The sequence below is a fragment of the Bacillus safensis genome (assembly GCF_039619585.1).
GTDB lineage: Bacteria > Bacillota > Bacilli > Bacillales > Bacillaceae > Bacillus > Bacillus safensis.
Map to the genome: position 1 here is coordinate 631,134 of NZ_CP154909.1, position 115,343 is coordinate 746,476.

General features: G+C 42.5%; 105 protein-coding genes and 2 pseudogenes (2 of these 107 cut by a window edge). 72 read left to right on the forward strand and 35 right to left on the reverse strand.

All coding sequences use genetic code 11. The features are described 5' to 3' along the window. The 7 genes from purF to ablB all read left to right on the forward strand — a co-directional run. Positions 1 to 1,211, forward strand: partial view of an amidophosphoribosyltransferase gene (purF, locus tag AAYR28_RS03160; RefSeq protein ID WP_024424615.1) — the 3' portion only. The gene continues 220 nt to the left of window position 1, outside the view; only the last 1,211 of its 1,431 coding nucleotides appear in the window; the start codon falls outside the window, past its left edge; the stop codon is at positions 1,209 to 1,211. Positions 1,212 to 1,307: 96 nt separating this feature from the next. Beyond that, positions 1,308 to 2,348: a phosphoribosylformylglycinamidine cyclo-ligase gene (gene purM, locus AAYR28_RS03165; RefSeq protein ID WP_024424511.1), complete on the forward strand. Its 1,041-nt coding sequence runs from the start codon at positions 1,308 to 1,310 to the stop codon at positions 2,346 to 2,348. Continuing rightward, a complete protein-coding gene (purN, locus tag AAYR28_RS03170) occupies positions 2,345 to 2,914 on the forward strand; it encodes a phosphoribosylglycinamide formyltransferase (RefSeq protein WP_041108687.1) in 570 nt (189 codons plus the stop codon). The genes purM and purN overlap by 4 nt, the downstream gene beginning before the upstream one ends. A 15-nt stretch (positions 2,915 to 2,929) precedes the next feature. Then, a complete protein-coding gene (purH, locus tag AAYR28_RS03175; protein WP_025092624.1) occupies positions 2,930 to 4,468 on the forward strand; it encodes a bifunctional phosphoribosylaminoimidazolecarboxamide formyltransferase/IMP cyclohydrolase in 1,539 nt (512 codons plus the stop codon). 12 nt (positions 4,469 to 4,480) lie between these two features. Then, positions 4,481 to 5,755 (forward strand): phosphoribosylamine--glycine ligase, encoded by a 1,275-nt coding sequence (gene purD, locus AAYR28_RS03180; protein WP_120208695.1) that lies wholly within the window; start codon positions 4,481 to 4,483, stop codon positions 5,753 to 5,755. 111 nt (positions 5,756 to 5,866) lie between these two features. Continuing rightward, on the forward strand, positions 5,867 to 6,067 hold the full coding sequence (locus AAYR28_RS03185; RefSeq protein ID WP_111927665.1) for a hypothetical protein: 201 nt from the start codon (positions 5,867 to 5,869) through the stop codon (positions 6,065 to 6,067). 14 nt (positions 6,068 to 6,081) lie between these two features. Then, positions 6,082 to 6,927, forward strand: a complete 846-nt coding sequence (gene ablB, locus AAYR28_RS03190; protein WP_120208693.1) for a putative beta-lysine N-acetyltransferase — start codon at positions 6,082 to 6,084, stop codon at positions 6,925 to 6,927. On the opposite strand, the gene AAYR28_RS03195 is transcribed toward ablB, so the two are convergent. After that, on the reverse strand, positions 6,922 to 8,580 hold the full coding sequence (locus AAYR28_RS03195; RefSeq protein WP_120208691.1) for a PucR family transcriptional regulator: 1,659 nt from the start codon (positions 8,578 to 8,580) through the stop codon (positions 6,922 to 6,924). The two genes, ablB and AAYR28_RS03195, sit on opposite strands and share 6 nt — an antisense overlap. Positions 8,581 to 8,771: 191 nt before the next feature. Here AAYR28_RS03195 and AAYR28_RS03200 point away from each other — a divergent pair, with 191 nt between their 5' ends. The 4 genes from AAYR28_RS03200 to AAYR28_RS03215 are packed head-to-tail and all read left to right on the forward strand — an operon-like array spanning position 8,772 to position 12,756. Beyond that, on the forward strand, positions 8,772 to 10,136 hold the full coding sequence (locus AAYR28_RS03200) for an aspartate aminotransferase family protein (protein WP_120208689.1): 1,365 nt from the start codon (positions 8,772 to 8,774) through the stop codon (positions 10,134 to 10,136). Between the two features lie 12 nt (positions 10,137 to 10,148). Continuing rightward, positions 10,149 to 10,835: a CoA transferase subunit A gene (locus tag AAYR28_RS03205; protein WP_080708064.1), complete on the forward strand. Its 687-nt coding sequence runs from the start codon at positions 10,149 to 10,151 to the stop codon at positions 10,833 to 10,835. Further along, on the forward strand, positions 10,811 to 11,476 hold the full coding sequence (locus tag AAYR28_RS03210) for a 3-oxoacid CoA-transferase subunit B (RefSeq protein WP_095407899.1): 666 nt from the start codon (positions 10,811 to 10,813) through the stop codon (positions 11,474 to 11,476). The genes AAYR28_RS03205 and AAYR28_RS03210 overlap by 25 nt, the downstream gene beginning before the upstream one ends. 14 nt (positions 11,477 to 11,490) lie before the next feature. After that, positions 11,491 to 12,756 carry a peptidase gene (locus AAYR28_RS03215; RefSeq protein WP_120208687.1) on the forward strand — a complete coding sequence of 422 codons (1,266 nt, stop codon included), beginning with the start codon at positions 11,491 to 11,493 and terminating at the stop codon, positions 12,754 to 12,756. A 32-nt stretch (positions 12,757 to 12,788) separates the two neighbouring features. Here the strand turns inward: AAYR28_RS03215 and AAYR28_RS03220 are convergent, their stop codons facing one another. Then, entirely contained in the window at positions 12,789 to 13,010 is a 222-nt protein-coding gene (locus AAYR28_RS03220; RefSeq protein WP_024424522.1) for a YgaP family membrane protein, read from the reverse strand. Positions 13,011 to 13,135: 125 nt separating this feature from the next. Here AAYR28_RS03220 and AAYR28_RS03225 point away from each other — a divergent pair, with 125 nt between their 5' ends. Together AAYR28_RS03225 and AAYR28_RS03230 are read left to right on the forward strand one after the other, a co-directional pair. Continuing rightward, a complete protein-coding gene (locus tag AAYR28_RS03225) occupies positions 13,136 to 14,878 on the forward strand; it encodes an adenine deaminase C-terminal domain-containing protein (protein ID WP_345808929.1) in 1,743 nt (580 codons plus the stop codon). Between the two features lie 561 nt (positions 14,879 to 15,439). Continuing rightward, positions 15,440 to 15,754: a YerC/YecD family TrpR-related protein gene (locus AAYR28_RS03230; protein WP_024424524.1), complete on the forward strand. Its 315-nt coding sequence runs from the start codon at positions 15,440 to 15,442 to the stop codon at positions 15,752 to 15,754. A gap of 242 nt (positions 15,755 to 15,996) precedes the next feature. On the opposite strand, the gene AAYR28_RS03235 is transcribed toward AAYR28_RS03230, so the two are convergent. Then, positions 15,997 to 17,577 (reverse strand): FMN-binding glutamate synthase family protein, encoded by a 1,581-nt coding sequence (locus AAYR28_RS03235; protein ID WP_120208683.1) that lies wholly within the window; start codon positions 17,575 to 17,577, stop codon positions 15,997 to 15,999. Between the two features lie 139 nt (positions 17,578 to 17,716). Here AAYR28_RS03235 and AAYR28_RS03240 point away from each other — a divergent pair, with 139 nt between their 5' ends. Beyond that, positions 17,717 to 17,947, forward strand: a complete 231-nt coding sequence (locus AAYR28_RS03240) for a hypothetical protein (RefSeq protein ID WP_039176971.1) — start codon at positions 17,717 to 17,719, stop codon at positions 17,945 to 17,947. A gap of 46 nt (positions 17,948 to 17,993) precedes the next feature. Here AAYR28_RS03240 and AAYR28_RS03245 read toward each other — a convergent pair whose 3' ends face one another. Then, a complete protein-coding gene (locus AAYR28_RS03245) occupies positions 17,994 to 18,353 on the reverse strand; it encodes a DUF2283 domain-containing protein (RefSeq protein WP_284385935.1) in 360 nt (119 codons plus the stop codon). Positions 18,354 to 18,617: 264 nt separating this feature from the next. Here AAYR28_RS03245 and AAYR28_RS03250 point away from each other — a divergent pair, with 264 nt between their 5' ends. The 5 genes from AAYR28_RS03250 (at position 18,618) to AAYR28_RS03270 (ending at position 25,984) form a co-directional block, all read left to right on the forward strand. Further along, positions 18,618 to 19,310 (forward strand): heptaprenylglyceryl phosphate synthase, encoded by a 693-nt coding sequence (locus AAYR28_RS03250; RefSeq protein WP_120208677.1) that lies wholly within the window; start codon positions 18,618 to 18,620, stop codon positions 19,308 to 19,310. A gap of 57 nt (positions 19,311 to 19,367) precedes the next feature. Beyond that, the gene (pcrA, locus tag AAYR28_RS03255; protein WP_120208675.1) at positions 19,368 to 21,590 is read left to right on the forward strand and encodes a DNA helicase PcrA; all 2,223 of its coding nucleotides are present in this window, start codon (positions 19,368 to 19,370) and stop codon (positions 21,588 to 21,590) included. Positions 21,591 to 21,630: 40 nt separating this feature from the next. Continuing rightward, positions 21,631 to 23,637, forward strand: a complete 2,007-nt coding sequence (gene ligA / locus AAYR28_RS03260) for an NAD-dependent DNA ligase LigA (protein ID WP_046314111.1) — start codon at positions 21,631 to 21,633, stop codon at positions 23,635 to 23,637. Positions 23,638 to 23,652: 15 nt separating this feature from the next. Beyond that, entirely contained in the window at positions 23,653 to 24,849 is a 1,197-nt protein-coding gene (locus tag AAYR28_RS03265) for a CamS family sex pheromone protein (RefSeq protein WP_046314108.1), read from the forward strand. 127 nt (positions 24,850 to 24,976) lie between these two features. Continuing rightward, complete coding sequence (locus tag AAYR28_RS03270; RefSeq protein ID WP_034282815.1) at positions 24,977 to 25,984, forward strand: phosphotransferase enzyme family protein; 1,008 nt, start codon at positions 24,977 to 24,979, stop codon at positions 25,982 to 25,984. A gap of 43 nt (positions 25,985 to 26,027) precedes the next feature. Here the strand turns inward: AAYR28_RS03270 and AAYR28_RS03275 are convergent, their stop codons facing one another. Together AAYR28_RS03275 and putP are read right to left on the reverse strand one after the other, a co-directional pair. After that, positions 26,028 to 26,720 (reverse strand): MgtC/SapB family protein, encoded by a 693-nt coding sequence (locus tag AAYR28_RS03275; protein ID WP_024424547.1) that lies wholly within the window; start codon positions 26,718 to 26,720, stop codon positions 26,028 to 26,030. 167 nt (positions 26,721 to 26,887) lie between these two features. Further along, the gene (putP, locus tag AAYR28_RS03280) at positions 26,888 to 28,369 is read right to left on the reverse strand and encodes a sodium/proline symporter PutP (RefSeq protein ID WP_034282812.1); all 1,482 of its coding nucleotides are present in this window, start codon (positions 28,367 to 28,369) and stop codon (positions 26,888 to 26,890) included. Positions 28,370 to 28,792: 423 nt separating this feature from the next. Here putP and gatC point away from each other — a divergent pair, with 423 nt between their 5' ends. The 3 genes from gatC to gatB are packed head-to-tail and all read left to right on the forward strand — an operon-like array spanning position 28,793 to position 31,999. Continuing rightward, on the forward strand, positions 28,793 to 29,083 hold the full coding sequence (gene gatC / locus AAYR28_RS03285) for an Asp-tRNA(Asn)/Glu-tRNA(Gln) amidotransferase subunit GatC (RefSeq protein ID WP_024424549.1): 291 nt from the start codon (positions 28,793 to 28,795) through the stop codon (positions 29,081 to 29,083). Positions 29,084 to 29,097: 14 nt separating this feature from the next. Then, positions 29,098 to 30,555 (forward strand): Asp-tRNA(Asn)/Glu-tRNA(Gln) amidotransferase subunit GatA, encoded by a 1,458-nt coding sequence (gatA, locus tag AAYR28_RS03290; RefSeq protein ID WP_024424550.1) that lies wholly within the window; start codon positions 29,098 to 29,100, stop codon positions 30,553 to 30,555. A 13-nt stretch (positions 30,556 to 30,568) separates the two neighbouring features. Further along, positions 30,569 to 31,999 carry an Asp-tRNA(Asn)/Glu-tRNA(Gln) amidotransferase subunit GatB gene (gene gatB, locus AAYR28_RS03295; protein WP_024424551.1) on the forward strand — a complete coding sequence of 477 codons (1,431 nt, stop codon included), beginning with the start codon at positions 30,569 to 30,571 and terminating at the stop codon, positions 31,997 to 31,999. Positions 32,000 to 32,178: 179 nt separating this feature from the next. Here gatB and AAYR28_RS03300 read toward each other — a convergent pair whose 3' ends face one another. After that, positions 32,179 to 33,024, reverse strand: coding sequence for a TetR/AcrR family transcriptional regulator (locus tag AAYR28_RS03300; protein WP_061110521.1), 846 nt, complete (start codon positions 33,022 to 33,024; stop codon positions 32,179 to 32,181). 131 nt (positions 33,025 to 33,155) lie between these two features. Here AAYR28_RS03300 and AAYR28_RS03305 point away from each other — a divergent pair, with 131 nt between their 5' ends. Beyond that, positions 33,156 to 36,374, forward strand: coding sequence for an efflux RND transporter permease subunit (locus AAYR28_RS03305; protein ID WP_120208673.1), 3,219 nt, complete (start codon positions 33,156 to 33,158; stop codon positions 36,372 to 36,374). Positions 36,375 to 36,403: 29 nt separating this feature from the next. Here AAYR28_RS03305 and AAYR28_RS03310 read toward each other — a convergent pair whose 3' ends face one another. Beyond that, complete coding sequence (locus AAYR28_RS03310; RefSeq protein ID WP_120208670.1) at positions 36,404 to 37,357, reverse strand: nucleoside hydrolase; 954 nt, start codon at positions 37,355 to 37,357, stop codon at positions 36,404 to 36,406. Between the two features lie 181 nt (positions 37,358 to 37,538). On the opposite strand from AAYR28_RS03310, the gene AAYR28_RS03315 reads away from it, so the two are divergent. The 4 genes and pseudogenes from AAYR28_RS03315 to AAYR28_RS03330 all read left to right on the forward strand — a co-directional run. Further along, the gene (locus tag AAYR28_RS03315; protein ID WP_024424554.1) at positions 37,539 to 38,447 is read left to right on the forward strand and encodes a diacylglycerol kinase; all 909 of its coding nucleotides are present in this window, start codon (positions 37,539 to 37,541) and stop codon (positions 38,445 to 38,447) included. A gap of 61 nt (positions 38,448 to 38,508) precedes the next feature. Next, positions 38,509 to 39,888 carry a 23S rRNA (uracil(1939)-C(5))-methyltransferase RlmD gene (gene rlmD / locus AAYR28_RS03320; protein ID WP_034623291.1) on the forward strand — a complete coding sequence of 460 codons (1,380 nt, stop codon included), beginning with the start codon at positions 38,509 to 38,511 and terminating at the stop codon, positions 39,886 to 39,888. Positions 39,889 to 40,139: 251 nt separating this feature from the next. Then, positions 40,140 to 41,114: a tRNA dihydrouridine synthase gene (locus AAYR28_RS03325; protein WP_017366774.1), complete on the forward strand. Its 975-nt coding sequence runs from the start codon at positions 40,140 to 40,142 to the stop codon at positions 41,112 to 41,114. A gap of 109 nt (positions 41,115 to 41,223) precedes the next feature. Continuing rightward, positions 41,224 to 41,673 (forward strand): annotated as a pseudogene (locus AAYR28_RS03330) (SMI1/KNR4 family protein); the annotation flags it as partial. A 143-nt stretch (positions 41,674 to 41,816) separates the two neighbouring features. On the opposite strand, the gene AAYR28_RS03335 reads toward AAYR28_RS03330, so the two are convergent. Continuing rightward, entirely contained in the window at positions 41,817 to 42,581 is a 765-nt protein-coding gene (locus AAYR28_RS03335) for a MurR/RpiR family transcriptional regulator (RefSeq protein WP_098676681.1), read from the reverse strand. A gap of 148 nt (positions 42,582 to 42,729) precedes the next feature. Here AAYR28_RS03335 and AAYR28_RS03340 point away from each other — a divergent pair, with 148 nt between their 5' ends. Beyond that, a complete protein-coding gene (locus AAYR28_RS03340; protein ID WP_120208666.1) occupies positions 42,730 to 44,319 on the forward strand; it encodes an alpha-glucoside-specific PTS transporter subunit IIBC in 1,590 nt (529 codons plus the stop codon). Positions 44,320 to 44,336: 17 nt separating this feature from the next. Then, a complete protein-coding gene (locus AAYR28_RS03345; protein WP_120208664.1) occupies positions 44,337 to 45,662 on the forward strand; it encodes a 6-phospho-alpha-glucosidase in 1,326 nt (441 codons plus the stop codon). A 113-nt stretch (positions 45,663 to 45,775) separates the two neighbouring features. Here AAYR28_RS03345 and AAYR28_RS03350 read toward each other — a convergent pair whose 3' ends face one another. Further along, complete coding sequence (locus AAYR28_RS03350) at positions 45,776 to 46,144, reverse strand: hypothetical protein (RefSeq protein ID WP_061110513.1); 369 nt, start codon at positions 46,142 to 46,144, stop codon at positions 45,776 to 45,778. A gap of 184 nt (positions 46,145 to 46,328) precedes the next feature. On the opposite strand from AAYR28_RS03350, the gene AAYR28_RS03355 reads away from it, so the two are divergent. Both AAYR28_RS03355 and AAYR28_RS03360 read left to right on the forward strand, forming a co-directional pair. Continuing rightward, a complete protein-coding gene (locus AAYR28_RS03355; protein WP_061110512.1) occupies positions 46,329 to 46,766 on the forward strand; it encodes an Rrf2 family transcriptional regulator in 438 nt (145 codons plus the stop codon). Positions 46,767 to 46,831: 65 nt separating this feature from the next. Further along, positions 46,832 to 47,743, forward strand: coding sequence for an NAD(P)/FAD-dependent oxidoreductase (locus AAYR28_RS03360; protein WP_061110511.1), 912 nt, complete (start codon positions 46,832 to 46,834; stop codon positions 47,741 to 47,743). Positions 47,744 to 47,753: 10 nt separating this feature from the next. Here the strand turns inward: AAYR28_RS03360 and AAYR28_RS03365 are convergent, their stop codons facing one another. After that, positions 47,754 to 47,960: a hypothetical protein gene (locus AAYR28_RS03365; protein ID WP_061110510.1), complete on the reverse strand. Its 207-nt coding sequence runs from the start codon at positions 47,958 to 47,960 to the stop codon at positions 47,754 to 47,756. Between the two features lie 98 nt (positions 47,961 to 48,058). Between AAYR28_RS03365 and AAYR28_RS03370 the strand changes: the two genes are divergently transcribed. Next, positions 48,059 to 48,721 (forward strand): DUF3885 domain-containing protein, encoded by a 663-nt coding sequence (locus AAYR28_RS03370; protein WP_241770665.1) that lies wholly within the window; start codon positions 48,059 to 48,061, stop codon positions 48,719 to 48,721. A gap of 34 nt (positions 48,722 to 48,755) precedes the next feature. On the opposite strand, the gene AAYR28_RS03375 is transcribed toward AAYR28_RS03370, so the two are convergent. After that, positions 48,756 to 50,084 carry a 6-phospho-beta-glucosidase gene (locus AAYR28_RS03375; protein ID WP_024424565.1) on the reverse strand — a complete coding sequence of 443 codons (1,329 nt, stop codon included), beginning with the start codon at positions 50,082 to 50,084 and terminating at the stop codon, positions 48,756 to 48,758. Between the two features lie 199 nt (positions 50,085 to 50,283). Here AAYR28_RS03375 and AAYR28_RS03380 point away from each other — a divergent pair, with 199 nt between their 5' ends. Beyond that, positions 50,284 to 51,015, forward strand: coding sequence for a MurR/RpiR family transcriptional regulator (locus tag AAYR28_RS03380; protein ID WP_024424566.1), 732 nt, complete (start codon positions 50,284 to 50,286; stop codon positions 51,013 to 51,015). Between the two features lie 17 nt (positions 51,016 to 51,032). On the opposite strand, the gene AAYR28_RS03385 is transcribed toward AAYR28_RS03380, so the two are convergent. Continuing rightward, the gene (locus tag AAYR28_RS03385) at positions 51,033 to 52,232 is read right to left on the reverse strand and encodes an MFS transporter (protein WP_120208661.1); all 1,200 of its coding nucleotides are present in this window, start codon (positions 52,230 to 52,232) and stop codon (positions 51,033 to 51,035) included. A gap of 145 nt (positions 52,233 to 52,377) precedes the next feature. Between AAYR28_RS03385 and AAYR28_RS03390 the strand changes: the two genes are divergently transcribed. Continuing rightward, on the forward strand, positions 52,378 to 52,857 hold the full coding sequence (locus tag AAYR28_RS03390; protein ID WP_024424568.1) for an aminoacyl-tRNA deacylase: 480 nt from the start codon (positions 52,378 to 52,380) through the stop codon (positions 52,855 to 52,857). Between the two features lie 36 nt (positions 52,858 to 52,893). On the opposite strand, the gene AAYR28_RS03395 is transcribed toward AAYR28_RS03390, so the two are convergent. Next, positions 52,894 to 53,802 (reverse strand): LysR family transcriptional regulator, encoded by a 909-nt coding sequence (locus AAYR28_RS03395; RefSeq protein ID WP_120208659.1) that lies wholly within the window; start codon positions 53,800 to 53,802, stop codon positions 52,894 to 52,896. A 104-nt stretch (positions 53,803 to 53,906) separates the two neighbouring features. Between AAYR28_RS03395 and AAYR28_RS03400 the strand changes: the two genes are divergently transcribed. Next, positions 53,907 to 55,109 carry an MFS transporter gene (locus tag AAYR28_RS03400; RefSeq protein WP_120208657.1) on the forward strand — a complete coding sequence of 401 codons (1,203 nt, stop codon included), beginning with the start codon at positions 53,907 to 53,909 and terminating at the stop codon, positions 55,107 to 55,109. A 63-nt stretch (positions 55,110 to 55,172) separates the two neighbouring features. Here AAYR28_RS03400 and AAYR28_RS03405 read toward each other — a convergent pair whose 3' ends face one another. Then, the gene (locus AAYR28_RS03405; protein WP_024426661.1) at positions 55,173 to 56,252 is read right to left on the reverse strand and encodes a DUF3900 domain-containing protein; all 1,080 of its coding nucleotides are present in this window, start codon (positions 56,250 to 56,252) and stop codon (positions 55,173 to 55,175) included. Positions 56,253 to 56,450: 198 nt separating this feature from the next. Further along, positions 56,451 to 56,600, reverse strand: a complete 150-nt coding sequence (locus tag AAYR28_RS03410) for a DUF1540 domain-containing protein (RefSeq protein ID WP_073204211.1) — start codon at positions 56,598 to 56,600, stop codon at positions 56,451 to 56,453. A gap of 356 nt (positions 56,601 to 56,956) precedes the next feature. Here AAYR28_RS03410 and rfbF point away from each other — a divergent pair, with 356 nt between their 5' ends. Genes rfbF through AAYR28_RS03435 form a run of 5 tightly spaced genes read left to right on the forward strand, consistent with a single transcriptional unit; the run spans position 56,957 to position 61,738 of the window. After that, positions 56,957 to 57,721 (forward strand): glucose-1-phosphate cytidylyltransferase, encoded by a 765-nt coding sequence (gene rfbF / locus AAYR28_RS03415; RefSeq protein WP_024424573.1) that lies wholly within the window; start codon positions 56,957 to 56,959, stop codon positions 57,719 to 57,721. Between the two features lie 4 nt (positions 57,722 to 57,725). Beyond that, complete coding sequence (locus AAYR28_RS03420) at positions 57,726 to 58,697, forward strand: GDP-mannose 4,6-dehydratase (protein WP_120208654.1); 972 nt, start codon at positions 57,726 to 57,728, stop codon at positions 58,695 to 58,697. A gap of 12 nt (positions 58,698 to 58,709) precedes the next feature. Continuing rightward, positions 58,710 to 59,621, forward strand: a complete 912-nt coding sequence (locus AAYR28_RS03425) for a putative nucleotide-diphospho-sugar transferase (protein WP_120208652.1) — start codon at positions 58,710 to 58,712, stop codon at positions 59,619 to 59,621. Next, positions 59,618 to 60,808, forward strand: coding sequence for a glycosyltransferase family 2 protein (locus tag AAYR28_RS03430; protein ID WP_120208649.1), 1,191 nt, complete (start codon positions 59,618 to 59,620; stop codon positions 60,806 to 60,808). The genes AAYR28_RS03425 and AAYR28_RS03430 overlap by 4 nt, the downstream gene beginning before the upstream one ends. Then, positions 60,809 to 61,738, forward strand: a complete 930-nt coding sequence (locus AAYR28_RS03435; protein ID WP_120208647.1) for a putative nucleotide-diphospho-sugar transferase — start codon at positions 60,809 to 60,811, stop codon at positions 61,736 to 61,738. Positions 61,739 to 61,973: 235 nt separating this feature from the next. Here AAYR28_RS03435 and AAYR28_RS03440 read toward each other — a convergent pair whose 3' ends face one another. Next, entirely contained in the window at positions 61,974 to 63,212 is a 1,239-nt protein-coding gene (locus AAYR28_RS03440) for an MFS transporter (RefSeq protein WP_120208644.1), read from the reverse strand. Between the two features lie 147 nt (positions 63,213 to 63,359). Then, positions 63,360 to 65,399 carry a penicillin-binding transpeptidase domain-containing protein gene (locus AAYR28_RS03445; protein WP_120208641.1) on the reverse strand — a complete coding sequence of 680 codons (2,040 nt, stop codon included), beginning with the start codon at positions 65,397 to 65,399 and terminating at the stop codon, positions 63,360 to 63,362. A 256-nt stretch (positions 65,400 to 65,655) separates the two neighbouring features. On the opposite strand from AAYR28_RS03445, the pseudogene AAYR28_RS03450 reads away from it, so the two are divergent. The 3 genes and pseudogenes from AAYR28_RS03450 to AAYR28_RS03460 form a co-directional block, all read left to right on the forward strand. After that, positions 65,656 to 65,868 (forward strand): annotated as a pseudogene (locus tag AAYR28_RS03450) (recombinase family protein); the annotation flags it as partial. Between the two features lie 63 nt (positions 65,869 to 65,931). Beyond that, positions 65,932 to 66,894: a helix-turn-helix transcriptional regulator gene (locus tag AAYR28_RS03455; RefSeq protein ID WP_046314053.1), complete on the forward strand. Its 963-nt coding sequence runs from the start codon at positions 65,932 to 65,934 to the stop codon at positions 66,892 to 66,894. A 74-nt stretch (positions 66,895 to 66,968) separates the two neighbouring features. Next, positions 66,969 to 67,601, forward strand: coding sequence for a type 1 glutamine amidotransferase family protein (locus AAYR28_RS03460; protein ID WP_120208639.1), 633 nt, complete (start codon positions 66,969 to 66,971; stop codon positions 67,599 to 67,601). Positions 67,602 to 67,717: 116 nt separating this feature from the next. Here the strand turns inward: AAYR28_RS03460 and AAYR28_RS03465 are convergent, their stop codons facing one another. After that, positions 67,718 to 68,065 carry a hypothetical protein gene (locus AAYR28_RS03465; protein ID WP_046314051.1) on the reverse strand — a complete coding sequence of 116 codons (348 nt, stop codon included), beginning with the start codon at positions 68,063 to 68,065 and terminating at the stop codon, positions 67,718 to 67,720. A 92-nt stretch (positions 68,066 to 68,157) separates the two neighbouring features. Here AAYR28_RS03465 and AAYR28_RS03470 point away from each other — a divergent pair, with 92 nt between their 5' ends. Next, positions 68,158 to 68,385, forward strand: coding sequence for a hypothetical protein (locus AAYR28_RS03470; protein ID WP_039177063.1), 228 nt, complete (start codon positions 68,158 to 68,160; stop codon positions 68,383 to 68,385). Here AAYR28_RS03470 and AAYR28_RS03475 read toward each other — a convergent pair. Continuing rightward, positions 68,366 to 68,845: an Hsp20/alpha crystallin family protein gene (locus AAYR28_RS03475; protein ID WP_024424582.1), complete on the reverse strand. Its 480-nt coding sequence runs from the start codon at positions 68,843 to 68,845 to the stop codon at positions 68,366 to 68,368. The genes AAYR28_RS03470 and AAYR28_RS03475 overlap by 20 nt on opposite strands. A gap of 65 nt (positions 68,846 to 68,910) precedes the next feature. On the opposite strand from AAYR28_RS03475, the gene AAYR28_RS03480 reads away from it, so the two are divergent. Next, entirely contained in the window at positions 68,911 to 69,168 is a 258-nt protein-coding gene (locus AAYR28_RS03480) for a hypothetical protein (RefSeq protein ID WP_003213975.1), read from the forward strand. A 6-nt stretch (positions 69,169 to 69,174) separates the two neighbouring features. Then, positions 69,175 to 69,408: a hypothetical protein gene (locus AAYR28_RS03485; RefSeq protein WP_034623095.1), complete on the forward strand. Its 234-nt coding sequence runs from the start codon at positions 69,175 to 69,177 to the stop codon at positions 69,406 to 69,408. A gap of 36 nt (positions 69,409 to 69,444) precedes the next feature. Here AAYR28_RS03485 and AAYR28_RS03490 read toward each other — a convergent pair whose 3' ends face one another. Both AAYR28_RS03490 and AAYR28_RS03495 read right to left on the reverse strand, forming a co-directional pair. Then, a complete protein-coding gene (locus AAYR28_RS03490; RefSeq protein WP_025092665.1) occupies positions 69,445 to 70,836 on the reverse strand; it encodes an amino acid permease in 1,392 nt (463 codons plus the stop codon). Between the two features lie 180 nt (positions 70,837 to 71,016). After that, positions 71,017 to 72,090, reverse strand: a complete 1,074-nt coding sequence (locus tag AAYR28_RS03495; RefSeq protein WP_120208637.1) for a tetratricopeptide repeat-containing glycosyltransferase family 2 protein — start codon at positions 72,088 to 72,090, stop codon at positions 71,017 to 71,019. A gap of 132 nt (positions 72,091 to 72,222) precedes the next feature. Here AAYR28_RS03495 and AAYR28_RS03500 point away from each other — a divergent pair, with 132 nt between their 5' ends. Next, the gene (locus AAYR28_RS03500) at positions 72,223 to 74,106 is read left to right on the forward strand and encodes an ABC-F family ATP-binding cassette domain-containing protein (RefSeq protein ID WP_065215110.1); all 1,884 of its coding nucleotides are present in this window, start codon (positions 72,223 to 72,225) and stop codon (positions 74,104 to 74,106) included. Positions 74,107 to 74,137: 31 nt separating this feature from the next. On the opposite strand, the gene folE2 is transcribed toward AAYR28_RS03500, so the two are convergent. Next, the gene (gene folE2, locus AAYR28_RS03505) at positions 74,138 to 75,034 is read right to left on the reverse strand and encodes a GTP cyclohydrolase FolE2 (RefSeq protein ID WP_120208635.1); all 897 of its coding nucleotides are present in this window, start codon (positions 75,032 to 75,034) and stop codon (positions 74,138 to 74,140) included. A 143-nt stretch (positions 75,035 to 75,177) separates the two neighbouring features. On the opposite strand from folE2, the gene AAYR28_RS03510 reads away from it, so the two are divergent. Together AAYR28_RS03510 and AAYR28_RS03515 are read left to right on the forward strand one after the other, a co-directional pair. Then, positions 75,178 to 75,603, forward strand: a complete 426-nt coding sequence (locus tag AAYR28_RS03510) for a MerR family transcriptional regulator (RefSeq protein WP_024424586.1) — start codon at positions 75,178 to 75,180, stop codon at positions 75,601 to 75,603. A gap of 56 nt (positions 75,604 to 75,659) precedes the next feature. Continuing rightward, a complete protein-coding gene (locus AAYR28_RS03515; protein ID WP_024426646.1) occupies positions 75,660 to 76,850 on the forward strand; it encodes an MFS transporter in 1,191 nt (396 codons plus the stop codon). A 47-nt stretch (positions 76,851 to 76,897) separates the two neighbouring features. Here AAYR28_RS03515 and AAYR28_RS03520 read toward each other — a convergent pair whose 3' ends face one another. Then, positions 76,898 to 78,451 (reverse strand): ABC-F family ATP-binding cassette domain-containing protein, encoded by a 1,554-nt coding sequence (locus AAYR28_RS03520; RefSeq protein ID WP_024426645.1) that lies wholly within the window; start codon positions 78,449 to 78,451, stop codon positions 76,898 to 76,900. A 152-nt stretch (positions 78,452 to 78,603) separates the two neighbouring features. Here AAYR28_RS03520 and AAYR28_RS03525 point away from each other — a divergent pair, with 152 nt between their 5' ends. Next, complete coding sequence (locus tag AAYR28_RS03525; protein ID WP_101676687.1) at positions 78,604 to 79,746, forward strand: DEAD/DEAH box helicase; 1,143 nt, start codon at positions 78,604 to 78,606, stop codon at positions 79,744 to 79,746. 33 nt (positions 79,747 to 79,779) lie between these two features. Here AAYR28_RS03525 and AAYR28_RS03530 read toward each other — a convergent pair whose 3' ends face one another. Together AAYR28_RS03530 and AAYR28_RS03535 are read right to left on the reverse strand one after the other, a co-directional pair. Further along, positions 79,780 to 80,784, reverse strand: a complete 1,005-nt coding sequence (locus AAYR28_RS03530) for an NADP-dependent oxidoreductase (RefSeq protein ID WP_034282733.1) — start codon at positions 80,782 to 80,784, stop codon at positions 79,780 to 79,782. Between the two features lie 121 nt (positions 80,785 to 80,905). Beyond that, entirely contained in the window at positions 80,906 to 81,283 is a 378-nt protein-coding gene (locus AAYR28_RS03535; protein ID WP_041108602.1) for a YfmB family protein, read from the reverse strand. 221 nt (positions 81,284 to 81,504) lie between these two features. Between AAYR28_RS03535 and AAYR28_RS03540 the strand changes: the two genes are divergently transcribed. Further along, complete coding sequence (locus AAYR28_RS03540) at positions 81,505 to 81,852, forward strand: general stress protein (RefSeq protein WP_034282732.1); 348 nt, start codon at positions 81,505 to 81,507, stop codon at positions 81,850 to 81,852. A 957-nt stretch (positions 81,853 to 82,809) separates the two neighbouring features. After that, entirely contained in the window at positions 82,810 to 83,466 is a 657-nt protein-coding gene (locus AAYR28_RS03545; protein ID WP_024424594.1) for a class I SAM-dependent methyltransferase, read from the forward strand. Positions 83,467 to 83,501: 35 nt separating this feature from the next. Here the strand turns inward: AAYR28_RS03545 and AAYR28_RS03550 are convergent, their stop codons facing one another. Continuing rightward, positions 83,502 to 83,627 carry a hypothetical protein gene (locus AAYR28_RS03550; RefSeq protein ID WP_254968622.1) on the reverse strand — a complete coding sequence of 42 codons (126 nt, stop codon included), beginning with the start codon at positions 83,625 to 83,627 and terminating at the stop codon, positions 83,502 to 83,504. A 119-nt stretch (positions 83,628 to 83,746) separates the two neighbouring features. Between AAYR28_RS03550 and AAYR28_RS03555 the strand changes: the two genes are divergently transcribed. The 10 genes from AAYR28_RS03555 (at position 83,747) to AAYR28_RS03600 (ending at position 97,885) form a co-directional block, all read left to right on the forward strand. After that, positions 83,747 to 84,472, forward strand: coding sequence for a GTP cyclohydrolase II (locus AAYR28_RS03555; RefSeq protein WP_024426639.1), 726 nt, complete (start codon positions 83,747 to 83,749; stop codon positions 84,470 to 84,472). Positions 84,473 to 84,504: 32 nt separating this feature from the next. Next, positions 84,505 to 85,308, forward strand: coding sequence for a formylglycine-generating enzyme family protein (locus tag AAYR28_RS03560; RefSeq protein WP_024424597.1), 804 nt, complete (start codon positions 84,505 to 84,507; stop codon positions 85,306 to 85,308). A gap of 4 nt (positions 85,309 to 85,312) precedes the next feature. Beyond that, positions 85,313 to 87,070: a WD40 repeat domain-containing protein gene (locus tag AAYR28_RS03565; RefSeq protein WP_024426638.1), complete on the forward strand. Its 1,758-nt coding sequence runs from the start codon at positions 85,313 to 85,315 to the stop codon at positions 87,068 to 87,070. 283 nt (positions 87,071 to 87,353) lie between these two features. After that, complete coding sequence (gene ribD / locus AAYR28_RS03570; protein WP_120208633.1) at positions 87,354 to 88,436, forward strand: bifunctional diaminohydroxyphosphoribosylaminopyrimidine deaminase/5-amino-6-(5-phosphoribosylamino)uracil reductase RibD; 1,083 nt, start codon at positions 87,354 to 87,356, stop codon at positions 88,434 to 88,436. Positions 88,437 to 88,548: 112 nt separating this feature from the next. Further along, complete coding sequence (locus AAYR28_RS03575; protein WP_345808930.1) at positions 88,549 to 91,014, forward strand: exosporium glycoprotein BclB-related protein; 2,466 nt, start codon at positions 88,549 to 88,551, stop codon at positions 91,012 to 91,014. Between the two features lie 140 nt (positions 91,015 to 91,154). Further along, complete coding sequence (locus AAYR28_RS03580) at positions 91,155 to 92,750, forward strand: sensor histidine kinase (RefSeq protein WP_120208629.1); 1,596 nt, start codon at positions 91,155 to 91,157, stop codon at positions 92,748 to 92,750. A 3-nt stretch (positions 92,751 to 92,753) separates the two neighbouring features. Further along, on the forward strand, positions 92,754 to 93,449 hold the full coding sequence (locus AAYR28_RS03585) for a response regulator (protein ID WP_024424602.1): 696 nt from the start codon (positions 92,754 to 92,756) through the stop codon (positions 93,447 to 93,449). Positions 93,450 to 93,452: 3 nt separating this feature from the next. After that, a complete protein-coding gene (locus AAYR28_RS03590) occupies positions 93,453 to 94,430 on the forward strand; it encodes a tripartite tricarboxylate transporter substrate-binding protein (RefSeq protein ID WP_120208627.1) in 978 nt (325 codons plus the stop codon). A 347-nt stretch (positions 94,431 to 94,777) separates the two neighbouring features. Then, entirely contained in the window at positions 94,778 to 96,076 is a 1,299-nt protein-coding gene (locus tag AAYR28_RS03595; RefSeq protein ID WP_034283666.1) for a citrate:proton symporter, read from the forward strand. A 177-nt stretch (positions 96,077 to 96,253) separates the two neighbouring features. After that, the gene (locus AAYR28_RS03600; protein WP_120208625.1) at positions 96,254 to 97,885 is read left to right on the forward strand and encodes a M14 family metallopeptidase; all 1,632 of its coding nucleotides are present in this window, start codon (positions 96,254 to 96,256) and stop codon (positions 97,883 to 97,885) included. Between the two features lie 61 nt (positions 97,886 to 97,946). Here AAYR28_RS03600 and AAYR28_RS03605 read toward each other — a convergent pair whose 3' ends face one another. After that, positions 97,947 to 98,432 (reverse strand): phenolic acid decarboxylase, encoded by a 486-nt coding sequence (locus tag AAYR28_RS03605; RefSeq protein WP_008341777.1) that lies wholly within the window; start codon positions 98,430 to 98,432, stop codon positions 97,947 to 97,949. Between the two features lie 112 nt (positions 98,433 to 98,544). Between AAYR28_RS03605 and AAYR28_RS03610 the strand changes: the two genes are divergently transcribed. Together AAYR28_RS03610 and AAYR28_RS03615 are read left to right on the forward strand one after the other, a co-directional pair. Then, positions 98,545 to 99,102 (forward strand): PadR family transcriptional regulator, encoded by a 558-nt coding sequence (locus AAYR28_RS03610; RefSeq protein WP_120208623.1) that lies wholly within the window; start codon positions 98,545 to 98,547, stop codon positions 99,100 to 99,102. Positions 99,103 to 99,206: 104 nt separating this feature from the next. Continuing rightward, entirely contained in the window at positions 99,207 to 100,313 is a 1,107-nt protein-coding gene (locus tag AAYR28_RS03615; RefSeq protein WP_120208621.1) for a nitric oxide synthase oxygenase, read from the forward strand. Between the two features lie 19 nt (positions 100,314 to 100,332). Here AAYR28_RS03615 and AAYR28_RS03620 read toward each other — a convergent pair whose 3' ends face one another. Continuing rightward, on the reverse strand, positions 100,333 to 100,602 hold the full coding sequence (locus AAYR28_RS03620) for an acylphosphatase (protein ID WP_034283670.1): 270 nt from the start codon (positions 100,600 to 100,602) through the stop codon (positions 100,333 to 100,335). Between the two features lie 122 nt (positions 100,603 to 100,724). On the opposite strand from AAYR28_RS03620, the gene AAYR28_RS03625 reads away from it, so the two are divergent. Next, complete coding sequence (locus AAYR28_RS03625) at positions 100,725 to 101,375, forward strand: MOSC domain-containing protein (RefSeq protein ID WP_120208619.1); 651 nt, start codon at positions 100,725 to 100,727, stop codon at positions 101,373 to 101,375. Between the two features lie 42 nt (positions 101,376 to 101,417). Here AAYR28_RS03625 and AAYR28_RS03630 read toward each other — a convergent pair whose 3' ends face one another. The 3 genes from AAYR28_RS03630 to map all read right to left on the reverse strand — a co-directional run bounded on the left by AAYR28_RS03630 (position 101,418) and on the right by map (position 102,725). Next, complete coding sequence (locus tag AAYR28_RS03630; RefSeq protein ID WP_064497716.1) at positions 101,418 to 101,555, reverse strand: YflJ family protein; 138 nt, start codon at positions 101,553 to 101,555, stop codon at positions 101,418 to 101,420. Between the two features lie 134 nt (positions 101,556 to 101,689). Further along, positions 101,690 to 101,851 (reverse strand): hypothetical protein, encoded by a 162-nt coding sequence (locus tag AAYR28_RS03635; protein WP_087976421.1) that lies wholly within the window; start codon positions 101,849 to 101,851, stop codon positions 101,690 to 101,692. 124 nt (positions 101,852 to 101,975) lie between these two features. Then, positions 101,976 to 102,725 (reverse strand): type I methionyl aminopeptidase, encoded by a 750-nt coding sequence (gene map / locus AAYR28_RS03640; protein ID WP_024424611.1) that lies wholly within the window; start codon positions 102,723 to 102,725, stop codon positions 101,976 to 101,978. A 188-nt stretch (positions 102,726 to 102,913) separates the two neighbouring features. Here map and nagE point away from each other — a divergent pair, with 188 nt between their 5' ends. Continuing rightward, positions 102,914 to 104,281, forward strand: a complete 1,368-nt coding sequence (gene nagE / locus AAYR28_RS03645; RefSeq protein ID WP_034283672.1) for an N-acetylglucosamine-specific PTS transporter subunit IIBC — start codon at positions 102,914 to 102,916, stop codon at positions 104,279 to 104,281. A gap of 18 nt (positions 104,282 to 104,299) precedes the next feature. Here the strand turns inward: nagE and AAYR28_RS03650 are convergent, their stop codons facing one another. Then, positions 104,300 to 105,058: a DUF817 domain-containing protein gene (locus tag AAYR28_RS03650; RefSeq protein WP_111927620.1), complete on the reverse strand. Its 759-nt coding sequence runs from the start codon at positions 105,056 to 105,058 to the stop codon at positions 104,300 to 104,302. A gap of 195 nt (positions 105,059 to 105,253) precedes the next feature. Here AAYR28_RS03650 and AAYR28_RS03655 point away from each other — a divergent pair, with 195 nt between their 5' ends. Next, positions 105,254 to 105,757, forward strand: coding sequence for a DoxX family protein (locus tag AAYR28_RS03655; protein WP_034283676.1), 504 nt, complete (start codon positions 105,254 to 105,256; stop codon positions 105,755 to 105,757). A 43-nt stretch (positions 105,758 to 105,800) separates the two neighbouring features. Here the strand turns inward: AAYR28_RS03655 and AAYR28_RS03660 are convergent, their stop codons facing one another. Together AAYR28_RS03660 and AAYR28_RS03665 are read right to left on the reverse strand one after the other, a co-directional pair. Continuing rightward, entirely contained in the window at positions 105,801 to 106,388 is a 588-nt protein-coding gene (locus tag AAYR28_RS03660; RefSeq protein ID WP_034283677.1) for a YjgB family protein, read from the reverse strand. A 98-nt stretch (positions 106,389 to 106,486) separates the two neighbouring features. After that, positions 106,487 to 108,466, reverse strand: a complete 1,980-nt coding sequence (locus AAYR28_RS03665) for an LTA synthase family protein (RefSeq protein ID WP_101676696.1) — start codon at positions 108,464 to 108,466, stop codon at positions 106,487 to 106,489. A 579-nt stretch (positions 108,467 to 109,045) separates the two neighbouring features. On the opposite strand from AAYR28_RS03665, the gene AAYR28_RS03670 reads away from it, so the two are divergent. The 5 genes from AAYR28_RS03670 to treC form a co-directional block, all read left to right on the forward strand. After that, positions 109,046 to 110,704, forward strand: coding sequence for a pyridoxal phosphate-dependent decarboxylase family protein (locus tag AAYR28_RS03670; RefSeq protein WP_345808931.1), 1,659 nt, complete (start codon positions 109,046 to 109,048; stop codon positions 110,702 to 110,704). 31 nt (positions 110,705 to 110,735) lie between these two features. Next, on the forward strand, positions 110,736 to 112,460 hold the full coding sequence (locus tag AAYR28_RS03675; RefSeq protein ID WP_041116177.1) for a methyl-accepting chemotaxis protein: 1,725 nt from the start codon (positions 110,736 to 110,738) through the stop codon (positions 112,458 to 112,460). Positions 112,461 to 112,638: 178 nt separating this feature from the next. Beyond that, positions 112,639 to 113,025: a DUF1992 domain-containing protein gene (locus tag AAYR28_RS03680; RefSeq protein ID WP_041116179.1), complete on the forward strand. Its 387-nt coding sequence runs from the start codon at positions 112,639 to 112,641 to the stop codon at positions 113,023 to 113,025. Positions 113,026 to 113,193: 168 nt separating this feature from the next. Next, entirely contained in the window at positions 113,194 to 114,630 is a 1,437-nt protein-coding gene (gene treP, locus AAYR28_RS03685; RefSeq protein WP_101676698.1) for a PTS system trehalose-specific EIIBC component, read from the forward strand. A gap of 15 nt (positions 114,631 to 114,645) precedes the next feature. Beyond that, positions 114,646 to 115,343 carry the 5' portion of an alpha,alpha-phosphotrehalase gene (treC, locus tag AAYR28_RS03690; RefSeq protein WP_041116184.1) on the forward strand. The gene runs 1,003 nt beyond the window's last position, so only the first 698 of its 1,701 coding nucleotides appear in the window; its start codon is at positions 114,646 to 114,648; its stop codon lies off the right edge, out of view.

The following is a 115,343-nucleotide window of genomic DNA, read 5'->3' on the forward strand; positions in this document are numbered from 1 at the left end:
AAGGAAAAGGTGCGATCGGACACGTTCGGTATGCGACAGCAGGCGGAGGCGGCTTTGAAAATGTGCAGCCCCTCTTCTTCCGCTCGCAAAACAACGGCAGTCTTGCCCTTGCTCATAATGGGAACTTAGTGAATGCAACGCAATTAAAGCAGCAGCTAGAGAACCAGGGGAGTATATTCCAAACATCTTCTGACACTGAGGTGCTTGCTCATTTAATTAAGCGCAGCGGCTATGTTGAATTGAAAGAGCAGATCAAAAATGCCCTGTCCATGCTTAAAGGCGCATATGCTTTCTTAATTATGACGGAAACAGAAATGATTGTGGCTCTTGATCCGAACGGCTTACGTCCGCTTTCACTTGGTATGCTTGGTGACGCATATGTTGTTGCTTCTGAAACATGTGCATTTGATGTTGTCGGTGCCACGTATTTACGAGATGTGGAGCCTGGAGAAATGCTGATCATTAATGATGAAGGCCTGAAATCTGAACGCTTCTCCATGAACATTAACCGCAGCATGTGCAGCATGGAATACATTTATTTCTCAAGACCTGACAGCAATATCAACGGCATCAACGTGCATAGTGCGAGAAAGAACCTTGGCAAAAAGCTTGCCGAGGAAGCGCATGTCGAAGCAGATGTCGTGACAGGTGTACCAGATTCGAGTATTTCTGCAGCGATTGGATATGCCGAAGCAACAGGTATTCCATATGAGCTCGGTTTAATTAAAAACCGTTATGTCGGACGGACCTTTATCCAGCCGTCTCAAGCATTGCGTGAGCAGGGCGTGCGCATGAAGCTGTCAGCTGTGCGCGGGGTCGTCGAAGGAAAACGTGTCGTGATGGTCGATGATTCCATCGTACGCGGAACTACGAGCCGCCGCATTGTGACGATGCTGAGAGAAGCGGGTGCGACGGAAGTCCATGTACGCATTAGTTCACCGCCTATCGCACATCCATGTTTTTATGGAATTGATACGTCCACACATGAAGAGCTGATTGCTTCTTCTCATTCAGTGGAAGAAATTAGACAGGAAATCGGTGCAGACTCCATTGCATTTTTATCTGTAGACGGTTTAATGGACGGGATTGGCAGGAAGTATGATGATCCGCAGCGCGGTCAATGTTTAGCATGCTTTACTGGGAAATATCCGACTGAAATTTATGAAGATACTGTTCTTCCGCATGTGAAGGAAACAGCACTGACGAAATAATCGAATAAAGGAGCAGCAGTCAAGATGATTTGATATGCTGCTCTTTCATTCTGCTGAAAATAAATGGAAGAGAAGCAGCTAAAAGGAGTGAATGGGATGTCAGAAGCATATAAAAACGCCGGTGTCGACATCGAAGCAGGATACGAAGCCGTCAAACGAATGAAAACACACGTGGAACGTACAAAAAGAGCAGGCGTCATGGGTGCTCTAGGCGGATTTGGCGGTATGTTTGATTTATCTGAGCTGCCATACAAAAAGCCCGTTCTTGTCTCAGGAACAGATGGTGTCGGAACAAAATTAAAGCTTGCCTTTTTAATGGATCAACACGATACGATCGGTGTTGATGCCGTGGCAATGTGTGTGAACGATGTGCTGGCACAAGGGGCAGAGCCGCTCTTTTTCTTAGATTACCTAGCAGTTGGTAAAGCAGATCCGATAAAAATTGAATCAATCGTCAAAGGTGTGGCTGACGGCTGTGAGCAGTCTGGTTCAGCGCTTGTCGGCGGAGAAACAGCAGAAATGCCGGGTCTTTACACAGAAGATGAATATGATATTGCTGGTTTTTCAGTAGGCGTCGTTGAAAAGGATGAAATCGTGACAGGAGAGAGCATCAAAGAGGGGCACTTGCTTATCGGACTCAGCTCAAGCGGAATTCATAGCAATGGATACTCCCTCGTTCGTAAAGTATTGCTGGAAGACGCTGGTCTGGATCTGCATCAAACGTATGAACCTTTTACAAGACCGCTTGGAGAAGAGCTTCTTGAACCGACCAAAATTTATGTGAAGCCTGTTCTCAAACAAGTGAAAGCCGGCAAGATTGACGGCATGGCACATGTGACAGGCGGCGGCTTTATTGAAAATTTACCGCGTATGCTGCCTGAAGGGCTTGGCGTTGAGATTGATAACGGCTCATGGCCAGTACCGCCAATTTTCTCCTTTATTCAAGAAAAAGGACAGTTAAAGGCTGAAGAAATGTTCAACGTGTTTAATATGGGCATTGGTTTTGTCTTAGCGGTAAAAGAAGATGACCTTGTCGAAGTGATCAGAGGACTTGAAGAAGACGGAGAGAAAGCATTTCTCATCGGTCGTGTTCAAAAAGGAGAAGGTGTCACATTCGGCGGTGGAAGCCTCTCATGAAGAAATTTGCGATCTTCGCCTCTGGAAGCGGGACGAATTTTCAAGCCATTATGGATACATTAAAAAAAGAACAGTGGCAGGCAGAGGCCGCCATTGTGATTTGTGATAAACCGGGTGCAAAGGTGCTGGAGCGTGCTGAGAAAGAGGGCATTCCCTCCTTTGCCTTTACCCCGAAGGCGTTTCCGAATAAAGCTGCTTTTGAACAAACGATCATTGAACAGCTTAGGCTGCATGAAGTGGAATGGATTTTCCTTGCTGGGTATATGAGACTGATTGGTCCGACATTACTTGAAGCATTCAGAGGGAAAATTGTCAATATCCACCCGTCCTTGCTGCCAGCCTTCCCAGGGCTGGATGCCATTGGACAAGCCTATCAAGCAGGCGTCAAAGTGGCGGGTATCACCGTCCATTTTGTCGATGAAGGCATGGATACAGGTCCGATCATTGACCAAGCGTCGATTTATATCGAACAAGGGGAAGAGCTTGAATCGATTGAAAAAAGAATGCATGAACTAGAACACACACTATATCCAAAAGTGATCAAATCACTTTTAGAATTATCTTAATGAGGTGACGAAGGCATGACGATCAAACGCGCATTAATCAGTGTTTCCGATAAAACGAATCTTGTACCTTTTGTGAAAGAATTAACAGAACTTGGCGTTGAAGTGATTTCAACTGGAGGTACACATAAGCTTCTTCAAGAGAACGGCATTGATGTCATTGGAATTTCAGAAGTCACTGGATTCCCTGAAATCATGGACGGACGACTCAAAACACTTCACCCGAACATTCATGGCGGGCTTTTAGCAGTGAGAGAAAACGATGAGCATATGGCACAGATTGAGAAGCATGGCATTCAGCCGATTGATCTTGTTGTCGTGAATCTCTATCCATTCAAAGAGACAATCTCAAAAGACGATGTGACGTATGAAGAAGCGATTGAAAACATTGATATTGGCGGACCGGGAATGCTTCGTGCGGCATCAAAAAACCACCAAGACGTCACAGTGATTGTCGATCCTCGTGACTATGATACAGTCATCCAGCAAATCAAAGAAGGCGGCGTGTCACTCGAGAAAAAACGTGAGCTCGCTGCAAAGGTATTCCGTCATACGGCTGCTTACGATGCTCTGATTGCGGATTACTTAACAAACTTTGTGGGCGAAACAGAGCCAGAACAGTTCACTGTCACGTTTGAGAAAAAACAATCCCTTCGTTATGGAGAAAACCCGCACCAAGCGGCGACTTTCTATGAAAATGCTCTTCCAGCCAAAGGTTCTTTGGCTACTGCAAAGCAATTACATGGAAAAGAACTTTCTTACAACAATATCAAAGATGCAGATGCCGCTCTTCAAATTGTACGTGAATTCACGGAGCCAGCAGCTGTTGCTGTGAAGCATATGAACCCGTGCGGCGTTGGTACAGGAGAAACAATTGCAGAAGCATTTGACAGAGCATTCAAAGCAGATGAGACGTCTATTTTTGGCGGCATTGTGGCACTTAACCGTGAAGTAGACAAACAAACGGCTGAGGTGCTGCATACGATTTTCTTAGAAATTGTCATCGCCCCATCGTTCAGCCAAGAAGCACTTGACGTGTTAACAGCGAAAAAGAATCTTCGTCTATTAACATTAGATGTAGAAGCAGATCTCGGGAAAAAAGAAAAACAGCTGACAAGTGTTCATGGCGGACTGCTTGTTCAGGATATTGACACGTACGGCTTAGAGGAAGCAACGATTTCTATTCCAACGAAAAGAGAACCAACTGAAGACGAATGGAAAGACTTAAAACTTGCTTGGAAAGTAGTCAAGCATGTGAAATCAAATGCGATTGTCCTTGCGAAAGATCAAATGACAGCAGGAATCGGTGCTGGTCAAATGAACCGCGTGGGCTCAGCTAACATTGCAATTGAGCAAGCTGGTGAAAAGGCAAAAGGAAGCGCACTAGGCTCTGATGCATTCTTCCCAATGGGCGATACAGTGGAAGCTGCTGCAAAGGCAGGCGTCACAGCGATCATTCAGCCAGGCGGATCTATTCGTGATGAAGAATCGATTCAAAAGGCAGATGAATACGGCATCGCCATGGTCTTCACTGGCGTTAGACATTTCAAACATTAAGGGGATGACAGTGTGAACGTATTAATTATCGGCAGAGGCGGAAGAGAGCATACCATCGCATGGAAAGTGAATCAAAGTGAACTTGTCAGCCAAGTATTTGTCGCACCCGGCAATGATGGAATGACAGATGCTGCGAAGCTTGTACCAATCGACGAAGGCGATCATGAGGCGTTAATTCGTTTTGCAAAAGAAAACGAAATCGGTTTAACCATTGTCGGTCCAGAGGTCCCTTTAATCGCAGGTGTCGTTGATGCATTTGAAGAAGCAGGTCTAAAAGTATTTGGACCGAATGCAAAAGCTGCGGTCATTGAAGGCTCAAAGGAATTTGCAAAAGACTTAATGAAGAACTACGATATCCCAACAGCCGCTTACGCTGCCTTTACCTCGTTTGAAGAAGCAAAAGCATATGTAGAAGAAAAGGGTGCGCCGATTGTCATTAAAGCAGACGGGCTTGCCGCAGGAAAAGGCGTCACAGTGGCCATGACGCTTGAAGAGGCCGTCGATTGTCTGCATGATTTCTTAGAGGATGAAAAGTTTGGCGATGCAAGTGCATCTGTTGTCATCGAAGAATTTTTAACAGGCGAAGAATTTTCACTCATGGCCTTTGTCAACGGAGAAAAGGTGTACCCGATGGTGATTGCGCAGGATCACAAACGGGCCTTTGAAGATGACAAAGGGCCGAACACTGGCGGAATGGGCGCTTATTCACCAGTTCCGCAAATTTCAGATGAAGTGGTTCAGAAAGCCGTGGAAGATGTTGTGAAACCGGCAGCTCGCGCGATGGTGCAGGAAGGGCGTCCATTTACAGGCATTTTATATGCAGGTTTAATGCTGACACCAGAAGGCTCAAAGGTGATTGAATTCAATGCACGCTTTGGCGACCCTGAAACGCAGGTGGTTCTCCCTCGACTTGAATCAGATCTAGTCCAAGTATTCCTCGATATTCTTGATGGAAAAGATGTGGACTTACAGTGGAAAGACACTGCGGCTGTCAGTGTGGTTCTTGCATCAGAAGGATACCCAGAAGACTATGCAAAAGGCACACCGATCGGTGCCTTGCAAACGACTGTGTCTGATGTTGTGACCTTCCACGCAGGAACAAAAAAAGAAAACGATCAATTCGTCACAAATGGCGGCCGTGTAGCGAATGTAACCGCATTTGACGACACATTTGAAGCGGCAAGATCAAGAGTGTATGAAGCGGTTGAAGAAATCATACAGCCAGGTCTATTTTATCGCCGTGACATTGGTGCCCGTGCACTGAAGGCTGCGGGGAATAACGTTTAATCAAAACACCTTTCTATCTGATGAGATGGAAAGGTGTTTTTTGTTCATGAGAAGGGATGATGCTCGAATATGAAGAAGTAGTATGGGATGACGAGTTTATGAGGAGGCAGCATGGTCATTCAAGGAATTATTCTATTTGCAATTGTGTTACTTATTTTATTTATACTGTTCTCAAATCTCATCATGTATGAAGCGAGAAAGCAAAACAAAGCCAAAAAAGGCTCAGCCATTCGGTATATGATCATGTCGATTTTTTCTGGTATCGTCATTGTTTCATTTTCCATTTGGATTTTTTTATTAGCTGATTTATAAGAGAGGATGAGTATATGGTGCAATTGAAGGAACTTGCGAACGAGCGTTTTTCTGCCTCGATCTGTATTGATTCATTTAATGAGCGAATCCGTTTGGATGACTACAGCGGCAGGGTGCGGGATGTGATTCAGTCGGTTCTAAAGGAAGCGGCAGACTCCAAGGCTTCTAAGGTCATTGTGAAAGTCAGGCGTGAGCATATGCCTCTTTTTTTAGAAAAAGGCTTTCGGCTTGAAGGCGTGTTTTCTCATTATTTTCTTGGAAGTGATGCGTACGGCATGTCGCTCTTTCTGACGGAGGATCGAATGAACAGCCCGTATTGGCTGAAGGAAGATGAAATTGTTGCGTCTATTCAGGAAAAGCCTCTCAAAAAAGACCAAGGTACGTGGCAGGATGAGTATGTGATGCGGAAAGCGGATACGCAGGATATTCACAAGCTGGCAAAGCTCTATGATGCCGTTTTTGAAACGTATCCTACGCCAATGAATGAGCCAGATTACATCCAAAAGGTGATGGAGGAAGGGACCGTCTTTTATGCCGTTGAACATGACGGTCACATTGTGAGTGCAGCATCCGCTGAAATCAATGAGCCGTATGGTCATGCGGAATTAACAGATTGTGCGACCCTTCCATCATACAGAAAACTAGGATTCATGCATCATTTGATTCTAGCACTCGAAAAAGAACTTCAATCCATGCACATCTATGTCTTTTATTCTCTCGCACGTGCACTGTCCTATGGAATGAACCAAGTGTTTTATCAGCTCGGCTATACGTATACCGGGCGTTTCCAAAACAACTGCTATATTTTTGACAAAATTGAAGATATGAATCTATGGGTGAAAACGCCGAATGAATCATGAAATGGTTCTCATCTGATCAAGCAGACCAGATAGGCGGTACGCCATGATACTGAGCTGCAGCTTCATCCGATCATCTGTTGATTTGAGGCTGCAGCCTGTTCTCGTTTCAATTTGTTTCAGCCGGTAGCTTAATGTATGCCTGTGAATAAACAATTCTCCCGCAGATTTTTGAATATTTTCATTGTGTGCCAAATACACTTCGAGTGTATGGATCAGGTCAGCGCCCTGTTTTTTCGTATAAAGCAAGGGACTTAACAGCTCCACGTAAAAGTCATGCAAATTCATACCCGCTTCATTCATTTCAAGCAGCATCCCGTATAAGCCGAGCTTCTGATAATGAATGATGCATTCGTCTGTCTTTAAAAGCGGAAGAAGCCTTGCTGCATACTGCGCTTCCTTCGCGCTTTTTGAAAAGAGACCGATCTGGTCATAGGCTCTCCCAATGCCAATCACAATCGGGTGGACGGGAAAAAAATAAGACCAAGTGCTCCGGCACTCTTCTGCTGCACGATACCACTCCGCTTCTTGAAACGCTTTTTTTCCTGCCGGTGTAAGAACAAAAATGGAATCGAGCCTTGTCTTTAGTAAAAAAGGAATATGTCTGCGTTCAAATATCGACGTGAGCAATTGAGATAGACGCTGCATCATTTGGTGATCGAGCTGTGTGTGCTGATGCTGAAATTGAAAGTAGATGACCACCTGCTCATCGCTCATATCGTATTGCAGCTTTGTTGCCTGTTCGACCACATAGCTTTCTTCTGTGTATTGCTGCTGCAAAATATCATCTAACAAATGACCTTGCATTTGGTTTTCTGTATCTTGAATGGCTTTTTGCTTCAGCCATTCAATCGCATACACCGCCCCGGCATGCTCGATGGCAATCGCGTCGAGATGATGCCACGCATCCTTTTTCTTTAAAGATACAATAAATCCGAAAATATCGCCCATCGCAATCACCGGACATGCAGCGAGGACAAACGCACCGCATGTGTCATAAACGAGCCGTCCTTTCTCCTCAGCCTGCTTGAGAAGAGGCATCGTTTCGATTGGTTCACGATCTGTCAGAAAGCCAACAGCAGGAGAGTACGTCACTTCATCTTTGATGAGATGAGCTGCGGTTTGATGTAAAAAAACATCAAGCACGACGATGTTTGCCGAAGTGAGATGTGCCAGCTCATCTGTAATTTGTGTGACATTTTTATTGCTGACATTTAAATGGGTTAGTCTTTGGTGAATGGCTGAAGAATATTTAAGCTGATGGAGCTGGCTGCTGACGATTTGCTCTAGGACGGCTTTAGTAATGTCTGAGAAGTTGACATGTGAAGGAATCTCGATGAGTGGAATGCCGCTGTTTTTGGCAGCTTCGATCAGTGATGCCGGAATTTCCGTTAAGTATACGCCTTTATAAATCGCAATGGCCGATAGACGTTGAGATTGAATCAGCTCCTCAAGCCGGGCGCGCCTTTCTAGATTGTCTGCAAGCCCAAAGCCGGTTGTGACGAGCAGCTCCCCTTCTGAAAGCCTTGAAGTATCTTCGATAATTTCCACGATGGTCACCCACTGAATGAGGCGGTCCAGTCCATTTTCCCCAGCAAGCAGCTTTGTTTCCTTCATGATATCGAGCGAGAGTGCATCTTTGACGAGAATCGCCATAGACTCATGACCTCCTTTTGAACACTCTTATACACGATGTATAAAAAATGCGTGTGAAATTCGGGCATGTGGCGAATGGAGGATGACTGCCCTCTTGATTAAGCTAATCTTATAACAAGTATACAAAATTTTCTTGCGATTCATGAAAAAAGAAAGATGCAGCTGCTGACGAGAGAGGGAGGAATGACAAAGTGGAGACCCGGGATTACTTAATCAAACCGATGTTGAATCAGCATTATCCTGTGGCTGTGAAAGGAGAGGGGATTTATTTATATGATCGGGACGGGAAAAAATATTTAGACGGCTCATCGGGTGCTGTCACGGCGAGTATTGGACATGGCATACGAGACATCATTGATGCCATGACAGAGCAAGCGGAAAAGGTGAGCTTTACGTACAGATCACAATTCACAAATGAACCAGCAGAAGAACTTGCCTATGAATTGAGTACGCTCTGCCCAGGGAACCTGAACTGGTCTTTTTTTGTCGGAAGCGGATCAGAGGCAACAGAGACCGCCATGAAAATTGCCATTCAGCATTGGCAGGAGCAGGGGAAGGCTGAGAAGAATCACATCATTTCAAGATGGATGAGTTATCACGGTATCACACTCGGTGCGCTGTCGATGTCAGGTCATATTGCAAGGAGAGAGCGCTTTGAACCACTGCTCGAAAAACACCCGGTGCTTTCTCCGCCATACAGCTACCGTTCGTGGCTGCCAAAGGAAGAAAGCAAGCAGGTCGAATGGTATGTACAGGAATTTAAAACCGTCATTCAGCGTATAGGAAAAGAGAGAATTGCGGCTTTTATTGCAGAGCCGATTGTTGGAGCAGCGGGTGCGGCGCTTGTTCCGCCAGACGGATATTTTGCGGCGATGAAGCGAGTTTGTGAGGAAAACGATATTTTAATGATTGCAGATGAAGTCATGACAGGCTTTGGACGAACTGGGAAAATGTTTGCCATGGAACATTGGGGCGTCGTACCAGATATTATGGTACTCGGAAAAGGCATGAGCGCCGGCTATGCACCGATTGCTGCAGCTGTCTCAGCAGATCATGTGATTGCACCGATTCTCAGCGGTTCGGGCTCTGTGATGGCAGGCCACACTTATAGTGGCAACCCGCTTTCAGCAGCCGTCTCACTGGCTGTCATTCGATACATGAAAAAACACCAGCTTTCAGAACGAGCTGATCTGTCTGGCCGATATTTAATGAATGCTTTAAAGAATTTGCAAACAAAACATTCCATCATAGGAGATGTGAGAGGAAAGGGGCTGCTCATTGGCATTGAATTTGTCGCAGACCGATTATCGAAAACACCATTTCCTGCCCATGCTCAAATGACACATTTAGTTGTGGAGACGGCCAAGCAAAATGGTTTGCTTGTTTACCCAGCAAGCGCTGGAGAGGATGGTGTGGGAGGTGCAGCGGTCATGATCGCACCGCCGCTTTCCATTACGCAGCAGGAGATGGATGAACTGATTCATTTATTCGGGCAGACAATGACGCAGGTCGAGCAAGAAGTCATCAATCGAGGGTTTTTCCCATCTGCCATGTAGGGAGGAAAGATGATGAACAAAACAGCGAACTTAGATCAAGTCATCACGCATTTTAGAGACGGAATGACCATTATGTTTGGCGGGTTTGGCGGTGTAGGCTCCCCGCCATCATTGATCGATGCCATCCTAGAAGCCAATATTAAAGACCTGACATTGATCGGAAACGATGCAGGCTTCCCGCAAATCGGTGTTGGCAGGCTGATCACAGAAGGAAGAGTGAAGAAAATCATTGCCTCTCATATTGGCTCAAATCCAATTGCCGGGCAGAAAATGCAGGCAGGTACACTAGACGTTCTTTTTTACCCGCAGGGCATCCTAGCAGAAAAGATCAGGGCAGGCGGGATGGGTTTAGCGGGCATTGTGACAGATGTTGGCATGGATAGCCTCAATCTTGATGAGAAACAATTGGTTCAGCTGGATGGAAAGAAGTATATTCTTGAGCCTGCACTGACTGCGGATATCGCGATTGTGAATGCCCTCAAAGCAGATGAAGCAGGCAACCTGATTTTTGATAAAAGTGCACGGAATACAAACCCGATTGTGGCGATGGCAGGAGACTGGACCATTGCGGAAGTAGAAGAGATTGTGCCTGTGGGCGGGCTTCATCCAGAGGAAATCGTCACGCCAGGCGTATTTGTGAACCAGATCGTGCAATCAAAAGGAGTGAACTGGACATGGGCATGGGAGACATCGATTTAAGACACCGCATAGCCAAACGCGCGGCACAGGAAATTGAAGATGGCATGATTGTGAATCTTGGGATTGGCATCCCGACCCTTGCAGCTGAGTACATCCCAGCACATTACGAGGTGTGGCTGCATGCAGAAAACGGCATTATGGGGGCAGGCGCTTCACCAGCACGAGGGGAAGAAGATCCGAATTTGTGCAATGCCGGGGGTTTTCCCATTACGTTAACAAAAGGCGGATCATATATGGACAGCACAACCGCTTTTGGCATCATTCGCAAAGGGATGCTGGATATGACCATTTTAGGTGCACTTGAAGTCAGCAGTCATGGGGATCTTGCCAATTGGATTGTGCCAGGGAAACGAGTGCCGGGTATGGGTGGAGCCATTGAACTTGCGCAAAAAGCGAAAAAGGTGGTGGTTGTGATGAGCCACCTTGATAAACATGGACAATCTAAGATAAAAGCAGCCTGCACGCTGCCTTTAACAGCTAAGTCTTGTGTGGATCTGATTATTACGGATATGGCAGTCATTGAGGTCAAATCACAGCTGCTCATTTTGCGTGAAGTCATGCCGCCGTTTCAGCCGGAAGATGTCATGAGGGCGACAGAGGCGCCGCTCATTTTAGCGCCTGATGTCAAATCTGTTGTGTAGAAAGGATGACCGACTTGCAGCCAACCACACGTATCAGAAACTGGATGAAAGAACATAAGGAGGAAGCCGTGACGCTTCTTCAGCAAATGGTGCAATGTGACAGCACACAAGGAAATGAGCAAGAAGTACAGCAAATCGTAGCAAATAAACTTTCTGCCATTGGCTTTGATGTTGACGTATGGGACATTGGCGGGGATGACTTGCTGAACCACCCGTATTTTTATTCCCCGAGACGTTCCTTTAAAGGAAGTCCCAATGTCGCCGGACGATTGAAAGGTAAAGGCGGCGGCAAATCTATTTTATTAAATGGGCATGTCGATGTTGTCCCGGCAGGTGATCACAAACAATGGACATATCCGCCCTACAGCGGGCATATCATAAACGGGAGACTTTATGGACGCGGGGCAACAGATATGAAAGGTGGAAACGTTTCTTTACTCTTTGCACTTGAAGCACTGCATGCGCTTCAGATTCCGCTGAAGGGAGATGTCGTGTTTCATAGTGTTGTCGAAGAAGAGAGCGGCGGCGCAGGCACCCTTGCAGCCATACTGAGAGGATATACAGCAGATGCAGCCATCATTCCAGAGCCAAGTCATATGAAAATCTTTCCGATTCAGCAAGGATCTAAATGGTTCAGACTGCATATTAAAGGAAGGGCTGCTCATGGCGGAACAAGATATCACGGCGTTTCTGCTATTGAAAAGAGCACGATTGTCCTTTCACATATAGCGGCACTTGAAGAAGAAAGAAATCAGCGAATCACCGAGCCGCTGTTTCAGCATATCCCAATCCCGATCCCAATCAATATCGGGAAAATTCAAGGCGGTGATTGGCCATCCTCTGTAGCAGACCTTGTCACAATGGAAGGCAGGCTCGGGGTGATGCCCGGTGAAACGGTAGAACAGGCAGAGAAGGAATTAGAAAATTGGATGGCAGGACTCGGAGAAAAAGATGAATGGTTCCAAGAGCATCCTGTTGAGGTCGAATGGTTTGGTGCAAGATGGCTTCCGGGTTCAATCGATACAGATCATCCGCTTTTAGGTTTATTGAAGGAACAATATGAAGCGGTCATGAAGCAGCCGCCGAAAATCGAAGCCGCCCCTTGGGGAACGGACGGCGGATTACTGTCACAGGCAGCAGGTATTCCGATCATCGTGTTTGGACCGGGAACAACGGAGCTTGCCCATTTTCCGAATGAATCCATTGACATTGAGCATGTGATTGAAGCAGCTGAAATTATTGCAGGGACAATGGTCGAATGGTGTGAAGCAGCGGAATGAGATGAAAATGATCACAAAAAAAGAAGGCTGCCTTACTCAGCCTTCTCTTTATGTGTGTCCTGCTGCTCACACATATATGTCACTGGACAAAAACGAAGAATGCCAGATCCCAGTTTCATACCGCCAAACATGATGCCCAAAAGCAGCATTTTACTCCATGGTTTTCTAGCATATAAGGATCCAGCCACAGTACATATTGTCATTCCGCAGGCAATTCTAATGAGCGCTTCCATTAAGCCGAGATTAGGTTTCATTGAAGGTGAATCTCCTTTTTTAAATTATTTTAAGTGTGATTTCAAGAAATTGTAACGTTTCATTAATGCGTAACGTAGTTCGTTATGTTACGATAGGGCTAATACAAATGAAGGAGAGTATGTGAATGTCCGAACGTACTTTTAATTGGAGAAACAATGACATCCGCACACAAATCGATGTAGTCGACTCAAAAATAGTTCCAACACTCCTTTTAACGAATGGACTCGTGCTTAACCCGTTTTTGAAGCAATGGGTGAAGGCAAATATTTGGATACATGATGATCGAATTGTTTATGTCGGAGCAGAGCTTCCTCAAAATAAATCAGCTAAACGTGTGATTGATTGTGAAGGGAAATACATTGTGCCTGGGTATATAGAGCCTCACGCGCATCCGTTCCATATTTATAATCCCCAATCACTTGCAGAATATGTGTCTCAATTTGGCACAACAACGATGGTCAGCGATAACTTATTTCTTCTTTTGCAAAGCAATGAAAAGAAAGCGCTTTCCACTCTATGTGAATTAAAAAAGCAGCCATTTCAGTATTTCTGGTGGTCCAGATACGATCTTCAAACGGAAGTCAGATATGAAGATGAGATACTGCCAGTCAACTACCGGAAGGAATGGATTGATCATCCTGACGTCCTCCAAGGCGGCGAATTAACAAGCTGGCCAAGATTGATGGACGGTGATGATCTCATTTTATATTGCATGCAAGAAACAAAGAAGCAGAGAAAACGAATTGAAGGGCATTTCCCTGGAGCTTCTGAGAAAACGCTAACAAAAATGAAGCTGTTTGGCGCGGACAGTGATCATGAAGCGATGAATGCGGACGATGTGTTAAAACGCTTGTCCCTTGGCTATCATGTTTCATTGCGGCATTCTTCCATCCGCCCAGATTTAGTGAACATTTTAAGAGAACTGCATGAGCGTGACTTTAGACACTATGACCATTTTTTCTATACAACAGATGGTGCTGCCCCTCACTTTTATGAGGAAGGCATGATTAACCGTTTGATTTCGATTGCCCTTGAAGAAGGCGTGCCGATCATTGATGCGTATAATATGGCGACATTTAACATTGCAAAATACTATCAAATTGATGATTTATTAGGCATTGTTGGCCCAGGCCGGCTGGCTTCTTTGAATATTTTAGATGATCCAATGAACCCAAATCCTGAAACGGTCATATCTAAAGGGGTTATTCTCAAATTAGATGGCGAGAACCAGCATCAATTCCAAGAAACAAAATGGGAAAATGGCGGGCTTGCTCCATTAGATTTAAGCTACGACCTCACGATGAGTGATTTGCAATTCTCTATGCCGCTAGGTGTGAAGATGAGAAATGCTGTCATCATGGAGCCTTATACAGTGGAAATTGATAACTCAATCAACCAGCTGTCATGTGACCATGATCAAAGCTTCTTTAGCCTGATTGACCGAAAAGGTGAGTGGCGTGTGAATACGATGCTAAAAGGGTTCGCAAATAAAGTGCAGGGCTTTGTCAGCTCATTTTCGCTCACGGGTGATATTTTAGTGATCGGGAAAAATAAAGAAGATATGATGCTGGCACATAAGCGGATGAAAGAAATTGGCGGGGGAATCGTACTCACAGAGAACGGGAAAATTTTGCACGAAATCCCGCTGCAATTATCAGGCTGTGCATCGGCTGAACCGTTTGAGACTGTTCTTCAGCAGGAACAAACATTACGCGAGCTGCTCATTGAGCGCGGCTATCCATTTGACTGCCCAATTGATACACTTGTCTTTTTCCAAAGTACACATTTGCCGTATATTCGAGTGACACCAAGAGGAATATTTGATGTCATGAAAAAAACTGTACTCTTTCCGTCTATAATGCGTTAAAATATAACAGAGTGGAGCTGTATCATCTTTGCTGCATTTCTGACTGCTGTTATAGGGCAGAAGTGAGCCATGGTTCTCTTCACTGCCATGTAAGTGATCATGATCTTATGTGGAGCTGTTGACAAAGCAGAGGGCTTTGACATGACGAATGAAGTACTCTAATTGTAAAATGAATTTGCCGGTTACGCTGACCGGCCAACATATTTTGAATAACCCGAGCAAGGCGGGGCGCATATTTGTGGTCTCGCCGAGCTTTCCGTAAAGCCTGTATATGAGGGCAGAAGACCTAACCAAGCAGAAGTCATCTTTATACCGGAAGCAAACAAGTTTGTCAGATTGTCATACAAGGAAAATGACAGAACTTGTCGAATTTGTTTACGATAAAGAAGCTTCGGCTTACGAAAGAACCTGACGGCATTTTCAGCGTAGAACCAAACCTGTCATGATCTGTTCAAAGCTCATTGCTGAGGTTTTAAAAAAATTAGTCAGGAAAGATACCGCTTTCTTAGAAGAAGATCGTGCGAAGCGGTGTGGCAATAGTAAAGGAGAAGATGTATTAAGATGCAAATTGATAAATTAAGGGGCAAAAGCTTAGATCAGTTATTCAACTCCATCTTATCCCTTAAAGACCTGGAAGAATGTTATCGATTTTTTGATGATTTATGTACCATCAATGAAATCCAATCTTTATCACAGCGTCTTGAAGTAGCGCGTATGCTTCGCGAGGGAAACACGTATCATAAAATCGAGACGGAAACAGGTGCAAGCACTGCAACTATCTCACGTGTTAAACGCTGCTTGAACTACGGAAACGATGCCTATACGATGGCTCTTGACCGCGTAGCAGAACAGCAGGAAAATAACGAAACAAAATAAAGCAGCTTTCACTGTAAACAATCCTTTTTACGAAAAATGGACTTGTTTGCAGTTTTTTTATGAAAAGGCGGGCAGGGGCTGATAAAGTGCCTCTGTTTTTTACTTTAGCTCGCCCATAAACCATCTTTCTCCCTCATAGGAGATGCCTTCTTCGCTTGAGATGATTTCCTTAAACTCTACTGCTTGCAAACTTTATACGAAAAATGTCTATAAAAAAAGGTGCGTTTCCGCACCTTTTCGAGCTAGACAGATGGCTGTGTGCCTGAGAACATCGGCACTTCGCTTGTTTCACCATTCTCTTGTCTAAAAATAATATGTTTTTCATTAAAATGAATAGGCGATTCTATTCCCGCAGCTGCGGATAAGTTAAACAAACCTTCTCTAAGAGACAGGATATAATTGCACACTCGGTATTTTTTTTCTTCAATCGATAAACCCTTTTGCAGCTTTGGATCAGTCGTGGCGACCCCGACTGGGCATTTATTCGTGTGGCAGACTTGGGCGCGAATGCATCCAACCGAAAACATGAGACCTCTGGCAATATTCACAAAGTCAGCTCCCATTGAAAGGGCAATCGCAATTTTATCAGGCGAGAGAAGCTTGCCAGAAGCAAAGAGCTTCACTTGATCTCTGACACCGTATTCTTTCAATATTTGATGAACCATTGGGAGTGCCGTGAAAATCGGAAGCCCTGCGGAATCTGCCAATTCATGAAAGGACGCCCCTGTACCGCCTTCTCCGCCATCCACTGTAATGAAATCAGGGTGTTTTCCGCTTTTTTTCATATAGCTGGCAAGCTCTTCAATATTTTCTTTATGTCCGACAACAAGTTTGATTCCAACTGGCTTTCCGCCTATGCTCCGCAGCTGTTCAATGAAATCAAACATGTCAGGAATGGAGTGAAACATCTCAAAGCGGTTTGGGCTGTCAATGGATTGGTGAGGCGGTAATTTACGGATATTCGCTATTTCTTCCGTCACCTTTTCGCCGTCAATATGACCGCCGCGTGTTTTTGCTCCTTGTGCCAGCTTGAGTTCAAAGGCTTTGACTTCCTCGTGTTCGCTTTTTTTCTTGAATTCTTCAAAGGAAAATGCGCCATCCTCTGTTCTAACGCCAAATAAACCAGGCCCAATCTGGCAAATAATATCTGCTCCGCCTTTGAGGTGATAAGGAGAAAGCCCGCCTTCACCTGTGTTCATCCACGTCCCGCCGGCCATTTTTAATCCTGAGGATAGAGCTGTAATCGCCCTGTCGCCTAAGGAGCCGTAGCTCATGGCAGATTGACCGATCAGTCCTTTCACATGGAAAGGTTTTTGACATGTGTGTTCGCCAATGACTTGTACATCCTCTTGATGGAGAAAGTAAGGATTTGCTTCGACTTCTTTGACATGTTCACTTCTTCGCAGTAAATTGTCTTGATCAATCTGATACACTTTCGTTTTGATTTTTTCAGATTGATCGATTCGTAGTTCATCTCGCTGCTTTGGAAACAGGACGTTTCGAATGTAATAGCCTGGCTTGTCAAAATCACGTTTTGATCCAAAGCCCATCGTCCGGCTTTTGTACTTCCCAGACATGACCGCCTGCTCGTATTCTCTTCTTGAGAAGGGCAGCTCCTCTCGGTCATTCAGAAACAGATATTGGCGAAGCTCAGGTCCTATTTTTTCAAAGATAAACCGCAGTTTTCCAATGACCGGATAATTTCGCAGAACTGAATGTTCCTCTTGTTTTTCATCCCTCATCCAAATCCAGATCAATAGAATGATTGGGATGATCAAACAAATGACTAGCAATGCGCCGATGACAATTAAAGTTGTTGTCACGAAGATCCCCTCTTTTCTCTTTCATTGCTGTTGTTATTCCACTTTTTAATGAAAGAGAAACCACATCAGCATATTGTGACGTTTAGAAATGAAAAGGCGGGGTAACTTACAAATAAGATCATAAGGGGAGGGAACATACATGAATAAGCGTCCAAATGCGTATGTACTTGCAGGATTAGGGGTTGGAGGTGCTGTGTTATTAGCGGTAAAAAATAAACAGCATCTGAAAAAATGGGCAAGCATGTTCCGGTCAGATGAAAAGGTTCCTGAAAAAGCCGGCCACCCAGATCCATTAGATATCCAAGACAACAAGATGGTCGACGAAGGGGCCATGACATCCGTCCATTACTTTAATGAAGCGAGACAATAATTTGAAAAAACCGTTTTGAAAGATCAAAACGGTTTTTTCTTGTTTATCATTTGACGTTATATCGAATTGGATCGACAATAGTAAAACCGATCAGCCCATTGTGATCAGATGTCGAGAATTGAAATTCAATGCCTGACAGATGATAGGTTGAGAGAATTTCCTGATCCGTCAAACGTAAAGAAAGCTCATCCTCATAAACCGGTGTGTTCCGCAGCACTTTGGATTCTTCTGAAAATAACTCCAAGCCAGCCACTCGGCCCTCTTGGTCGATATCTACATTGACACATTCATTGACATCTAATTCAATGGTTTTTTTGATTTTCATATGCTTCGCTTGCGGGGTGATATAGATGTATCCGATGTCTATATTTTGTTCATATGTAATCGTTCTTTTCAACTGAGTCACCTCTGCTTAATAGATGGTTTTTAAATCTATAGTAAAATATCCCTTTATTGTATAATAGCATGTGACAAAGTGCCAAAATAACAACCTCTTTCAGCTCCTCTTTGAGTGAATTTTTTAACTATTCTCCAGCAATTTTTTCTAAAGTCACAATCACCCATTTTCAAAAGAATGAAACTTTTAGCTAAAGGAGGTTACCCATTTTTTGCGGCCTTTGATTTTGTTATAATATTTAAATGGAATGAAACGAATGGAGGAACGTTTTTCATGTATGATGTTACCGAGTGGAAGCATGTCTTTAAACTCGATCCAAATAAAGAAATTTCCGATGAACAGCTAGAAGCAATTTGCGAATCTGGGACGGATGCCATATTGATTGGCGGAAGTGATCATGTGACAGAGGACAACGTGCTTCAATTGATGTCAAAGGTCCGCCGGTTTCTAGTGCCATGTGTGCTCGAAATCTCCACACATGAGATGATTGTGCCTGGCTTTGATCTGTATTTCATCCCGACCGTTTTAAACAGCTCTCATCCTGACTGGATTGTTGGGCTGCATAAGGACGCAATGAAGGAATTCGGTGATTTGATGTCAATGGAAGAGATTGTGCCTGAAGGTTATGTCATCTTAAATGAAGATTGTAAAGCGGCCAAGCTCACAGAGGCAAATACAGCGCTGGATATCGATGACGTCAGGGCATATGCAAGAGTGGCAGAGCATTTGATGAAGCTGCCCGTTTTTTATCTGGAATATAGTGGAACGCTTGGAGACATAGAGCTTGTCAAAGAAACAAAAGCAGTGCTTGATGAAACAGTTCTTTTTTATGGCGGCGGCATCGAGAACGCTAAGCAGGCAAAAGACTTCTCCCAGCATACAGACGTCGTGGTTGTAGGAAACGTCATTTATGACAATTTCAAAGAAGCATTAAAGACAGTGGAGGCAGTCAAAAAGTCATCATAGTCAAATAAGACGAAACGGGTTAAAATAGAACATAAGTTCGAATTGGCGGTGAATGGAATGAATGAAATATCGAATCATCTATTAGAAGGGCTGAATGACGCACAGAAAGAAGCAGTCAAAGCAACAGACGGTCCTTTATTGTTGATGGCAGGAGCAGGAAGCGGGAAGACACGGGTGCTCACACATCGAATTGCCTACTTAATGGCAGAAAAGCATGTGGCTCCGTGGAACATTTTAGCGATTACATTTACAAATAAAGCAGCACGTGAAATGCGTGAACGTGTCCATGCTATTTTAGGGCCTGGCGCAGATGACATCTGGATCTCTACGTTCCACAGCATGTGTGTCCGTATTTTAAGACGTGATATTGACCGCATTGGTGTGAATCGCAACTTCTCTATTTTAGACACATCTGACCAGCTTTCAGTTATTAAAAACATTTTAAAAGAACGGAATATCGATCCTAAAAAGTTTGACCCGCGCAGCATTTTAGGTTCCATCAGCAGTGCAAAAAACGAACTCATTGACGCAGAGGAATACGCCAAAACAGCTGGTGATTTCTATGATCAAGTGGTCAGCGATGTCTATACAGATTATCAAAAGCGTTTACTCAAAAACCAATCACTCGACTTTGATGATTTAATTATGATGACAATTCGTCTGTTTGAGCGCATTCCTGAAGTATTAGAGCACTATCAGCGGAAATTCCAATACATTCATGTAGATGAGTATCAGGATACGAACAGAGCACAGTACATGCTTGTGAAACTGCTCGCGCAGCGCTTTCAAAATATATGTGTTGTCGGTGATTCGGATCAGTCTATTTATCGCTGGCGCGGAGCGGATATTACAAACATTCTCTCCTTTGAAAAAGATTATCCATCCAGTGAAGTGATTCTGCTTGAGCAAAATTACAGATCGACGAAACGCATTTTGCATGCCGCAAATACGGTCATTCAAAACAATGCAAACCGGAAGCCGAAAAATCTTTGGACAGAAAATGATGAAGGAGCGAAGATTGCCTATTATCGTGCAGATAATGAATTTGGTGAAGGACAATTTGTCGCAGGAAAGATTCGTCAGCTTCATCAGAGCGGAAAGCGCAAATTATCCGATTTTGCGATCCTTTACCGGACAAATGCCCAGTCTCGTGTCATAGAGGAAACGTTAATGAAAGCCAACATTCAATACAACATTGTCGGCGGCACGAAGTTCTATGACAGAAAAGAGATCAAAGACATTTTGGCATACTTACGCCTAGTGGCAAACCCAGATGACGATATTAGTTTTGCGCGAATTGTCAACGTACCAAAGCGCGGAATCGGGGCGACATCTGTTGATAAAATTGCAGCATATGCGGAGATGAATGACCTGTCTATGTTTGAAGCACTTGGCCAGGTGGATTTCATTGGACTGAGTGCACGGGCAGCCAATGCGCTTGATGAGTTCAAACAGCTCATTGATCAAATGACGAACATGCAGGATTATTTATCTGTCACTGAATTAACAGAAGAAATTCTAGAGAAAACAGGCTATCGTGAAGCGCTGAAGCTTGAAAAAACGATTGAAGCACAAAGCCGCTTAGAAAATATTGACGAGTTTCTATCCGTCACTAAGAACTTTGAAGAACAAAATGAAGACAAGTCACTTGTGACCTTCCTGACAGATCTCGCCCTCGTCGCAGACATTGATAAACTGGATGAGAATGAAGAAGAAGATCAGGATGCCGTCATCTTAATGACACTTCACGCTGCAAAAGGTCTAGAATTCCCTGTTGTTTTCTTAATGGGAATGGAGGAAGGTGTCTTCCCGCACAGCCGTTCATTAATGGAAGATGCAGAGATGGAAGAAGAGCGCCGCCTGGCTTATGTAGGCATCACACGGGCTGAAGAAGAGCTTTATTTATCAAGTGCAAAAATGAGAACACTTTTCGGCCGGACGAACATGAACCTTGAATCTAGATTCATTCGAGAAATACCAGCCGATTTATTGGACAACCTAAATGAGAAAAAAGAAACAAAAACACCGTTTGGCCAAACAAGAGAAAGACCGCAAAGACGGGGACCTGTCTCACGTCCGCAAACACAAACGATTCAAAACACAGGCGGCGGCAGTATTGGCTGGGCTGTGGGCGATAAAGCGGCCCATAAAAAATGGGGCGTTGGTACGGTTGTGAGTGTGAAAGGCAGCGGAGACAGCACAGAGCTTGATATTGCGTTCCCAAGCCCGACAGGCATTAAGCGTCTTCTCGCAGCATTTGCACCAATCGAGAAGCAATAAACTGATAGGACAAAACGAATGAATTGAAAGGAAGAAGCAGATGGATAAAGAAGCAGCGAAACGCCGGATCGAGGAACTGCACCAGATTTTGAATCAATACAACTACGAATATCATACACTTGATCGTCCAAGTGTTCCTGACGCTGAATATGATGCGCGGATGCGTGAGCTGATTTCTCTGGAGGAAGAGCACCCTGATTTAAAAGCAGCGGATTCTCCTTCACAAAGAGTAGGCGGCGCTGTTTTAGACGCCTTCCAAAAAGTGCGTCACGGAACACCAATGCTCAGCCTTGGGAATGCGTTTAATGAACAGGACCTTCTTGATTTTGACCGCCGGGTTCGTCAAGCAGTCGGTGACGATATCGCATACAATGTCGAGCTGAAAATTGATGGACTCGCTGTTTCTCTCCGTTATGAAAATGGCGTGTTTGTCCGAGGAGCGACACGCGGAGATGGAACAACGGGGGAGGATATTACTGAAAACCTCAAAACGATTCGTTCCATCCCGCTTAAAATCAAACGCCCTCTGTCGATTGAAGTGAGAGGCGAGGCATTTATGCCAAAACCTTCTTTTGAAGCATTAAATGAAAAAAGAATACAAAACGAAGAAGAGCCGTTTGCAAACCCGCGTAATGCGGCTGCAGGTTCACTTCGTCAGCTTGATACGAAAATTGCAGCGAAACGAAACCTTGATATATTCGTCTACAGTATAGCGGAGCTTGATGAAATTGGTGTTGAAACGCAAAGCGCAGGACTTGATCTTCTCGACGAACTTGGCTTTAAAACAAACAAAGAAAGACGGATGTGCCAAACGATCGAAGAAGTCATCGACCTCATCGAAACATTAAAAGTAAAGCGTGCCGATTTTTCATATGAAATCGATGGAATTGTCATTAAAGTCGATTCACTGGCTCAGCAGGAAGAACTAGGATTTACAGCAAAAAGCCCGCGCTGGGCGGTTGCGTACAAGTTTCCGGCTGAAGAGGTCGTAACGAAGCTGCTTGATATTGAACTAAGCGTCGGGCGAACAGGCGTGATTACACCAACAGCGATTCTTGAGCCTGTCAAGGTAGCAGGGACGACAGTGCAGCGTGCATCTCTTCATAATGAAGATTTGATCAAAGAAAAGGATATTCGCTATTTTGATCAGGTGATTGTGAAAAAAGCCGGCGATATTATTCCTGAAGTCGCAGGTGTCCTTGTCGATCAGCGTACAGGCGAAGAAAAGCCGTTTCACATGCCAACTGAATGTCCAGAGTGTCATAGTGAGCTGGTGCGAATCGAAGGAGAAGTGGCCTTGCGATGCATCAATCCAGAATGTCCTGCCCAAATACGTGAGGGTCTCATTCACTTCGTTTCCCGTAATGCAATGAATATTGATGGGCTTGGCGAGCGGGTCATTACACAGCTCTTCAAGGAACAGCTAGTCTCTCGTGTGTCAGACCTTTACCGATTAACGAAAGAAGAGCTGATTCAGCTTGAACGAATGGGCGAAAAATCTGTCGACAATTTACTGCGTTCGATTGAGCAGTCGAAAGAAAACTCTCTTGAGCGTTTACTATTTGGACTCGGCATTCGATTTATTGGTTCAAAGGCGGCTAAGACCTTGGCGATGCATTTCGAAAACATCGATCAATTAAAGCAAGCAACGAAAGAACAATTACTTGAAGTCGACGAAATTGGTGAAAAAATGGCTGATGCCGTCGTCACGTACTTTGAGAAAGAAGAAATACTCGATCTGCTGAACGAACTAAAAGAGCTTGGAGTCAATATGACCTATACAGGACCAAAGCCGGTAAAAGCAGAAGAAAGTGATTCCTATTTTGCAGGAAAAACCATTGTGCTGACAGGAAAGTTAGAAGAAATGGCTCGAAACGATGCAAAAGCAGCGATCGAAGCATTAGGCGGCAAGCTGGCAGGCAGTGTGAGTAAAAAAACAGATCTAGTCATTGCCGGAGAAGCAGCGGGGAGTAAGCTGACAAAGGCAGAAGAACTCAATATTGAAATTTGGGACGAAGCTAAAATGCTCGAGGAGCTAAAGAAATAAGAGGAGTGTTTTCTATTGAAAAAGTTGTTATTGCTGCTGACAATGCTCACACTGGTATTGTCAGCGTGTGCACCTTTTGGGGGAAAGGAAGAGGAAGAGGTCACACAAAAAACGGATGAAACGAAGGAAACAAAGGAAACAGCCATCATCCCGATGTACAATATCTCAGACTCCTATTACAAAATGGTGCTGCCGTTTAAACAAGGAGCTGCGAGAGGTTTAACAGCGGAGCGTCTCAACACACGCTTGGACATTGATGAATTTGAAACAGGACTCATGCGCCTCGCAACAGAGTCATTTAATACAAACGACTATCTTTTCCAAGAAGGACAGCATTTAGATGAGGACACCGTTCTCAGCTGGCTGGCACGCAAAAAAACAGGCAGTGATCTAAAAAAGGCAGAAAAAGAAGATAAAGACTTTAAGAATCTAGGCTTAAATCCTGCTCTTCCAAACTCAGGTTCAACAAAGTCTAAAAATGAAAATAGTCCCATCTACTTAGCTTCGATGTTAGAGCATAATTACTTAATTCGAAAAGACAAAAACAGCTTACAGCTTGGCGGAGTTGTCATTGGTCTTGCACTGAACTCTGTTTATTATTACCGTGAAAAGATCGGTGACCCGCAGCAAGAGGTGACCATCGATTCATCGAAAAATTCAAAGAAACTTTTGGCAGAGGGTGAAAAAATCGCTGAACAAGTGGTTAAGCGCATTCGTCAAATGGACGGACTGCAAAAAGTGCCTGTCATGATTGCCCTTTATAAGCAAGCACCAAAATCATCTATCGTTCCAGGCAACTTTATCGCCAAAACGGATGTGAAAGCAGGCTCTGCTGATATCGGAAATTGGGATACGCTCAATGAGGAGAATGTATTCTTCCCTTCAGATAATGCGAAAAGCAGCTACAAAGATGATTCAGAGCGATTTGACCGCTTCAAGACAAAGGTCGAAGACTACTTCCCGAATTACACTGGTGTTGTAGGAAAAGGCTTTTACAAAAACGGCAACCTGCAAAAAATGAAAATCGAAATTCCAATGCAGTTCTATGGAAAAACGGAAGTTGTAGCCTTCACACAATATTTAACGGGTGAAGTCATGGATTATTACAAGAGTACCAATATTGAAATCAACATTACATCTTCTGATCAACAAGAAGCCTTGATTACGAAAAATGCTGAAGACAAAGAACCGACTGTTCATATATATGACTAAATAAGAGGGATTTCCAAACTCTTGTCAAAATATTAGTAGAAACCAAGAAGAAAGGCAGGTATGTTGATGCTCGTATAATGCTGATTACCGTCAAGAACATTTAAAAAGACGATAAAGGAGAATCAGCATGCATAAAGAAGTAAAAGCACGATACGATGAACAGAAAGTCTTAAAGAAAGCGGCTCACTTGTATAAATTTCAGCTTGACCAAGTCACATTTCTAGCCGATGCAGAAAATTATGTGTATGAATATAAGGCAATGAATGGGGAGAATTATATATTAAAAATCACCCATACCATTCGTCGTTCACCCACATATATTTTAGGAGAAATGGACTGGATTCGATTCCTGTCTCATCATGGAATTTCCGTAGCAAAGCCGATTTCATCAGCAAGAGGAAAAGACGTTGAAACCATTCCTGATCAAGCCGGAGGCGCATTTTTACTCCGTGTGTATGAAAAAGCACCGGGGAGAAAAGTGAATGAAGGAGATTGGAATGGGGAGCTGTTTGAAGCGTTAGGGTCCTATACAGGACGAATGCATCAAATAACAAAACGATATCAAGTAAAAGATCCTCTTTATAAGCGTCAAGAGTGGTATGAAGAGGAGCAATTAAAGCTTGATCAATATATTCCGTCTGATCAAACGGTTGTTTTGCGAAGAAAAGATGAACTGATGCAAAAGCTTCACCAGCTCCGAATTTCGAAGGATGTGTATGGGCTGGTGCATGCCGATTTGCATCACGGGAACTTTCATTATCATCAAGGAGAGATTATCGCATTTGATTTTGATGATATTGGATATCACTGGTTTATCAATGATATTAGTATTTTGCTATACAATGTTCTTTGGTATCCAGTGATTCCATATGATGATAAAGCTGAATTTACGGCAGAATTTATGAGTCATTTTTTAAAAGGCTATCGACAGGAGAATGAGCTTGATGACGCGTGGCTGGCAACAATCCCTGATTTTCTCATGCTGCGTCATATGCTTATTTATGGGCTTTTACATCAAGCATTTGATCTCCAAACAATGACTTCTGACCAAAAAGCCATGCTGTCATGTTTTCGAAAGGAAATTGAGCAAAAAACACCAATTACTCCTTTTGACTTTCAACAGCTGGCCCGATAAAAGAAACCCCTTGCTGTGTCAAACAGCAAGGGGTTTTTTATGACTACACCGTATCACACTTCACGCCAACGACGCCTTCTAGATCTTTAATATCAAAGTACACATCGGTTGTATAGCGGTCTTTATGCACACGTACGCGTACTTCCATGATCGGATAGTCCTTTTCTTTTAAATCATCAATTCGTACAGAATGAATGCGGATATTGAGGGCTTTCATTTCTTTTAAAATATCGGTCATGCGGTTTCGGTCAGAAAGAGACATTCTGATGCGGATTTCTTTTTCCTGCAGGCGAATCGGTCCGATCCGCTGGAAGAGCCATGGCAGGAATTCGACACTAATGAGAATAAAGAAAAGACTGAGGAAGGCTTCTTTATAAAATCCTGCACCTGTTGCAACCCCAAGTCCTGCTGCTCCCCATATCATCGCAGAAGTCGTGAGTCCTGAGATGACATCATTGCTTTTTCGAAGAATCACACCTGCTCCAATAAAACCAACACCAGATATAATTTGCGCCGGTAACCTGAGTGGGTCCATTTGAAGCTTAGAGACTCGAGGGAAATTGTAGGCTGCATCAATGCTGATGATGGTTAGGACGCAGGAGCTGACAGCAATGACAATACACGTTTTTAAGCCGAGGGGCTTTTTCTTCAGCTCTCGTTCAAGCCCGATAATCAGACCGATTAAGGTGGCCACGGCTAATTTTAAGACTGTATCCCATTCAATTGTCCAAAACATGCGTATCGCTCCTTTCACTTCATGTACGTTTCACAACATGTATATGATCTTCTCACAGCCCATATGGCTGCACAACTCTTATTTTATTCAGTTTCTGAAGAAAGAAAAGCTTTTTATTTTATTTAAAAAGAGAGTCATCCGCATAGGGCAGATGACTCTTCAATTCTTTATTTTGTTTCTTCTTCAAGATGATCTTCCATTTTGTGAAATAGCTGTTTTGATGCTTTTGACGGCTTACTTGTCAATAAGCTCACAATAATGGCAGCTAATCCACTAAGGGTAAAGCCTGGAATCATTTCATAAATACCTGTGGCATGGTTGAGGCCTGTTGTAATCCATGTCAGAACCACAACTGCACCAACGATCATTCCAACTAGGGCACCGTGATGATTCATTCGTTTCCAGTATAGGCAAAGCAAGATGACTGGACCAAATGAAGAACCAAATCCTGCCCACGCATAACCGACAAGGTCAAGAATGGTGTCACTTGGGTTAAGTGAAAGGCAGAGAGCAATCACAGCGACAACGAGTACAGACATCCGGCCAATCATGACGAGCTCTTTGTCTGATGCTGTTTTTCTAAAGAACGTTCTGTATAGATCCTCTGTCATGGCACTTGCTGTGACAAGCAGCTGAGACGAAATTGAACTCATAATCGCAGCTAAAATGGCAGAAAGTAAAAATCCAGTGATATATGGATGGAACAATACTTTAGAAAAAACGATAAAGATGGTTTCAGGATCAGCAAGATTCATACCCGTTTCATGAACATAGGCAACACCCACTAAACCGACAGACAGTGATCCAATCACTGAAATAATCATCCAGCTCATTCCAATTCGGCGTGCTGGTTTTAAATCTTTAACAGACGTAATGGCCATAAAGCGCACGATAATATGCGGCTGTCCAAAGTAACCTAGTCCCCAGGCAAGGAAGGAAATAATGCCAATGACGCTCGTTCCTCTAAAAATATCAAGCAATTTAGGGTCAATCTGTTGAATATCTTGGAATGTAGCAACAGGTCCGCCTAATTGTGTAAAGGCAACGATCGGCACGAGCACTAATGCTAAAAACATGATAGCTCCTTGGACAAAGTCCGTTAAGCTCACTGCCAAAAATCCGCCGAACAATGTATACAAAATGACAATACTTGACGTCAAAATCAGTCCAAACATGTAGTGAGCACCGAATGCTGACTCAAATAAACGTCCGCCTGATACCATCCCAGACGATGTATACAGCGTAAAGAAAATTAAAATGATGACGGCTGAAACAGCTTTTAATAAAGCAGATGATCCTTTGAATCGTTTATCAAAGAAATCAGGAATCGTAATCGCATCATCCGCAATCTCTGTATAAGAACGTAAACGAGGTGCAAGAATGAGGTAGTTCAAGTAAGCACCAACGATTAAACCAATCGCAAGCCAGGCTGTCGATAAACCTGTTTTATACATCTCACCTGGCACACCCATCAGCATCCATCCGCTCATGTCCGCAGCACCTGCTGAAAGGGCTGTAACGAATGGGCCAAGCCCGCGTCCGCCAAGCATATAATCATTTAAATCATGTGTTTTCCTGAATGCGTACCAGCCAATGGCAAGCATCCCGATAAAATAAATAGATAAGGAAATTGTAACTTCAATACTCATTTTGTGTTCTCACCTTTTTCGTATTAATTTGACATCACCTCAATCAAAATATACAGAAGAGCGATGGCAGCTTTTTTGCTTGACTGTCCCGCTCACTGCTATGGTTACTTAACCTAACAGAGTATTCCCAAGTGATCAACCTGCCTAAACCTCTTCATTTTGAAGAAAAAATGGACAGATCGGTGATAAGAACCAGTATGTAAGCGATTACAAAAATAAACAAAAGTAAAAATTTTCTGAAAAATAAAAAGTCACCTGATGAATATTTCATTTATTGGTTTGATAAGAAGACGTTTTAAAGAAAACGAACCTTTCACCGCACCTTCGTAAAGTTGCTTTAGAACAGTAAAATTTGATATGATAAAGTGTATATGACTTATGATCATGACCACGAGTACGCATCATTTTTGGAGGTGAACCTGCATGTCAAGAATTTCAATAGAAGAAGTCAAGCACGTTGCCCATTTAGCAAGGCTTGCGATTACAGAAGAAGAAGCTGAGATGTTTACAGAACAGCTTGATAGCATCATTTCATTTGCAGAGCAGTTAAACGAGGTAGATACGGAAAACGTTGAACCTACTACACACGTATTAAAAATGAAAAACGTCATGAGAGAAGATGTTCCGAATAAAGGTCTTTCCATTGAGGCAGTCGTCAAAAACGCGCCTGATCATAAAGACGGTTATATTCGTGTGCCATCAATTTTGGACTAAAGGAGGCCCGAGACATGTCACTGTTTGATCACAAAATTTCTGAATTAAAAGAGCTTTTACATAAAAAGGAACTGTCTGTTTCTGATTTAGTGGACGAGTCTTATAAACGAATCAATGAAGTAGACGGGAAAGTACAAGCATTCCTTGCACTGGACGAAGAAAAAGCACGTGCGTATGCAAAGGAATTGGACGAGGCAGTTGGTGAAAAGGACGAGCTTGGCCTATTGTTCGGTATGCCGATCGGTGTGAAAGATAACATTGTTACAAAGGATTTGCGTACAACAGCTTCAAGTAAAATCCTGCAAAACTTTGATCCGATTTATGATGCAACCGTTGTGAACCGCTTAAGAGACGCAGAAGCAGTCACAATCGGTAAATTAAATATGGACGAATTCGCAATGGGATCTTCTACGGAGAACTCAGGCTACAAAGCGACGAAAAACCCATGGAATTTAAACACCGTTCCAGGCGGATCAAGCGGTGGATCAGCAGCTTCTGTTGCAGCAGGTGAAGTACCGTTCTCACTTGGTTCAGATACTGGCGGTTCTATTCGTCAGCCGGCATCTTTCTGCGGGGTTGTCGGTCTTAAGCCGACATATGGCCGTGTATCTAGATACGGATTAATCGCATTTGCTTCATCATTAGACCAAATTGGTCCGATTACACGTAATGTAGAGGACAACGCATATGTTCTTCAAGCAATTGCAGGTGTCGATCAAATGGACGCAACAAGCGCAAATGTCGATGTCCCAGATTTTCTTTCTTCATTAACTGGCGACATCAAAGGCTTGAAAATTGCTGTGCCGAAAGAATACCTTGGCGAAGGTGTTGGCGAGGAAGCAAAAGAATCTGTTCTTCAAGCGTTAAAAGTATTAGAAGGACTTGGTGCTTCGTGGGAAGAAGTGTCTCTTCCGCATTCTAAATACGCGCTTGCGACTTACTACTTACTGTCTTCTTCAGAAGCATCTGCAAACCTTGCACGTTTTGACGGCATCCGCTATGGCTACCGTACAGATAATGCAGACAACTTGATTGATTTATACAAAAATACTCGTTCTGAAGGCTTCGGAGACGAAGTGAAGCGCCGCATCATGCTGGGTACATTCGCGCTAAGCTCAGGATATTACGATGCGTACTATAAAAAAGCGCAAAAAGTCCGTACATTGATCAAAAAAGACTTTGAAGATGTTTTCGAAAAGTATGATGTCATTGTAGGACCAACAACGCCGACTCCTGCATTTAACATTGGTGAAAAGACAAGCGACCCGCTAACCATGTATGCAAACGATATTTTAACGATCCCTGTTAACCTTGCAGGCGTTCCAGGAATCAGTGTGCCTTGTGGGTTTGCAAATGGCCTTCCGTTAGGACTGCAAATCATCGGCAAGCACTTTGACGAAGGAACAGTGTACCGCGTGGCTCACGCTTTTGAGCAAGCAACAGATCATCATAAAGCAAAACCTGAACTGTAAGGGGTGAATCAGAATGAACTTTGAAACGGTAATTGGACTTGAAGTCCACGTAGAGCTAAAAACACAATCGAAAATTTTCTCAAGCTCGCCGACACCTTTTGGTGCAGCTGCCAACACGCAAACAAGTGTCATCGACCTTGGATATCCTGGCGTACTGCCTGTACTGAACAAAGAAGCGGTGAACTTTGCGATGAAAGCGGCCATGGCGCTGAACTGTGAAATCGCAACAGATACAAAATTTGACCGTAAAAACTACTTCTATCCTGATAACCCAAAGGCGTATCAAATTTCTCAATTTGATAAACCGATCGGTGAAAACGGCTGGATTGAAATTGAAGTAGAAGGCAAAACAAAACGAATCGGTATTACGCGTCTCCATTTGGAAGAGGATGCAGGGAAACTGACGCACACAGGCGACGGTTACTCACTCGTCGATTTCAACCGTCAAGGCACACCGCTTGTTGAAATCGTATCTGAGCCAGACATTCGCACGCCAGAAGAAGCGTATGCTTACTTAGAAAAATTAAAATCCATTATTCAATATACAGGCGTTTCTGACTGTAAGATGGAAGAAGGCTCACTTCGCTGTGATGCCAATATTTCTCTTCGCCCAATCGGCCGTGAAGAGTTTGGTACAAAGACAGAGCTCAAAAACTTGAACTCATTCGCTTTCGTACAAAAAGGCCTTGAATTCGAAGAGAAGCGTCAAGAGCAAGTATTGCTTTCTGGCGGCTTGATCGAACAGGAAACCCGCCGTTATGACGAAGCGTCTAAAAAGACGATCCTGATGCGTGTCAAAGAGGGATCTGATGATTACCGCTACTTCCCAGAACCGGATTTGGTGGAACTGTACATTGATGACGAGTGGAAAGAACGTGTAAGAGCATCGATCCCAGAGCTTCCAGACGAGCGCCGCAAACGCTATATCGATGAGCTTGGACTCCCTGCATACGATGCAATGGTACTCACGCTGACGAAAGAAATGTCTGATTTCTTTGAAGCGACCATTTCAGAAGGTGCAGAAGCGAAGCAAGCATCGAACTGGCTCATGGGTGAAGTATCTGCTTACTTAAACTCTGCTCAAAAAGAGCTGGACGATACAAAGCTAACGCCGCAAGGACTTGCTGGCATGATCAAGCTTATTGAAAAAGGAACAATTTCCTCTAAGATTGCGAAAAAGGTATTCAAAGAGCTCATTGAAAATGGAGGAGATGCAGAAACAATCGTCAAAGAAAAAGGACTTGTCCAAATTTCTGACGAAGGTGCACTGCTCAAACTTGTCACAGAAGCACTTGATAACAACCCGCAATCCATTGAAGACTTTAAAAATGGTAAAGACCGCGCGATTGGTTTCTTAGTCGGACAAATCATGAAAGCATCGAAGGGCCAAGCTAACCCGCCGATGGTGAACAAGATTCTCCTTGAAGAAATCAAAAAACGCTAAATCGCAAAAAACCGCCTGATGAAACAGGCGGTTTTTTTGCTTGAAATGACAGGGTCTTAACATAGATTCAGACCACCGCCGTATATCAATTTAGAGAATCTTTTCTTATAATGAAGCATAAGCGAAAGTGCACATTCGAAGGGGGAAAGGTGAGCTAAATCGAAAAACAGCACGACATGTTACTGAAGAAACAGCTTCAATTGCTCCACTGCTCTTAGAACAGCAGGCTCCTCACACTTTTCTAAATTCGTCAGCATTCCTTGGATGACTGGCTTACGAGGTTCAGCTTTTGCCAGCTCTTCTTCAATCACTTCAATGGATATAACGGTATCATCTGAAAGCAGATGCTCAAGCTTTAACAAGCGAAGCTCCTCTTGAAGGGAAGCAGCACTCGGCGCTTCATCATCCCAAATGCTTTGCTTCAAAATCGGCTTCGTCTGAGAACGAAGCAAGCCGTGAACCAGATCATCAAACCGTTCGAGTATAAAGGATGAGAGCTCATCAAATGATAATTTCATTTGATCCTGTAAAAGCAGAACCTGCACATAGGATTGGATAATTCCTTGAATCATGACTGACAGGTCAGTTATATACGGTTCGATTTCTTGTCCATAAGTGGTCAAGATGGAAATTTGAATTTCATCGTTCATTTGCTTTTTCACAGTTTTTGAATACTTTTTAATCTGCTGGTTTTCCGGAATAATGTTCTCGCTGAGGATCAGAATGATAAAATCCTTGTTCTCAGCAAAATGCTGAAACTGTTCAGCGATTTGTTTCTGAAAGATCTCTCTCGGCGCGAGATGCTGATTCTCTTTTCGAATCATTTCGATAGTTTGCATCGAAGTGTCGATATAATATTCAAACGCTCGGTTGAAAAGCTGTTCTTTTGATTTGAAATGTAAATAAAATGCGCCTTTTGATATTCCGCATTCATCTGCAATTTCCTGAATGGTCGTAGAAGAAAAACCCTTTTTCGCAAACAATTGGATGCTTGCTTTAATGATTTTTTCTTTTTTTTCGTTCATGAAATAAGGCCCCTTCAGCTTTAGAATGTTACGTCAAACGCAAGTGAAATGGTTGACGGCATTGTATATCACCGTTTATTATGATATAGAATGACCAGTCAGTCAATACATAAAGGAAAATGGAGGATATAATGAATTCGATCATCAATTTTGTATTAAAGAATAAGTTCGCTGTATGGCTCATGACGATTATCGTAACAGTTGCTGGTCTATATGCCGGATTGAATATGAAACAAGAATCAATCCCTAATATCAACACGCCAGTCATTACGGTTTCTACAACGTACCCTGGCGCAACGCCGGACGAAGTATCAGATAAGGTGACAGATCCAATTGAAAAATCGATTCAAAACCTCAATGGGGTCAGCGTGGTCACTTCTAATTCATTTGAAAATGCATCATCCATTCAAATCGAGTACGATTACAACAAAGACATGGATGAAGCAAAAAAGGAAATTGAAGATGCGATTAGCAATATCGATTTCCCTGAAAATGCAGAAAAACCTAAAATCGCACGCTTTAGTATTAATGCGATTCCAATCCTAGCTCTTAGTGTCTCTGGTGATAAAGAATCATTACAAGACCTTACACAAAAAGTAGAAAATGATCTCGTTCCTTCACTTCAAGGATTAGACGGTGTCTCTTCTGTCGAAACTTCAGGACAGCAAATCAAAGAAGTAGAATTTTCGTTTAAACAAAAGAAATTGAAAGAATACGGTCTAGATGAAGATACCGTCCAAAACATGATCAAAGGCTCTGATGTGAATGTACCATTAGGTCTATACACATTTGGCAACAAACAAAAATCAGTTGTCGTGGACGGCAATATTTTAAGCGTCAAAGATTTGAAAAACATGCGTATTCCAGTCACACCAAGTGCAGGCGGCGGTGCGGGAAGCGCTGGAGCTGGAGCACCTTCTAACGGCTCAGAAAACCCAGGTGCGCAAGGTGCGGAGCAGCAGGCTGGAAGTGCAAGTCAGCAGCAAGCAGCAGCTCAGCAGCAAGCAGGTGCAGCAAGCAGTCAATCTGTAGAACTGCCGACGATCAAGCTATCTGAGATAGCAGATATTAAAGTCGTAAAAGATGCAGAATCGATCTCTAGAACGAACGGAAAAGACAGTATCGGTCTGCAAATTGTTAAAGGTTCTGATGCCAACACAGTGAGTGTAGCAGAAGAAGTGACAAAAGAGCTTGAGGAATTTAAAAAAGACAACAAAGGCATCAAAGTAAGTACCACATATGATCAAGCAGGACCGATTAAAGAGTCTGTCAGCACAATGCTGAACAAGGCGATCATCGGAGCAATCTTTGCGATTATTATCATTATGTTGTTCCTTCGAGATATCAAATCAACATTAATTTCGGTCATTTCCATTCCGTTATCTCTGTTGATTGCTGTTTTATTATTAAATCAGCTGGATATTACATTAAATATCATGACACTTGGTGCCATGACCGTCGCCATTGGGCGTGTTGTCGATGACTCGATAGTGGTCATAGAAAACATCTATCGACGAATGGCATTAAAGGATGAACCATTAAAAGGCAAGGCACTCGTCAGAGAAGCCACAAAAGAAATGTTTATCCCGATTATGTCTTCGACCATTGTGACTATTGCAGTATTCTTACCGCTAGCATTAGTAGGTGGAATGATTGGTGAACTATTCATCCCATTTGCCCTAACGATTGTGTTTGCGTTACTTGCTTCACTGCTTGTCGCCATTACAATTGTTCCAATGATGGCACACAGTCTATTTAAAAAGAATCTCTACGGTACAGCGAAAAAAGTAAAAGAGCATAAACCAAGCAAACTTGCTGGCGGTTATAGACGTGTACTTAATTGGACACTCAACCATAAATGGATCACATCAGGAATTGCCATTCTTATGCTTGTCGGAAGCTTATTCTTAGCACCACTTGTCGGTGTCAGCTTCTTACCACAGGAAGCAGAGAAAACGGCCATGGTGACATACACGCCAGAGCCTGGACAAACGAGAGAACAAGCAATTGATGAAACGAAAAAAGCTGAAGAATATTTGATGAAACGTGACCATGTCAATACAGTTCAGTATTCACTAGGCTCTTCAAATGCCATGACAGCAAGTGTTGGCGGTAACTCTAACGGTGCATTATTCTTCGTACAATATGATGATGACACGCCAAACTTTGATAAAGAAAAAGACCGCGTGGTCAAAGCTCTGCAAGATAAAGCATCTAAAGGGGAATGGAAATCACAAGACTTCTCATCTGCTGGTGCAAGCAATACGGTGACGTACTATGTGTACGGGGATAAAGCAAGTGATATTGAAGGCACAGTAAAAGATGTTGAGAACATCTTAAAAGATGAGAAAAACCTGAAAAATGTCAGCACAAGCTTATCTGAGAAATACGATGAATTTACATTTAATGCAGATCAAGAAAAACTAGCGAAACTAGGTCTAACTGCTTCACAAATCGCTCAAGCGATTGCACCTCAAAATAGCGAAACAACACTGACGAAAGTCACAGAGGACGGCAAAGAACTTGACGTGAAGCTTCAAACGGAAAAAGATGAATATAAGAGCAAAAAAGATTTAGAAAATAAAAAGATCACCACACCAACAGGGCAAGAAGTCCGAATTGGTGATGTCGTAAAAGTAAAAGATGGTTCGACAGCAAATACGGTGACAAAACGTGATGGGAAAATCTACGCAGAAGTGTCTGGTGACATGACAACAGACGACGTCTCAAGTGTAACGCAGGATGTTCAGAAGAAAGTCGACAAGCTTGATCTAAAATCTGGCGTAACGATTGACACAGGCGGCGTAAGTGCGGATATTGAGGAATCCTTTACACAGCTTGGCCTTGCAATGCTTGCAGCGATTGCCATTGTGTATCTCGTTCTCGTCATCACATTTGGCGGAGGACTTGCACCATTTGCAATTCTCTTCTCACTGCCATTTACGATTATTGGCGCACTCCTTGGATTGTTTATAGCAAAAGAAACCATCAGCTTAAATGCCATGATTGGATTGCTCATGCTGATCGGTATCGTTGTAACAAATGCCATTGTCTTGATTGACCGCGTGATTCATAAAGAAAAAGAAGGTCTCTCAACAAGAGAAGCATTACTTGAAGCTGGAACAACAAGATTACGCCCGATCTTAATGACGGCACTTGCGACGATCGGTGCACTGCTGCCACTCGCATTAGGATTTGAAGGCGGAAGCCAGATCGTATCAAAAGGACTTGGCGTAACCGTAATTGGCGGTTTAACAAGTTCTACACTTCTCACATTGGTCATCGTCCCAATCGTGTATGAAATGTTAAGCAAGTTTAGACGTAAGAAAAAGTACGCAGATGAAGAATAAGAGGAAGCCCCGCTCATTGGCGGGGCTTTTTATTTTGAAATCTGACAAACAGCTTTTCTCATAAGCTCTTCAAATGCGTGGAAAAAGGCATCACGATCGACATGGTCAATCACTTGAATTGATTTTCCATCTGGATGCTCTTCGGTGCGTCCTTGTCTAGGCGTCTCGGTATAAACGATCGCATTAACTTCTTTCGAACGGGTAAATGATGTAGATGCAAGAGTAATCGTTGTCAGCACATCCCATAAGTAATACGTCGAGTTCGTTTCATGATGAATGAGCGGCGGACAAAAGGCGTAGCACTGTCCGATAAAATCTATTCCAATATGAGAACGAAGAGAAGCCCAGCGCTGACGTACATCAAGTGTAAGCGGGACTTGATTTGTACTTTCAAGTGCGACCATTTCAATAGGGAAAGGTTCCTGAAAGACAGTGCTCACAGCATAAGGGTCCCAAAAGGCATTCCATTCTGCTGTCCCGTCATGCTCGGGTTCTTCAACATTGCCTTTTTCAAGGAACGTGCCGCCCATCCACACTAATTTCTCAATTTTATTAGGGATAGAAGGATCTTCTTCTAAAGCGCGTGCAAGATCTGTGAGCGGACCAGTAAAGAGCAGGGTGACAGGTTCTTTTGCCTTCTTAACCGTTTCAATCAGATGAAGGTGTGCTGGCAGCTTGGACACCTTTGTATCAACAGTGCCTTTTTCGTTTAAAATTGGCAGAGCATCTACATAAAAAGCATGCATGCGCCACTCCTTCGGAAATGGATTGACGCCTCTAGAAGTTGAAGCAGCGACTTCAATTTCATAAGGGCTGAATCGATCAATGATTTTTTGAGATGCACTGAGAGCAGGCTCTAAATAACAATCAGCAGGAATCACAGACATTCCGATGACTTTCAGATGTTCCATTTGAAGGAGAAGAAATAAAGAGACGAGGTCATCAACACCGCCGTCATGATTAAAATAGACAGGCTTTTTCATCGCATATCATCCTTTACAGCGTTTTCTTTTATCTTATCAGAATGCTTTCTTGCTGCGGGAAATGTGGTAGGAGATTTCACATATTAGGTGGTTGTTTTGTTGCCATTTTCAAATCTCATAGTATAATTAAAGGTTGTTAGTGGTGAAAATAGATTGCATAATGAATATAGGATGATGATGAATGAAACGTGCTCGAATTATATACAATCCGACATCTGGGCGTGAACTCTTCAAGAAGAATTTACCGCAGGTTTTGCAAAAATTTGAACAAGCTGGCTATGAAACTTCTTGTCATGCGACGACATGTGCAGGAGATGCCACGCAAGCAGCAGAAAAAGCCGCACAGAGAGATTTTGATTTAATTGTAGCAGCAGGTGGAGACGGCACGATCAATGAAGTCGTCAACGGACTAGCACCGCTTGAAAAAAGACCAAAACTAGGAATTATTCCAGTTGGAACAACAAATGACTTCGCAAGAGCACTTGGAATTCCACGAGAAGGTGTTTTGAAAGCGACAGATGCCATTATTGAGGGTGTAGCGAAGCCGCTTGATATCGGTAAAGTCAATGGCCATTATTTTATTAATATTGCTGGCGGCGGCCGGTTAACAGAGCTCACCTATGAGGTGCCTAGTAAACTGAAGACCATGCTTGGACAGCTTGCTTATTATTTAAAAGGCATGGAGATGCTTCCTTCTATCCGCCCGACAGAAGTCGAAATTGAATATGACGGCAAATTGTTTCATGGAGAAATCATGCTGTTTCTTGTTTCACTCACAAACTCAGTAGGCGGGTTTGAAAAACTAGCGCCAGATTCCATTTTAGATGATGGGATGTTTGACCTGATTATTCTAAAGAAGGTCAATCTAGCAGAAGCCATTCGAGTGGTCAGTCTTGCTCTTAGAGGCGAGCATATTCATGATAACAATGTCATCTACGCAAAAGCGAATCGCGTGAAGGTAGATGTAAAAGATAAAATGCAATTGAATTTAGATGGTGAATACGGCGGCATGCTGCCAGGTGAATTTGAAAACCTGTATCGCCATATTGAATTTATTGTGCCAAAAGCAACAGCTGAAAAAATAGGGTGAAGACTGAACTTGGTTCCTTATGGCGGCCAAGTTTTTCTTTGCAAATGAGGTGATAAAGTTGGTGAAAATGAAACCGCCTGTTGAAAAGAATGAATACTACAATGTAACCTTCGAAGACTTAACGCATGAAGGTGCAGGTGTAGCGAAAATTGAAGGATTCCCTGTCTTTGTACCGAATGCCCTTCCTGACGAACAAGGGAAAATCAAAGTCACACGAGTCAAAAAAGGATTTGCTTTTGGACGACTTATGGAGCTGACAAAGGAAAGTCAGCACAGGCAAGATGCGCCATGTCCCATTTACAAACAGTGCGGCGGCTGCCAAATTCAGCATATGAGCTATGAAGGCCAGCTGCTATTTAAACAGAAACAAGTAAAGGACGTTTTAGAGCGGATCGGCAAGCTTGATATGAGCCGTGTAAAAGTTCATCCTGTACTCGGCATGGAAGACCCTTGGAATTACCGAAACAAAGCACAAGTTCCAGTTGGCGAACGAGAAGGCGGACTTGTTGCAGGTTTTTATCAGCAGCGTACCCATGAAATCATTGATATGGAAAAATGTTTGATTCAGCAGTCAGAAAACGACGAAGTGGTACAGGCAGTAAAAGACATATGCAATGCGTTTGGCATCAAAGCATATAACGAAGAGCGGCACAAAGGCTGGCTGCGTCATGTGATGGTTCGCTACGGTATTGCAACAGGTGAAATGATGGTTGTGTTTGTTACTAGAACAGCTGACTTTCCGCAAAAGCAGCAGGTGATTGAGCAGATTATAGCACGCTTCCCACACGTTCGGTCAATTGTACAAAACGTGAATTCAAAGAAAACAAATGTCATTTTCGGAGACGAAACAACCGTTTTATGGGGCGAAGAATACATTTATGACACGATTGGCGACATCAAATTTGCCATTTCAGCCCGCTCATTTTATCAAGTGAACCCAGCTCAAACAAAGGTGCTTTATGACAAAGCGCTTGAATATGCAGAGTTGCAAGGCGAAGAAACCGTCATTGATGCCTACTGCGGAATCGGTACGATTTCCTTATTTCTCGCACAAAAAGCAGGCAGAGTTTATGGGGTTGAAATTGTTCCAGAAGCAATTGAAGACGCAAAACGCAACGCTGCCTTAAACGGAATCAACAATGTTGAATTCGCAGTCGGTGAAGCAGAAGCGGTTATTCCGAATTGGTACAAAGAAGGCATCAAAGCAGATACCCTCGTCGTCGATCCGCCAAGAAAAGGCTGTGACGAAGCACTGCTTGACACCATTTTAAAGATGAAGCCAAAACGAGTTGTTTACGTGTCCTGTAATCCAGGGACGCTTGCCCGTGATTTGAGAATTCTTGAAGATGGCGGGTATGTGACAGAGGAAGTGCAGCCTGTGGATATGTTTCCGCATACCAATCATGTCGAATGTGTAGCAAGTCTTGTGATTAATCAGTAATGTATTAAGACATCCCGATTTCGTGAAAAACATCGATATTGGGATATTTTTATTTTTGCATGTTCAATCGGCACTAAAAATGATATTTGGAAGTGGAATCAATATTTTCGCCGCGCAATTCATCACCAAAAGTCCTTTTTTGCAATTTTGCCCGGTTCATATTAAAGTATATAATGATAAAAATTGCTGAAAGACTTTATAGAAGGACATGCCCTTTAAGGCGCTATGTTATGAGAGGAATTGGATGAAAGATGAGTAAAAATTTCTGGCGTGATTTACCGCGGCCATTTTTTATATTAGCACCAATGGAAGAAGTGACAGATGTTGTGTTTCGTCATGTTGTGAGTGAGGCGGCGAGACCGGATGTGTTTTTTACAGAGTTTACGAACAGTGAGAGCTATTGCCACCCTGATGGTATTCAAAGTGTGAAGGGGCGTTTAACGTTTACAGAGGATGAGCAGCCGATTGTTGCTCATATTTGGGGAGACAAGCCTGAGAACTTTAGACAGATGAGCATTGGAATGGCGGAGTTAGGATTTCAGGGACTTGATATTAATATGGGCTGTCCTGTCCCAAATGTTACGCAAAACGGGAAGGGCAGCGGCTTGATTCTTCGCCCAGACGTTGCCGCAGAGCTGATTCAAGCGGCAAAAGCTGGGGGATTACCTGTCAGCGTCAAAACAAGACTTGGTTTTACTGAAGTCGATGAATGGCGCGGGTGGCTTAGACACATTTTGGAGCAAGACATTGTGAATTTATCGATCCACCTTCGCACAAGAAAGGAAATGAGCCAGGTGGATGCGCATTGGGAGCTCATTCCTGAAATCAAAAAACTTCGTGATGAAGTAGCACCTGATACTCTTTTGACAATCAATGGTGATATTCCTGATCGTCAAACAGGCTTAAAGCTCGCTGAGCAGTATGGAGTAGACGGCGTGATGATTGGACGAGGGATTTTCCATAACCCATTTGCTTTTGAAAAAGAGCCGAAGGAGCATACAAGTGATGAACTGCTCGGTCTTTTAAGATTACATCTTGATCTCCATGATCAATACTCATCACTAGGTTTGCGTCCATTCAAGGCACTGCACCGCTTCTTTAAGATTTATGTGAAAGGATTCAGGGGAGCGAGTTTCTTGAGAAATCAATTAATGAACACATCATCAACAGATGAAGTGCGTGCAATGCTGGATGAATTTGAAGCGAGAAATCAAGAACAATCATGACCAACAAGAGGAGGAGGGGGAACCCTTCTCTTTTTTATTAAATAGGACTATTAAACTAGTTATCTTAAATGGTAAAATGAGATAGAAATAACAATTGGAGGTATTTTATTTGAAACCATTTTGGGATAAAGATAGAGAAAGCGAAGAAACATTTAAGAAAATCAATGAGAAAGGCATTGCAAAAGCGGAAAAGAAGCTAGGCGTCATCCTGCCGGATACATATAAGCAACTGATTCTCGAACAAAATGGCGGTTATACCCTGCATAACGCTTTTCCAACGGATCAGCCGAATGGATGGGCAGAGGATCATGTGTCATTTGATCATTTAAGAGGAATTGCCAAAAATGAAGGCATTATGGATAGTGATTATTTAATAGAAGAATGGGAATTGCCTGAGGGACTTGTGCTCATTTGTGGGGATGGTCATACGTGGATTGCATTGGATTATAGAGAAACAAAGGAGCATCCGCCGATTCACTACTTTGATCTAGAAGATGAGACGGATTTCAAATTAGCGGATTCGTTTGATGAACTGCTTGCTGGGCATTATACTGCTGAATAACATGAAAAGGAAAAGGCAGCCGCGAGTAGATATATTTCATTAAAACCGTTGTTATACAGTATTTTTTGAGAGAGACAAAAGAGTCTCTCTTTTTTTGCGAAGTAATATGGATTCTCTCTCCAAAACTGTACCTGTTATGTTTAAGTCCTATTATTCAATTGGTTCACTTTCCACTCACTAAATTTTCTGACGATAATATCTGCCACAATGTAAAATGGCAGAAAGCTGGAGTTGTCCACTTTGTTATATAAGGGAAACGGGGTGCTGCTTACATAGATGTTAAACATGGCATTTTGTGCAAGGAGGTTATTCCTTAAAGTGGTCATGCTGATAAATTTGATATGTCTTGTTTTCACCAATTGAATGATTTCATCTAAATTCTTCGATTCACCCGATAAAGAAATGATAAATAAAAGGTCATCCTCACCAAATTCAATGATTCCATCTGTTAAGTCCCGCTTGCTTCGTAATACTTGAGATTTCTTATGGAGTGACCATAGCTGCCGCTGTATATCATTGGCCAAATCGAGCTGTGCTGTTCCTGTCCCATAAATATAAATATACGGTGCACGATCAATCAGTTGATTTAATTGATGAAAGTCCAGCTGCTCCATATATTTCCTTGTCTGCCGGATGTCTTGATCGAGCAGCTGCATTAAATCCTGTGTTGTCTCTTCAGTGAAAGCATTTAATTTCACATAAGACTTTAAGTCACTGTAGCCGTCGAACCCTATTTTCTTAGCAAGCCGATGGATTGATGAGATGGAAGTATGAGCATAACGGGCAAGGTCTTGAATTTTCATTGTCTTCATTTCTTCAAGATGATCATGGATTGTTTTAATAATGTGCAGGTCATTCTTATTTAAGTCTTCGAAGTATTCATTTACCAGCTTGTCGAGTATCATGCGATGTGCCCTCCAACATGAAAATATTTTCTTCCTGTGAAAATATAATCTAATGTTACAACTTGATTTCTAAATACGTCAAACCTATTGGTTTTTGTAAGCGCTCCCTTTACAGTGGTGTTATGGATCAAGCAAAGGGGTTATGCTTATGAATGCAATCAAGCGGTTTGGCAGTGCTATGGTAGTTCCTGTACTTTTATTCGCGTTTTTTGGTATTGTTGTCGGCCTCGCGACTTTATGTAAGAATCCGGCGATTATGGGGGAAATGGCTGGAGAAGGTACGATGTGGTATAAGGTTTGGTCACTGATTGAAAGCGGAGGATGGACGATTTTCAATCATATGGAATTAGCCTTTGTGATTGGATTGCCCATCTCACTTGCAAAAAAAGCGCAAGCACGTGCGACGCTCGCAGCTTTGATGATTTATCTTGTATTTAACAATTATATTCATGCTATTTTGACACTTTGGCCGTCTACTTTTGGCGTTGATTTATCGCAAGGTGCCGAAAACGTAGCGGGAGTAAAAGAAATAGCGGGTATACCTACGCTGGATACAAGTATCATTGGTGCGGTGATGATATCTGGAATCGTCATTTGGATCCATAATCGTTTTTATGATCAAAAGCTGCCTGAAATGCTTGGGATTTTCCAGGGGCTTGTATTTGTTGTCATCATCGGATTCTTTGTGATGATTCCTATTGCTTTTATCGTTGCTTTTGTATGGCCCTATGTTCAGCAGGGGATTCAATCTCTTCAAGGGTTTATGGCACAGTCTGGTTATATTGGTGTCTGGCTGTTTCATTTCTTGGAAAGGGTGTTAATTCCAACAGGACTTCACCATTTTATTTATACACCTTTTGAGTTTGGTCCAGCGGCTGTAAATGGGGGGTTAAAACCATATTGGATTGCTCACTTAAATGAATTTGCGTCCTCCACTTCCGATTTGAAGGATCTTTATCCATACGGATTTTTATTGCATGGGAATATTAAGATGTTCGGCTGTTTAGGGATAGCTTTAGCCATGTATTTTTCTACACCGAAAGAAAACAGAAAAAAGGTTTTGGCATTGGTATTACCGGCCACATTAACAGCCATATTTGCCGGAATTACAGAACCGCTTGAATTTACATTCCTATTTCTCGCGCCTTATTTATTTGTGATACATGCACTTCTTGGTGCGACCATGGTGACAATTATGAATATGTTTGGTGTTGTTGGAATGATGGGTTCCGGGCTTATTGAAATAGCTGCATTGAACTGGATTCCGCTCTCTTCAAATCATGGAGGGATTTATCTGATCCAAGCGATGATTGGACTTCTCTTTACAGCAGTGTATTTTGTCATCTTTAGATGGATGATTGTGAAATTTGATATTCCATTACCAGGACGAAAACATGAGGAGGAGACGAGGCTATATACAAAACAAGATTATGAGAATGCTCATAAAAAAGGTCATGACCAAAAAGAAGGCCCCGTTTATGCGTCTGAGTATGAAGAGAAAGCCGTTTATTTCTTAGAAGGCCTTGGCGGTAAAGAAAACATTAAAGATGTGACAAACTGTGCCACGCGTCTGCGTATTACAGTGATTGACCCTAGCTTGGTGAAAGATAGGGACTACTTTACAAAAAATAAACGGGCACACGGCATGGCGAAAAGTGGTCAAAGCATTCAAATCATTGTTGGCTTAAGTGTACCGCAAGTAAGAGAGTCCTTTGAGACAAAACTTTCATTAGATTGAAAAAGGAGCTGGATATGATGAAAAAATTTAATATTACCATCGCTGGAGGCGGAAGTACATTTACACCGGGAATCATTTTGATGCTGTTAGACTATCTAGAGGAGTTCCCAATTCATACAATTAAACTCTATGATAATGATGAAGCTAGACAAAAGACGATTGCAGATGCATGTGAGATTATGTTAAAAGAACGAGCACCAGAAGTACGATTACTGGCAAGCACGGACCCAGAAGAAGCCTTTACTCAAGTCGATTTTGTGATGGCACATATTCGTGTCGGCAAATATGCAATGCGTGAATTAGATGAGAAAATTCCATTGAAGCATGGAGTCGTCGGACAGGAAACATGCGGTCCAGGCGGAATAGCTTACGGGATGCGGTCCATTCCAGGTGTATTAGAACTTGTCGATTATATGGAAAAATACTCACCTGAAGCTTGGATGTTAAACTATTCGAACCCTGCAGCGATAGTAGCAGAGGCAACACGTAAGCTAAGGCCGAATGCCAAGATTTTAAACATATGTGATATGCCAATTGGTATCGAAGAATTAATTGCAAAAAATTTAGGCTTATCTTCGCGGAAAGAACTAGAAGTCGATTACTATGGTTTAAATCATTTTGGCTGGTGGACAGATATTCGAGATAAAGCTGGAAATAGCTTAATGCCTGAGGTAATTAAGCATGTAAGCCAGCATGGTTATGCAACAGATGGAACATCTGAGCTAGAACAGCAGAAGAGCTGGAACAGCACATTAAAAAAGGCCAAAGATATTCAAGCACTTGATCCAAAAACGGTACCGAATACGTATTTGAAATACTATCTATTTCCAGATGAAGAAGTGGCACATTCAAATATAGCGTTCACGCGTGCCAATGAAGTGATGGAGGGGCGGGAAGCTTTTGTTTTTAGTGAATGTCAGGCCATCATTGATAAAGGAACTGCAAAGGAAACAAAGCTGACCATTGATGAGCATGCTTCCTATATCGTTGATTTGGCACGAGCCATTGCTTTTAATAAAAAGGAACGGATGCTGATGATCGTAGAGAACAATGGCGCCATTAGGAACTTTGATCCAACAGCCATGGTTGAAATTCCTTGTATCGTTGGCAGCAGCGGTCCAGAAAAATTAGTAGTTGGAGAGATTCCTAGATTTCAAAAAAGTCTCATGGAGCAGCAAGTTGGCGTAGAAAAATTAGTAGTAGAAGCATTTGAAGAAGGATCCTATCAAAAACTATGGCAGGCCATCACATTATCGAAAACGGTGCCAAGTGCTAAAGTAGCAAAAGATATTTTAGACGACTTAATTGTGGCAAATCAAGCATTTTGGCCAGAGTTAACATAACACGAGAATAAGCAATATGGGCGTGACAGCGCTCATATTGCTTATTTGTTTTTTCAACCGATGTATTGTAATGGAGACAAAAAGCCCCCTTACCAAAAGGGGGCCGCCATTCCTTACTCTGCGCTCTCCTCAACCTCACGGCTATCCTCTGTTTCACCAATATAAATAGGGCCGTTTGCGTGGTCGATTCGGATTGGCCATTCGTATGGGATTTGAAGTCGTCTAGCAATGGCTCTCCAGAATTTTGTGGAATCCAATTCGAATTCTTGGAAGTCTTTTAATAAGTCTTTGTAAGACGAGCCATCAAATTGAATGAACATATCTTGAAGGCGCATGAACGCGACGTGTCTCACTTCAAGTGCTGCTGCGGCTTCCATTTCTTCTTCTGTTGCTTCTCCGATGATTGTACCTGCCGGCGGAAGCATGTCGTATACGTTAAACTCTTCTTCTTCGTGTGCTGCATTGTGCTGCTGATCTGACATTTTTCTTCACTCCTTCTCGTTCTCAATCAAAACTTTATTTCGTGCTTACTTCTATTATCGGAAGGAAATGTGAAATGTGGAATGAAAAGTGGAGCAGATTCACAACTCTTGCTTTTTTCTCTTGAATCATCTATGATCAATTACAGATATAAAAGGTCTATAATAGATAGAAAGGAGTTTCCTCATGAAATATTCTAAAGCAACCAACTATGCGCTGCATACGATGGTGTTTTTAACTCTTGCGCCAAAGGGTAAAGCGATTGGCGTTGAGCCTCTTGCTAAGATACAAGACCTTTCACCAACCTATCTATCCAAAATTTTAACAAAGCTTGTGAAGGCGGGACTGATTGAATCAACACCTGGTGCAAAGGGAGGATACACCCTTATTAAACGAAAGGAAGACATTTCTTTTTTAGATGTCATTCAGGCTGTAGAAGGACAAACGAATTTATTTCGCTGCTCTTTAGAGCATGACTCCTTCATGCCTCATGATGGCTGTTTGATTGAACAAGTTATGCAGGATGTTGAAACGAAAATGCAGGAGACATTAAGTCAAAAACGGTTAATTGATATTGCGAACCAACTTGAGCAAACAGAAAAAAATCCATTTTTCAACGTGTGATTTTTTCGAACTGATTATAGATATTAAGAGTCTTTAAAGTCTTTAATAAAAAAGGAGAGATTGAGATGTTATTAGATTGTGCCATTATCGGAGGCGGGCCAGCCGGATTAAGTGCAGCACTTGTTGTAGGAAGAGGCAGAAAGCAGGTCGTTGTATTTGATGATGAGCTGCCAAGAAATCGAGTGACGCAGGAATCACATGGATTTATTACAAATGATGGAATGACACCGTTTGAAATCAGACAAGCGGGAGAGGCAGACCTTCAAAAATACCCTCATATCCAAATCAACCGATGTAGAATTGTTGATATACAAAAGCAAGAGGAAAACTTTACGTTACTAACACACGAGGGGGATGCATTCGAAGCGAAAAAAATCATTTTGGCAACTGGATTGCAGGATATACTGCCAGAGATCGAAGGAATTCATGATGTGTACGGAAAAACATTGTTTAGTTGTCCTTTCTGTGATGGATGGGAATTAAAGGAGAAAGCACTTGCCCTCATTGCAGAGAATCAGCGAGCCTTGCACATGGCTAAACTTCTTTTCAATTGGACAAAGGATTTGATCGTGTTTACGAATGGGCACATGTTAGCTGAAGAAGACAAGACGCTTCTGACGGCACATTCTATTCAAGTCATTGATGTGCCAATTGTGTCGATTGATCATGACAATGGGCAGCTGCGCTCTCTACAGCTTGCGAATGGGGAGATAGTGAATAGGGAAGGCGGTTTTGTCGCAAGTGAATTCAAGCAGTCAGCCCCATTTGCCGAAAAGCTTGGCTGTCAAATGACGAAGAATGCGGGTATTGAAACAGATATTCTTGGACGTACAACCGTCAGTGGTGTCTTTGCATGTGGTGATAATTTAGGCGGTCCTGCTCAGTTAGTTCTCGCAGCAGCAGCCGGAAGCCAGGCAGGAATGGGCGTCATTCATGAACTTGTGCAAGAAGAGTTTCAAGAAAAAACATCTCTATGAAAAGAGATGTTCAGTGGTGAGCGATTTTCCGTTTTGCTAAGACGTGAGATGTCCATTCAAAAAGTGCGTAGATGACAAAGAAGATCAGGATCCAGCTGCTGACATCGACCCATACATTGGTGATCTGAATGATGTTCGCTTGATCAAGTCCAGCCTGTATCCACATGGTGATCAGTGCTGTAAGGAACACTTGTAAAAACCATTTTGATGTTTTCAATTGGCTACACCTCCATCTCTTTCTATCATATAAGAAATGACAGTTTATTTCCAATTGTTTTCCTATACGTTTCAACGGTAAAATAAGAAATAAAGCCAATGAAAGGGAAGCAAATGAGCGATCAAACCAATAGATTTTTAAAAAATCATTTTCCTGATCTTATCCTCACGCCGCCGCTTTTTTATGAGTGGCCTATTGGGCTTCGGTTTGAATTGGCAGATTGGTCATTAGGAAAAGAATCGATTGTATTAGAAAAAGCGGGGGATCGTGCTTTAGAGATTGTGAAATATGCTTTTGATCCAGAAGACGAGATGCTGCTTGTAACGGATGTGTATACAGAACATGAACATGAATTAACGAAGCGTCAGCTCTTGGTTTATCAAAAATATGTCAATCGGAAAATGCGTTACCGATTGCGTCATGAGCTTTTGAGCTATGTACGTCCAGAAATAGAAGATTCACTGACATTAGAGAGATTTACACTCAAATGCCAGCTGCAAGACATTCGATTGCGTCCGCTTCTCCATGCGATGTGCCAAGAGGACTTCTATGCACCGAATCAAATTTTGAAGGGAAAACTGGGGTATGAAATTTACCTAATGAATCTCTCGAAAAAAATGATTTTTCACTTATATGATGATCGAGGCTGTGATCTTATTGCGGCAGATCCAGAGCGTTTAAGACCAGTCTATGAAGGCTTACAGCACTGGCTATTAGACTATGATCGCCCTCAGATGGACCGCCTGTTTGCAGCGAAATAAGAAAAACCGCACTTTCGACAAGTGCGGCTTCTTTTTATGCTTCTACTTTATTGAAGAACTGCGGCAAATATTCTTTGTGTGCTTCTAGCATTTCATCTAGGATGCTTTTTGCAATGGCATCTGATGGGACAAGCGGGTTGATGGTCATTGCGACAAGAGCTGTGTTGTAATCGCCTGTCACGGCTGCTTCAGCAGCTACACGTTCAAAGGATTTAATTTGAGAAATGAGTCCTTTGACAGCGACTGGCATTTCACCAACAGCAATTGGTTTAGGACCGTCTTTTGTGATAACACAGTTGAGTTCAACCGCAGAATCATTTGGAATGTCACTAATAGCCCCATTATTGATGGTGTTTACAGGCTGAATGTCATGCTTGTCGTTATAAATGGATGCAATTAAGTTACAAGCGGCATCACTGTAGTAGGCACCGCCTCGTTTTTCAAGCTGTGGCGGCTTGATGTCGAGATCAGGGTCTTTGTAAAGCTCGAACAAATCATTTTCTAATGCGCGAACGACTTCAGCACGTGTTCCTTCATTTGCTGCTGCTTTCTTTTCCTCAGCCAGCATATCACTTGTTTTGTAGTAGTAACGGTGATACGGACAAGGAATGACGCCAAGCCCTTTTAAGAAATCAGCATCCCACGGAATCGCTTGAATGTTGTTCATCGACATGCTGGAGTTTGGATCAGCCATGTCTTCGATGACTTGATCCATGATGCTTTTGCCATCTAAGAATACATTGAGTCCAAAGACCATATGGTTTAATCCAGCAAAGCTGACTTCGACTCTGCTTGCGTCGACACCAAGCCCTTTGGCGATTCCCATGCGAATGCCGATCGGCACGTTGCATAAACCAACGACTTTACGATGGTTTGAATAACGAAGAACGGCTTCAGTGACCATACCAGCTGGATTTGTGAAATTCACAAGCCATGCATTCGGGCAAAGCTCTTCAATATCTTTGACAATATCAAGAATGACAGGAATGGTGCGAAGTCCTTTGAATAGACCTCCTGGACCATTTGTTTCTTGACCAATGACATCATATTTTAAAGGAATGCGTTCATCCTTCATACGTGCTTCAAGAAGTCCGACACGGAATTGTGTTGTGACAAAATCAGCATCTACAAGAGCTTTCCTGCGATCTAATGTTAAATGAACCTCGATTGGGAGCCCTGCTTTTTTGACCATGCGTTTTGCAAGATTTCCGACGATCTCAAGCTTTTCTTTTCCCGCTTCAATATCAACGAGCCAAAGCTCGCTAATCGGAAATTCATCGTATCGTTTAATAAATCCTTCTACAAGCTCTGGTGTATAGCTTGATCCTCCGCCAATTGTGACAACCTTTAATCCTTTTGCCATGTTCTGCACCTCCGAATATTGTAACGCGCAATGTTATAATAGAGAAAAGTCTTTTTTCTTGTTTGTACATCTATAGCTTATCGTGAGAGCATCATGTGCGTAAATGACTTCAGCGTCTTTAGGCAAGGGTGCCCTATTTAGAGATTTGTTACATAAAAGAAACACATTGTGACATGTAGTTGGAGAAAGGGGAAGTCAGATGTTTTCAAGTGAGGTCATTTCCAGCTTTAATGAACTAGAAAGCGCTTTATACCGATATATCATGGAAAACAGTGAAAAGGTCGTGTACATGAGAATTCGAGATCTTGCAGATGCTGCACATATTTCCACCTCGTCTGTCCTTCGCTTTTGCCGAAAAGTAAATTGTGAAGGCTTTTCAGAGTTTAAAGTGAAGCTCAAAATGTATTTAGAATCAGAGCAGACACCTTCTTTAAAAAGCACACAGCACTTTCTATATGAATTTATTGAACGAACATTGAAGGGAGACTTTGAGGGGAAAATTAAGGAGGCCGCGAAGCTCATTGCTGAGGCAAAAAATGTGCTGTTTATCGGAACTGGCAGTTCTGGCATTTTGGCGCAGTATGGGGCGAGGTACTTTTCAAGTCTTGAGAAATTTTCATTTTACATCAACGATCCGTTTTTCCCGATGAATATGCAGTATTTAGACAATAGTGTCACCATTGTGCTGTCTGTATCAGGGGAGAACAGTATTACGATTGATCATATTTCGAAGTTAAAAAGAGAAGGCAGCAAGATCATTAGTATTACGAATAACCAGCACTGCACGATTTCACGCATTTCAGATTTAAATATTGCCTACTACGTCACAGATGAGCGGGTCCACAGAGCCAATATCACCACACAGACGCCAGTTGTGTATATTTTAGAAGCCATGGCCCGTGACATGTTTGCGATGTTAAAAGAAAAGTAAAAGAGCCGCTGCATACATCAGCTGCTCTCTTTTTTCTGCTTCATAAAAGCAAGGATGGCAATGCCGGAACAAACGAGCACAAATAGACCGCCCAGTAAATACACAGACCTCGCCCCGTATACATCTGCAATCAATCCAACAAAGAAAATAGATAAACCGACCGATACTGAAGAAAGGACGTAGTGAGCCGAATACACCTTTGATAAATCATGTACTGGCGTTTCCGTTTGAAGAATGGTTTGCTGCGAAACATCTCGGATTTGGTAGGCAGGCCCAATCAAAATACAAAGCACCAAAGCAAGCCACGGCAGGCTGTTCAGTGAATAGACAATGGTCAGCACTGCATAAATGAATGAACCAGCTGCCATATAGAGGAGAAGCTGTTTTTGAATAAACTGACTCATCCATGCAGCTAAGAGCCCGCCTATGATGGCACCTGTATAATAAGCGGCATTGATAAATCCCCACCATTCCTCACCTTGCTTTAAATCATGGGTGACAAAGGCAAGCGTAATCGCACCGATCCACACAGCACCCGCAATATTTTCACAAACATCCATAAAGGTCAGGGTGCGCACCGTTTTATTTCTCCAAATGATCGTCCAGCCATCTTTGAAGCTGTTCATCTTATTTGTTTTTCGAACCGTCTCTTCTTGCTTGAGAAGAGGAAAGACAGGGATGAATAATAGATAAGACAACACAATCATGACACAGGTGATCCACATTAAATAAAATGGCCCGATCCATAGGACGAGCATTCCAGTGAACGAATAACCGGCGATTTGAACCATTTGATGAAAAATGGACGCTGTACTGTTTGCTTTCACAAGCTGATTTGCTGGTACAAGCATCGGCATGATGGCCTGCATTAAAGGACTGATGAACCCGCCTGTGAGGGAAATCAAAATAAGCGCACTAAACAACCAGACCATATGCTGCTGAAACAAATGAAATTGGGCTGTAAACACGATGAGCATCCCAAGACGTAAAAGCGGGACCCATTTCAATAGCCGGCCAGCTTGAAAGTAATCGGTTAAAACAGGAGAGAAGAGCCCAGCCAATAGCTGGCATATCGTTCTAATCAGCGGAAAGACAGCCGCATAGGCAACAGATTGTGTATCTTGATAAATGACAAACGTGATCGTCATGACAAATAAAATATCACTCAGCATGAGAAGGCTTTTACTGCTTGTATAACACCAAAACTTGTTTCCCATATCAAACCGGCTCCTTTTCAAAAACAAGTTCAGTATAGCATGGTGATGGTGTGTCCAGAGGTTTTTCATTGAAAAATACATCTTAAGGATGAGAAGATTGTGATAAGCTAAATGAAGGACATTGTAAGGAAAGGGGTTCAATCGATTGAAAAAATTACCGGCACATGACTTTTTGGACAAACATGGCATCCCATATGAGATCAAAACATTTTCTGCCGAAACAGAAAAAGGAGCAGCAAATGTAGCGGCAGCTCTTGGTTTTCGTGAAAGACAAATGATTAAAACATTGATTTTTGAAACAGGAGAAGGAGAGCAGCTGCTTGTGATGGTTGGCGCTGACCAGCATATTAAGTCAGGGAAACTCAAGAAAGCGGCCGGCTCCCGTAATATTAAAATGGCTTCACCGGAGAAGGTTCTTGAAGTGACGGGCTATCGAATTGGTTCGATTCCGCCGTTTTGCTGGCAGCCAGAAGGATTCCGCACCATTATTGAGGCTTCGTTATTAGAAGAGGAAATATTAGGTGTTGGGGCAGGCGAATGGGGAAATGAAATCCTCATCACCCCAGAACAATTGGTGAAAGCCTCAAAAGCTGTACCGTTTGACATCGTGCAGCCAGCTGAATAGAGAAAAAAAGTGCCTGTTTCAGAAGCAGGCACTTTTTTAATTGGCAGCAGGCGTAGTAAATGGACCGATACCTTTCATTTGCAGGAAGGCATCCACGGTTCTATTTTCTTCAAGATCATTCGCCCGTTTGCACACAACCACCGGTCTGACGATCTCAATGCCTTCAATGTACACGCGCCCAATTTCTTTCCGCTTGAGACTGCCATGAACCGCATCACGGGGAACAAGTGTGATGCCATATCCAGCTTTGATCATTTGAATCGCTTCATGAACACCGCTGAATTGTAAATCAACGGTCGGTTTTTTGATTCCTTTCGAGGTAAAAAGAGAAAAGAGTTTATCTCTTGTGGAACTGCCTTCTTCACGCATCAAAAAAGGCTCCTGACTCAGGCGCTCCAGTGGGACGGTTTTTCCGTTTAACGGATGGTCTGCCGGCACAATAAAATCATAGCTTAAATTCGTTAAATGAGAAGTGAGAATCTCCTCATGGTGCAACTCCTCGATCACAGCGATGGCCACATCTGATTCATATTGAAGCAGGCTCTCTAAAACTTGAGCGGAGTTTCCACTTTTTAATTCAATTTCTGTCTGTGGTGAAGATGTTTTAAAAGCAGCAAGCCAATCTGGCAGTAAAAAGTTGAGTGGTACATAGGTAGAAGCGATGCGGAGCCGCCCCTTTTTTCCGTTTTGTAACAGTGTGATCTGATATTCTACTTCTTTTTCAGCCTCGAACACTTGCCGGGCATAAGGGTATAGAATTTTCCCCATTTCCGTAAGTGTAATGCCTCTGCCATTTCGTTTAAAAAGACGGAAACCGATCTCACTTTCAATGCTTCTAAGCTGAGCCGTCACAGCTGGCTGTGTCAAAGATAGCACGTCTGCTGTTTGTGTAACGCTTTTTGTCTCTGCGACCTTTGCAAAAATCCGAAGGGCATGTAAATTCAACTTTAACACCACCTATCAATTATTTTGATGGTTTAATCAAAAACATTCATTAGATTTATTATAAGGCATCCCTTATTGTAAAGATAGCGAAGGGGGAAGGGAAAATGGATCATCGTCAAAAGCAAGTGGTGTCAATATCACTTATCACAGCATTTGCACTGATTGGGGATTCAATGCTTTATATTGTTCTTCCGATCTATTGGAAAGAGGTTGGTTTATCATCTATTTGGGAGGTCGGGCTGCTGCTGTCCATTAACCGATTCGTCCGCATCCCGCTAACACCTGTCGTTTGGTGGCTCTATCGGTTTGTCCCAATGAAGACCGGTGTATTGATCGCTATTTTGATTGCATCAGTGACCACAGTGCTTTATGGTGTGAGCGGTTTTTGGCTGCTGCTGATTTGCCGCTGCGCTTGGGGGCTGGCATGGACGTTATTGCGTATGAGTGGAATGAGATTAATTGCTGAGATGGAGGAAAGCTCTCAAGGGCATTATACGGGCATTTATAATGGGCTTTACCGGCTTGGCAGTTTATTCGGCATGTTATTTGGCGGAATATTCGCCAGCCTGATCGGCTTCCAGTCCATGACGCTTGTTTTTGGTTTACTCTCATTACTAGGGATCATTTTTTATGTCTCTTTGGATGAGATTGAAAAGGGAGAAGAGGGGCAGGTGTATCAAGTCATCAAACAGAGGTGGCTTGCACGGGATGTTGTAAAAGTATTAATCACAGGTATGCTGATCGCACTTGTGATCCAAGGGTTATTCGCATCAACACTCAGCCATGTCATTGAAGCAAGGATCGGTCATGGAGAATTTGCTCTGTTCGGCTTTGTCATCGGAGCTTCGGCTTTAAGTGGAATCATTCAAGCGCTCAGATGGGGGTGGGAACCATTTGTCGCACCGAAAACGGGCAGATGGTTTGATGGGCTTGTGATGAAGGAACGAACGCTTTGCTGGATGTTTCTTTCATTTGGAGGTCTCAGTTTTCTGGCGGTCATGCTGAAGGTAAGCGGCTGGTTTCTTGTGATGCTGCTTTTGATCCAGCTGCTCTCAACAATCTTAACGACATTAACGGATACGCTTGCTTTTCAAAAAGCGTCTGCTCAAACAGATAAAAACCGCTTCCTCGCAAGCTATTCCTTTGTTCAAGATATGGGAGCGGCTTTAGGACCCTTGTGCGGGTATACGATGATTCAGTTTTTTGGATCAAGCAGCGTCTTTTGGCTGATGCTCATCATAAGCTTATTGCTTGTCAGCATGTGGGCAAGAGGCAGGGAGCTGCATGTTACTTCTGATCCAGCTTAATAAATCAAGCGTTATACAAAGAAACTGCCTCATGCGCTGAATGCAAGAGGCAGTCGTGTCTTTTTATTCTAGATCTGAATCATAGGCTTTTTGCGTTAGCTGGCTGACCACCTCTTTTAACCCATTTGGTTTATGAAACTCAACAGGTGTGCTTCCTTTTTCGAAGACGATTTGATCTGCTTCAACGAGCACGACATATCGATTGTTGAGCTTTGCAATATGGATCGAGTGGCCAAAGTCTGCTAGAAGACCTTTGATTTCCGTTTCGCCTAGACGCATTTTCATTGTGATATCAGGGGTTTGTTCCACAATATGGGAGGCCGCTTGTGTGACCTGCTCTGTATCGAGTGTTTCTCTAATTTCTCGCTTTTCACTCGCTTCCCATATTTCAAGATCCTCTTCAAACTGCTTTAATTCTTCACTTTCATCCTGTAATGTTTCAAAAACCTGTTCCTGTACCATATTCATAACCTGTGATTTCATGATTTCAGGCATGGATTCACCGTATTCGACGAACTTCAAAAAGTCTTCAAAATAACGAGCGTGTGAAGATTGGTGAATTTTCACTTCAGCTTCTTCAGTCATTCCCTCTTCTGGCATAAACGGGTATTGAATCGATTTCATGTTTTTTGTCGTAATAGCCATTTCGACTTTTCTAATCAAGGTAGATGTATCAGCGATAGAAGCCACTTTTTGTTCGAAATCGCATTTCATAATAAAGACAAAGGAATCATCGAAATACTTTTTAGGAACAGCAGAAGCAACTAAAAAAACGCCGCCTCTGACAGCACTTGTATCTAAATATGTGCGAACAAACTGTTCACTGCATTCATTAAACAATTCTTTTGTATCTGCAAATCTCGTTTGATGAAATAGGTTGTAGTTTGGATTTGAATCAAGCTCATGACCAGGCTCTACAATAAATCGGCCAATTTTGGTCGGTACTTGTTCAGATTTAGGGTGTCGGTCCACTTTTCGTTTGACGATTTTTTTCAGTTCACCGTCTAAAAAGTCCTTCAGCTCACTTTGTTCAAATTCCTCTTGATCTAGTGTTTGATAATGTTTAAATCGTTTATTTGCTTGTTCATCTTTGCCTTCGATTTCCACGACAAAGAATGATAGAAAACGTATCGTAAAATCCATTGATTGGTCACCACTTTTTCTTCTTCGGATATGTTGAGTATAGAAAAAGGAGTGAAAATCGTCAACGAATGGAGAAATATCGTGTCATTATTTCCCGAGAAATGTTTATTGAAAAACACTTGATAATAATTATCATTCTTGATAGAATGGTAAAAGAAAAGAAGGAACCTGCCAGTTCCTTCATCTCAGAGAAAAATATTATTTTGTTTCAAATGTTTCGCAATCAGTTTCAGCATTGCGAGTCACTTCAGTCATCGTGTTTTTACCGATTTTAATGGTAGAAGCGGTACAGCTGTTTTCAGCCCAAAAACGGCAAGAGTTCACTTCACAAAGAACGTTTTGTGCCAAGGGAATTCACCTCCGTGATTCATATTGAGAATGAAACAAGCTGCCACTTGAATTCATTCAATCTAGTAGTCTCTTTGTAGAAAGAGGCTGTTTGTGCTGGTTATGCACATGTTTATCATACCATCTACCCTGAAAATATACAATTTAAACTTTGGAAGAGCGAGAATATGAATCTCGCTCTTTTTTTATTTGTAAAAATAGTTAAATGCTAGGTGGCACACTCTCTCATTTCGACATATGAATAGAGTAGATTCAAAACCTGATGTCGGACAAAGTATGGGGGTACATGTACTGATTTTCCGCATAAAGATAGGGTTTTTAATCAAAAAATCTTCATAGAGAGATGAGGGGAGAAGATGAAAGCAGTCATTCTCTGCGGAGGAAAGGGAACGAGAATGAGTGAGGTCACACAAGCGCTTCCTAAACCACTTGCTATGATCGGAGATCGGCCTATTCTATGGCATATTATGAAAATCTATCAGTATTACGGTGTAGACGAATTTATCCTATTGCTTGGATATAAAGGAGAGAAGATCAAAGAGTACTTTCTGAACTACGACTGGCAGCATCACAGCATGCAGCTCGATATGGCGACAGGAGAAATGAAGCTTTTAGGGAAAAAGGAGAACTGGAAAATCACCTTTTTAGATACAGGTGAAGATACGATGACAGGCGGACGTTTAAAGCAGGCACAGGATTACATTGGTGATGAGACCTTTATGATGACGTATGGTGATGGACTGGCCAATATCAATATGTTTCATTTACTGAAACGTCATCAGGATCTTGGAGCAGCTGCGACTGTCACAGGCATTGAAAAGAAGTCCCAGTACGGGACACTGAAGGTGTATAACGGGATGGCACAATCCTTCTCTGAGAAGACAGACAGTATCGGGATGATCAATGGAGGATTTTTTGTGTTGTCTCCAAAGGTATTTGATTATTTGACAGATGATGATCAATGCGTGTTTGAAGCGGAGCCTCTTCAAAACCTGGCGGATGATGGAGAGCTTGCCGTTTATGAGCATCACGGATTTTGGACAGCAATTGATACGTATAAAAACCTGAAGGAAATCAACGACATGTGGACAGATGGAAAACAACCATGGAAGGTTTGGTGACAGCATGAGCGGATTTTGGAATGGAAAGAACGTATTTGTAACTGGATGTACAGGGCTGTTAGGGAGCTATCTCGTTAAGGAATTGATTGATCAAGGGGCAAACGTGACTGGACTTGTGCGTGATCAGGTGCCTCGATCGAATTTATATCAAGGCAGTCAGTTTGAAAAAATGAATGTGGTGCAAGGCGCATTAGAGGATATGCAGACGATTGAACGTGCGTTAGGAGAATATGAAATTGACACCGTCTTCCACTTGGCTGCCCAAGCCATTGTTGGAGTCGCAAATAGACATCCTGTTTCTACATTTGAAGCGAATATCTTAGGGACATGGAATGTGCTGGAGGCTTGCAGAAGACAGCCGCTGATCAAACGAGTGATCGTGGCATCAAGTGACAAAGCATACGGTGATCAAGAGCAGCTGCCATACGATGAAGACATGCCGTTAAACGGGAAACATCCGTATGATGTTTCGAAGAGCTGTGCAGATCTCATTTCTCATACGTACTACAACACATATGGTCTTCCAGTTTGTATTACACGCTGCGGTAATTTATATGGAGGCGGAGATTTGAATTTCAACAGAATCATTCCGCAAACCATTCAGCTTGTGTTAGAAGGAAAGGCGCCGGAAATTAGAAGTGACGGGACATTTATTCGTGATTATTTCTACATTGAAGATGCAGTGAAGGCTTATTTGCTGCTAGCTGAGAAGATGGAGGAAAAAGGGCTGGCGGGAGAAGCCTTTAACTTTAGTAACGAAATTCAGCTGACAGTGCTAGAGCTTGTGGATAAGATTTTAAAGGCAATGGGAAGTGAACTGAAGCCTCGTATTCTCAACCAAGGAACACATGAAATTAAGCATCAATATTTGTCAGCAGAGAAAGCGAGAAAGCTGCTTGATTGGAAGCCTGATTACTCCATTGATGAAGGCTTAGATAAGACGATTGAATGGTACCGCGAATTCTTTCAAAAATAGAGGTGTAAAAAGATGAACAGCATATATTGTACGGTTCTTTCAAGTGGAAGACTTTATCAAGCCATTGCGTTTTTCTTATCGTTGAAGCAAGTAGAAGATGATGCTGTCATCAAGACGTTATGCATGGATGATGCTGCATTTGATTTGCTTCATCAAATGAATTTTCCGCATGTGGATCTTGTTCATGTACGGGAGCTCGAAACACCAGAGCTGCTGGAGAAAAAAGAGGAACGGGATGCATCGGAATATTGCTGGACCTTAAAGCCGATTTGGATTGAGTGGTTATTTGAACAGGAGCAGGCAGAGAGCGTGACCTATCTCGATGCGGATTTGTTCTTTTATGAGAGCCCTCAGGTGATTTTTCAACATCAGCCGAATGCTTCTGTTTTAATTTCGAGAGGGGATATTGTCATTCCAAGCTTTGATGCAGAGGAAGTGAAGATGCTTCAGAAGCTTTTAGGACGCTATAACTCAGGCTTTCTGCATTTTAAAGGAGATGAAGCCGGACGAAAATGCCTCAGCTGGTGGAAAGAAGAATGCTTAAAAGAATGTAAAAATGCACCGGGAGAAGGCAAGTTTGGCGATCAAGGATATCTAGATCATATGCCGAGGCTGTTTGACAAAGTAGAAGATATTGAGACAAAAGGCGTGAATATTGGTCATTGGAACTATGGGCAGCATTCTTATCGGGAGGAGAATGGACGTATTCTTCTGGAGGATGGGCACCCGCTCATTTGCTATCATTACAGCGGCTTTCGGATTGTGAGCAAGGGTGAGATGCAGCAAATTCATGAAAAAGGACGAAATGACCTGCCGTTTTTCCAAGAAGCCTATCGGCAAGTGCTTCGCCATGTGATTGAATCTGTGGAGCAGGTCGATCCGCTGTTTAACGGCTATGCCAAACGGGAGGAGGATGACGCATGAACGAAAAGCCAAAGGTAAGCGTCATTATTCCAAGCTATAATGCCAAAGAGCGTTTAGAAGGAAGCCTTTTTTCATTAACGCTTCAGGAAACAGATATTCCATTTGAGGTCATTGTTGCCGATAATGGCTCAACGGATGGCACGATGGAAATGCTCGAGAATATTGAGGTGAACTTTCCGTTTAAAAAGGTGCGTATTCCTGTCAATCAAGGGATTGCAAAGGGGCGTAATCATGCCATTCGCGAGGCGGAGGGAGATCTGCTCATTTTTCATGACAGTGATATGCTGGCAGAACCGAGATTTATTCAAAAGCATGCAGAGGCTCATGCTGACAGGGAGGATCTTGTCATTTGCGGTGTGTGCTGGAAGCGGATTTATCGCTATTTTTACAAAGCGTTTGATAAGGATCATATGAAGCGGTTGAAAAAGCAAGGACTGTATAAACGGAAAATGGAGGACAAAACATCTCTTTTATCATTGGAAGAAGTCGAAAATGGTGCATTTTTAGAGAAAAGCTTCGATTTGCAGTCTGAGTTTATTGATATTCTGAAAGACATTTTGGAAACGTACCACTATGATTTAGGTTCTTATGAGCTGCCATGGCGATTTTTTATTACAAATAACTCCTCTGTTAAACGTAAGCATGTCATGGCACTAGGGATGTTTGATGAAAATATCGTTCGGTACGGATTTGAGGATTATGATTTAGGGATTCGATTGAATCAGCTTGGTCTCTCCTTTGAATTGCGAGAGGATATCATGAGTGTGCATCAAGAGCATCCAAGTAATTTAACGTCATTTGATGACATCAAATACAACATTTTGTATATGTGTGAGAAGTATAACAATATTGATTCCATTGATGTCCACTTGGCTTTCTCAGGTCCGTTTTCTCACACTGTGACAAATGATATTGTGAAAGAAGTTCGCCAGCTGCGCGAGAATCCAGCATTTGATGACCTGTTATCTTATTTTTTAGAGCTGATTCATTTGATCACAGAGCGGAATGTAGGCATCAAGCGGGATAAAAAAGATATGTTGACAGCCAAGCATGTTCCTTTGAAAAAGCTTGCAGAAGCGGCGCAGCTTGCACGTGAGGAGTATGGCTGCATGGTGCTTGTAGAAGCCATTCAAGGGCTGACGAAAGAGCTGTTGCGCGTTGATTTGTTCCAAGTGGATGTGTTGTAAATGGCGTCTTATCACTTTACAACCATTGTGTCGAATACCCATGTTTTTAAGCTTTTGGCGCTGATTCATTCGCTTGAACAAAACGCCCATGCCTTCAAGCTGTCCGTTTTATGTGCAGACCCTTTGGCTTATAAGGTATTAAAGGAGTTCCCTCATCCGCATGTTCAATATGAACAGCTTGAGGACATTGAAGATGATACGCTGCGAAAGGCAAAAGAAGATCGAACGTTTCATGAGTATTGCTGGACATTAAAGCCTGCTTTTCTGCTCAAAATTCTTGAGTCCTCAGATGCAGATTATCTTGCCCATCTGGATACGGATTTGTATTTTTATCATGATCCAGAGGCGATTTTTGCAGAGAATCCAAGCGCTCATTTATTTTTGACGGATCATATGAATTCCAAGCGGTTCTATCATTTTTATGAGTTGTCTGGCCGCTTTAATACTGGGTTTGTAGGCTGCCGTAACACAGATGTTGCCAAACAGGCAGTCACGCAATGGAAAGAAAACTGTCTTGCCCATTGTACTGTAGAAATGGATACAGAAAAAAAGACGTACGGAGATCAGCGGTATGTGGAAAGATGGATTGATGATTTTAAAGGGGTTCATATCGTTGCATCTAAAGGAGCCAATGCGGCAATTTGGAACATTGAAAACTACAAGCTTTCAGTTGTAAAAGGAGATATGTATCTCGACGAATGTCCACTCTTGTTCTATCATTTTTCTGCCTTTACGATCATTGACGAGAATACCTTTAACCTTAATTGGTATTACTATATGAAAGAACAGAAGCTTGTGGATCATTTGTATATTCCGTATGCCGACTTGGTTCATCAAAAGATTAAGCAGGTGCAAAAGGTATTTCCAGAATTTAAGCAAGGATTTATTGCAAGGAAGCATGTTCCTGACACGCATTTTTATGAGAGATGAAAAAACCGCTCATTTATTGAGCGGTTTCAGCGTGTAGACAAACCCTCGCATTCGGTGTCACTCCTGTGCGCTGGTGCTCACGAATAACATATTCGCTCCGCAAAAGTAGCTGTCCTTCCTAGACTGCAAAGGTTTTCTATCACGCTGAAAAGAAGACAAAGTGCTAAAATACACATCATTTTATCCCTTTGTCAACAATCGGAAAAAACCGCTCATTTATTGAGCGGTTTTCTTTTTATGATTCATTCCATTTGGAGATGGTTTGGTCGCTAGGAAGTAAGAAGGCTAGGATGCCTAATATCGGTAAAAAGGCAACACCGATCATGGTAGGCGTTAAGCCGAAGGCATCAATGAATGAACCGAGGGCAACCGATCCGATTGCACCCATACCAAACGCAAGCCCAACAGTTAAACCAGACATTGTGCCAATTTTCCCGGGAAATAGTTCTTGGGCATAAACCACGGTGACAGAGAAGCTTGATGTCAAAATGAGCCCAATCAGTCCGAGTAAAACATAAGCAAAAACCGGTCCGGCAAATGGCAGCAGCAGGGCAAGCGGGAAGGATGCCAATAAGGAAACTAAAATCACGTTTTTCTTGCCAAAGCGGTCTGCAAGCGGCCCGCCTACAAATGTCCCAATTGCACCTAGAATAAGAAATAAGAAGATATAAGTCTGTGATTCTTTAATCGTCAAACCGTATTGTTCAATCGCATAAAACGCATAGAAATTCGAAATGGCATTTCCATACCAAGAGCGGGCAAAGATGAGAAAGACGATAATGCCAAGTGCAATGAGTGCTGATTTACGATGAATATCAGATCTGACAGCTTTTGCAGGAGCTTTTTTCGCTTCGGCCCGAATGGTTTGAAGCCTTCCTGCGTACCATCTTGAAATATAAAGAAGGAAACCAACCGCCAACATTCCAACAATCGTAAACCAAGCCACGCCTGTCTGACCGAGCGGGACGAGCATTAATGCAGCGATAAGCGGAGCAAAGGCTTGACCTGTATTCCCGCCTACTTGATAGATGGACTGGGCAAGACCTCGTCTTGGACCAGCTGCCATGTTGGCAACACGGGAGCCCTCTGGATGGAAGATCGCAGAGCCGAGTCCGATAAAGACAACGCAAAGCAGAATGGTGGCAAAGGATGGAGCAAACGCGAGTCCGAATATACCGACAGCACTTGAAAATAAAGCAATCGGAAGTGCATAAGGCATCGGCCGTTTATCTGTGTACCACCCAATAGCTGGCTGCATCACGGACGAGACCATATTTAATGTAAAAGCAATCAGCCCTAATTGTGTAAAGGTCAGCCCCATTGAGCGTTCCAATATAGGGAACATGGCAGGAATAACGGCTTGTAATGTGTCGTTCAGCATATGACAAATACCAATAATCAATAAGATGGGATAAACCGTTGAGCCGGTAACAGAATGTTGAGGTTTATCCTTTGTACGAGCAGCAATGGCCAATGAGACTTCCTCCCTTCATTTATCTGTTTTCTGTTTTTTGCATTCTTCTCATTTTATTCATAAGGTGAACTATAAAACAATAGCAAATTGTCATGATTTAGAAAAAAAGAGACACAAGCATTTGATTGAGCTTGTGTCTCTAAAGAGTTATTTGTAAAAAGAAGCAATGACAGGCTTCATTTTTTGAACGACGAGTCCACTGCCGCCGCGGTTTTTCACCCCTTCGATCATGCCGACGAGGACGTAATCTTCTTTTTTAGGATTAAACGCAAGTAAAAATCCATTTTCAGTGCCGTCTGTTGCACCTTGTTTGCTTTTTAATTCTGCCGTTCCCGTTTTAGCGGCAATATCCGCTCCTTCGATTTGTAAGGAGTGGGCTGTTCCGTTTGGACTGGTCACGACCTTAGTCAATGCGTCTTTCACTGTGTCTGCCGAGCCTTCTTTGATGATTTGTTTTGGTGATGCTGTTTTTTCATCTTGAATCACTCGAGGGTAGACAAGCTTGCCTCCTGTGGCAAATGGAGAATAGGCATGTACTTGTTCAATCGGTGACATGAGTAATTCGCCTTGGCCATACGCCGAGTCAGCCAGTAAGATATCCGATTGAATACCATCGTTTGATACTTGTGCAGGCTTCATTGTAAATGGCATGTGTAAGTCTTCGCCAAATCCAAATGCTTTCACTTTTTTCTCGTAGGTGTCTTTGCCGATTTCGAGTGCTTCCTGTCCAAAATAAATATTGTCTGAGTACACAAGGGCATCGACCATATTGACTTTTTCTTTATCGTGAACACGTGTGATGCGATAATTTCCCCAAGATTGATCCTTTTGCCATTTCAGTCCATGAATGGTACGCACTTTGTCGGGCTTTGTGACACCTGTTTCCAGCCCAATGGCGGCTGTAATGGTTTTGAATGTGGAGCCTGGTGCATACCGGCTCGCATATCGAGCTTGGAATGGAAGGTCTGGATTTTCACTGTATGCCTGATATTGCTTAGGTGTAATCCCGTTTGTCATGAGATTGACATCGTAGGAAGGGGTGCTGACAAGTGCTAATAGATCACCTGTTGATGGATTCATGATTGTGACGGCCCCTTTTTCACCTTTCAGCTGATCATAGGCTTTTTTCTGCAAAGAAGCATCAATCGTCAGCTTCACTGTTTTTCCATCTTTTCGAGCTGATTTTTGCAATGTTTCTTCAATGCCTGTTTCATCATGGACGATGAGAATGCTTCCGCCATCTTGTCCGCGTAAGTTTTTGTCAAATGTGAATTCAAGGCCGGTTTTGCCGATGATTTGATCCGCCTTTAATGCTGGATTTCTTTTGATATCATCCGCATTTGCTTTTCCGACATAACCGGTGAGATGAGCGGCGGCTTTGTTATATGGATAGTAGCGCATTTCCTTCGTTTGATAGGTAACGCCATTTATGTCCTTTGGAATTGGCTTTTGTTTTAACATCGATTTGAGCGGGACAAACGTGTCGTCTGTGACCCATGCTTGTTTCAGCTGATTGTTGATGAGTTCTTCCTCTATATCAAAAGCTTTGCTGATTTTTTTGATATTGCGTTCTTTTTCTTCCCCTGTTCCGAGCTTACCTGGGATGACGCCAAGTGCGTTTCCACCAGTTGTTTCTGCGAGCGTACGTCCTTTTCGGTCGACAATGTTTCCGCGGACAGCAGGGTCAGATTTGACCTTGATGGTATCTCCTTTTTCCATTTGCGGGAAGATGAGATTTGGTTTCCAGTCCACTTTCCACTTGTCATCTTCTTCGGTGAGAATGCCCTTGTAAGACAGCTTATGCAGCTTGCCAAGAGACGTTTTCATCGTTACATCATAGGAGAATTGATACCCATCTCCTTTGTCCTGTTTTTCAACGTTGAGCTTTGAAATGTTCAGATCATAAGCACCAATGCCGTTGAAAATATTGTCGTATTTTTCGGCTAGTTGTTTTTTTGAAAAGTCATTAGCTTTCAAAGATGCACTTGTCACCTCATCTGCCAGCTTCGTAAAGTCTTTCTTCTCCATATGTTTCGTAAAGTTTTGAGCGGCTTTTAAAGCCTCTTTTTCTTTTGAGAAAAGAGTATCTTTTAAGAAAAAGAAAGCAGCAGCAACTACGATGATGCTAAGAAGAGGGATGATGACTTTTTTCTGTTTCCAAAATGATTTTTTTTGACCCGTATACAATGAAAACACCTCAATTTTTGATTAGATCCTCTATATTTTACAGTGATTGGTCGTGATTTGTATAGTTTCTCATAGAAACCTAGCTAAATAGATAAGAAAAACGACCTGTGATTTATCGTTTAGGATACCCAATTTTATTAATAATATCTAAGTCCTCTATTGAAGAAAAAGGTGAAATCATTTATGGTACAGACCTAGCCCTGTATTACTCACAGTAAAAAGACAAATTTAAAATTCTTAAAAGATACGTAGCTAGATATCAGAAGATAATCCTTACAGCCAATTCTTAATTTACATTTATGGCGGGTGTAAGCCAATTAGAACGTGATATTATCCAATGCTTAAGGTCTGCTTGAGATACCATGATGCAGTAAAGCTTTATAAAGAGGAAAATAAAATTGTAAATCAAATGTGTGAAATGACAAATCTGTGTAAAGCTTCAATTAGAAAGATATCGGAAAGAAATTGATGAGTTATACCAAAAATCACAAGTATATCATCGGAAATAAAACTCATATAAAGGTGGAATTATATGCCTAAAGTAGACAATTTGTTATCCATTTTATGGATGCTTCGTTCGGATAAAAAAATAACTGCAAAACAAATTTCAGAAAAGTTAGAGATGAATATAAGAACTGTGTATCGTTATATTGATACACTTTCAACGAGTGGCGTACCTATTATTTCAGAACCAGGACATAACGGTGGATATAGTTTATTGAACAATTTTATAGAGGCCCCTCTATTTTTTGATTTTGAGGAGATGACTTCACTATTTCACGCTGCTGTTTTTGCAGAAGAAGCCGGATATTATGGAGATGAAGCGCTAAAAAGGGCCATTTCAAAACTTAGTAAACACTCAAATCAAGAGCAAGAAACAAAGGTAAACCAACATATAACTAGTCTTGAAGTAATAAGTCGAACCCCTTCAATCTCTTTGGAACCTTCTTTAAAGAAGTTGGAAAAGGCCATAGCAGACGCATACACGGTGAAAATTCTTTACAATAAAAGTGGAGAAAAGCAATTACATCATAGGTGTGTCGATCCATACAGAATAATCTATTGGAATAATAAGTGGTATGTGATTGGATTTTGTCATCTTAGGAATGATATGCGTAGTTTTAGAGTAGATCGAATTGAAAGTCTAATGCTGACAGTAAATCATTTTGACCAGAAAGAAAATTTTTCAGCACGTGACTTTTTTATAAACAGTCTCCTACCAACTTTAGAAGATAAGGAAGAGATTATTTCTTTGGTGATTCATGGGGATAAAAATGTATTGGCTGATATTTGCCAACATTGGTTTTTAGGACATTATTTACAAGAACGGACTTCAGATCAAGCAGTTTTTCTTCTTCCAAAAGATATGATACATACATATGTACCTTATTTACTTTTACCTTATAATAAATCTATTAAAGTTGTTGAGCCAATTAGTCTTAAGAAAAGAGTTATTGAAGTTTTGTCGGATTTAATAAAATTTTACCAAGTATGATAACTTCCCTGACGTTAACTGTCAGGGAAGTTATTTTATAATAGCTATATCAATTGTGAATGGAAGGTGATTGGATGCAAACAAAAAAAGTTTATCTATATGTATTTGATACGATGTCTGACTGGGAATATGGATATTTAATCGCTGAACTAAACTCAGGTAGATATTTCAAAAAAGATTTAGCACCTTTAAGAGTAATTACAGTAGGAGTTAATAAAGAAATAAAGACTACTATGGGAGGTTTGAGCATAAAACCAGATATTTCCCTTGAAGAATGTAATCTTGAGAGCAAAGATCTTTTGATTTTACCAGGAGGGACGACTTGGGGTGAAAAAATTCACCAACCTATCTTGGGAAGAATTGGTCAAGCTTTAGAGCTTGGCACAATTGTTGCTGCAATTTGTGGTGCAACTGACGGGCTCGCGAATATGGGATACTTAAATACTAGAAGGCATACAAGTAATAACTTAGAATATACTAAAATGGTTTGTCCTAACTATAAAGGAGAGAAGTTCTATGAGTTGGCACCTGCGGTATCTGATGCGAATTTAGTTACTGCATCAGGAATAGCTCCTTTAAAATTTGCAATGGAAGTGCTGAAAAAAATAGAAGTATTTGCACCAGATGCCTTACATTCTTGGTATAACCTGAATAAGACACATCAATCTGAATATTTCTTCCGATTGATGAATTCAATAAATAAATGAAGTAACGGAAAAAGCTCAATTTCACTACTTTGATTTGTAGAGAAGTAGAGCTTTTTATTTTGGACTTGTCTTATCGTTTGTGATACTGCCCCGATTGTACTAAAAAGCCGAGCACATTAAGAAGATGAAGGCTTTGATCGAATCGAGACAACCGGTGTTTTTGTTTCTTTTGGCTTCGGTGTTTGTGTGGATTTTTTGATGCATGTGTCCTTTGGCGTGTAATAGGTTGCCCCAATATTGAGCCTGCCTTGAAGCTGGTCAATAGAAAGCTCCCCAAATTCTAAATGGTAGTCAATTTTGTCCACTCGCAGGGATTCGATATGGATGTGTGTATCCTCTGAGACAGGAGCAGCTGGTGCAGACATTTTTTGCTCAAGAGCGGCGAGTCTTTTTTCTAGCTCAATGACAGATGGGGATGGATTGGATTCAATTTTTTTAAAGAGTGATTGAATGAAATGTTTCAAGTAGACCACAACCTTTTCTTCCGCCTTACTCTAGTCTATGGAAAAGCTGCCCCGTATATACTTATAGAGATGACAAGAAAGGGGAGAAGCATATGCTGCCTACTCAGATTCACATTGCCCATATGAAAACGAATTCCATTGGCACAGGATCATCTATGACGTTTGGCTCGACGTTTGTTCGCAATCATTGCAGTACGATCAAACGAAACAATGGCTTTGGGGAACAGAATGCTGATGGCGTGATCACGATCCTGCCAATTGAAACAATTGATGATCGTGATCAAATAGACGCAGTGAGTATCAATATTCGTCATCTATGATGATAGCCGTCGCTTTTCCTTCATCCTTTTGCAGGCGGATGTAAAGTACACCGTCTTTAAAGGCAGCATTCATTTGACCAAGAATCATTTCTGGAAGGCGGATTTTCTTTTCAAACGGACCATACTTCCCTTGCTTTTGGCGAAAGTCCTGTTCGTTAAAAAAGGAAAAACGCTGTCCTTTCACAACCAAATATTCACCATATGATAACACCTGAACATCTTCCTTTCGGTAGCCAGGCAAATAAATTAAATATTGAATTTCTGCATGGGTTTCCACCATGTCGATTGGAGGAAACGACGCATCTGATCCCCGCTGATCCTGCTGTGTGAATGTAAATGGAGATGGACCGTTTGCCATAAAGGGGGATCTTTGCTCATCATCGAAGATCATTTTCCAAAAATCATCTCCATGCATTTGCTGGGCAATATCCATCCACTGCTTCATTTTTTCGAAGTCCATGTGAAGACCTCCCGTTAACATACTTGATGGGTGCTTGCATATACCTATAAAAAGGAGGTTTATCTGTGGTTCAACCAACTCCGTATATCAATATTAATATTTTCATGTTAAAAATTAATTCCTTTGAAAATGCGTCGGCGGTGAATGTCGGACAAAATTTGTTAGCAGAGTGGCAAAACTCAGATAAAAAAAATCAGGGTTACGGACAGAATTTTGGAGATGCCAGCGGTTTTGTCGGTACAAAAAGCCATGTAGATGATCGAGATCAAGTGGACTCACCTGCCTCTTTTTCGCCAGCAGCTAAACCCATTCAAAGGAAGTGACGTGTGATGTTATTCTCACCCTCAGTCGTCAATGTCGGTGCTTTTAAAATCAATACAATGGATCGGGGTGCATCACTGACGCTAGGACCTTATCAGCAGATTGATTATTTTCTCTCGATGAAATTGAATCAAGGTTTTGGTGAGGACAATGGAGATTGTTCACCGCTTGTCATTCCGATTTCAAGCGTGTTAGATCCAGATATGGTGGACTCAAATTCAGTCAAAAACAGTGTGATTTAAGCAAAAAAAGAGACCGGGAATCCCCGTGTCTCTTTTCTAATGTGTTTCATTAAGATGGCTTTTTCGTCTTGCATAGGTGAAATAGACAACAACACCGATGACGATCCAGATGAGGAAGGCTCTCCATGTTTCCCATTTCAGTGTGAAAGCCAAGATCATACAAATGACCGCACTAATTATAGGAAGGACAGGGACAAAGGGTACTTTAAAAGCTGTATTCATATTCGGATGTTTTTTCCGGAGTACGATCACAGCGATAGAGATCACCGTAAAGGCCGCAAGTGTACCGATGCTGACTAAATTAGCAAGTGTTGATAAGTTGACGAATCCAACGATACATGACGCAACAGCGCCTGTCAGCCAAGTGTTGGCAACCGGTGTCTTAGATTTTGGATGAACGTTTGAAAAGATTTTCGGCATGAGTCCATCTCGGCTCATGGCAAAGGTTAAACGAACCTGAGCGTAGACAAGTGCAATTAACACTGTCGTAATCCCGATAATAGCACCTGCGGATATAATGCCAGCGACACTATTCAGGCCAACCACTTGAAGAGCAAAAGCGACAGGATCACTGACATTCAGCTTCGTATAGTGAACCATGCCAGTTAAGACGAATGAAACCCCGATGTATAAAATCGTACAAACACCGAGCGCACCGATGATTCCAATTGGCATCGCCTTTTGCGGGTTTTTGACTTCTTCTGATGCATTAGCGATTGCATCAAATCCAAGGTAAGCAAAAAAGACAGTTGCAGCTCCAGCAATCACGCCATGGAAGCCCATTGGCATAAACGGTGTCCAGTTTTCAGGTTTGACGTAAGCAAAGCCTGAAATGATAAAGAGAAGGACGATGGCAATTTTGATCAGCACAATAATGTTATTCAGCTTTGTGCTTTCTTTGACGCCTCTTGAGACGATAAAGGTGATGAGCAAAATAATGAGTGCGCCTGGAAGGTTAAAGACGGCCCCGTCAGCGGCTCCAGGTGCAGCTGATAAAGCCTTCGGTATGTGCAGGCCAAATCCGCTGAGCAGTGATTGAAAATAGGACGACCATCCACTTGCTACAGCAGAGAGCGCAATAACATATTCCAGCATGAGATCCCAGCCCATTAAGAAGGCAAGAAACTCCCCAAGTGTTGCGTAGGAATACGTATAGACGCTTCCTGACACAGGAATGGATGAGGAGAATTCAGCGTAGCAAAAAGCAGCAAGGGCGCATGCGATCGCAGCCAAAATAAAAGATATAATAATCGCAGGTCCCGCATCATTTGCCGCAGCAACCCCCGTAATGACAAAGATTCCAGTCCCGACCACACAGCCAATGCCAAGCAAGATTAAATCAAACGTATTCAACGAACGGCTGAGCCGCTTTGTTTGACTTTCAAGCATGAGCTGGTCGAGAGATTTTTTTCGAAATAAAGAACTCATGTTGACCTCCTAATGGATAAATCTTTTCGTAAGACGAATGTTAGTATATGCGCAAATGACAATTTAGTCAATTGGTTGAAAAACGCTTTAAATCACTAAAGTATTAAACGTCACAACCGAATAAGTATATAAAAAGAGACATCCGCCGTGAAATCGAAGGCGGATGTGGTGACAGACGATCTATGTCTGTTCAGCAAATATTTTTTCATTGTACAGCACACTTGGATGAGTGGGATGATGGGCGGAGGAGGCATGGTGATGTATTTTGGCTTGCTCCAGGTCGCCGAGCTGATAATAACAGTAGCAAAGCTGAAGGTGAGGATACCACGTTTTATATTGTGTAAGTGTGAAGGCTGTTTCGTTTTCAGGAGCCTTCAGCGCCTGCTCATACCAAAAGATGGCCGCCTGATGTTTATTTTGTATTTTTAGATGATCCCCGATCCGGCAGCAAAACTCTGGCCGGGGCTGATCATATAAGAAGGATCGTAATAATGAGGATAAGGCCGCTTCCTCGAAACCTACCGCATAATAGCAGTCGGCTAAATATTGGCATGTGCGAATTTCATCCTCAATCCAGCACTGTTTTGTGTTTAAAAATTCATGATAAAAACGAATCGCCCTGACATGCTGACCGTTGTCCCTTAATTCATTGGCAAAATAAAAGAGATCTCGGGGCGTCATGTCCTCTCCTTTTGCCAGCATGTTTTCATAAATTCGCAAGTTGCGCTCAGGCTCACCAAGAGTTGTTTTCTTGCGTTTTTGATGTGTGACGGCGATATCTGCTGGAAAGATGTTTCCATACACTTGAAGAAACTCATGAACGGCCCCATACCACTGAAAGTTCAACGAACGCTTCACAAGGCGATTTCTTCTATATTTGAAATTGACCTGACCGTCTTCATCGAATCCCACATGATAAAACATCGAAACGGCATCCACCGAGGGATCAAGTGTCTGCTTGAGCTGAAGCAGTTTTTGGCGGTCTTCTTCAAGCAGAACATCGTCAGCATCGAGCCATAAAATATACTCTTTCGCTGCATGTGAGAAAGCAAAGTTACGTGCTTTTGCAAAATGCTGCACCCATTCAAAATCCAGCACCTTTGCTGAAAAGGAATGAGCGATCTCTTTTGTTTGATCTGTTGATCCCGTATCAACGATGATTATCTCATCGACAATGTCTTGAACAGAAGAAAGGCATTCCGCCAGCACTTCCTCTTCATTTTTCACAATCATACATAAGCTAATGGTTATCATCTTTAGATCACCTCTTCATAGTGTATCGAGCATCAAAAGGAAACATTCTTTTCATCAGCTGGTTTTTTAAAACTAGTTTTCTGCTACTGGCTGATTTAAAATAAAGGAAGAATCTATGTAAGGGCTGATAAAATGAGTTTATTGAATGTTGAAGGATTATATAAAACCTATGGCGAGAAAACGCTGTTTGATCATATTTCGTTTCATATAGAACCGAAGGAACGCATCGGATTGATTGGACCAAATGGTACAGGGAAGTCAACACTTCTAAAGGTCATCGCGGGACTTGAATCGTTTGAGGAAGGTGACATCACGAAAGCAGGGACACTTGATATCGAATTTCTTGAGCAAGATCCTGAAATGACAGGAAATGAAACGATTCTTGACTACATTTTTTCTGGAACGGCACCAATGATTCAAACGATGAAGGCGTATGAACAGGCACTCGCCGATTTAGAGCATGACCCGCAAAATGAGGCAAAACAAGAGGCGCTGATGCGCATGCAGAATCGAATGGATCAGGAAGATGCTTGGGATGCGAACCTTTCAGCTAAAACGATTTTGACAAAGCTTGGCGTGAAAGATGTGAGCCGCTCTGTACATGCATTATCTGGCGGACAGAAAAAACGTGTCGCCATTGCTAAAAATTTAATTCAGCCTGCAGGTTTGCTGATTTTAGATGAGCCAACCAACCACCTTGATAATGCCACCATTGAATGGCTTGAAGGATACTTAAGCCAATATAGCGGTGCTGTCATTCTCGTGACGCACGATCGTTATTTCTTAAACCGGGTGGCCAATCGGATTTATGAGTTAAATCAAGGACAGCTTTATACGTATAAAGGAAATTATGAAGTCTTTTTAGAAAAAAGAGCGGAGCGGGAAGCAGAGGCTCAGGTGAAAGAAACGAAGCGTCAAAACTTGCTTAGACGAGAGCTTGCATGGCTGAGACGAGGAGCAAAAGCAAGAACGACAAAGCAGAAAGCACGTATCGGCAGAGTCGAAGAGCTGAAAGATCAAAAAGGACCTGATGCGAAGGGAGAGCTTGATTTTGCCATCGGCTCGCACCGCTTGGGGAAACAAGTGATAGAGGCAGAAGACTTATCAATTTCATTTGCTGGCCAGTCCCTTGTGGAGCGGTTTACAGATTTAGTCGTGCCGGGTGATCGTATCGGATTCATCGGACCGAATGGAGTCGGCAAAACCACTCTGCTGAACTGTCTAGCGGGTAAGATTGAACCGACCTCAGGACAATTGACCATTGGACAAACCGTTCGTATTGGCTATTACACGCAGGATCACAAGGAAATGAATGATGAGCTGACCATCATTGAGTATATCAAGGAAACAGCTGAGATCGTCAAGACGTCTGATGGCGTTATTGTCACAGCAGAGCAGATGCTGGAGAGGTTCCTTTTTCCAAGATCGATGCAGCGGACGTATATTCGTAAGCTGTCAGGGGGAGAACGCCGCAGATTGTATTTATTGAAGGTCTTAATGGAAGAGCCAAATGTTCTCTTTTTAGATGAGCCGACGAACGACCTTGATACAGAGACCCTCAGTATTTTAGAGGATTATTTAGAGCAGTTCCCTGGCGTCGTCATCACCGTGTCCCATGATCGTTATTTCTTAGACCGAGTGGTTCACCGTCTGCTTGTCTTTGAAGGAAATGGGCGCATTTCACACTTCCAAGGTGCTTACAGCGATTATATGGAACAGGAAAAAGAGCAGAAGCGGACAGAGACAAAGCCTGCTGAGAAACAAGTAGAAGCCGCACCTAAAAAGAGAAAAAAACTTTCTTATAAAGATCAGCTTGAATGGGACGGGATTGAAGACCGGATACAGGCATTAGAGGAAAAACATCAGCAGCTCGAAACCAGCATTGTAGAAGCAGGAAGTGATTTTGGAAAAATTCAAGAGCTGATGGACGAACAAAAAGCCGTTGCGGAAGAACTAGAACAAGCAATGGACCGCTGGACAGAATTGTCGCTTATGATTGAGGAATTGAATGAATAAAGATGTGGAAATAAAAAACCTGTAGAGCGATCTACAGGTTTTTTTGATAGGAGCATTTGGCATACGCATCATGCTGGTGGATGGATTCCTCATTACGGCACTCGATTTGAAAGCTTTTAATCCATGGCTGCTCATATAATTCGATGGCAATTAATCTTGTGATATCTTCTACAAAGCGCGGATTTTCATAAGCCTCTTCCGTCACTTTCTTTTCATCAGGTCTTTTGAGCACGGGATAAAGCGGTGCGCTCGCATTGGACTCGATGATATGTAAAAGAGCGGCCTTGATATCCTCAGGATGCGATGCTTGTTCAAATAACCCTACTTGAATGGAAACAGATCCGCGCTGATTATGTGCACCATATTCACTGATTTCTTTGGAACAAGGACATAATGTCGTGACCTGTGCATCGCAGCCAACGTGACAGGTCCATCCGTCCTTTTCATGAAAATGGACGTCATATTGGACAGTCGCATACATCAAGCCTGACTGACCGGTGACTGGGCTCTGTTTTTCCATGTACCATGGAAAGGCAACTTGAACGGAAGCAGAGGGCTGATCCATTTTCCGGGCGAGCGCTGCCGTCCATTCTTTTAGGGCATTCACATTAAGTGGCTTGCTGCTCTCATAAAACGAGTGCAGCTGTTCAGTGAGACGGCTCATATGAATGCCTTTTTGATGAGCTGGCAGAGATGTACTCAGTGTAAACTCAGCTGTAGTTGTCTGGCGCTGTGGTGCTGTTTTAGATACGATATGCACCGGATAGGACATGCGGCAAATCCCGACTTGTTCAAGATGAAAATAAAAGTTTTGCTCTGTTTTTTGAATGTCCGTCATGTCCTCTTTTTGCCAAGGCTTTGTGCCAAGACTTGGCGGTACAGATCCGAATAGCTGATGCCGTTCTTCTTTAGATGGAAATGAGCGCATATAGTACCTCCTTTAAATCGTAATTATTCCTATTTATTTTGCGATAAAACAGGAAGGAAATCAAGGGTTAAAACTTTGACGTTTACGTTAAGGTTATAAAGGTGTATAATAAAACATGAATTGATGAGCAGGAGGCACTGGTGATGGAATGGATGAAAATTGATCAAGTGGCGAAAAGAAGCGGACTGACAAAACGGACGATTCGTTTCTATGAAGAGATTGGTTTATTATCAGCACCAAAGCGGACAGAGGGCGGAGTCAGACTTTACTCAGAGGACGACATGGAAGAGCTAGAGAAAGTGATGCAGGCAAAAGAGGTACTCGGCTTTTCTTTACAGGAGCTTCAATCGTTTATGGAAATCGGAAAGCAGCTAGAGCTGAATAAAGAAGGCTACTTGCTGTCGCTTGATCCGAAGGAACGATTAGAGAAGCTGTTAGATATAGAGGCGCAGCTGACTGTGCAGCATCAATTGATTTCAAAAAAGCTTGAAACCATTCAATCCTTTAAAAAGGATCTTGAAGCGATGAAAGAAAGAGCGGCTCATGCAATTGAGCAATTACAAAAATAAACACCTCTGCGTGTTTATTTTATTTTGTCAACATTTGAAGGAAAGGTTCTGATGGAATGAAGGAAGAAGAAGTGTTGAAACAGCGTACAAGTCTGCTTAGGCAGCCAAAAGCCGTTTGGGCTGTTGCCTTTGCATGTGTGATTTCGTTTATGGGAATAGGACTCGTTGACCCGATCCTGCCAGCCATTGCATCACAATTACATGCATCTCCAAGCCAGGTCTCTCTTTTATTTACTAGCTACTTACTTGTGACCGGCTTTGTGATGTTTTTTACCGGTTTTATTTCTAGCCGGATTGGTGCGAAATGGACGTTATTAGTAGGACTCATTTTTATTATTGTTTTTTCTGCTTTAGGAGGTACTTCTTCAACGATTAATGAATTAATTGGCTTTAGAGGCGGATGGGGCATCGGGAATGCTTTATTTATTTCAACTGCACTCTCTGTCATTGTCGGTGTGTCTGTTGGAGGAAGTGCGAAGGCCATTATTTTATACGAGGCAGCACTAGGTCTTGGGATATCGGTTGGACCGCTGCTTGGCGGTGAGCTTGGAACAATTTCTTGGCGCGGGCCTTTCTTTGGCGTTGCCGTGTTAATGCTTATCGCTCTTTTAGCGATTACCTTTATGCTTCCACCTATGCAAAAGCCGCAGAAAAAAGTGAAATTATTTGAGGCTGTCGGGGCGTTAAAATATAAAGGACTTTTAACGATGGCATCTGCCGCTTTCTTATATAATTTTGGTTTCTTTGTGCTTTTAGCGTATTCACCATTTGTGCTCCATCTTGATGAGCATGGACTTGGTTATGTCTTTTTTGGTTGGGGGCTATTTTTGGCTGTGACCTCCGTCTTCTCCGCGCCGGTCATTCATCGTAAACTTGGGACATTGACCTCGCTGGTGGTTTTGTTTGCTTCGTTTGCTGTGATTTTATTCGGCATTGGAATATGGACGTCTCATATTGTGGTCGTGATCTGCGGAATTGTCATTGCTGGGGGAATTCTCGGTATGATCAATACGGTGCTCACGACAGCTGTGATGGGGTCAGCACCGGTTGAACGTTCAATTGCTTCATCCTCTTACAGTGCTGTACGGTTTATTGGGGGCGCGATCGCTCCTTGGATTGCCGGAGTTCTCGCTGAATCCTATACAGCAAGTACACCTTATTATGTCGGGGCTGCTGTTGTTCTTCTAGGCATGATTATTCTGCTCCTTGGACGTAAGCATTTGGTGAATATCCAAGCAGGTCATTAATTAGAAAAAGGCCTTATATCTTTTGAAGATATAAGGCTTTTTTGTCGTTATAATACTTTTGTCGTCCAAGATTCGCAATTCCATGTTTCAGTTGCCACATCTTGATAAAATTCAGGCTCGTGAGAAATCAATAAGACACTGCCTTTATATTCTTTTAAGGCGCGTTTTAGTTCTTCTTTTGCATCGACATCTAAATGGTTTGTCGGCTCATCGAGAACAAGTAAGTTGGTTTCTTCGTTGATCAGCTTACAAAGACGGACCTTTGCTTTTTCTCCTCCGCTTAATACAGACACACGGCTTTCAATATGTTTTGTCGTTAATCCGCATTTTGCAAGAGCGGCTCTGACTTCATATTGCGTGTAAGAAGGGAAGGTGCTCCATACTTCTTCAATACAAGTATTGCTGTTTTGCTCTTTTACTTCTTGCTCAAAGTAGCCAATATGCAAGAATTCTCCACGTTCCACTTCACCAGAAATAGGTGTGATTTCCCCAAGAAGACTTCGGAGCAGCGTCGTTTTTCCGATACCGTTAGCACCGTACAGCGCAATTTTTTGCCCGCGTTCCATTTTCAAATTCAATGGGCGGGAGAGCGGTTCATCATAACCAATGACCAAATCTTTCGTTTCAAAAATCAGTTTCCCAGACGTACGTGCCGGTTTAAAGTGGAATTCTGGTTTTGGCTTTTCTGCTGCCAGTTCAATCATATCCATCTTATCCAGTTTCTTTTGACGGGACATCGCCATATTTCTTGTGCTGACACGTGCTTTGTTTCTTGCGACAAAATCCTTTAGTTCAGCCACTTCCTGCTGCTGTCTTTTATAGGCTGCTTCAAGCTGCTGCTTTTTGACTTCGTACACTTGTTTAAATTGATCATAATCACCAACATAGCGCGTGAGCTCTTGATTTTCAACATGATAAATCAAGTTAATAACACTGTTTAAAAACGGAATATCATGTGAAATGAGGATAAACGCATTTTCATATTCCTGTAAATAACGCTTCAGCCACTCAATATGCTGCTCATCCAAATAGTTGGTCGGCTCATCGAGAAGGAGAATTTCTGGCTTCTCTAACAGCAATTTCGCTAGCAGGACCTTCGTACGCTGACCGCCGCTGAGCTCCGTCACATCACGGTCCAGTCCAAGATCCGTTAAGCCAAGACCTCTTGCAATCTCCTCGACCTTAGAATCAATGATATAGAAATCATTGTTTGTCAGTGCGTCCTGAATGACGCCAACTTCCTCTAACAGCTTTTCCAGCTCATCAGGATCGGCTTCACCCATTTTGCCATAAATGTCATTCATTGCGGCTTCCATGGAGAATAAATAATGGAATGCATCCTGAAGGACTTCACGGATCGTTCTTCCCTTTTCTAGCACGGTATGCTGATCAAGGTAGCCGACACGGACATTTTTCGCCCATTCGACTTTTCCTGCATCTGGCTCCAGCTTGCCAGTAATAATATTCATAAACGTTGACTTTCCTTCACCGTTGGCGCCGATTAAGCCGACATGCTCGCCTTTTAATAAACGGAAGGACACTTCGTGGAAAATGGCTCTGTCGCCAAAGCCATGACTTAAATCTTTAACAGATAATATCATTTTTTACACCTCAAATAGATTCAAAACGGCTAGTGCCTCTCATGATTATATCGAACTGTCCGGCTCGATAAAAGCATCAAAAGAAAAATTGCGTTTCAAAGCTGATTTTGAGATACTAAAGGATAGATTGAATGAGGATAAAGGAGATCGACATGACGGAAAATTGGGCATTTTTGAAAGAAGCAAAGCCATTTATTCAGGAAAACTTTCAAGCGGCTGGCTTCGAAAAACCAACAGCTATACAAGAAAAAACAGCAGAGTGGATTACGGAGAAGCGTGATGTGATCGCAGAATCGCCAACTGGAACGGGGAAGACACTTGCGTATGTACTGCCGCTTTTAAATAAAATTGATGTCAATATCAAGCATCCGCAAGTCTTAATCTTGGCACCTTCAAGAGAGCTTGTGATGCAAATCTTTGATGTCGTGCAAGAGTTCAAGCAAGGATCAGACATCAAAGCGGTTTCCTTGATTGGTGGAGCGAACATCAAGAAGCAGCAAGAAAAACTAAAGAAACATCCGAACATCGTTGTGGCGACACCGGGCCGAGTACAAGAATTAATCAAAATCAAGAAACTGAAAATGCATGAAGTCAAAACGATTGTATTAGACGAAGCAGATCAGCTTCTTGTGCCAGAGCATATGAAAACGATCCAAGGGATCATTAAGTCCACATTAAAAGAAAGACAAATCCTTTGTTTTTCTGCAACATTGAAAGAAGAAACCGTTCAGTTGATCAAAGAAATGACATCTGAACCAGAAGTATTGAAAATTGCTAGAAGCGAGGAAGAAGCGCAGAAAGTGAGTCACTATTATCTGTTATGTGATCAGCGTGACAAAGTGAAACTGCTGCAAAAGCTATCACGGCTTGAGGACATGCAGGCGCTCGTTTTTGTGCGTGACATTACGAACTTAAGCATTTATGCAGAGAAATTAGCGTACCATCATGTCGACCTTGGTGTCCTTCATAGTGAAGCAAAAAAAGCTGAACGTGCTGTGATCTTGAAATCATTTGAACAGCGTGAATTCCCGCTCCTCCTTGCAACAGATATTGCAGCAAGAGGAATCGATATTGATGATCTGCCATATGTGATTCATGCAGATATGCCAAATGAAGAGGGCTACATCCATCGTTCAGGCAGAACCGGACGAGCAGGAAAAGAAGGCGCAGTCATCAGCCTTGTCACACCTCAAGAGCAATCAATGCTGAAAAAAATGGCGAAAAAGCTGAATCTTTCGCTTGAAGAAATTGTGTATAAGCAAGGCCAGCTGCACCTTGCGCCCAAGCAGGCATAAGAAAAGGACCCTTCCACATGGAGGGTCCTTTTGTTATGAAATTTTGACAAGCTGTTTTCCGACATTTTCTCCTTTGAATAGTCCAAGGAATGCGTCAGGAATGTTGTCAAAGCCTTCTATGATTGTTTCTTTATATGTGAGTTTGTCTTCTTTTACCCATTGTGCGAGATCCTTCGCTGCCTCTTCAAAACGATCTGAATAGTTGGCAACGATGAAGCCTTGCATCAATGCGCTTGTTTTGATGAGTTTTGTTTGCACACGCGGCCCGATGTCCTCGCTTGCGCTAATATTATAAGAAGAAATGGCGCCGCACACTGGAATGCGTGCAAAACGGTTTAAATGATTCATCACCGCATCTGAAATCTCGCCGCCTACATTGTCAAAATACACATCAACGCCGTTAGGGCAGGCTTTTGCAATGGCATCATCTAAATCATTTGTTGTTTTATAATTAATCGTTTCATCAAAGCCCAATTCTTTTAAATAAGCGAGTTTATCGTCAGATCCGGCAATTCCCACGACGTGTGCGCCTTTGATCTTAGCGATTTGTCCCACAACAGAACCAACGGCACCTGCTGCTCCAGAAATGACAACCGTCTCGCCTTCTTTTGGCTGGCCAATCGCAAGCAGGCCGAAGTAAGCGGTTTGCCCTGGCATGCCCAAAATCCCTAAATAATAGGACAATGGCGCAATGGACGGATCAATTTTAGTCAGAGATTCAGCTTTGGCAGTGGAGTATTCTTGCCATCCAAGGAATCCAAGGACAAAATCACCCTTTTCAAATTGAGGCGATTTCGACTCAACGACCTCTCCAACAACACCGCCCTGAATCACTTCATTTAGCTTGAACGGAGGTGTATAGGATTTTGTATCCTGCATTCGCCCTCTCATATAAGGATCTACAGAAACATATTTCGTTTGAATCAAGACCTCCCCATCTTGCGGCACAGGTATATCGACTGTTTCAAAATGAAAAACATCTTTTGTAGGTAATCCTTTAGGACGTTTAGCTAATTGAATTTGCTTTTGTTGACTCATGTCAAATCCTCCCTTTCACTTACAGCCTAGATTTACATTAACATGATGCTTCTTTTCGTTCAAAACATACGGTCTTTTCAAAACACATACAAAAAAGCAGCCGCCATCTTATCGAAGGGGACTACTTTTTCTGAAAAGATACAGAGAGGAGCGGCGGGAGACAGCCAAACAGCTGATACACATCCGCATCACGTTCTTTTAACAAATATTCGTTTGCATTTTGCATGGAGGCTTTCATCATATCGCGCGTCACAAAAGGAAAAAGGATATTCAAGTATGAGGACAACATGTCTTGTGGATCTTGTTCAATTGACTCAATATCTCCAATGTTAATAATGATGGAAAAGAGATAATCAATTGAGATGCGAAAGTGCTGTTCGGCAAACAATGTAAGCGGCTTTGTATTTGCTTCTTCAGGATTCCACTTTTGAAAAAGCTGTTTCACCAAATCACTGACAACCCAAGCATTAAACTGCTGCTCCGCTGAAAAGTAATACATCAGCTCTCCCTCATTTCTAGCCTCCAGTATAAGAATTGTACAACAAATCAATAGGATTGAACATGATAATTCAGAAAATTTAGTCATTTTTACAGGATTTTTGTCAAAAATAAGTCGATAGACATGGTACGTCTTTCAAGAAAATTGGATGTGCTCGTGGAAGGTTTAATGTCAAAAGTGACGGGTAAAAGATTCGTAAGACGTTAAAGGAGGAATATAAAATGAAACCTGTTGTAAGAGAGTATTCAAATGATGAAACACTTCAAAAAGATGTAGAGCAATTAAAGGCACTCGGTGTTGCAAGAGAGGACATTTATGTTCTGTCCCATGACGATGATCGAACAGAGCGTATTGCAAATAATGCAGATGCCAATACGATTGGCTCAAGAGAAGTTGGACTCAAACATGCGGTTGGAAACATCTTTAGTAAAAAGGGTGATGAGCTCCGCAATAAAATTCATGAAATTGGTTTCTCAAAAGAAGAAGCTGAGACATTTGAAGAACATTTAGACGAAGGGAAAGTCCTTCTCTTTGTCACAGATCATGAAAAAGTGAAAAACTGGGCGTAAACGCCAACCGAAAAAGCCTCTTACTTTTGTAAGGGGCTTTTTTTCATGCTTCCATGTCTGAAAGAGAGACATATATCTTTTTTACGATAATAAGTAAATACAGAAGTATGGAATAAATAGTAAACTCTCTAATTGAAAATGCCGTTATACCAATGAAAATCATGGAGAATCAGAAAAAATAGTCGAAATATCACAAAAAACCATTCGGGAAATAATCATTGTATCTTTCTATTTTGATTTAAAATTAAATAAAAAACTTGTGTAATTTAGTAGATAAATTTCTTAGTTCTATTGGTTTAAGTTGTATTTTTGTGTAGAAATAAGTGTTTTAAGGTCAAAAAACCACGAAAATTACCTGTATTTTCAATTAGAAAATTCATTTTAATGTTTAGGAAATAATTTGTTGACAAAATAAACTAAAAACAATATATTTGGCTTAATCCAGTCATTATGGAATTAGTTGTTAAATTTCTGGCGGGTTTATTCGAAGCATAATCTAGTGAAAGGAGGTGGCAAGAACAAAGGCGTAAGCGCCTCTTAGATACAAAAATGTCTACTAGAACAGAACAAATCGTCGTTTACTTGAAGAAAAAATGATCGCCATTCTAAACAGTAGATTCATCTTTCTACTAAAAGCATAGTGTAAGAGATTGAAAAAGACGTTAAGTCCTTATAAAAAAGAGAAAGCGGTTTCAATAAGAAATGTGAGTTGATCGAACGGTAAAGGAGGTGAACTCATATGAAAAAAAGAGAGAACAAGCTGAGGCGGTGCGGCCTTCGAACGGCTGCATATGAGGATGAATGCTGAAAAAGAAGAGTGAACATGTGGGGTGCTTCTCTTCTTTTTCAGAAAAACAGATTTTCCTAAAAAATCCATCTTTCATTTTAACATAAGGTTTTTGGCTTGAAAACCACCTTTGCCCGAAAAGAAGATTGTGAATTGAAGGAGGTTTCATGATGAAAAAGGCTTTGTACCATGAAGACAGTGGATTGTATTTAGAAAAGATGCGCATGGCATTCCAAGAGCATTATGAGCAAAGAACAGATATGTGGTCTACTGATCCATCCTTAACAGACGCAGCAGTGATGTCATTAAAGGCATGGCGTTCAAGGGAAAAGAATGCACTTGCTTCTGTGCTGGATATCGGGTGCGGCAACGGCCGTGCACTAGAACATTTAAGCGGGCTTTCCGCATATGTCGGTATCGACCTGTATGAGCATGAGGAGTGGGAAGGATTACAGAAAAGAGAAACAGTTCCTGTCCATTTTGTTCATCAAGATTTTATGTCATGGTCCATGGATCAGGGACGCGGGATGCAGTTTGATTTAATTTTAGATCATGGCTGCTTTCATCATCAACATCCTGATGATCATGAACGTTATTTAAAACAGGTCTCTTCTTTACTTCATGAAGGCGGTGTCTTTTCACTTGTTGTCTGGGGAGAACAGTGGAAAACAGGATTAATCGGAGAAGATGGCCGTTTCCATTTTTCATTTTCAGATTCTCAGCTTGGCGAAAAAATTTGTACATCAGGTCTTGAGCTTGTATCCATATCACCGTTACAAGCGAAGGCTGGAATAAGCCAGCATCATGTCATTGCCGTCAAAATCTAGTACAAAGGTGAGTGATTCAAAGCTAGCAGAGGAGTTCATGGGAAGAAAGAGCGTCTGCCAATCAAGAGCGTTTGCTGCTCTGACAGAAAATAAAGCATATGAACCAAAATTTCTGCTCCTTTGTACTGGAAAAGGACAAGGTCTAAAACGATGAGAGACATCGCACATCCATTTCCTTCTGCGGGAGCACACAAGCTGAGGGGTGCGTACACATATTCATCACTCCATCACTGCGCTATGGGAGTCGATTTGGGTGCAGTGATGAATAGGGGGGAGACTAATGAACAAGTTTGTAGATGAATTACAATCAATGATTCATCATTTTACCTTTCAAGATAAACACTATTTGCTCGTGGGGCCTGTGAATTTGCCAATTTCCATTCAACATGAAGAAGTGCCATTTAAGTGGTATGCCTTCGCGCCTGTTGAACGGGATACAAAACCAACGATCGAATCGATTGTCCAAATGAGTACCGCGCAGCAAACCTTTTCCTCTTGTCTCTTATTTGGCGACTTTGAAAATGAACGGCCGCCGCTTGTGCGAATCCATAGTGTCTGCCAAACAGGAGATGTGTTTGGGTCACTGAAATGTGATTGTGGTCCACAGCTTGCATTATCGCTGAAGAAAATCACCGATTACGGAAAAGGCATGCTTGTGTATATGGCCAATCAAGAAGGTCGGTCTATTGGGCTGATGGCAAAAGCGTTGACGTATAAATTACAGGAGATGCAGCTGGATACTTTTGAAGCCAACCGCCTGATCGGCTGCGGGGATGATGATCGGCATTACGAGGAAGCAGCAGCTGTTTTGCACTATTTAAACAAAGGAAAACCATTGCATTTACTAACGAACAATCCAGATAAAGTCGATTCTATTGCAGCTTTCGGTCTTCCTGTTTTGCGGTTTGATCATACGGTCGAAGCCTCTCTCTACAATGAAGCCTATTTAAAGGCAAAAGCAGCCTCAGGGCATATGGTCGATGAGAAGAAATTAATTAATCAATAGACGAGTTTATTGAAAGAAGGCGGGAGAAAAGCGTGAAACCTGATATCAATTGGATTCAAATCCCAAGCGGCTATGCAACGATTGGAAGTAATGAAGAAGATATGAAAAAGGCAGCAGAATTCTGGAAGGACAAGCTGCTCAATCCAACCTACGGCCGTGAGAAAAAATTTCAAAAATGGCTGTACAAAGAATTTCCGTCCTATCAGCCGTATATCAACGAATTTTTTATCTCAGATACGGTCGTCAGCAATGAACTGTATCAAAGCTATTGTGATGAAACAGGCCAGACATACCCGGAGAGTTTAACGAACGAAGAGCTTGGCGGGGGAAAAGATCATCCAGCTTGGGGCATGGACATTGAGGATGCCTTCTCGTTCTGTCAGTGGCTGAGCGGGAAACTTGGGATTGATGTTTCGATTCCTACTGAAGAAGAATGGGAGTATGCTGCCCGGGGAAACACGAGAAATCAATACCCGTGGGGAGATGAGTTTGATCCTTCTTACTGCAATACGCACGAATCAAATATTGAAAAAACGACGCCTGTCCGTCATTACGAAAAGGGCCGATCCTTATTTGGTCTTTATGATATGGGAGGAAACGTCGAGGAATGGGTCAACACCAAATATCACGTTTATGAAGGCGGCATCGAGGTCGTCGATGATTTAACGGAAACACTCGGAAGTGACTACTACATTTTAAAAGGCGGCTCTTTCGCAAGAGGCGGAGATTTATGCAGAGTCGCAAGAAGACACGGGAAGCACCCAGATCCTGTTTTTCGATTTACTGGTTTTCGTTTAGTGACTCGTCAAAAACAACATATAAAGGTGGGAGTGTAAAACTATGCATAGAGGACCAATTACATCTGTTTTATCAACTCAGCACGACCAAATTGTTTACACTGGCGGCTATGACCGCTGTATTTATCAGTGGAACCGGGCGACGGGAGAAGGAACGTTTATTGGCAGTCACGAGCATATCATTAACTCTTTATCTCTTTCTGAAAACGGAAAGTATTTAGCAAGTGCATCGTCAGACTATACCATTCAATTGTATGATACAGGCACACATACCCGAATCCGCACGTTGTTTGGTCATGCAGATGATGTAGAAGCCGTCGCTTTTGCGAAGCAGGATACTTTACTTGTATCCGTGTCCAGAGATAGAAGATGCTTAGTCTGGGATATCGAAACGGGCGCTATTTTAAGAGAATTCCATGGCCATAGCAAAGATGTATTAGCTGTATGGATACATGGTGATAAAGCTTATACAACAGGTGATGATGGATATGTCCTTGTATGGCTGTATGAAACCGGAGAAATTGTAGGGGAAATCGGCCCGTTTGATTATGAGCTCGATACAATCAGCGGCAGCAATCAAAAAGAAGTATTCGCACTTGGCAGAGATGATGGCACTGTTATTATTTACGATGCAGCTACTTTACAGGAGAAGAAAATCATCAAAGCCCATTTACAGGGCGTCAAGCGCGTGAATTTTTCTCCAAGCGGCAATTACTTGCTGACAGCAGGCTACGACCATTTAATTAAGCTGTGGAATTATGAAACAGGTGATTTAGTCGATACACTGCTGCCTCATAAATATCAGTGGGAGCGCTCACTTGTCTGGACAGAGGATGAGAAGTCAATACTAGGGGCCAGCTTTGGAAAAACATATTGTGAATGGTCGATCGAAAAGGGCAAAGTCATATCAGATGAGATCGAAATGGCGACACCATCTATCAATGATATTGCGCTGACTGATGCGGGTGATATTATTACCGCATCAGATGATGGGAAATTCAGAAAAAATGGGATTGAAATCGCCAAATCGACGGGCGTTTTAACAAATGGAGTAGCTGTTGCACGGGATGGAAGCTATTATGCGTGGGGAGATCATGCAAGTCAGGTGCATATTGTTCATGAGTCATTAAAGCAAATGGTTTCGTTTGATCTTAACACAGGTCCGGTCAACAGCGTGTATTTTCACGAGGAGGATCGTCAATTTTATATTGGAACTTATGGCGGTTATGTCCATGTCATTTCGACAGAACACTTAAAGGAAATCGGCCGTTCCAAAGCACACGATTGTGCAGTTAAAGCATTAAAGGTAGAAGGAGATCTTATCATCACAGCAGCAGTTGAAGGAACCATCTGTCTTTTAGATAAAAAGAGTTTGTCCTTAAAAGCGGAATACATTGGTGCGACAGAGCTGTTAAATGATGTCTTTATTGATAGTAAACGAGACCGTATCGCCATTGTCAGCCGCGACAAGAATGTGAGATTGTTTGATTTGCATACAGGAAGAATTTTAGACCAGCATAACGAACACCAGTATTCGATTAAATCGGTCACAGTCACAGACTCAGGCTATATTGTAAGCGGTGATTATTGGGGCTATATCGTTGTGTGGAATCCAGAGCTGGATGTCAACACCGGCCCAATTAGAATTGCCCAAAATGGGATTAGTGCCATCAGACAATTAGGCAATGATGTATACGCAAGCTCATATGACGGCGGGATTTATCACGTTCGAGAAGATGGGACGCATACCGAAGTACTACGCTTATTTGAACAATTTCCGAAAGAAGTAATCTCTCATTAAGAAAAAGAATGTAAGCGGGGGATTCTCATGATAAGTGTTTGCAAGGAACATATGAAAAAAGGTCTGTCTGTACTCAATTGTCCGCATGTGCTCCTCATTAATAAATATGAATGTCGCAAATGCTGTTTTTGTAAACAACGAGCATCTTATAAACTTTTTTATTCCTTGCCTTACTATGATCGATCTGAAAAGAAACGGATGGAAAAAATATAGCACATGAGAATAGAACTCCTTCATTCCCTGAAGGAGTTCTTTCCCTTGAAAGAGAGGAAAGGAGACTTACATGAAAGACGATGTTTTTTATATGAAGCTAGCGATTGCCAACGCAAAGGCCATGAAAGGACAAACCTCGCCAAATCCGCTTGTCGGGGCAGTGGTAGTCAAAAAAGGTGAGATCGTTGGAATTGGTGCTCACATGAAGGCGGGCGAGCCGCATGCTGAAATTCATGCGCTGCAAATGGCAGGAGAAAAGGCGAAGGGGGCTCATATGTATGTGACGCTCGAACCTTGTTCGCATCATGGAAAAACAGGCCCTTGCTTAGAAGCCATTATAAAGAGCGGGGTGAAACGTGTGGTCATTGCCACTGGGGACCCCAATCCACTTGTAGCAGGTAAAGGGGTCACGATGTTGAAACAAGCAGGGATAGAAGTAGAAGAAGGGATATGTAAGCGGGAAGCGGACAGCTTAAATCTTCCTTTTTTTCATTCGATACAATCAGACCTTCCTTATGTCATATTAAAAACAGCCATTTCGTTAGATGGGAAAATTGCAACAGCTCATCAAGAAAGCAAATGGATTACAGGGACAGAAGCGAGGAATGAAGTGCAGCAATTACGTCAAGAAGCAGATGCTGTGATAACAGGCGTTGAAACCATTATTCAAGATGATGCAGGTCTTATTGTAAAAGATTCATTCGTGACACAGCCCATTCGTGTCATTTTAGATTCCACCTTAAGGATTCCGCTTCATGCGAAATGTTTAAATGATCATATGGCAGAAACCATCATTTGTACCTCAAACAAGTATGATCAAAAAAAATACCATCAACTGGTGCAAAAAGGACATCAAGTATTTGTCACAAGCGGAGAAAATCGGACAGATCTTCATGCGGTGTTACGTATGCTGAAAAGGCGCTCTGTGATGTCGGTGCTTGTAGAGGCGGGAGGGAGTGTGAGCGCATCCTTTTTAGAAGCGTCACTTGTGAACGAAGTCATTATTTATATGGCACCATTATTAATTGGAGGGAAAGATGCACCTACTTTCTTTGAAGGAGAAGGTACGAAATCATTAAAAGAAGCCATCCGGCCGGTAGATATGGATTATAGTATGGTAGGAAAAGATTTAAAAATGACGATGAGACTTTAATGAAAGAAGGACCTTGTGCATAAAGTGCAAGGTCTTTTGATTATTTTAAAAAAATAAAAGTGTACATACACCTTTCCCAGTCATGATGAATACGATGGATGGGGGTGATTCCATGAAAAGATGTAGGCAATGTGGTAAGACATATCCAACTCATTCGACAGACCACTACCAAAAAGGAAGCTGGTATGATGCGTACAAGGACGATGGCTGGGAATGTGATAGTTGTAAGAAAGGGATATCAGAAAAGCCAAGGAAACCAGTGAAAAATCCTTGCTGCGGAAAAGATCCTTGTGTTTGTGTGATTCAAGGTCCGCCAGGCGGGAGAGGAAGAAGAGGCCCAGCCGGTCCGGCGGGTGCAGTGGGTCCAGCGGGTCCAGCAGGTCCAATCGGTCCAACGGGCGTAGGTTTAACAGGCATCTTGGCATTTGATCCAGCAGTAGCACCAACCTTCCCAGTAGGGCAAGTGGTGACATACGATGGCAGTACGTACGTGGTCAATTCAGCACCGCCATTAGGTACGCCGGATACGTCGGCGGATTATACATTATTAGCTGCAGCGGGGGAAACAGGTACAGGGCCAACAGGTGTCACAGGAGATCCAGGTCCAACTGGAGCCACAGGCGCCACCGGCGTGGGTTTAACGGGAGTCGTACCGTATGATGCTGCAGCAGCGCCAGGATACCCATTGGGGCAAGTGGTGACATATGAAGGTGGAACATATCTTGTGAACACAGCATCACCAACAGGTACACCAGATACATCACCAGATTATACGTTATTAGCAGCCGCAGGCGCGACTGGCGTTACAGGCGCTACCGGTACGGGTGCAACTGGAGCAACGGGGGAAATTGGTCCAACCGGAGTTACTGGCGTCACAGGAGCAACGGGGGAAATTGGTCCAACCGGAGCCACCGGCGTCACGGGAGCAACAGGAGAAATTGGCCCAACTGGAGCCACCGGTGTCACGGGAGCAACAGGAGAAATTGGTCCAACCGGAGCCACCGGCGTCACGGGAGCGACGGGAGAAATTGGCCCAACCGGAGTCACTGGCGTTACGGGAGCAACTGGGGTAACTGGTGATACGGGCGCAACAGGTGCAACAGGGATCACAGGAGCGACGGGAGCAACAGGAGAAATTGGCCCAACCGGAGTCACTGGCGTCACGGGAGCAACGGGGGAAATTGGTCCAACCGGAGTTACTGGCGTTACAGGAGCAACGGGGGAAATTGGTCCAACCGGAGCCACCGGTGTCACAGGTGCAACTGGGGTAACTGGTGATACGGGCGCAACAGGTGCAACCGGGATCACAGGAGCGACGGGAGTAGGCTTAGCCGGTGTCACGGCGTTTGATCCAGCGGCAGCCCCAACGTATCCAGTAGGTCAAGTGGTCACGTATGAAGGTGGAACCTATATCGTGAACACAGCACCGCCAACAGGCACACCAGATACGTCACCAGATTATACGTTATTAGCTGCCGCAGGCGCGACTGGCGTTACAGGTGCAACCGGTACAGGAGCGACGGGAGCTACAGGAGTGACTGGAGCGACCGGTGCAACTGGAATAACCGGAGCGACGGGAGAAACAGGGGTTACCGGAGCAACCGGTGCAACTGGATTAACCGGAGCGACGGGAGAAACAGGGGTTACCGGAGTAACCGGTGCAACTGGAATAACCGGAGCGACGGGAGAAACAGGGGTTACCGGGGTTACCGGAGCAACCGGTGCAACTGGATTAACCGGAGCGACGGGAGAAACAGGGGTTACCGGAGTAACCGGTGCAACTGGATTAACCGGAGCGACGGGAGAAACAGGGGTTACCGGGGTTACCGGAGCAACCGGTGCAACTGGAATAACCGGAGCGACGGGAGAAACAGGGGTTACCGGAGCTACGGGAGCAACAGGAGTTACCGGAGCCACCGGAGTCACAGGAGCCACAGGTCTAACCGGCGCAACCGGCGCAACCGGAGTGACCGGTGTAACGGGTATTACAGGTTTAACTGGAGCAACGGGTGTAACCGGTGCAACAGGAGCCACTGGCGCCACCGGTCCAACAGGAGTGACAGGATCGAGTGCGATCATTCCGTTTGCATCAGGTACACCTGCTGTCCTGACAACAATTGCAGGCGGTCTTGTTGGAACATCCAGCTTGATCGGATTTGGTAACTCAGCGACAGGTGTCAGTATTTTAGGCGGAGTAATTGATTTAACAGGCGCTGCAGGCACTTTACTCAACATGGCGTTCTCAGTTCCGAGAGCTGGGACGATCACGTCATTTGCAGGCTATTTCAGCACAACAGCAGCTCTTTCTTTAGTCGGCACGAGTATTACCGTAACGGCTAGTCTATTCGCTTCACCGACACCAAATAACAGTTTCACTCAAGTAGCGAGTGTCACATTAGCACCAGCTTTAACCGGTGTTTTAACGCTGGGTGCGATTGCAAACGGTATTGCGACTGGTCTAAATGTACCAGTCACACCGGAAACACGATTGCTTGTTGTATTCTCCGCATCAGCTACAGGTCTATCCTTAGTGAATACTGTAGCAGGCTATGCGAGTGCTGGTTTATCGATCACGTAATAGGCATACAGGGACGACTCGATTTTGAGTCGTCTTTTTTGTTTGAAAGAATTTTCTCTTAACTTAGTCAGAAAAAATGATATCATTTTCATAGAGTCTATTCGGGTGAATCTACTGAATTAGGGGTTGTAGCGGTGAGGATGGGCAAAAGGAAAGTCACTTTACAAACGAAAATTTTGGGGTTAATTATCGGGCTTTTGCTTGTTGTCATTGCGTTATTAACCATTTGTTTTGGTTTTCTGCAGACATCAGAAAGGCAGGGACAAGCTGAACAGCTGGCGGTGCAGACCGCTAGAACAATATCATATATGCCGCCCATTAAAGCATCGGTGGCTCTATCAGCGTCCCAAAATGAAGAACAGGCAGTGCTTGAGCAAATGAAGGAGCAAGTAAGAGCACATGCCATCTTCATTACCAATCGAAAAGGAAAGGTCCTTGTTCATACGAATCATGAGGACGTAGGAAAGACCATCAGTGTATCGGAAGGAAGAAGTACCCTCTTATTTGGAGGAACTTCCATATCAACTGATGATTCTAATGGTGAAACCGTTGTCAGAGGCAGTGCACCCATTATGAAAGAAACAGAAGGGCATGAAGAAATTATCGGCACAGTCACCGTCGAATTTTTAAAAAAGGAAATCGATCAAGCGACAGCTCATCAGCTATTGAAGCTTAGCTATATTGCCCTTCTTGTGCTCTTGCCGGGCATATTCGGTGCGATTTTTTTAACGAAGAGTATTCGCAAAGATACATTAGGGCTTGAGCCGCATGAAATAGCTTCGTTGTATCGAGAAAGAGAAGCGATGCTGCTCGCTATAAAAGAAGGGATCATTGCGTTTGACCAGAAAGGCGCGATTACGATGATGAATACATCAGCTGAGCACATGCTGCGCGTCTCATCAGAGCTGCCCCTTCATATTGATCAAGTCTTGCCAAATGCCAAACTTCTTCTCTATTTAAAATCAGAGAAGATTGAACCTAACATCGAAACCGTCGTCAATGATAAAACCTATGTCTTAAATGTGAAAAAAGTAATGCAGGAGAATCGAGTATTCGGAGGGATTGTGAGCTTCAGGGAGAAAACAGAGCTGACGAAGCTGCTGGATACATTAACAGAGGTCAGTCAATATTCAGAAGACCTGAGGGCACAAACGCACGAATTCTCAAATAAGCTGTACGCCATCTTAGGCCTGCTTGAGCTGAAGCAAGTCGATGAAGCCATCGACTTAATTAAAGAAGAATATCATCTGCAAAACCGTCAGCACGATTTACTCATGAAGCAGATTCGTTCTCCTAAAATACAAGCCATCTTACTTGGCAAGTTAGGGAAAGCATCTGAGAAAAAAGTCCATTTCCACATTGATGAAAATAGCTCACTAGAGCCGCTCCCAGCTCATTTAAGCCTATCTCACTTTATCACCATCATTGGCAATCTCGTTGATAATGCTTTTGAAGCTGTATTAAATAAGGAGAAGCGCGAGGTAGACCTGTTCATCACAGATATTGGGTTTGATATTATCATAGAAGTGTCAGATTCAGGTGATGGAGTGAATGAAGAGGAGCTGTCACAGATTTTCACAAGAGGCCATTCGTCAAAGGGAGAAGGACGAGGCTATGGGCTTGCAAATGTGAAAGAAGTGTTGGACGAGCTTGGGGGCTGGATTGAAGTTGCGAACCAAAAAGAAGGCGGTGCCATCTTCACTGTATACATACCGAAAGGCACAAAGGGGGAATAGATGGTGATTAAGGTACTCATTGCGGAGGATGATTTTCGAATCGCTGCCATTCATGAATCTTATATACAAAAGATAGAAGGATTTAAGGTCGCTGGAAAGGCAAAGAGTGCAAAGGATATGTGGGAGGCGCTCCAGAGGGAACAAGTGGATCTCATCTTGCTTGATGTCTATATGCCTGATGAGCTCGGCACAAACCTGCTGCCGCTTTTAAGAGAACGCTATCCTGAAGTAGATGTGATCATTATCACGGCTGCAACGGAAACGACGCTTTTAAGAGATGCGCTTCATTACGGAGTGGTTCATTATTTAATCAAACCGGTGACCGCACAAAAGTTTGCACAAGTTTTAACCGAATATAAAGAGAAGAAAGACATCATCAATTCAAAGGATGAAGTCAATCAAACGATGATTGATCTGTTTTTTGGGCAGATGCAGGAAGAGCCAAAACAAAGGGATGACAGAGATCTTCCTACAGGCATCAATTCACTGACCTTGGATAAAGTGAAAACATTGATGGCATCAGAGAATAGCGGAATTACAGCAGAAGAACTCGGGGAAAAGATGGGCGCATCACGTACAACGGCGAGACGGTACGTAGAGTATCTCGTGACAACAGGGGAATGCCGGGCAGAGCTTGCATACGGAATCATTGGCAGACCTGAACGTAAATATTACCCTGCCAAACAAGCGGAGTCATAAAAGATGAAAAAAGGAATACTTTTTGTAATCGTGCTCTGCCTTTGTATGACGCTCACCTTTAATGAAAAAAAGGCCGGTGATTCTTTCCTGCAGCAAAGCTCCTTATATATTGTGGTGTCGGGTGTACCAGAGGGGGGATTTGACCAAACGGCTCAGGTGATGAAATCAGTGCTTGAACAAGAGAAGCTGGTGAACCGGCCTGTGAACATTCTTTATCAAAGAGGCGGAACGGTGGATAAAGGATGGACATACATGATGGAGCGAGAAGCCAACTATATCAGTTTAAATTCAAGCTTATTGTTAAGCCGTAATTTGCTTGGCAGCAGTAACGTGACGATGAATGATGTGACACCGCTGGCAATCCTTGCAGAAGAGTGGCAGGTCGTCGCAGTCCCAGTGGATTCTCCTTTTTCAAATGGGAAGGAGCTGTTACACGCACTTAAGAAAAAACCAGATTCCTTAAAAATTGGATTTGCCCCTGATTTTGGAAATGATGATCAAATCTCATTCGCCCGGGCAGCAGAAATGGCAGGAATTGATCCATATCGCATTCAATTTTTGAAATTTGGCAGTGCAGATGATTTATTTCAGGCGCTCATCGACCATGAGGTGGATGCAGCAACGACTACCATTACAGAGGTTCGTCATGATTATGAAAAAAAGAGGCTGAAGCTCGTTGCGACGACAACCAGCCAGCGCTTAGATGGATTTGAAGATGTGCCGACATGGAAAGAGCAGGGCATTCCGCTCATCTTTTCCCATTGGCGCGGTGTGATGGGCCCAAAACAAATGAGTCAGCATGAGGTTCGTGAATGGGATCAGCTTCTTCAAAAAATGACGAAAACGAAGTCCTGGAAAAAGCGATTAAAGCAAAAGGGCTGGACAAGTCGTTATATGAACAGCAAAGAGGCAAAGGTCTTTATGGAAGATCAATTAAGGCAATATGAGCAATTGATACAAGGAGAACAAGCGATCGAGTGAGACCGCTTCCAGCGTGTAGACAAACCCTTGCATTCGGTGCCGGTTCTGTGTGCTGGTGCTCACGAATCTCATATTCGCTCCGCTCCAGTACTCATCCTTCCTAGACTGCAAAGGTTTTCTATCACACTGAAAAGAAGACAAAGGGCTTAAATAAACCCTTTGTTTTTTTCATGGAATTAAAAAGCCCAATGTTTGAACAAAATGAACAAAAAGCATTTATCGACCGAAAAAGAATTAAAATTCATAATATTTACTTCAATTCTCACCTCAGATATGATGACAAAAAGGGTTGGAAATGGGATACCAACACATTAATGAAAGCGTATACAACATAAGGGGTGAACAATATGTTAGCAATCTTAGGATTTCTTATGATGATTGTATTTATGGTTTTGATTATGACGAAACGTATGTCTGTTTTAACGGCATTGGTGTTAACACCAATTGCATTTGCTCTTATTGCAGGTTTTCATTTTACTGAAATTTCAGACATGATTGTCAAAGGTGTGCAGCAAGTCGCACCAACAGCAGTCATGATCATGTTTGCGATTTTGTACTTTGGCATTATGATTGATGCGGGTTTATTTGACCCAATGGTGGCGAAAATTTTAAAAATCGTTAAAGGCGATCCATTAAAAATCGTTGTCGGAACAGCTGTCTTGACGATGCTTGTTGCACTTGATGGTGATGGAACGACAACGTATATGATTACAACAACAGCGATGCTTCCACTATTTACGCTGCTTGGCATCCGTCCAATTATTTTAGCGGGTATTGCCGGGGTCGGCATGGGAATTATGAATACAATTCCATGGGGAGGAGCTACACCTAGAGCGGCGAGTGCACTTGGCGTCGATCCTTCACTTTTATTTGGACCAATGATTCCAGTCATTGGTGCAGGGGTTCTCAGTATGATTATTGTTGCTTATTTTCTTGGAAAAGCCGAAAGAAAACGCCTTGGTGTGATTGAACTTGACCAGCCGATTCATGCAAATGAAATGGCAGCGGCACTGCAAGATGACATCAAACGGCCGAAGCTTTGGTGGTTTAACCTGGCGCTGACTTTGTTATTGGTGCTGCTGCTTGTATCAGGTAAAGTCAGCTTAACTGTTCTATTTGTTCTTGCTTTCTGTGTGGCGATTATCGTGAACTATCCGAACTTGGACCAGCAGCGTGAGCGAATTGCGGCTCACTCAACAAACGTTTTAGCCATTGCTTCGATGATTTTTGCGGCAGGTGTTTTTACAGGTATTCTAACTGGAACGAAAATGGTCGATGAAATGGCGATTTCGATTGTATCTGCAATTCCAGAGCAGCTGGGCGGCTTTATTCCAGTCATTGTCGCATTAACAAGCGGGATCTTTACTTTCTTTATGCCGAATGATGCATACTTTTACGGCGTACTGCCGATCCTATCAGAAACAGCGGCAGCATACGGTGTCGATAAAATTGAGATTGCCAGAGCCTCTATTATTGGTCAGCCGATTCATATGTTAAGTCCACTTGTTCCATCGACTCATTTACTTGTTGGACTTGTTGGCGTATCACTGGATCAGCATCAGAAATTTGGGATGAAATGGGCTGTGCTGGCAGTCGTCGCTATGACCGTCATGGCGGTTCTCATTGGGGCCATTTCCATCTGGTAAATAAAAAAGTGTCTGCTGCGGGCAGGCACTTTTTTTAGGTCATATTGCCGACCAGGCTCCATTCATTTGCCCTAGACAAAGACAAGCCTGTTCCTCCAAAAGATTTATTTTTGAAAAATACTGACACTTTTGCTGTTTTTTTCTTTATAATGCAAATCAACGAAGGGAGAGGATAGCATGTCCAAACGAAAAGGCACGATTCTTTTTGCTGCTGCATGCCTCTTAGCAGGTAGTTTGTCGATGGTGAGCCCAGCTTCAGCTCATGCAGAAACCCCTTATTATGGAAAGAGTTATGAACAGCCGGCTTCAGTGAAAAAGCTATACCCTGAGCCTGACGAGACGTTTGATACCCCTGCCTTTCAGAAAAAAGGAGAAGCATTTACGACCCAAGAAGAGCTTCAAGCTTTCTTACGAGACATTGTCCGCAAAAGTCCTTACGCCACGCAGAAACAGATTGGAACATCCATTGAAGGCAGATCCATTCCGGCTCTGTACTTTACAAAGGATCGCTCCATCACGCCACTTTCAAAAAAGCCAACCATCTGGCTCCAAGCACAAATACACGGAAATGAACCAGCCTCCGGTGAATCTGCTCTCGTCATTGCAAAACGATTAGCAGGTGAAGAAGGAGAGCGTATACTCAATCATGTCAATATCATCATTGTCCCAAGAATCAATCCTGATGGTTCTTATGCGTTTGACCGCAGACTGGCAAACGGATTAGACGGAAACCGTGATCATATGACATTAGAATCTCCAGAACTGACAGCCCTGCATCAAGAATTTAATCGGTATGCGCCAGAAGTGGTCATTGATGCCCATGAATACGATGTGGGTCAAAAGCAGTTTGAAAATATCGGTTCATCAGGCGCTCTCAAATATCATGATTTGCTTATTCTTTCAGGGAAGAATCTAAATATTCCAGAAAGCATCCGGCTGACATCAAATGAGTTGTATGTAAACGGAGTTCGTGAAACGCTAACAAATAAAGGGTTTTCTAACGATTTGTATTATACAAACACAAGAGGAAAGGATGGAAAGATCGACATCTATGAAGGTGGAACGGATGCGCGAATTGGCCGTAATGCCCTTGCACTTTCGCCAGCCCTGTCATTTCTTGTAGAAAGCAGAGGGATTGGGATTGGAAGAGAGGATTTTGCCCGCCGCGTCGCTGCCCAAGTAGCCACCCATGAAAAAATCATTGAAACTACAGTGAAACATGCCAAACAGGTGAAGCAGCAAATGGTGACGGAGCGGCTGAAGCTGGTCAAAAAAGGACTGCTGCCAAATGATGATGATCAGGTAGTCATTCAAGACGATTTCAAAGCATCTGTCAATGACTCGCTGGAAATGGTTGATATTGAGAAGGGACAAACGACTCAAGTTCCTGTACGCTTTCACAGTGCGAGCGATGCTGTTCCCGTCTTAACAAGAGAACGGCCGACAGCTTATCTCATTCTTCCGGGGCATGAAGGAGTAGAAAGGAAACTCAGAACATTAGGATTAAAAAGTGTCACATTGCCGGCTGGCATGAAAGTGCCGGTACAAGCCTATCAAGTGACAAAGCGAGAGGAAAAGAGCAAAACAGATATTCAGCTTGAAACAAAACTCGTTGACAAGAAACGCCAGCTGCCAAAAGGAACAAAGGTATATGTCACGGCACAGCCGCAAACCAATTTGCTCTCACTTACCCTTGAACCAGAATCAAAGGACAGCTATATGTCATCAGGGTTTATTGCTTCAAAAGCAGGTGATGAACTGCCAGTCTATCGTTTCATGCTTCCAAAAAAGACGTTAGGCATTCAATAAAAAGGACTAAAATGATAGCCCTTTATCAAATGTAAAAGCGGCACTAGGCGTGCCGCTTTTTTTATTTTCGTCCAGCTCTTATTTCATCTGTCATGCCTTCATATGGTGCTTCTGCGATAATGGTTTCGTCATTCACACCTGCATGATGGATATACGTAATGTCCGCAAATTCTGGGACAACATATTTCGGATAGGTTTCGTATTTTTCACGAGATTCTTTCATGAGATCGATGTAGTCATTTTGATAGCAGACGGTGATGTCTGGACGTTCATGCACCCATTTTGGGAAGAAGATGACGCCATGCATGCGTTTTTCTTCAGGCATAAAGTTCAGAGAGACGTCTGTACCAGTTGGTTCTGTCCAAGAGACTTTGTATACGCCTTTTGTCAGCTTCACAATATTTACTTCTTGATCACGGACCCAGCGACCTCCAACCATTCCGCTATGAATGCGGTAATCAATGGTGTGATCGTTTTTAATGTAAATCTCATATTCCCAGCCATTTTCATACGTATAAATCATATGAAGTCCAACGAATTGATCCATGTTTATTCCTTCTTTCATTAGAATGATGTTTTTTCAAACATGTTGTGATTTACATATTTATTTTAAAGTCTATGGTATACTATTGTCAAAGAATAAGCGTTGGAGGCACATCATGAGAGTACTAAAATATGCCATTCTTGGCTTGCTGGATCAGCATGAGCTGACGGGATACGATATCACAAAACATTTTAAGGATTCCCTTGGACAGTTTTGGAGTGCGAAGCACAGTCAGATTTACCCTGAGCTGAAGCGTCTTACAGAGGAAGGATTTATTGAATTTGATATTCACATACAAGGAAAAAAGCTGAAGAAGAAGGTCTATCAAATCACAGCGGCAGGAAAAGAAGAATTGCGTCAGTGGTTAAAAACAAAAGATCCGATTCCGGAAACAACAAAGGATGAATTCATGCTCAAAACCTTTTTCATCTCCTCCATGGACAAAAAAGAAGCGGCTGACCTGTTTGCGTATCAACTGTTAGAGCGCACCAAGAAAGTAGATGTGCTGGAACAAAAGCTGCACGCTTTGACAGAGGAAGACCCTTCTGCTGAATCGCTGCATTCAGCTCAATTTGGGCATTACTTAGTGCTGACAAGGGCAATTGAAAGAGAAAAAGGCTATGTCCGCTGGCTCCAAAAGACCCTTAAACGTATTGATTCATCTATGGTCTAAGGACAATGGTCGGATGATATGATAAAAAATGGTTTGAAACGAGTGAATTTATCAATAGAAACCGCTACAATGGATATATTCGTATTAAAGTGAGGCGAGTATGTTTGAGTAATCAAGAAGCGTTGTGGAATGAAGCAGAAGCTTTTATTTCTGTATGCTATGAAGAATTAAACAAGTCAAATGAAGAGAAAGCAGCACGTCTGCATGAAATAAAAAAAGAAATTGAGTCTGAAGGAATTTATACGCATACACTAGAGGAATTAGCTCACGGGGCGAAAATGGCATGGCGCAACAGTAACCGCTGCATTGGCCGTTTGTTTTGGTCGACCCTGCAAGTGCATGACTGCCGGCATGTAAAGACAGAGGATGAGGTGAAGGAGGCGCTCTTTCATCATATTGAGTATGCGACAAATGGCGGGAAAATCAAACCGTCCATTACGATCTTTCCCCCAGAGAAGAACAGGCAGAAGGAAGTCGTCATTTATAATCATCAGCTCGTTCGTTATGCAGGCTATGAAACTGAATATGGCATCATCGGCGACGAGGCATCTCTTGAATTAACAAAATTATGTGAAGAACATGGCTGGAAAGGGGAGGGCACACATTTTGATATTCTGCCTCTCATGTTTCAGCTAAAAGATCAGCCGCCTGTTCTGTATGAGCTTCCGAAAGAAATCGTCCAAGAGGTAGAGATCACCCATCCTGAATACGATGAATTCCGTGATTTAGGACTGAAATGGTATGCGGTTCCAATTATTGCTGATATGAAATTAGAAATTGGCGGTATTCATTACAATGCTGCACCGTTTAATGGCTGGTATATGGGCACAGAAATTGGTGCACGCAACCTAGCGGATGAAAACCGCTACAATATGCTGAAAAAAGTCGCTTCTCTTTTAGGACTGGACACAACCAAGAATTCGTCCCTTTGGAAGGATAAAGCCATTGTCGAATTGAACGAGGCGGTTCTCCATTCTTATCGCGAAGCAGGGGTGACCATTGTTGATCATCACACAGCAGCACATCAATTCAAGCAGTTTGAAAAGCAGGAAGAAAAGGCTGACCGCAAGCTGACTGGGGACTGGACATGGCTGATTCCCCCAGTATCACCAGCTGCTACCCACATATTCCACAAGAATTACGACAATACCATTGTGAAACCAAACTATTTTTATCAGGACAAGCCCTATCACGGGACAGAAAAAGCCTAGCGAAAGCTAGGTTTTTTTATTATCTTATTCGAAAATCCTGATAATGAGCCAGCTCAGTGAGCGGCTCCATTTGCATGTCGGTGACTTTTGAAAAAGGACTTCCTTTCCGGACAGTCTCTAAGAAATCAATCACTTTCTGCTGCTCACCCTCTACCTTTAACTCGACATGACCTTCATCTGTGTTGCGTACCCAGCCTTTCATTCCACGATTGACAGCTTCTCCCTGAACAAAATAACGAAAGCCGACTCCTTGCACACGTCCTTTTACAATGGCGTGATAATGAATCATGATCATCACTCCTTTTTTCACATCGTACCATAGCCTGCATCTGATCTTCACGCCTCGACTATGATTTGATTGTCAAACGATGTAAAATAAAAGCCAGTAGACAACCGAAGGAGATGGCCATCGTGGGACAAAAGAGATACGACATAGAAGGAATCCAAGTAGGACAACCTATCATTACCTATGCGAATGGAAAAGAAATCAAAACAGCCATCAACAAAAGGCGCATTCATGAGCCTGTGTATTTAAGTCAGGTCAATTTTGAAGGAGATGGTCAGGGGGATTTGGTTCATCATGGGGGTTATGATAAAGCCGTCTGCGTCTTTCCGTATGATCATTATGCTCACTTTGAACAATTTTTAGGGGTTCCATTACAGGAAGCTGCCTTTGGCGAGAATGTAACAGTACGCCAGCTAGTCGAAACGAATGTGCTTATTGGCGATGTGTTTCAGCTTGGAGATGCATTTGTTGAGGTGAGCCAGCCAAGACAGCCTTGTGTGAAATTGTCTCTTAAGCATGGCAACATGAAGCTTGTAAAGGAAGTGCAAAAAACAGGGTATACAGGCTTTTATTTACGTGTATTGAAAGAAGGCATGGTGCCGCCTGATGCTGCGCTTGTACTAGTAGAAAAAGCGTCCCATCAGATTACGGTCCATGAAGTCAATGAAGTCAAATATCGACAAACAAGTCCAGAGAGACTGAAAGCCGTTCTTGAAGTAGATGGCTTAGCAGATGTGGTCAGGAAGTCTTTAGAAAAACGAATTCAGCACATTTAAAAAAAGCCGTACATCAGCTTAAGATGTGCGGCTTTTCTAAGCTTATGAGCTGCGTTTCTTTTGCTCAAGAAGATTTGCAAGGAAATATGTTTTTAAGCTTTGAAGCTTTCTTCCTTCATGCTTGGTCACACCAAGCTTCTTTAATTCTTCGACATACCAGCCTTTGCTACCATAATGCATGATAGAAAACTCCTTTCAATTGAAACTGCCTGCATTGTAACATCTCAAAAAAGGAGGTGAAAAGCGTGCAGGTGTCAAGAAATGAAAACTGATTCTATCTGCCTATGATCCATGTATATGCTGGAAATATTGATTTATGAATTTGGCGGGTTGAGGGTAACGAGGATCATGCCGACCGTCATAATCATGATGATAACACCAAGATAGGTCATCATGGATTGTTTTTTCTTAATCCCTACAACCGTTAAGATAATACTTTCGATGAAAAAGATAACACCTATGATGATGAACCACATATCAAATAAGACCCCTTTCGCATATCTTTGCCTATTTTACCACAGGCTTTTTTGTTTAGTCGTGACAGATTCGTGAAACGGGCATGAAAAAATCCCCTCCAGTGAAGGAGGGGACCCGCTTGGCTTACAGCTTTGTTAAAATAATCGGTTCGTCTTTAGTAATCACAATCGTATGTTCAATCTGTGCCACTAGACTTTTATCTGGTGTTTTAAATGTCCAGCCATCATCAGCCTGATAAATCGATTCAGCATTTGTTGAAATGAAAGGTTCAAAGGCAATGACTGTGCCATTTTTAAACAAAGCATTATCGAATGGATCATAGTAGTTCAAAATATGGTTGGGTGCTTCATGCAAATTCTTCCCAATGCCGTGTCCTGTCAGGTTTTTAATGACAGTAAATCCTTGTTCTTTCGCTGTATTGTAGACCGCACGGCCAATTTGGTTTTGTCTTTTACCGGCTTTTGCATGCTTTAATCCTTCAAGGAACGCATCCTCCGCACACTTACATAATGCTTCAAGACGAGCATCACCTGTTCCTAAAACGAATGAAATACCTGTATCGGAATAATATCCGTCAAGCTCTGCTGAGATATCAATGTTCACGAGGTCTCCCTCTTGTAAAATGGTTTTTTCACTAGGGATACCGTGTGCAACTTCATCGTTTACGCTGATACAAGTGGTACCAGGAAAGTCATATTCCTTTTCAGGTGCTGAATTGGCACCGTGCTCTTCTAATATTTTTTTCCCAATCAAATCTAATTCTTTTGTAGACATGCCTGGTTTCGCTTGGCTTTTCATTTCTTCTCTTGCCAAAGCGACAATTCGGCCGACTTTTTTTAAGGCTTCTAACTCATGATCATGTTTGACAATCACTGTTCATTCCCGCTTTCTATATCTTCATTCTATTCAATAGCTTACCACATTTTACGCAAAAAGAGTAAAGAGCGGAATTCAAATGGATGTGGACAAATTGGTATAGATAACTAGACGTGCATATGATATATTTTTTATGAACATCATGAATGATTTTGGTCATGATGATGACAAAGGGGGGAAATCAGATGGTGTTTCAGTTTTTTCAAAAGCTAGGAAAATCATTTATGCTTCCAATCGCTGTACTTCCAGCAGCAGGGATTATTTTGGCCATTGGGCGGGAGGATGTATTCAATATCCCGTTTATTCATGCGGCAGGGAATGCAATTTTTGCGAACTTGGCTTTAATTTTTGCAATGGGTGTAGCGATTGGTATTTCAAAGGATGGAAACGGGGCAGCGGCATTATCAGGAGCGATCTCTTATTTTATTTTGTCAGCCGGTACAACGTCGATTAACTCAACCAACAATATGGGGGTATTGGGCGGTATTTTATGCGGGCTTTTGGCAGGTTATGTTTACAATAAATTTAAGGATACGAAACTGCCGGAATACTTAGGTTTCTTTAGCGGAAGGCGGCTTGTGCCTATTATGACCGCACTTTTCACCATTCTATTAGCAGCCGTTTTCGGATATGTATGGCCTCCGATTCAAAGTGTGATCAATGATTTAGGAGAATGGATTTTAAGTCTTGGGGCAACAGGTGCAGGGCTGTTTGGTTTCTTTAACCGATTGCTCATTCCATTAGGACTTCACCATGTCTTGAATAACTTATTTTGGTTTCAATTCGGGGAATTCAGCGGGGCAACAGGGGATTTAGCGCGATTCTTTAAAGGAGATCCAAGCGCGGGTGTCTTTATGACCGGATTCTTCCCAGTGATGATGTTTGGTCTGCCAGCGGCATGTCTAGCCATGGTTGTGACTGCAAAGCCTGAGAAGCGAAAAGCAACAGCTGGACTGATGATTGGTATGGCACTTACATCATTTATAACAGGGATCACTGAACCAATTGAATTTTCTTTTATGTTTTTATCTCCACTTTTATATGGTGTCCATGCTATTTTGACGGGGCTTTCGCTTTTTATTGTAAACACTCTTGGGATTCATAGCGGCTTTGCCTTTTCAGCAGGTGCGATTGATTACGTCTTAAGCTTCGGAATTGCGCAAAAACCGATCTTGCTTCTTGTAGTAGGAATCATTTATGGCGTCGTGTACTTTGTCGTTTTCTATTTCCTCATTAAACTATTAAAGCTGAAAACACCAGGCAGGGAAGATGATGACATGGAAGATATCGCAGCTGATGATACGGTGACGGCAGGAGGAGCGAGTATGCTCGTAGAGGGACTTGGCGGCAAAGACAATATCACCACGATTGATCATTGTGCCACACGTCTTCGCTTAACAGTAGAGGATACAAATTTATTAAATGAAGGTACATTGAAGAAAGCAGGTGCCAAAGGGGTCCTGACTTCTGGAAAAACAACCGTACAAATCATCATTGGAACGAATGTAGAATTTGTCGCAGATGATCTCCGTAAGGAAGTCGATCGAGATTAAAAAAAACGTTCAGCCAGGTCAAATGGGCTGAACGTTTTTTTGTTTACGCTGTTCGATCACCAGTACAATGCTGATGACAACAAGTAAAAACCACGAACTGATTTTACCAAGATGGACGAGAGACCAAGCATGCTGCTGATTTGGATATTGCCATGCGCCTAAAAAGGTCGTGACATTTTCGGCCACCCAAATAAAAAAGCCAATCAGGAGAAATGAAACAACAAGCGGCATTCGAAAGGAAGATGGACCAACCTGAAACGAAACCGACGTTTTCCGAAACACAACAACAAGCAGACATGTCAGCCACCACCTGACATCATAGAGCCAGTGATGCGTAAAGAAATTGAGATAAATGCACAAACTGATGCCAATTGAAAGAAATGGATGAGGCCAGTCGGTCACTTTTACATGAAGTCGTGAAAGTGCCTGATAAATATAACTAGCCACACTCGCATACATAAAGCCGCTATAAAGTGGAACCCCAAATATTTTTGTATAAGCTTCTTCAGGGTAGGACCAAGAGCCCATATGTACTTTATACACTTCTAAACAGATTCCTATGAGATGAAATAGACAAATGACCTTTAGCTCCGCCCAAGTCTCCAGCCGCAGCGTCAGCATCAGGATCTGAGCTGCGATGCAAAGCAGTAGAATGAAATCATACCGGTGAAGAAAAGGAATAGTCACCGTCTTTGATAGGGCAAGCGCCGCAAAGATCATGACGGGGAATAGACATGAGATGGCCTGTAAATAAGCAAAATGAAATAGTGTTTTCATACAAAATTAAACCCCTTTTTACTGTCTGAAATGACTTAGACGGTTTTAGCAAGGGAAAAGTTTACCTCAACTAGATATTCATGAACAATTTGTGAATATATATGTGAAAAAGATCACAAATAACATTTCGCATAGTATAATAAGATCATAAAGAAAATGTGAAATATTTCACATAATTTAAAAGGAGGCATCATCATGTTTACAAAATTCTTACAAACGAATGTATGGGCAGCCGTTATCCTTTTGGCAGCAAGACTTTATATCGGATGGACTTGGCTGACATCTGGTATTGGAAAACTAACAGGTGGATTTGATGCATCAGGCTATTTACAATTTGCAATATCTGAACCTGTCGTCAAGGATGGTCATCTAGTGTATCCGTTCTATGTATGGTTTTTAGAAAATGTCGCTTTGCCAAATGCCGGACTATTCAGTGCCATGGTCATGTGGGGAGAAATCTTAGTAGGCCTAGGATTAATTGTTGGATTGTTTACAACAACGGCAGCCTTTTTTGGAAGCGTGATGAATGTCTCTTTCTTACTAGCTGGAACTGTCTCTGTGAACCCGCTGCTTCTGCTCATAGCCATCATTATCATGGCAGCGAAAGGGAATGCAGGCAAATTTGGACTTGATTATGTCGCAGGTCCAGTCCTCAAAAGAACAATGAAAAGAAAGCCGCAGTTAGAAGTGGCATCATAATAAAGAAAAGCATCCTGAGCACAAGCTCAGGATGCTTTTTTATTTAAGAATCGGCTTTAATGAGGTTGATATGCAGGACGGTGAGCTCATGCTGACTCATATCTGGATCATGGCCTACGATAAATTCGAGTTCATAATCACCGGTTCGATACACATATTTTTTCTCTTTTGTCTGAGGAATGGTACTCACTGAATCCGCTGGTCCAAGCTGTTTCTTTAGTAACGAAGGGGTCATACCGCCGATATTTGTTTCTTTTTCTACATTTGTACCGAAATAACGGATTTCATCAATTTTGCCTTTTGCATCATAGTGAAAAGCAAATCCGGGATTTCCCATTTCCGCATGATACAAATCAAAGCTGCTTTGACCTGTTTCTGGATATGGATGTCCGAGCTGATGATGAACGTCTTTTTTTGTTTGAACGCCTATTTTCAGTCCCTTCGCATAGTAGGGCATTTGTCCTTTATGTGCCAGCTTATAAATGCTGTTAAGCGCGGCTTTTGGACCTTGAGGAACGGATTGCTCTGCTGCTGGTTTAATCATGGCGTGTGCTGAGACCGCAGGGCTGAAACCGAATAGGGCCGATGAAGCAAGTGAGGCAGTTACGACAAAAGCTGCTGTTTTCTTCATGATAAATCCCTCCTTCTTCTCCTATACCCGGGGCCATCATGATCAAACGTGAAAAGAACCAGCTGATCAAGGATCGGCTGGTTCTTAGCATGAGAACGTTATTTTGAAGAAGAGCTGGATTCATCTTTGGCGGAAGAGGAATCCTTTTCATCCTGTACTTTCTTTGTATAGTCATAATCGTTGCGGTCAATTGGTGTAAAGCCTTTAGGCTTGTAGAAACGGAGTAAATCTTCGGTGACAATCTTATCAGATGTCTCCAGCATCTTTTTCACCGTTTCATTTTCTTGTGATGCCTTGTCAGTTGGCTCGATTTTCTCGCCTGTTTTGTTGCTGTAATAGTTATTGCCTACTTTCGTGTAGTCCTTAGACACGAAGTCACCGTTTCTAAATGGCACAAGCTCTTTAAAGTTCTTCGATAAGATATCAGAACCAGACATTAAATAGTTCTTCGTATCATCGCCAAGCAGGTGCAGAAGAGTTGGTGCGACATCGACTTCACCAGAGTATTTATGAATCTGTCCGCCTTTTACGCCAGGAACATGGATAAAGAGCGGCACACGCATGAGCTGCGCATTTTCATAATCTCCAATTTTTTGTCCAGTCACTTTTTCCATCGCTTCATTATGGTTTTCAGAAATACCGTAATGATCGCCGTACATAATAACGACGGTATTGTCATAGAGACCTGACTTTTTCAAATCGTTGAAGAACTGTTCAATCGCTTCATCTAAATAATGAGCCGATTGGAAGTAGTTATCGACGACAGAGTCTCCGAAGTCACCAGGTTCGAAATCAGTATCACCTTCATCCATTCCAAATGGGAAATGGTTCGATAAGGTAATGAATTTCGAATAAAACGGCTGCTTCATGTTTTTAAGGATTGGCATGGATTCTTTGAAAAACGGTTTGTCTTTCAGACCGTAGTTCTTCGTATCCTGCTCGTTCATATCGTAGTACTCAGAATCGTAAAATCTGTCATATCCAAAGGATTTAAACATTTCATTACGGTTCCAGAAGGTTTTCGTATTTCCATGGAATTCTGCTGACGTATATTGATCCTTCTTCAAAATACCAGGGAGTGCTTGATATGTGTTTTGCGCCTTGTTAATAAAAACAGAGCCCTGTGATAATGGGAATAACCCAGTATCCATCATAAATTCAGCATCAGACGTTTTTCCCTGTCCTGTTTGATGGAAGAAGTTATCAAAGTAAAACGTTTTATTGTCGTGTGCCAATGAATTAAGGAATGGCGTTACTTCTTTTCCATTGACCTTATAATCAATGACAAAGTTTTGCAGAGATTCAAGAGAAATTGTAATGACGTTCATGCCTTTCGCTTTCCCGTAATAAGCAGGGTTAGGATCAGCGCTGTTCGCTTTTAAATAGTTCTCTACATCTGTCACGTCATTTGAATTTGCCAGAGCACGCTGGCTGTTTGATTTTACATTTTGAATGGCATCAAACACAGTAAAGTTATAAGCGCCTAAATATTTAACTAAATAATTGCGGTCGAACGATCTTGATAAAAGCTCTGGACGATCGATCTCTGCAGCCACTAAGTTTAAAACAAAGATCACAACAGAGGACACAAGGACGAGTCTAAACGATTTTGACTTTTGAACAGGTACAGTGGCTGTACTTGTTTGCTGCCTTTTCATGCGGACTGCAAGTACGATCAAAATGATTGTATCAATAAAGTAAAACACATCAGTCCAACGCATGAGTGAAAATGCACTATCACCTAATTGTCCGCCATTCGTTCCTGCCTGCATCACTGTAGGCAGCGTGATAAAGTCATTGAAGAATCGATAGTACACGATGTTTGCGTATAGTAAAAAAGACATGAAAAAGTGAATCACAATGATAGCGGCAGGCTGCCATTTTTTCTTGAACAATAAAGCAAAGCCAAGAAAGAACAAGCTGGAGCTAATAGGATTCACGAAAAGCAAAATATGCTGAAGCACATTTGATATACCAAGTTTAAATTCGATTAAATACGCTGAATACGTTTTGAGCCATAGTAAGACGGCTGCAATCAGAAAGAAGCCGAGACCTCTTTTTTGAATAAATGTTTTCATATAAACACTCCTTTTCTCCGTTAAACGGAAGAGGCGGAACGAAAGAAAACGAACCATTAGAATATACCACGAAATGCACAAATAGAAAAGTCATAACCAGTGAAGAGCCTTTGGAAGCCTGTCCGAGCAATAAAAGGAGAGAAAATGAAAATATTCGCCCATCGAAAAACTTTTTATGAAAATCGACCTATTATTGACAGAAAATTCAGTAATTTTCCAGTTGCTATATCAATAAAACAGGTAAAAAGACACAAGTCTAAAGAATTAATTTGATTTCTACAATGGTCATTTAGAGAGTATTTCCATTGTTTCTTAATGTTTATGCAGGTTAAGCAAAAAAAATGAGCCATGGAATGGAACAAAGCGATGGATAAAAATCCCTCTCGAACAATATATCAATATATTTTTGTGTTTCACGAAAATAATGGTTTTCATGTGTTTTTTAAGGGTTTTATTTATTTTAATAAGTGAACAAATTATCTAAATATACTTAAGTGAACATATTGAGACTATAAACTTCTGAATTGGGGTCGATATAGACAGTGACAGGAAATCTTCCATTGAAAGGATTGATAGTATATGACTGTACGAGCAGAGAACCTCGTTCAGAACTGGTTTCCGAGTGAGGACGGAAATGCAGGAGAGCGTAAAGAACTCATCAAATTGATGGAGCAGATCATTTCAGGGGTCGATGACCTGAAAGATCCCAACCGTGCACACCTTAAAGGTGAAAAGAATCGTGGGGAGGACTTTTACAAAAAGCTCACTGAAACAAGTCAAATTCCGATGAACGGCCAGCAAGCGGAACTTGTGAATGAAGAATTACTGAAGCTTTTACATAACCATCCATACCACACCAAGTATTTCTTCACGAACATTTTGCCAATGGCAAGTACACCAGGAATTTTAGGCATGCTGACAGCTATGCTGGTAAACGGAAACAACCTATGGGATGTTTATGGACCAGCAGGTGCGGAAGCTGAGGTCAGAGTGGTCTCAATGATGTCTAAGCTCATCGGATATGATCCAAATGTGAGCGGGGGATACACAACATGGGGAGGTCAAGGAGCGATTTTTTCAGGACTTCGTTTAGCGATCGCAAAGGCTGCGCCGGAGTCACTGCGAAAAGGAGTTCCGCAAAATCTTTATGCGTTTTGTTCTGATGCTGCACATTACAGCCTATTTAAGTCAATGGAAGCAACAGGACTTGGCACAAACAACTTAATCAGAATTAAGACGAATAAAGATCATTCAATGGATATGGAAGATTTGCGTTGTCAAATGGAACGTGTTGCACAGGGTGGCGGGATTCCCGTTTATATTGTTGCAACAACCGGAACAACAGATGCCATTGCAATTGATGATGTAAAAGGGGTACGTGAAACAGCAGAAACGATTGCTGAAAAGTATGATCTGAAGGTGCCGCATATTCATGCAGATTCGGCGCTGGGTGGATTCTTTGCTTTCTTTAATGAGTATGATGTATCGGAAAATCCGCTGCAATTCTCAGACGGTGTTCTTCGTATGCTAAAAGAAATCAAAGCGAAATTCCAGCATCTGTCTCTTGCAGACTCGATGTGCTTTGATTTTCAAAAGCTTGGCCAAACACCTTACACATCCAGTTTATTCCTAGTGAAAAACGCTGCTGACTTAAAGCGTTTGGACCTGGAAGAACAGGAGACACCATATGTTGGCCATAGAGGCTACGGGGAATACCATACGGGTTATACACTGGAATGCTCAAGAATGGGAAGCTCGATCAGTATGCTGAGTGTGCTGTTAACGTTTGGGATTGAAGGCTATCAGCGCTTGCTCGGTCAATTCTTAGAAGTGAACCTTGCCTTCAGAGAAGCACTTAGTCGGGAAATTCCGCAAGCAGAAGTCGTGAATGATGACAACGTCGGAATGGCTACATTATTTAGAATTTACCTAGACGGCTCACCGCGTTTTCAAGAAGAGATTTCTGACGAAGCGACTTCAATCGAAATTGAGCGGAACAATGAATTGAACAAAATGCTGTTTGAAAAGCTTGGAGAGAAAAGAGATGAGATGTTCTTTGGCGATACAACGAAGTTTTTACTTGTCAACTCGAAAGAAGGCCAAGAATTCTATCTAAGTGTTAGTAAGTTTTTTGTCATCTCACCTTATACGTTACCAGAGCATATCCCTCATATCGTATCTTATTTAAAAGATGTGATTGCATCTGTTTGTGGACAATTTGAAAATGTACATGCTTAAATCAAATCTGAGAGTGGAGATGTAGGAAAAAATGGCGAAACAAAGGAAATTTGGAGGATACACGATATCCTCTAAAATCATGTCAGTCGTTACCGTAACATTACTCGCAACCGTTGCATTATTCGTTCTAACCTTTTATCTAGTGAGCCAGGATTTATCATCCCAGTTATTAAAGCAATTTGATTATCGATTAACAACAGATATTGATACTGCCAAAAAAGAAATCGATAACATCGATGGAAACGTGCTCAGCATTAGCGGGAAGGATGATCCCATTTATGCCGAGATTAAAACGAAATTCACAGAGCTTCAAAAAGATCATACGCTTGAGAACTTATACGTGTTATCTAATAAAGGCGGTAAAGAAAGAATTATCGTATTAACTGGAGAAGACAATGATTTTGACCAGGATTATGCATTTTCAGATGAGATGAAACAAGCTCTTTCTGAAGATAAAATGGTCAAAAGTGATATTTACAAAGATTCATTTGGTACACATAAATCAGTCTTTTTGCCAATCAAGGATTCAGGCGGTGAGCTGACAGGGATTTTAGGCATTGATTTAGATGCGTCTGTCGTGCCTCAAACAACGCAGAAGCTGACGATCTATATCACAGTGGCATCTGCCATTGTGCTCATCGGTGGATTACTCTTCTCATACTTTATGGGAAGAAGAATTGCGAAACCAGCACGTTCATTGATGGAATCAGCGAACCGAATTGCTGACGGTGATTTAACTGGTGTGGTAGAGGTTGAAAGTAAAGACGAGATCGGCCAGCTTGCCGCATCCTTCCAAAAGATGCAGGGGCGGATCAAAGAGCTCATTTCGAAAATCTCACACTCATCTAGTGAAGTGTCGAAAATGTCTTCACAGCTTCGTACGGTGACGAACGAATCGAGTCAAAGTGCGCAGCAAGTATCAGAAGCCATGACGAATATGAGTGAAGGAATCAATGATTCTGTCGCAAATATTACGGATTGTACGACATCCGTTGCTGAGATCGATACGCAAATCGAAGGTGTCACAAAAGAAGTTGATGAAATGAAATCTGTTTCATCTAACGTACAAGAGCAGTCAGAATCTGGTCAAAAATTAGTGAACCATGTGCTTGATCATCTGAATATGCTACATGACAAGATGACCAACTCAAAGCAGGCAGCAGAAGAATTACAATCTCATTCAACGGAGATTGAAAGTGTCATCTCGATTATTACAGACATTTCAGCACAAACGAATCTGCTTGCACTGAATGCTTCCATTGAAGCGGCACGTGTTGGAGAAGAAGGAAAAGGCTTTGCTGTTGTGGCAGATGAGGTGCGCAAGTTAGCTGAGCAATCAGCGGATGCGGCTAAAACCGTTTCAGACCTTGTCATCGGTACACAGGAAAACAGTCAGCGCGTTCTTGAAAGCGTAGAGGAAAGCAGTAAAGCAGTGGAAGAAGGACGTGAGCAAATGGAAGGCACGTCACAAAACTTCGCTTTGATTTACGACGGTGTGTCCCAGTTTTCAAGAAGAACGAACAATTTGCTTGCTTCTATTAAGCAAGTTGAGAAAGCATATCAAACGATTTCTACATCGATTGAGCAAATTTCTGTTGTATCGGAAGAACATGCAGCCAGCTCTCAAGAAGTGGCGGCAGCAACAGAACAGCAAAGTGCTGGTATGCAGCAAATTTCAAGTGCGATTGAACAGCTCTCTGATATGTCGGATGACTTAGCACAAATGGTCTCAACCTTCAAAGTCGACAATAAATAACGAGAAAGGGCTAAAATATTTAGCCCTTTTTCTCTTTTCAGCGAAGAAGGGACGAGCACCTGAGCGCAGGATAGACACCGAATGCGAGGGGTTGTCTAGATGCTGAAGCTGGCTCTTGTGAGAGAGCCAGCTTTTTTGCTATGCTTAATCAAATACTTGCGGCGAAAGGAGAAACGCTATGGATTTTGCGCAGAGATTATCAGAAGAACGGATCAAAAAAGCGATGGATAACGGGGCTTTTGAAGGATTATCTGGCTTTGGGAAGCCTCTGCCAAAAGATGATGCTGCTCATGTACCAGAAGAACTTAGAATGGGCTACCGCATCATGAAAAATGCCGGATTTGCTGGGGAAGAAACAGCGCTGAAAAAAGAACTCATGACTGTCAAAGAGCTGCTTCGCTCCAGTATAGACGGAGAGGAGAGAAAAAAGCTGTCTCTCATATGTGAAGAAAAACAAAAACGTCTGGATGAACTTACATCTAAGCGCCAAACTTTTGCCCGTCCAGCTTCCTCCTTTTATAAAAATAAGGTCTACGAGAAATTAACGGAGCATAAAAAAAGATGATGACACGCTGCCTCTCCTGAGCACATTGAGGGGGGCTTTTTTTATGTAAGCGCTGCATTTTGTTGTTGACTACATGTATATACAAATATAAAATAAGAATCAAACATGTATATACAAGTTTTTTGGTTCTTTTTTCTTATATAAAAAAACGATCTCGGAGGGGATAGTATGGCTGATTATCAGGCAGCAGCAGATCAGATTGTGAAAGCCATCGGCGGCAAAGAAAATATTGATCAAGCGACACATTGTGTGACAAGGCTGCGCTTTGTGCTGAAAGATGAAGGTAAGGTGGATGAGAAAGCACTTGAACAAATTGAAGAAGTGAAGGGATCTTTCTCAGCGAACGGTCAATACCAAGTGGTGATCGGCCAAGGGGTCGTCAATCGAGTATATGCCGAAATGGTCAAAAGGACGGGGATTGGGGAAGCCACAAAAGAGGACGTCAAGCGTGCCTCTGATCAAAAACTAAATCCATTGCAGCGTGCTGTGAAAACGCTTGCGGATATCTTTATACCGATTCTTCCTGCCATCGTCACAGCCGGTTTATTAATGGGGATTAACAATATTTTAACAGCTCCTGATATTTTCTTCGATCAAAAATCGATTGTGGATGTGTATCCGGCATGGGCTGATTTAGCGAATATGATCAACTTAATTGCAGGCACTGCCTTCACCTTCCTGCCAGCATTAATTGGCTGGTCAGCTGTGAAGCGGTTTGGGGGGAATCCGCTTTTAGGGATGGTCCTTGGACTAATGCTTGTACATCCAGACTTGTTAAACGCATGGGGCTATGGAGCGGCTGAGAAGACCGGTGACATTCCTGTTTGGAACTTGTTTGGACTTGAAGTGCAGAAGGTAGGCTATCAAGGACAGGTTCTTCCGATACTCGTTGCCTCTTATTTACTTGCAAAGCTCGAATTATTTATTACAAAACGGACACCTGAAAGTATTCAGCTTTTAGTTGTTGCACCGATTACGTTATTAGTCATTGGATTTTTATCATTTATCGTCATTGGACCTGTTACCTTTGCAATCGGTAATGTTTTAACATCTGGACTTGTAGCTGTATTCCAGCAATTCGCAGCACTTGGCGGTCTATTATATGGCGGACTGTATGCAGCATTAGTCATTACAGGAATGCACCATACGTTCCTCGCTGTGGATATTCAATTGATTAACTCAAAGCTGCACGGCACGTTCCTATGGCCAATGCTTGCACTGTCCAATATCGCACAAGGATCAGCTGCACTGGCAATGATGTTTGTCTTAAAAGATGAAAAGCAAAAAGGACTTTCGCTGACATCAAGTATTTCTGCTTATTTAGGAATTACCGAACCGGCGATGTTTGGGGTCAACCTGCGTTATCGATTCCCATTTATTTTTGCACTGATCAGCTCAGGATTAGCCGGTATGTTTATCGCCTCTCAAGGGGTGCTGGCAAGCTCAGTTGGTGTTGGAGGCATTCCAGGAATCTTCTCCATTATCCCGAAATATTGGGGGGCATTTGCAATTGGAATGGTGATTGTACTCATCCTCCCATTCATCGGTACTCTTTTATATGCAAAACTAAAAAAGAAGAAGGATTTTTCAGAAGAACTTAACTAGTGGTGGTGAAGGAAATTGAATCAGCAATCAAATGAACCGTGGTGGAAAAAAGCGGTGGTCTATCAAATTTATCCGAAGAGCTTTTTAGATACAACGGGCTCTGGTACAGGGGATATCAATGGCGTGACGAAAAAGCTTGATTACATCAAAGAGCTTGGGGCGGATTGTATTTGGCTCACGCCAATGTATGAGTCCCCGCAGCATGACAACGGCTATGATATTAGTGATTATACAAAAATCCATGACATGTACGGCACAATGACAGATTTTGAACGCATGCTGAAGGAAGCGCATGAGAGAGGAATACGAGTCATCATGGATCTAGCCGTTAACCATACATCCATTTTCCATGAGTGGTTTCAAGCCTCGCGTGAGTCAAAGGATAACCCTTACCGAGATTATTATATTTGGAAGGAGCCAAAAGCGGACGGATCTCCTCCGAACGATTGGCAGTCGAAATTTGGCGGCCCAGCCTGGGAACTAGACGAAATAACAGGAGATTATTATCTCCATTTATATGATGTCACTCAGGCGGATCTCAATTGGGAGAAGGATGAGGTGCGCAGGAAAGTATATGACATCATGCACTTTTGGTTTGAAAAAGGAATTGATGGGTTCAGGCTGGATGTCATCAACAACATTTCAAAGGATCAGCGCTTCTTAGATGATGCCGGACAATCTGTGCAAGGCGACGGCCGCATGTACTATACGGA

Excerpts from the sequence above, each read along its gene's own strand:
- purM (WP_024424511.1), top strand. The coding sequence starts at position 1,308 with ATGTCAGAAGCATATAAAAACGCCGGTGTCGACATCGAAGCAGGATAC.
- purN (WP_041108687.1), top strand. The coding sequence starts at position 2,345 with ATGAAGAAATTTGCGATCTTCGCCTCTGGAAGCGGGACGAATTTTCAA.
- purH (WP_025092624.1), top strand. The coding sequence starts at position 2,930 with ATGACGATCAAACGCGCATTAATCAGTGTTTCCGATAAAACGAATCTT.
- AAYR28_RS03185 (WP_111927665.1), top strand. The coding sequence starts at position 5,867 with ATGGTCATTCAAGGAATTATTCTATTTGCAATTGTGTTACTTATTTTA.
- ablB (WP_120208693.1), top strand. The coding sequence starts at position 6,082 with ATGGTGCAATTGAAGGAACTTGCGAACGAGCGTTTTTCTGCCTCGATC.
- AAYR28_RS03195 (WP_120208691.1), bottom strand. The coding sequence starts at position 8,580 with ATGGCGATTCTCGTCAAAGATGCACTCTCGCTCGATATCATGAAGGAA.
- AAYR28_RS03205 (WP_080708064.1), top strand. The coding sequence starts at position 10,149 with ATGAACAAAACAGCGAACTTAGATCAAGTCATCACGCATTTTAGAGAC.
- AAYR28_RS03210 (WP_095407899.1), top strand. The coding sequence starts at position 10,811 with ATGGGCATGGGAGACATCGATTTAAGACACCGCATAGCCAAACGCGCG.
- AAYR28_RS03220 (WP_024424522.1), bottom strand. The coding sequence starts at position 13,010 with ATGAAACCTAATCTCGGCTTAATGGAAGCGCTCATTAGAATTGCCTGC.
- AAYR28_RS03225 (WP_345808929.1), top strand. The coding sequence starts at position 13,136 with ATGTCCGAACGTACTTTTAATTGGAGAAACAATGACATCCGCACACAA.
- AAYR28_RS03230 (WP_024424524.1), top strand. The coding sequence starts at position 15,440 with ATGCAAATTGATAAATTAAGGGGCAAAAGCTTAGATCAGTTATTCAAC.
- AAYR28_RS03240 (WP_039176971.1), top strand. The coding sequence starts at position 17,717 with ATGAATAAGCGTCCAAATGCGTATGTACTTGCAGGATTAGGGGTTGGA.
- AAYR28_RS03250 (WP_120208677.1), top strand. The coding sequence starts at position 18,618 with ATGTATGATGTTACCGAGTGGAAGCATGTCTTTAAACTCGATCCAAAT.
- pcrA (WP_120208675.1), top strand. The coding sequence starts at position 19,368 with ATGAATGAAATATCGAATCATCTATTAGAAGGGCTGAATGACGCACAG.
- ligA (WP_046314111.1), top strand. The coding sequence starts at position 21,631 with ATGGATAAAGAAGCAGCGAAACGCCGGATCGAGGAACTGCACCAGATT.
- AAYR28_RS03270 (WP_034282815.1), top strand. The coding sequence starts at position 24,977 with ATGCATAAAGAAGTAAAAGCACGATACGATGAACAGAAAGTCTTAAAG.
- AAYR28_RS03275 (WP_024424547.1), bottom strand. The coding sequence starts at position 26,720 with ATGTTTTGGACAATTGAATGGGATACAGTCTTAAAATTAGCCGTGGCC.
- putP (WP_034282812.1), bottom strand. The coding sequence starts at position 28,369 with ATGAGTATTGAAGTTACAATTTCCTTATCTATTTATTTTATCGGGATG.
- gatC (WP_024424549.1), top strand. The coding sequence starts at position 28,793 with ATGTCAAGAATTTCAATAGAAGAAGTCAAGCACGTTGCCCATTTAGCA.
- gatA (WP_024424550.1), top strand. The coding sequence starts at position 29,098 with ATGTCACTGTTTGATCACAAAATTTCTGAATTAAAAGAGCTTTTACAT.
- gatB (WP_024424551.1), top strand. The coding sequence starts at position 30,569 with ATGAACTTTGAAACGGTAATTGGACTTGAAGTCCACGTAGAGCTAAAA.
- AAYR28_RS03300 (WP_061110521.1), bottom strand. The coding sequence starts at position 33,024 with ATGAACGAAAAAAAAGAAAAAATCATTAAAGCAAGCATCCAATTGTTT.
- AAYR28_RS03305 (WP_120208673.1), top strand. The coding sequence starts at position 33,156 with ATGAATTCGATCATCAATTTTGTATTAAAGAATAAGTTCGCTGTATGG.
- AAYR28_RS03310 (WP_120208670.1), bottom strand. The coding sequence starts at position 37,357 with ATGAAAAAGCCTGTCTATTTTAATCATGACGGCGGTGTTGATGACCTC.
- AAYR28_RS03315 (WP_024424554.1), top strand. The coding sequence starts at position 37,539 with ATGAAACGTGCTCGAATTATATACAATCCGACATCTGGGCGTGAACTC.
- AAYR28_RS03325 (WP_017366774.1), top strand. The coding sequence starts at position 40,140 with ATGAGTAAAAATTTCTGGCGTGATTTACCGCGGCCATTTTTTATATTA.
- AAYR28_RS03335 (WP_098676681.1), bottom strand. The coding sequence starts at position 42,581 with ATGATACTCGACAAGCTGGTAAATGAATACTTCGAAGACTTAAATAAG.
- AAYR28_RS03340 (WP_120208666.1), top strand. The coding sequence starts at position 42,730 with ATGAATGCAATCAAGCGGTTTGGCAGTGCTATGGTAGTTCCTGTACTT.
- AAYR28_RS03345 (WP_120208664.1), top strand. The coding sequence starts at position 44,337 with ATGAAAAAATTTAATATTACCATCGCTGGAGGCGGAAGTACATTTACA.
- AAYR28_RS03350 (WP_061110513.1), bottom strand. The coding sequence starts at position 46,144 with ATGTCAGATCAGCAGCACAATGCAGCACACGAAGAAGAAGAGTTTAAC.
- AAYR28_RS03355 (WP_061110512.1), top strand. The coding sequence starts at position 46,329 with ATGAAATATTCTAAAGCAACCAACTATGCGCTGCATACGATGGTGTTT.
- AAYR28_RS03360 (WP_061110511.1), top strand. The coding sequence starts at position 46,832 with ATGTTATTAGATTGTGCCATTATCGGAGGCGGGCCAGCCGGATTAAGT.
- AAYR28_RS03370 (WP_241770665.1), top strand. The coding sequence starts at position 48,059 with ATGAAAGGGAAGCAAATGAGCGATCAAACCAATAGATTTTTAAAAAAT.
- AAYR28_RS03375 (WP_024424565.1), bottom strand. The coding sequence starts at position 50,084 with ATGGCAAAAGGATTAAAGGTTGTCACAATTGGCGGAGGATCAAGCTAT.
- AAYR28_RS03380 (WP_024424566.1), top strand. The coding sequence starts at position 50,284 with ATGTTTTCAAGTGAGGTCATTTCCAGCTTTAATGAACTAGAAAGCGCT.
- AAYR28_RS03385 (WP_120208661.1), bottom strand. The coding sequence starts at position 52,232 with ATGGGAAACAAGTTTTGGTGTTATACAAGCAGTAAAAGCCTTCTCATG.
- AAYR28_RS03400 (WP_120208657.1), top strand. The coding sequence starts at position 53,907 with ATGGATCATCGTCAAAAGCAAGTGGTGTCAATATCACTTATCACAGCA.
- AAYR28_RS03405 (WP_024426661.1), bottom strand. The coding sequence starts at position 56,252 with ATGGATTTTACGATACGTTTTCTATCATTCTTTGTCGTGGAAATCGAA.
- rfbF (WP_024424573.1), top strand. The coding sequence starts at position 56,957 with ATGAAAGCAGTCATTCTCTGCGGAGGAAAGGGAACGAGAATGAGTGAG.
- AAYR28_RS03420 (WP_120208654.1), top strand. The coding sequence starts at position 57,726 with ATGAGCGGATTTTGGAATGGAAAGAACGTATTTGTAACTGGATGTACA.
- AAYR28_RS03425 (WP_120208652.1), top strand. The coding sequence starts at position 58,710 with ATGAACAGCATATATTGTACGGTTCTTTCAAGTGGAAGACTTTATCAA.
- AAYR28_RS03430 (WP_120208649.1), top strand. The coding sequence starts at position 59,618 with ATGAACGAAAAGCCAAAGGTAAGCGTCATTATTCCAAGCTATAATGCC.
- AAYR28_RS03435 (WP_120208647.1), top strand. The coding sequence starts at position 60,809 with ATGGCGTCTTATCACTTTACAACCATTGTGTCGAATACCCATGTTTTT.
- AAYR28_RS03455 (WP_046314053.1), top strand. The coding sequence starts at position 65,932 with ATGCCTAAAGTAGACAATTTGTTATCCATTTTATGGATGCTTCGTTCG.
- AAYR28_RS03460 (WP_120208639.1), top strand. The coding sequence starts at position 66,969 with ATGCAAACAAAAAAAGTTTATCTATATGTATTTGATACGATGTCTGAC.
- AAYR28_RS03470 (WP_039177063.1), top strand. The coding sequence starts at position 68,158 with ATGCTGCCTACTCAGATTCACATTGCCCATATGAAAACGAATTCCATT.
- AAYR28_RS03475 (WP_024424582.1), bottom strand. The coding sequence starts at position 68,845 with ATGGACTTCGAAAAAATGAAGCAGTGGATGGATATTGCCCAGCAAATG.
- AAYR28_RS03485 (WP_034623095.1), top strand. The coding sequence starts at position 69,175 with ATGTTATTCTCACCCTCAGTCGTCAATGTCGGTGCTTTTAAAATCAAT.
- AAYR28_RS03490 (WP_025092665.1), bottom strand. The coding sequence starts at position 70,836 with ATGAGTTCTTTATTTCGAAAAAAATCTCTCGACCAGCTCATGCTTGAA.
- AAYR28_RS03495 (WP_120208637.1), bottom strand. The coding sequence starts at position 72,090 with ATGATAACCATTAGCTTATGTATGATTGTGAAAAATGAAGAGGAAGTG.
- AAYR28_RS03500 (WP_065215110.1), top strand. The coding sequence starts at position 72,223 with ATGAGTTTATTGAATGTTGAAGGATTATATAAAACCTATGGCGAGAAA.
- folE2 (WP_120208635.1), bottom strand. The coding sequence starts at position 75,034 with ATGCGCTCATTTCCATCTAAAGAAGAACGGCATCAGCTATTCGGATCT.
- AAYR28_RS03510 (WP_024424586.1), top strand. The coding sequence starts at position 75,178 with ATGGAATGGATGAAAATTGATCAAGTGGCGAAAAGAAGCGGACTGACA.
- AAYR28_RS03515 (WP_024426646.1), top strand. The coding sequence starts at position 75,660 with ATGAAGGAAGAAGAAGTGTTGAAACAGCGTACAAGTCTGCTTAGGCAG.
- AAYR28_RS03520 (WP_024426645.1), bottom strand. The coding sequence starts at position 78,451 with ATGATATTATCTGTTAAAGATTTAAGTCATGGCTTTGGCGACAGAGCC.
- AAYR28_RS03525 (WP_101676687.1), top strand. The coding sequence starts at position 78,604 with ATGACGGAAAATTGGGCATTTTTGAAAGAAGCAAAGCCATTTATTCAG.
- AAYR28_RS03530 (WP_034282733.1), bottom strand. The coding sequence starts at position 80,784 with ATGAGTCAACAAAAGCAAATTCAATTAGCTAAACGTCCTAAAGGATTA.
- AAYR28_RS03535 (WP_041108602.1), bottom strand. The coding sequence starts at position 81,283 with ATGTATTACTTTTCAGCGGAGCAGCAGTTTAATGCTTGGGTTGTCAGT.
- AAYR28_RS03540 (WP_034282732.1), top strand. The coding sequence starts at position 81,505 with ATGAAACCTGTTGTAAGAGAGTATTCAAATGATGAAACACTTCAAAAA.
- AAYR28_RS03545 (WP_024424594.1), top strand. The coding sequence starts at position 82,810 with ATGAAAAAGGCTTTGTACCATGAAGACAGTGGATTGTATTTAGAAAAG.
- AAYR28_RS03550 (WP_254968622.1), bottom strand. The coding sequence starts at position 83,627 with ATGTCTCTCATCGTTTTAGACCTTGTCCTTTTCCAGTACAAAGGAGCA.
- AAYR28_RS03555 (WP_024426639.1), top strand. The coding sequence starts at position 83,747 with ATGAACAAGTTTGTAGATGAATTACAATCAATGATTCATCATTTTACC.
- AAYR28_RS03565 (WP_024426638.1), top strand. The coding sequence starts at position 85,313 with ATGCATAGAGGACCAATTACATCTGTTTTATCAACTCAGCACGACCAA.
- ribD (WP_120208633.1), top strand. The coding sequence starts at position 87,354 with ATGAAAGACGATGTTTTTTATATGAAGCTAGCGATTGCCAACGCAAAG.
- AAYR28_RS03575 (WP_345808930.1), top strand. The coding sequence starts at position 88,549 with ATGAAAAGATGTAGGCAATGTGGTAAGACATATCCAACTCATTCGACA.
- AAYR28_RS03580 (WP_120208629.1), top strand. The coding sequence starts at position 91,155 with ATGGGCAAAAGGAAAGTCACTTTACAAACGAAAATTTTGGGGTTAATT.
- AAYR28_RS03590 (WP_120208627.1), top strand. The coding sequence starts at position 93,453 with ATGAAAAAAGGAATACTTTTTGTAATCGTGCTCTGCCTTTGTATGACG.
- AAYR28_RS03595 (WP_034283666.1), top strand. The coding sequence starts at position 94,778 with ATGTTAGCAATCTTAGGATTTCTTATGATGATTGTATTTATGGTTTTG.
- AAYR28_RS03600 (WP_120208625.1), top strand. The coding sequence starts at position 96,254 with ATGTCCAAACGAAAAGGCACGATTCTTTTTGCTGCTGCATGCCTCTTA.
- AAYR28_RS03605 (WP_008341777.1), bottom strand. The coding sequence starts at position 98,432 with ATGGATCAATTCGTTGGACTTCATATGATTTATACGTATGAAAATGGC.
- AAYR28_RS03610 (WP_120208623.1), top strand. The coding sequence starts at position 98,545 with ATGAGAGTACTAAAATATGCCATTCTTGGCTTGCTGGATCAGCATGAG.
- AAYR28_RS03620 (WP_034283670.1), bottom strand. The coding sequence starts at position 100,602 with ATGATTCATTATCACGCCATTGTAAAAGGACGTGTGCAAGGAGTCGGC.
- AAYR28_RS03630 (WP_064497716.1), bottom strand. The coding sequence starts at position 101,555 with ATGCATTATGGTAGCAAAGGCTGGTATGTCGAAGAATTAAAGAAGCTT.
- AAYR28_RS03635 (WP_087976421.1), bottom strand. The coding sequence starts at position 101,851 with ATGTGGTTCATCATCATAGGTGTTATCTTTTTCATCGAAAGTATTATC.
- nagE (WP_034283672.1), top strand. The coding sequence starts at position 102,914 with ATGGTGTTTCAGTTTTTTCAAAAGCTAGGAAAATCATTTATGCTTCCA.
- AAYR28_RS03650 (WP_111927620.1), bottom strand. The coding sequence starts at position 105,058 with ATGAAAACACTATTTCATTTTGCTTATTTACAGGCCATCTCATGTCTA.
- AAYR28_RS03655 (WP_034283676.1), top strand. The coding sequence starts at position 105,254 with ATGTTTACAAAATTCTTACAAACGAATGTATGGGCAGCCGTTATCCTT.
- AAYR28_RS03660 (WP_034283677.1), bottom strand. The coding sequence starts at position 106,388 with ATGAAGAAAACAGCAGCTTTTGTCGTAACTGCCTCACTTGCTTCATCG.
- AAYR28_RS03665 (WP_101676696.1), bottom strand. The coding sequence starts at position 108,466 with ATGAAAACATTTATTCAAAAAAGAGGTCTCGGCTTCTTTCTGATTGCA.
- AAYR28_RS03670 (WP_345808931.1), top strand. The coding sequence starts at position 109,046 with ATGACTGTACGAGCAGAGAACCTCGTTCAGAACTGGTTTCCGAGTGAG.
- AAYR28_RS03675 (WP_041116177.1), top strand. The coding sequence starts at position 110,736 with ATGGCGAAACAAAGGAAATTTGGAGGATACACGATATCCTCTAAAATC.
- AAYR28_RS03680 (WP_041116179.1), top strand. The coding sequence starts at position 112,639 with ATGGATTTTGCGCAGAGATTATCAGAAGAACGGATCAAAAAAGCGATG.
- treP (WP_101676698.1), top strand. The coding sequence starts at position 113,194 with ATGGCTGATTATCAGGCAGCAGCAGATCAGATTGTGAAAGCCATCGGC.